Origin of the sequence: Streptomyces sp. NPDC056503 (assembly GCF_042794995.1) — a bacterium.
Taxonomy (GTDB): domain Bacteria; phylum Actinomycetota; class Actinomycetes; order Streptomycetales; family Streptomycetaceae; genus Streptomyces.
The window spans coordinates 1-99,123 of the sequence record NZ_JBHTST010000010.1 but is presented as its reverse complement, the minus strand read 5'-3'; the positions used below and the strand labels follow the sequence as shown (position 1 = coordinate 99,123).

The following is a 99,123-nucleotide window of genomic DNA, read 5'->3' as shown; positions in this document are numbered from 1 at the left end:
CCAAGCAGCAGAGTGCCGAGCAGCAGGTCTCAACGCATCAACAACTGTCCCTTTTCATCCGTACGCGGGTGGGGACGTTCACGTGTACGCCGACAGAAGGTCGACAAGCTCCTCGACCAGGCCCGCAAGCGCGCAGAGAAGAACCAGACCACGGGCAAGTAGCTGTGCCCCGGGGCGGCCGACAGCCGCCAAGCATCACCGGCCGCCCCGGGCTCATCTCCCCTCCCACTCTTTCGAGCAGCAGGAGAACCCCCATCATGACCGAGCCTCTGCCGGAGGCGACGGTGGTCATCCTCGACGACCACCGCGCCGCCCGCACCGACACCGCGCCCATAGACCTCACCAAGTCCGCCGCCCCTGCTGAACCGGCCGAGACCGAGGCGGGTGAGAGCACGGGCGTCGACGTGATCGACCTTCCGGGTAATCCGCTCGCGGACTGGCTGACCGTCCCGGACGGGCCGATCCTGCCGGTGTGGGCCCGGTCGGTGAAGTCTCTGCGCGAGAACACCACCGCCCTGTGCCGCCTGGGGTGGTGGCACGCCCGCTACCACTCGGTCCGCCTCCCGAAGTACCTGTTCAAGACGGTGCTGCTGGCCGCCCGCGGCTTCTACCGGGCCGTGGTCGGCATCTGGCCGACGCTCTCCGCGCAGGAGCAGTCGGCGACCGTGAAGGCCCTCAAGGCCCAGTCCAAGCTGCGTCCCGAGGACATCGACCTGGCGGCCCGGCACCAGGCCGCCTACGCGGAGCGAACCCGGACACGCCAGTGGCGGTTCGGGATCGCCGCCGCCGGTGTCGCGGCCGCCGCGACCGGCATCCTGCTTGCCGACCCGCTCTTGCAGACCGGGATCGGCGCCGCCGTCACCATCCCCCTCGCCCACTTGGGGCGGGGCGAGGAGACGAAGCTTCTGGACCAGGCGGCGCCGCCGCTGCGGGTGGACATGTCCGCGCAGCAGCTCAACGACGCGCTGCGGGCCGCCGGCCTCCTCAAAAGCGGTGGCGGCAAGGACGAGAAGGACCTTCCGCGGGTTTCGTGCACGATGGGCCCCGTCCGCGACGGCCGCGGCTGGTCGGTGATCTTCGACCTGCCCCGGGGCGGCGGGAAGACCGCGTCCGACGTGCTGGCGAAGCGGGAGGTCATCGCGCAGGAACTCGGCGTGGACGAGATCCAGGTCATCATGTCCCGCGTCCGGGCTGCCAACGGCGGCAACGCCGGCCGCGTCTCCATGTGGGTGGCCGACGACGACCCGTACCTGGGCACGCCGAACCCGTCGCCGCTGGAGAAGGCCGAGAAGTTCTCCATCTGGGAGCCGGTCCCCTTCGGGCAGGACGCCCGCGGCACCCGCATCAACGTGCCGGTGATGTGGCAGTCGATGTTCTTCGGCGGTCTGCCCCGCCGGGGCAAGACCTTCACCCAGCGCCTGCTCACCGCCGCCGGCCTGCTCGACCCGTACGTGCGGCACTACGTCGCCGACGGCAAGGGCGGCGCCGATTGGATGCCGATGAAGGCCGTCGCCCACCGCCTGGTCATGGGCGCAGAGGACGACGCCATCGAAGCCCTGAAGGCCATGCTCGCCGAGCTGCTGGGCGAGATGGAGCGCCGCTTCGCGCTGCTGCGGGATCTGCCGACGTCGGTGTGCCCGGAGGGCAAGCTGACCCCGGAGATCGTCGCCCGCTACAACATCCCGGTCATCTTCGTCACCATCGACGAACTCCAGGAGTACTTCACCGCCATGGAACGCGAGGACCGCGAGCAAGTCATCAACGACCTGTGCCGCGTCGCCCGCCGCGGACCGGCCGCCGGGTTCATCTCCAACTTCGCCTCCCAGCGGCCCGACGCCGAGTCCGTGCCCGCCAAGCTGCGGGAGATCATCACCATCCGCTACTCCACCCAGGTCGTCGACCGCACCAGCTCCGACATGGTGCTGGGCAAGGGCAAGGCCGCCCAGGGCGCCGACGCGTCCGTCCTGTCTGAGGAACACAAGGGCGTCGGCGTCCTGGTCACCGGTCCCGCCTCCTACGTGACCGTGCGGGCCGACTACCTCGACGGCCCCACCTTCGCCCAGCTGTGCCGCAAGGGCCGGACCCTGCGCGAGCAGGCCGGACAGCTCACCGGTGACGCCGCCGGAGACGTCACCGCCGCCGCCGACGCGGCCGGGCTCACCGTCCCGCCGATCGTCTCCGACGTCCTGGAAGTCATGCGCCACTCCCCGCGGATGTTCACCACCGACCTGCTCGCCGGGCTCGTGAACATCGACGAGGACACCTACGGCGACTACAACGCCGAGCAGCTTGCCGCCGCCCTCGAAGCCGCGGGCGTGAAGCGCACCAGCAAGCAGGTCAAGATCAGCGGCAGCAACGGCGCCGGGTACCAGCGCCGCGACATCGAAGCCGCCGTGCCCGCCGAGATCCTCCTGTCGGCCGGCCGGTAGAGGGGTCCCCCTCTACCCACCCCAAGATCACCCACCCCGATACGGGCCCTCCCGCACCATCCGGCAGGGGCCGTGAAGTAGCGGGGGCCCTTTACCCCGGTCATGGGGGCGGTAAGGGCCTCTGACCTGCAAGGTAAGGCCGGTAAAGGGGGCCTGTCCGGCCTCTGCCGCACCTCTCTGAGGGCCGGTTTCTGGGGGCTGGACGCCCCAGGAGCGTTTGGGACCGGCAGCCACCCGCCTGTCGGCAGACCCCCGAAGGTAGGCCCTCGCCAGCGCAGCCGCCGGTCCATGTCCCCAAGCTTGCGAGCACCCGAGGCCCCCGCAGCCTCCCACTCACCCACCCCAGCCATCAACGGAGTTCCGTCATGGCCGTCACCGTCTCGCTCATCCTCCTGTTCGGCATCGCCCTGTTCTTCCTCCTGCGCTCCAGAGAACTCAGCCCCGGTGCCGCCTTCATCGCCGCCATGTTCGGCTTTCTCCTCGCCTCCACCGGCGCCGCCACCCCCATCAACCACCTCACCACCGCCCTCGCCGAAGCCCTCTCCAACCTCTGAGGAGACAGGCCATGCCCCGCAAGCCCCCCAACCCCAAGCCCGTCCAGCGCTCCGGGGACGGCCCCGGCCGCTGGAACTACGAGAGCGGCAGCAGCCCCAACACCAGGACCGTCCCGATCGTCCGCCGCCCCCGCCCGACCGCGTCCTGAACGCAAAAAGGCGGCCCCCTCTCGCCAAAGAACCGGGGCCGCCCTCGTTCCAGACCGCCAATCAACGAACTGGAGACACCCAGCATGACCCATCCGATCCCGATCCGACGAGCCCGCGCGGGGGTGACCGCGTGAACAGCCTCTCCATCAACGCCATGGCCCTCGCCGACGGCCGACTCCCCGTCCTGCCCCTCGGCGCCGACAAACGGCCCCTCGGCAACTGCCCGGACTGCACCGATCTCGCGTGCGGCGGCCGGCCGAACATGAAGGTGCCGGGGCCGTGCGTGTGCCCGTGGCCGTGCCACGGCTGGGCCGCCGCCACCACCAACCCGAGCGTGCTCGCTTCCCGCCAGTGGGGGCTGGCATGGCGGCGGGCGCGGGCCATCGGCTACCACCCCGGCGGCGCGAACGTCACCGTCGTCGACCTCGACAACGCCGACGCCATCACCTGGGCCCGCGCCACGCTCCCGGCCACCACGACCGTGACCACCACCCGCGGGGAGCACTGGATCTACTCCGGCACCGTCCGGTCGGTGAACAAGGTGCGGGAGGGTGTGGATATCAAGTCGCTGATGTCCTACGCCCGCTGGCTCGGCCCCGGCACCGGCACCATGGCCGACGTCCCCACCGTCGTCCACCGGCTGGTGGAGGAGAAGCCCGCCGCCCGGCCCGCGCTCCGCGCCGTTACGGTGCCCGTCCCGGCCGGCGGCGGGCGGTGCCCGCACCGCTCGCCGGTCTACCTGGAGCGCGGTATCGCCATGGCGGAGCAGCGGATCACGGCCGCCACGAGTGGGGTGCACGCGACGGTGTACGCCACGTTCCTGGCGGTGCTGTCCGCGCACGGCCGGTGCGGGTGCCTCACCGAGGCCCACATGGGCCGCCTGTTCACCGCCGCGCAGGCCAAGGGCGAGTCGGTCCGGCACTGCACTGACGCCTGGTCCAACGCCACGAAGACGCTGGGGATGTAGCCGTGTCCGAGGACGAGAAGAACCCGGCCCGCGAGGTCATCACCGACTACGCACGGGCCCACTTCCGGTACTTCCGCACCGTCGACGGCACCGTCTACGCCCAGCGCAACGGCCACCCCGTGGCCCGCCCGATCCGCTCCCAGGGCACGACCGGGAGCCACCGGCAGGAACTCATGGTCGGCCTGTTCCGCGACGGGCACGGCGTCTTCAACGGAACCGCCTTGAAGGAGGCACTCGACTTGATCGAAGCACTCGCGCTCACCGAGGACGTCCAGCCCGTCCACATCCGCGTCGCCCCCGGCTTCGACGGCGCCACCTGGCTCGACCTCGGCCGCGACGACGGCCAGTCCGTCCGCATCCACCCCACCGGCTGGGACATCACCATCCCCGACCCCCGCGAAGTCTGCTGGCGCCGCACCCAGCTCACCGGCGAACTCCCCCTCCCGGTCAAGGACACCAACGGCAAGGGCGTCGACCTGCTCATGCGGCTGTGCAACTTCTCCGACGCCCGCGCCGAGTCCCTGGCCCTCGCGTGGCTCGTCGGCTGCCTGGGCCCCGACGTGCCGGTGCCCGCGCCGTTCCTCACCGGTCCACAGGGCGCGGGGAAGTCGACGGCGGGGAAGATGCTGGTGCGGATCATCGAGGGGATGAGCGGCGACCTTCGGCGGGCGCCGAAGGACGAGGAGAACCTGATCACCGCCGTCGCCGCCGGGTGGGTCACCGGCCTGGACAACCTGAGCCACCTCGGCCCGGACCTCTCCGACCTCATGTGCTGCATCGTCACCGGCGCCGAGAACATCAAGCGCGCCCTATTCACCGACGGCGACGTCGTCCGCTCCCGCTACCGCCGGCCGATGCTGCTGACCGGCATCGACGTCGGCGTGATCCGCCCCGACCTCGCCGAACGCCTCCTCCCCCTCCGCCTCGAACGTCCCCGCGTTCGGCGGACCGAGGCGGAACTGTGGGCCGAGTTCGCCCAGGCGCTGCCCGTCATCCTCGGCTCCGTCCTCGACCTGGCCGTCGAGGTCCGCGCCGCCGAGGCCGACATCCCGACCGACCTGCGGATGGCGGACTTCGCCCACCTGTGCGCGCAGCTCGACACCGCCCGCAACTTCGGCGCCCTGGACGCGTACCGGGCCAGCCTGGACGACCTCAACGACGACGTCATCGAGGGCGACCTCCTCGCCCAGACCGTCCTCAAGCACGCCGCCGGCATCGAGCCGGGCACCGACGTGCGGATGACGTCGTCCGAGTGGCTTCACGGCCTGACCCAGCTCTACATCGGCGAAGGGGAGTTCCGGCCTCTGCCCAAGGGCTGGCCCACCACCGGCAAGGTTCTCTCCGACCGCCTCAAGCGCCTCCAGCCCGTCCTCGCCGCCCGCGGCGTCCTCGTCGACTGGGGCCGCACCAAGACCGCCCGCTACATCGAGATGACCCGCCCCAAGCCCACGCAGGACGAGCCGCAGAAGATGTTCTAGGGCGCCTTGCCAGAGGGCCTCAAGGCATTGACCGCTTCGCCCCGGGGCCGTGGTGGCACGGGCCCCGGTGCGATCATGCGACAGGTGAGCAACGAGCTGCCCGAAGGCTGGACGATCGAGCGAGTGCGCGCGGAAGCAGAGGACCCGGAAGCAGTCCTGCTGTCCCTCGACCGGCTGGTCGTGATCGAGGAGCACGGCCGCACGGACTACACCTTGCTCCACCCCGACATCATCCTGGCCCTTCCCTCCTTCAAGATGTGCCTCACGCGCGTTGACAGCGACTGGTACATGGGACATCTCGAACCCGACGGCTCGGTGGTCTGCTGGGCTTCCTACGGCCCCGACTTGGGCACCGTCGTCTGGGGGCTGTGACGAACCAGCCGGTTCAGCCTGATCACCTCTCGCACACCTCGCCCCGCGAGCACGGCCGCACAGGCAAGAGGAGCACCCCCGTCCCAGCGCGCCGGGGTGCTCCTCTTGCTCTTCGGCGGCTTGCCGCCGCCCAAAAGGCGTGCCGCTCCGCGGCTCCTCAATCGCGCCCGAGGGCCCGCACAACAACAGAACCCAGGCCCCGCTTTTTCCTAAGTAGAAAGCGCTGCGTCACCTGCGTCACGACGGCCCCGGAAACCGGGCCTGACCTGCGCCGACAGGGGTGACACAGAGCCCGGATCTCTGCGTCACCCTTCGTCACCTGCGTCACGCGTGACGGACGGCTCCGTCACCAATGACGCAGCGCGTCACTCCCCGCGTCACCGGAAAACCCCAGGTCAAAACCCAAAAGTGACGCTGATGACGCAATGACGCAGAAATCACCACCTCGGACACACACGCTCGCCCGCAGCCGCCCCTCGCCCCGCAGAGGAGACCCGATGGCCCGCACCGCCCGCCGCCGTCAGCCCGCCGACGAGTGGCTCCCCCTGACCGACGTCCTCGCCGAGATCGGCATCACCCGAGCCACCTACTACCGCTGGCGCAACCGCGGCTACGGCCCCGAGGTGAAGCGCCTGCCCAACGGGCACCTGCGGGTCCGCCGCAGCGTGCTCGACGCCTTCCTGAACGAACTGGAGACCGCGTGACCGAGTGGAGCTACACCGTACGGATCTGGAGCATCAGGAAGCGGCCGTACCGCAAGCCGTTCCAGCTCCGCTGGCAGGTCGGCACGCGGCCGCACTCCGAGTCGTTCCTGACGCTCGGGCTCGCCGAGAGCCGGCGGGCGCAGTTCATCACCGCGACCCGTGAGGGCGAGCCGTGGGACGTCGACAGCGGGCTGCCGAAGTCGATGGTCCAGAAGGCCAAGGACATTTCCTGGTACCAGCACGCCAAGAACTACGTGGAGATGAAGTGGGACCACTCCCCCGCCTCCACACGCCGGAACCTCGCCGAGGCCATGGCCACCGTGACACTCGCCCTGATCAAGGACACCAAGGGCATGGGCGATCAGAAGGCCGTGCGTCGCGCGCTCTACACCTGGGGCTTCAACGTGAACCGGTGGAAGGAGGAGACGCCGGCGGACGTCGCCGCGCTCCTCGCCTGGGTCGAGCGGAAGTCCGTCCCGACCTCCCAGCTCTCCGACCGGATGCTCGTCCGCCGGGCGCTGGACGCCTGTGCTCGGCGGCTGGACGGGAAGACGTCGTCCGGCTCGGTCATCGCCCGGAAGCGGGCCATCTTCCACCAGGCCCTCGGCATCGCCGTGGAGGCCGAGCTGCTGGGTGAGAACCCCATGGCCGCGTTGAAGTGGAAGGCGCCGGAGCGTGTCGAGGAGGAAGTCGACCCCGAGGCCGTGCCGGATCCGGTGCAGGCCGCCGCGCTCCTCGCCGCCGTCGGCCGGCAGGGGGACCGCGGGCGGCACCTGGGGGCGTTCTTCGGGTGCCTGTACTACGCCGGCGCCCGGCCCGGGGAGCTGGTCGGCATCCGGCTCCAGGACTTCGACCTGCCCCGGCGCGGGTGGGGGCTCGTACGGCTCCGGGAGAGCCGGGCACGGTCCGGCAGCTCCTGGACGGACACTGGCGAGGCCCACGACCGGCGCGGCCTGAAGCACCGGACCCGGAAGGCCGTACGGCACGTGCCGATCCCGCCCGAGCTGGTCGCGATGCTGCGGTGGCACGTCACCCTGTACGGGACACACACGGACGGCCGAATCTTCCAGACCGCCCGCGGCGGGATGGTTCAGGAGAGCGGGTACGGCGAGGTCTGGGCGAACGCTCGGCAGGAAGCCCTCAGCCCGTCCGAACAGGAATCGAAGCTGGCCAAGCGGCCGTATGACCTTCGTCACGCCGCCGTCTCGACGTGGCTCAGCTCCGGGGTCGAGCCCCAGCTGGTGGCCCAGCGGGCCGGCCACTCGGTCGCCGTCCTCTTCCGGGTCTACGCGAAGTTCCTGAAGGGCGGAGACGAGGCCGCGAACGCCAAGATCTCCGCCCGGCTGAACCAGCACCGCGCCGGCGCCCCCGCGGGGGCCTGATCGGCCCGGACGGCCGTCCACGCGCCGTCCACACAGGCTGGTAGACGGCGGTATCGAGCGGTACCAGGTGAGACAGTCGCGCCCTCGCGCCACTTACACACGCGAACGGCCCCTGATCGCGTTTCCGCAGATCACGGGCCGTTTCTTAAGCGTGGCGACGCCAGGATTCGAACCTGGGTAGGCTAAGCCGACGGATTTACAGTCCGCTCCCATTGGCCACTCGGGCACATCGCCATGGGTCGCTGCCTTGGTTCCCCGCTTTCCGGCGGTGTTCCGTGGCAACGACGTAAACAATACCTGATCCCGGGGGGTGGTTCGCCACCCGGTTGATCAGCGGTTCGGGCGGCGGGTCACCCCCTAGGCTTTGGGGGTATCCCACCGCACCCGAGCAAGGAGCCACTAGTCATGGCCGACTCCAGTTTCGACATCGTCTCCAAGGTCGAGCGGCAGGAGGTCGACAACGCCCTCAACCAGGCCGTGAAGGAGATCTCGCAGCGCTACGACTTCAAGGGGACCAACGCCTCGATCTCCTGGTCGGGCGAGAAGATCCTGATGCAGGCGAACGGCGAGGAGCGCGTGATGGCGATCCTCGACATCTTCCAGACCAAGCTGATCAAGCGCGGGATCTCGCTCAAGTCGCTGGACGTCGAGGGCGAGCCGCAGCTGTCCGGCAAGGAGTACAAGCTCTTCGCGTCGGTCACCGAGGGCATCTCGCAGGAGAACGCGAAGAAGGTCGCGAAGACCATCCGCGACGAGGGCCCCAAGGGCGTCAAGGCGCAGGTGCAGGGTGACGAGCTGCGGGTCAGCTCGAAGAGCCGGGACGACCTCCAGGCCGTGCAGGCGCTGCTCAAGGGCAAGGACTTCGACTTCGCGATCCAGTTCGTGAACTACCGGTAGGTCGGTGTCCGAAAGCCGCCGGTCCTCGGGTCGGCGGGGCTCGCACACTGGAGTCATGGACGACATCACCGTGTACGCGTACACCGACGGCCCCCTGGGCGAGATGCTGCTGACCGGGCGGATCTCGACGGGGGGCCGTGCCGTGCTGCGGTCGCTCTCGCTGCCGGGGCAGAAGGGGGCCGTGGCGGTCGGGGACGGCTGGGTCCGCGACCAGGGGGCCTTCGCCGAGGTGGTGCGGCAGCTGGACGAGTACTTCGGCGGGCGGCGGGAGCGGTTCGACGTGCCGCTGGCCGGGGACGCCGGGACGGAGTTCCAGCGGCGGGTCTGGGCGGCCCTGGAGGAGATCCCGTACGGGACGACCGTCAGCTACGGGGAGATCGGGCGGCGGGTCGGGGCGGCCGGGGCCGGGGTGCGGGCCGTGGGGACGGCGATCGGGCGCAATCCGCTGCTCGTGGTGCGGCCCTGCCACCGGGTGGTCGGCGCCGACGGGAGCCTGCGCGGCTACGCGGCGGGCCTCGGGCGCAAGCAGTCGCTGCTGGAGCTGGAGGGGGCCCTCGGGTGACCGAGGGACTCTTCCCTCGCGAACGGACGGAGGTCGCGCCCGGGGCGGTGCACGTGCCGGGGTGGCTGTCGGCCGACCGGCAGCGCGAACTGGTCGCGGCCTGCCGGGAGTTCGGACGCGGTCCGCTGACGTACCGACAGACCGTGCTGCCCGGCGGGGGCGTGATGTCGGTGCGGTCGCTCTGTCTGGGACGGCAGTGGGTGCCGTACCGCTATCTCGACTCCGTCGCCGTCGAACTGCCTCAGTGGCTGGTCGCGTGGGGGCGGGCCGCGGTGACCGAGGCGTACGGGGAGGACGGCGGCTTCGCGCCGGACACCGCGCTGGTGAACTTCTACGGGGACGGCGCCCGGATGGGCATGCACCAGGACAAGGAGGAGCGGTCCGGGGCGCCCGTGGTGTCGCTGAGCCTCGGGGACGCCTGCGTCTTCCGGCTGGGGAACGCCGAGGGGCGGGGGCGGCCGTGGACCGACGTGGAGCTGGCCTCGGGGGACCTGTTCGTCTTCGGCCGGGAATCCCGGTGGGTGTACCACGGCGTGCCGAGGGTGTTTCCTGGGACGGCCGATCCGTCGCTCGGGCTGTCCGGGCGGCTCAACGTCACTCTGCGGGAGACAGGTCGCTCGTGACCGCACCACTGCGCCGGTCCCTCGGTGTCCTCGACGCCGTCGTCATCGGGCTCGGCGCCATGGTCGGCGCCGGGATCTTCGTCGCCCTCGGGCCGGCGGCCGGCGCGGCCGGCACCTCGGCCGGGCTGCTCGCGGCGCTGGGGCTCGCCGCCGTGGTGGCGTACTGCAACGCGATGGCCTCGGCCCGGCTCGCCGCCCTCCACCCGGAGTCCGGCGGTACCTATGTGTACGGTCGCGAACGACTCGGCCCCTTCTGGGGGTATCTGGCCGGATGGGCCTTCGTGGTGGGCAAGACGGCCTCCTGCGCGGCGATGGCGCTGACCGTCGGCACCTACCTCTGGCCGGACCGGGCGCATGCCGTGGCGGTGGCCGCGGTGGTGGCCCTGACGGCTGTGAACTACCGGGGCGTGCAGAAGTCGGCGCTGCTCGCCCGGGTGATCGTGGCAGGGGTCCTCGCGGTGCTCGCGGCCGTCGTCACCGCCTCCTTCGCGGGGGCTCCCGAGGGCCGGTTCGGGCTCGGCGGGGAGGTGCCGGCGGACGGGGTGCTCCAGGCCGCGGGTTTGCTCTTCTTCGCGTTCGCGGGGTACGCGCGGATCGCCACGCTCGGCGAGGAGGTGCGCGATCCGGCCCGGACGATCCCCCGGGCGGTACCGCTCGCGCTGGGCCTCGCGCTCGGTGTGTACGCGCTGGTCACGGTGGGGGTGCTGCTCGCCCTCGGGCCGCTCGCGCTGGCCCACTCCCCCACGCCGCTCGCCGACGCGGTGCGGGCGGCGGGCTCCTCCTGGCTGGTGCCGGCGGTGACCGCCGGGGCGGCGGTGGCGGCGCTCGGCTCGCTGCTGTCGCTGATCCTCGGGGTGTCCCGGACGACCCTGGCGATGGCCAGGGACGGGTACCTGCCCACCGGGCTGGCCGCCGTCCACCCGCGGTACCGGGTGCCGCACCGGGCGGAGCTCGCGGTGGGCGCGGTGGTGGCCGTGGCGGCGGCGACGGCGGACGTGCGGGGCGCGATCGGCTTCTCGTCCTTCGGGGTCCTCGTCTACTACGGGATCGCGAACGCCTCGGCGTGGACGCTGGGCCGGCGGGAACGCGCGCTCGCGGTGCCGGGGCTCGCGGGGTGCGCGGCGCTGGCCGGGGCGCTGCCGCTGGGCTCGGTGCTGGCCGGGTCCGGGGTGCTGGCGGCCGGTGTGGTGGTGTACGCGGTCAGTCGAGGACGACCCGAACGCCCTCGGCCCTGAGGCCGTCGGCCCACTCCTGGAAGGTGGCGGGGCGGGGGACGGCGAGGAGCGGGGTGACGCCGAGGCAGGCGCGGGCCACGTCGGCGTGGTGCCAGACGAGGGTGCAGCCGGACAGCTCCTCGCCGAGCGCGCGCGGGTCGCCGAAGGGGTAGGCCAGGCCGGGGCCGTGGACGGCCTCGGTGACGGCGCAGACGAGGGCGTCCTCGTCGGTGATCCCCCGGCCGTCGAGGTCGTAGGTGCCGCCGGGGACGGGTTCCGGCAGGTCGTACGAGCGGAGGGCGGCCTCGCGTCGCCACGCGGCGCGGGCGGGGCCGGTGAAGCGGCGCCAGGTGCCGGGCTCGGCGGGTGACCGGTGGTCGTGGAAGAGGTCCCAGACCTCGCGGGTCTGCGGCGGGATCAGGCCGGTACGCGGGAAGGCCACGGTGAGGTCCACCAGGCCGTGGTGGCCGCGGGCGGCGTCCCAGGCGGTCACGCGGCCCGCCTCGCCTTCGTGCTGGAGGTTTCCGCCGCTGCGGAGGACCTGGTAGCGGACCTCCGGGAGGGCTCCGGCGGCGGCGAGGGCGTCGCGGAGGGCGCCGCGCGGGGAGCAGCCGAGGAAGGTGACCTCGGTGGGGGGCGCGGGGGTGCCGGCGAGCGGGATGAGGTGGGCGCAGGGGATCGCGTCGGTGGCGCCCTGGAGGCGGCGCGGCGGGCCGGCCGCCTCGATGGTGACGACGTCGCCGCGGGCGCCGAGGACGCGGACGGCGTCGAAGCGCCAGGGGCCGTCGGGGGTCTCGACGTCGAGGGTGCCGAGGGGGGCGGTGCCCTCGACGATGGCCTGGGTGACGGCCCGGGCGAGCTCGCCGCGCGGTTCGCAGCCCCGGAGTTCGTGGCGCGGGCGCGGGTGCGGGGCGGGGTCACCGTAGAGGCCGTCCACGTCGTGGCAGAGGGCGAGGACGTGGCGGCCGGAGAGCAGGGCGTAGCGCGGGCTTCGCACGGGGTGGCCGGGGCTCAGAAGCCGGGGCGGTCGTACGCCTGGCCGCCGTACGCCTGCTCGGTGGGGACGATGTCCTTGCCGAGCGGCAGCAGGGAGACGGGGATGAGCTTGAAGTTCGCGATGCCGAGCGGGATGCCGATGATCGTGATGCAGAGCGCGACGCCGGTGACGACGTGTCCGATGGCGAGCCACCAGCCGGCGAGGATCAGCCAGAGGACGTTGCCGACGCAGGAGGCGGCGCCGGCGCCGGGCTTGTCGACGACCGTGCGGCCGAAGGGCCAGAGGGCGTAGAGGCCGATGCGGAAGGCGGCGAGGCCGAAGGGGATGCCGATGATCGTGATGCAGAGCAGCACTCCGGCGAGGAGGTAGCCGAGGAACAGCCAGAAGCCGGAGAGGACGAGCCATATGACGTTGAGAACGGTCTTCACGGGCGGCGACCTGCCATCTCTTCGAGCCGGGCGATCCGCTCGGCCATGGGCGGGTGGGTCGAGAACATCTTGGAGAGTCCCTTCCCGGGGCGGAAGGGGTTGGCGATCATCATGTGGCTCGCGGTCTCGATCCGCGGCTCGGGGGGCAGCGGAAGCTGCTTGGTGCCCGCGTCGAGCTTCCGCAGGGCGCTGGCGAGGGCGAGCGGGTCGCCGGTGAGCTGGGCGCCCGAGGCGTCGGCCTCGTACTCGCGGGAGCGGGAGATGGCGAGCTGGATGACCGAGGCGGCGATCGGGCCGAGGATGAGGACCAGCAGGTAGCCGAGGAGGCCCGGGCCGTCGTCGTCGCTGGAGCGGCCGACCGGGATCAGCCAGGCGAAGTTGACCAGGAACATGATCACGGAGGCGAGGGCTCCGGCGACCGAGGAGATGAGGATGTCCCGGTTGTAGACGTGGCTCAGCTCGTGGCCGATGACGCCGCGGAGTTCGCGTTCGTCGAGGATCGCGAGGATGCCCTCGGTACAGCAGACGGCCGCGTTGCGCGGGTTGCGGCCGGTGGCGAAGGCGTTGGGCGCCTGGGTCGGCGAGATGTAGAGGCGCGGCATCGGCTGGCGGGCCTGGGTGGAGAGCTCCCGCACCATCTTGTAGAGGGCGGGGGCCTCGAATTCGCTGACGGGGCGGGCGCGCATGGCGCGCAGGGCCAGCTTGTCGCTGTTCCAGTACGCGTACGCGTTGGTGCCGATCGCGACGACGAGTCCGACGATCAGGCCCGTACGGCCGAAGAAGCTGCCGATGACGATGATGAGGGCGGAGAGCCCTCCGAGGAGTACGGCGGTCCTCAGCCCGTTGTGCCGGCGGTGCACGGTACGCCCTCCAAGTGGTGCGGCAGGGGAACCCTTTGCTTGGTGGTCCTCCCCCGGACTCCGTCCGGGGGTGCTCCCAGTCCAGTGGACCCTCACGTACTGGTCAACGCCAGGCGGGAGGCTGCGGTTCCCCCGGCCGCACGGGGGGCTTGTTACGCCGTTCGGGTGATTCTCGCCCTGGTCAGCGGGCGGCGGGGATCTTGTCGGCGCCCGGGGCGAGGCCCGCGGCGACGAGGGCCTCGGGGAGCGGCTCGACCTCGCTGGTGCAGTGGGCGCAGCGGGTGGCGATGGCCGGGATCTCGGCGTAGCAGCGGGGGCAGTCGCGCTTCTCGGACTTGGGGTCGAGGGCCTCTTCCTTGGCGAACCTCTCCTGGACCTTCGCCATGGGGACCACGAAGAGGAAGTAGAGGACGAGGGCGGTGATGGCGAAGGCGATGGTGGCGGCGATGGCCAGGCCGTAGGGGAAGACCGTCTGGCCGACCTTGAACTTCGCCTCGCTGAAGTCGCCGACGGAGCCGGTGGCGAGGCCGATGAGCGGGGTGATGAACGCCTTGCTGAAGCCGGTGACGACGGCCGTGAACGCCGAGCCGACGGCCAGACCGATGGCCATCGAGACGACGTTCCCGCGAAGTATGAAGTCCTTGAATCCGTTCAGCACGGGGGTGCGCTCCTCGGTGGATCTGTGGGGGGTCGGGGTCAGAACAGGCCGGCCGTGGCGAAGCGGAGGGCGAACTGCGGGTAACCCGACAGGACGGCTCCGACGACGGCGGTCAGCGCGATCGCCAGGGTGACGGGCGCGGGGGCCCTGCGCCGTTCGATGGCGGGCGCGTCCTGGGGCGTGCGGAACAGCAGGGCCGTCCACCGCAGGTAGTACGCGAGGCCGATGACGACGTTGACGCCCATGACCACGGCCAGCCAGCCGAGGCCCGCGTCGACGGCCGACGAGAACACGGTCACCTTGGCGAAGAGGCCGATGATACCCGGGGGCAGACCGGCCAGGTTCAGGAGGAAGAAGGCGAGCGCGAGGGCGGCGGCGGGGCTGGTGGCGTAGAGCCCGGCGTGGTCGGCGATCCGCTTGCCCGGGTGCGTACGGGCGACGAGGGCGACGACCGCGAAGGCGCCGAGGTTCACGACGGCGTACATGAGGGCGTACGCGACGGTGGCCCCGACCTGCTCGTCGCTGGAGTACGCGGCGGCCCCTATCGGCACCAGGAGGTAGCCCGCCTGGGCGACGGAGGACCAGGCGAGCAGCCGGACCGCGCTCCCCTCGCGCGTGGGGTCCTGCCGGAGGGCGGCGACGTTGCCCGCGGTCATGGTGAGCGCGGCGAGGACCGCTATGGCGGGGCCCCAGACGTCGGCGTACGAGGGGAAGGCGACGACCGTCACCAGGATGAGGCCGGTGAAGCCGACGGCCTTGCCGACGACCGAGAGGTAGGCGGCGACGGGCAGCGGGGCGCCGCTGTAGGTGTCGGGGACCCAGAAGTGGAAGGGGACGGCGGCGACCTTGAAGGCGAAGCCGACGAGGGTGAGGGCGACGCCGGTCTGGGCGAGGGTCTGGAACTGGCCGGGGACCTCGTCGAGGCGGGCGGCGATCTCGGTGAGGTGGAGGGTGCCGGTCGCGGCGTAGACGAAGCTCACACCGAGGAGGGTGACGGCGGTGGCGGTCACCGAGGAGAGGAAGAACTTGAGGGCGGCCTCGCTGGAGCGCCGGTCGCCGCGCTTGAGGCCGACGAGGGCGAAGGCGGGCAGCGAGGCGACCTCCAGGGCGACCACGAGGGTGGCGAGGTCGCGGGAGGCGGGCAGCAGGGTGGCGCCGGCGGCGGAGGAGAGCAGCAGGAACCAGTACTCGCCGGCCGGGAGCTTCGCGCGCGTGGCGGGCAGCGAGAGCAGGGCGGTGAGCAGGGCGCCGCCGAGCACGAGGAGCTGGATGACGAGGGTGAAGTGGTCGGCGGTGTAGCTGCACCCTGCGGTCTGGGTGGCGCCGGCGGTCTGGGCGGCGGGGGTGAGGCAGAAGGTGGCGCGGTCGCCGGCGCGCAGCGGCAGGAGCAGCGCGAGGGCGGCGGCGAGGCCGGTGAGGGAGATCCAGCCGAGGAGCTGCTTGCGCCCGGCGGGGAGGAAGAGGTCGGCGACGAGGACGGCGAGCGCGACCAGGGCGGTGAGGGTCGGGGGCGCGATCGTCAGCCAGTCGACGGACTGGACGAGCGAGGTGGTGGCCGACATCACTGGGTGCCTCCCGCGAGGAGCTGCTGGACGGCCGGGTCGGTGAGGCCGAGGAGGGCCGCGGGCCAGAGTCCGGCGAGGACGGTGAGGGCGACGAGCGGGGTCCAGGCGGCCAGCTCGTACGCCTGGACGTCGGCGAGCTCCGGCTCGTCGGCCGGGCGCGGGCCGCCCATGCAGACGCGGCGGACCACGATCAGCAGGTACGCGGCGGTGAGCAGGGTGCCGAGGCCGCCGAGGGCCATGAAGACGAGGTAGGCGGGGCGGCTGAGCCCCTCGGCCGGTTCGAAGGCGGCGAAGAGCGCGAGCATCTCGCCCCAGAAGCCGGCCAGGCCCGGGAGGCCGAGGGAGGCGACGGCGGCGAAGGCGAGGAGCGCGCCGAGGCGGGGGGCGCGACCGTAGAGGGCGGCGCCGGTGGCCCCGGCGAGGGTGTCGAGGTCGGCGGTGCCGTACCGGTCCTTCAGGGCGCCGACGAGGAAGAAGAGCAGGCCGGTGATGAGGCCGTGGGCGATGTTGGCGAAGAGCGCGCCGTTGACGCCGGTGGGGGTCAGGGTGGCGATGCCGAGGAGGACGAAGCCCATGTGTCCGACGGAGGAGTACGCGATCAGCCGCTTGAGGTCGCCCTTGGCGCCGGGCCGCGCCAGCGCGAGGCAGGCGAGGGAGCCGTAGACGATGCCGGCGGCGGCGAAGGCGGCCAGGTAGGGCGCGAGGGTGTGCATGCCCTCGGGGGCGATGGGCAGCGCGATGCGCACGAAGCCGTACGTGCCCATCTTGAGGAGCACGCCGGCGAGGAGGACCGAGCCGACGGTCGGGGCGGCGGTGTGGGCGTCCGGCAGCCAGGAGTGCAGCGGCCACATCGGGGTCTTCACGGCGAGCCCGACGCCGATCGCGAGAACGGCGGTGACCTGCACCGACGTGGTCAGTCCGCGGCCGTTGTCGGTGGCGAGCGCGACCATGTCGAAGGTGCCGCCCTTTATCCCGACGAGGAGCAGGCCGAGCAGCATGACCACGGAACCGAGCAGCGTGTAGAGGATGAACTTCCCGGCGGCGGCCCGCCGGCCCTCGCCGCCCCAGCGGGCGATGAGGAAGTACATCGGGACGAGGACCATCTCGAAGGCGAGGAAGAAGAGGACCAGGTCGAGGACGGCGAAGGTGGCGAGGGTGCCGGCCTCCAGGACGAGCAGCAGCGCGACGAACGCCTTCGGGGACGGGCCCGTCGGCGGCTTGAAGTAGGAGTACAGCGCGCAGAGGAAGGTCAGCAGCGCCGTCAGCACCAGGAGGGGGAGGGAGATGCCGTCGACGCCGAGGTGGATCCGCACGTCGAGCGCCTTGATCCAGCTGATGTCCGTGGTGGCCTGCATCCTCGACGGGTGGTCGTGGTCGAAGCCCAGGGCGAGGACGACGGCGGCGAGGAGGATCGCGCCGGTGACGGTGACGCCGTGGCGGAGCACCGCCTGGTCGGGTGACTTCCCCTTCAGCCCGGGAGGGGCGGGCAGGAGTGCGGCGGCGGCGCCGAGGAGCGGCGCCACGACGGTGAACGCGAGGAGGAACTGCATCACGGATTCGCTGATATCGATCACGGCTCACGCTCCGGCGAAGGCGTTGGCGAGGGCGAGGGCGACTGCGGCGATCGCCAGGACGACGGAGCCGGCGAGCAGGACGCTGAGATAGGTCTGCACGTTGCCGGTCTGGGCGCGGCGGACGAGCCAGCCGAGGCCCTTGGCGGTGCCGGCGGCCCCGCGTACGTAGGTGTCGACGACCTCGCGGTCCAGGAAGCGGACCAGGGAGGCGGCGCCGAGCACCGGGCGGACGAAGACCTTGGCGTAGAGGGCGTCCAGGCGGAAGCCGTCGGCGGCCGGGCCGTGCAGCGGGCCGAGGAGGACGCGGCCGGGGTCGGCCGGGTCCTCGGCGGGGTGCGGCAGGTGCAGCGCCTCGGCCTCGACCAGGCCGGCGTCGGCGTCCGGGTGGGCGACGTGCGGGGTGGCGGTCCGCTGCACCGGGGTCCTCGCGGTGACGGTCCGCCAGACGGCGTACAGGACGGCGCCGCCGGCGACGGCGAGGCCGGTGCCGAGGACGGCGGTGGTGAGGGTCGGGGTGAGCGCCTCGCCGTCGAACCAGTCGTCGAGGTAGGCGGCGCTCAGCCCGAAGCCCAGGGAGGGGATCGCGAGCACCCAGAGGACGGAGGTCATCGCGATCGGCTGCCGCCCGTGGTCGGGGGCCTCGGCGCCGCGGCCGCGGAAGGTGCGCAGCCAGAGGCGGAGCGCGTACGCGGCGGTGAGGAGGGCCGTCAGCAGGCCCGCGACGAGGACGATCCAGCCGGCCCCGGCGGGGGCGTTCGTCCGGTCGCCGAGCGCGGTGTGCTCGGCGGCGACCAGGACGGCCTCCTTGGAGAAGAAGCCGGCGAAGGGCGGGATCGCGGCCAGCGCGAGGAGGGCGACGGTCATCGTCCAGTACGCGTCGGGGATCCGCTTCGCCAGACCGCTCATCCGGGACATGGTGGTGAGCGAGTTGGTGCCGGCGGCGTGGATGACCGCGCCGGCGGCGAGGAAGAGCAGCGCCTTGAAGGCGGCGTGCGAGAGGAGGTGGAAGACGGCGGCCCCGCGGTCGCCGACGGCGAGCGCCCCGGCCATGTAGCCGAGCTGGCCGATCGTCGAGTAGGCGAGGACCCGCTTGATGTCGTCCTGGGCGAGCGCGGCGAGCGCCGAGCCGACCATGGTGACCGCGGCCATCACGGCGAGCACGGTCATCGCGGCGGCGGAGGCGGCGAAGACCGGGAGCAGCCGGGCGACGAAGTAGATGCCGGCGGCGACCATGGTGGCCGCGTGGATGAGCGCGGAGACCGGCGTCGGGCCGGCCATGGCGTCGGGGAGCCAGGTGTGCAGCGGGAACTGCGCGGACTTCCCGGCCACGCCGGCGAGGAGCAGCAGCGCCACCAAAGTGGGGTGGTCGAGGCCGCCGCTCGCCACGGTGGAGAGGATGCCGTCGATGCGGAAGGTGCCGGCGTCGGTGGCGAGCGCGAAGAGCCCGAAGAGGAAGGGGACGTCGCCGAGTTTGGTGACGAGGAAGGCCTTCAGGGAGGCGGAGCGCGCCTCGGGGGTCTCCCAGTAGTGCCCGACGAGGAAGTACGAGCAGATGCCCATGACCTCCCAGCCGACCAGGAGCACCATCAGGTCGCCGGAGTAGACGACGAGGAGCATCGCGGCGGTGAAGAGGGAGACGAGGGCCGCGTACGAGGGGTAGCGCGGGTCCTCGCGGAGGTAGCCGGTCGAGTAGATCTGCACGCAGCTCGCGACGACGCCGACCAGGACGGCGACGAGGGCGGCGAAGCCGTCGACGTAGAGGCCCAGGGTGATCGGGACGGAACCGGTGGGCGTCAGCTCGGTGGCCGTCTCGATCACCGTGTTCCCGCCCTGGCGGACGGCGACGAGGACGGCGAGGACGGCGGCGGCGAGCGTCGGGAGGACGGCGAGCGGCCGGACGAAGCCGGGCGCGGCGCGGCCGACGGCGAGTCCGGCGATCGCGCCGAGGAAGGGCAGGACGGGGACGAGGACGGCGAGGGTCGTGGTGGTCACGCGGCGGCCTCGGCCTTCTCGTCGGACTCGGCTGTCGCGTCGGTGTCGTCTTCCGCGGTCTCCGCGGTGTCGCGGAGGCGGTCGACGTCGGCCGTGCCGCGGTTGCGGTGGACCATCAGGACGATCGCGAGGCCGATGCCGATCTCGGCGGCCGCGATGGCGATGGTGAAGAGGGTGAGGGCCTGGCCGGCGTGGAGGGCGTCGCGGAGCCAGACGTCGAAGGCGACCAGGTTGAGGTTGACGGCGTTGAGCATCAGCTCGACCGACATCAGGACCAGGATCGCGTTGCGGCGGGCGAGGACGCCGTACAGGCCGACGCAGAAGAGGAGCGCGGCGAGGACGGCGGGGTAGGCGAGGTGCATCAGTCCCGCTCCCCTTCCGGCTTCTTGCGGGACAGGACGATGGCGCCGACCAGTGCGGCGAGCAGCAGGACCGAGAGCGCCTCGAAGGGCAGCACCCAGTGCCGGAAGAGGAACTCGCCGGTCACGTCCGTGGAGCCCTGCGCGGGCCCGTCCAGCTCGATCCAGCTCTTGCGGAAGGCGTCGAAGACCACCCAGACGAGCGCCGCGGCGGCGGCCGCGGCGACGGCGAGGGCGACCGGCCGGTTGGCCGAGTCGGCGTCCGGTGAGCGGCCGATGGGGGCCTTGGTGAGCATGAGCCCGAAGAGGAGCAGGACGACGACGGAGCCGACGTAGATCAGGACCTGGACCCAGGCGATGAACTCGGCGGTGAGGAGGAGGTACTCGACGGCGAGGCCGCCGAGCGCGACCACGAGCCAGAGCGCGGCGTGCACCAGCTGCTTCGTGGTGACGGAGACGACGGCGGCGCCGAGGGTGACGAGGCCGACGAGGAGGAAGGCGATCTCGACGCCGGAGGGCGAGAGGAAGCCGGGGTGGGTCGGCGGGGCGGCGAGGATCACTGCGGGCCCTCCTGCTGCTGGGCGTCGGGGGCCTCGGCGGCGGCGGCCTCGGCCGCGGCCTGGGCGGCGGCGGCCTTGTCGGCGGCCTTGCGGGCGGCGGCGATCTCCTTGGGCTCCTCCGCCCGCGGGTCGAGCGCGGGCGGCTCGGGGACGGTCCACATCCACTCGCGGAGCTTGTCCCGCTCGTGGGTCAGCTCCAGGATGTCGGTCTCGGCGTACTCGAACTCCGGCGACCAGAAGAGGGCGTCGAAGGGGCACACCTCGATGCAGATCCCGCAGTACATGCAGAGGGAGAAGTCGATGGCGAAGCGGTCGAGGACGTTCCGGCTGCGCTCACGGCCGCCGGGGGCGGCGGCCGGGACCGTCTCCTTGTGGGAGTCGATGTAGATGCACCAGTCGGGGCACTCGCGGGCGCACAGCATGCAGACCGTGCAGTTCTCCTCGAACAGCGCGATCACCCCGCGCGAGCGGGGCGGCAGCTCGGGCTGCGCGTCCGGGTACTGCGCGGTGACCGACCTGCGGGTCATCGTGCGGAGGGTGACGGCGAGGCCCTTGGCGAGGCCGGAGCCGGGGATCGGAGCCATGGTTACTGGATCGCCACCTTCACGATGCCGGTCAGCGCGATCTGCGCGAGCGCGAGCGGGACGAGGGTCGTCCAGGCGAGCTTCTGGAGCTGGTCCTCGCGCAGGCGCGGATAGCTCACCCGGAGCCAGATGACGACGAAGGCCAGGACGGCCGTCTTGAGGAGGGTCCAGAGCCAGCCGAGGCCGTCGTCGCCCCAGGGGCCGTGCCAGCCGCCGAGGAAGAGGACGGTGGTGAGGCCGCAGAGGACGACGATGCCGGCGTACTCGGCGAGCAGGAAGAGCGCGAAGCGGAGGCCGGTGTACTCGGTGTACGCGCCGAAGATGATCTCCGAGTCGGCGACCGGCATGTCGAACGGCGGGCGCTGGAGCTCGGCGAGGCCCGCGACGAAGAAGACGAGCGCGCCGACGATCTGCCACGGCACCCACCACCACGCGAAGGCGTCGAGGACGCCGGTGAGGGAGACGGTGCCGGCCGCCATCGCGACGGACGCGGCGGCGAGCAGCATCGGCAGCTCGTACGCGAGCAGCTGGGCTGCCGTACGCAAGCCGCCGAGCAGCGAGAACTTGTTGGCGGACGCCCAGCCGGCCATCAGGCTGCCGAGCACGCCGACGCCCATGACGGCGAGCGCGAAGAAGATCCCCGCGTCGACGACCGCGCCGACGGAGCCCGGCGCGACCGGGATCGCGACGAGCACGAGGAGGTACGGGAGGAGGGCGACGGCCGGCGCGAGCTGGAACACCCGCCGGTCGGCGTCCTTCGGGACCACGTCCTCCTTCTGCGCGAACTTCACGCCGTCGGCGACGAGCTGGGCCCAGCCGTGGAACCCGCCGGCGTACATGGGTCCGAGCCGCCCCTGCATGTGCGCCATCACCTTGTGCTCGGTCTGCCCCACGACGAGCGGCAGCACGAGGAACGCGACGAAGACGAGCAGCAGCCGCACGGCGACATCGAGTGCGTCATTCACGCGGATCGCCTCCGGCGGGGTCGGGGTGGGTGTCGTCGCCGTCGGGGGCGGCGGGCTTGGCGTCGGGGGCGGCGGGCTCGGCGGGCTCGCCGTCTGCCTCGGCCTCGGCTTCGGCGGGCGTGGCGTCGGGCGCGGGCCCGTCGTCCGGTGCGGCCGGTTTCGGCGTCTCGTCGAAGGCCGGGCGGGCGTGGTGCCAGGGGGCGTCGGAGCCGCGGGGGCGTGCGGACGGCGGCGGGGTGGCGGCCGGGGTGTCGGGGGCCGCCGGGGCGTCGGGGGCCCCCGGGGCGTCGGTTCCGGCCGGAGCCTCGGGAGCCGCCGGAGCCTCAGGGGCCACCGGAGCCACCGGAGCCGCCGGAGTCACAGGCGCCACCGGTGTCTCAGGAGCCTCAGGGGTCGCCGGGGCCTGCTGGCTCGCCGAGCCTTCCGACACGGAGCGGGTACGGCGCGGGGCGGCCGGGGCCGCCTGGCTCGCCGAGCCTTCCGACACGGAGCGGGTGCGGCGCGGGGCGGCCGGGGTCTCCTGGGTGGCCGAGCCTTCCGAGGCCGTGCGGGTGCGACGGGGGCGGTCGGCCGCGGCTCCTCGGGCGGGGCGTTCGGGGGCCGGGGGGAGCTGTCCCTTGAGGGGGCCCCACTCGTTGGGGTCGGGGACGCCGGGCGGGAGCATCTGGCGGCGCTTGGGGCCGCCGTCGTGCGACTCGCCCGGCTCCTTCGCGCCGGGCCAGGCCTTGGCCACGCGGGCGGCCAGGACGAAGTCCTTGCGGAGGGGGTGGCCCTCGAAGTTCTCGGGGAGGAGGAGCGGGGTGAGGTTCGGGTGGCCCTCGAAGACCACGCCGAACATCTCGTGCGTCTCGCGCTCGTGCCAGGCCGCGCCCGCGTAGACGCCGATGGCCGTGGGGAGGGCCGCGGCGTCGTGGGGGACCGTCGTGCGGAGGAGGAGGCGGCGGGGGGCGCCGCCGAGGGCGGCCACGTGGGCGCAGACCCGGAAGCCCGTGCCCGGTTCGTCCACGGCGCTCAGCCAGTCGAAGTAGGTGCAGCCCAGGGTGTCGCGGGCGGTGCGGAGGGCGTCGAGCCAGCTCGCCGGGGGGACGTCGACGGTCAGGAGGTCGTAGGCGTGCTCGGCCGTCGCCTCCGGGCCGAAGACGTCCGTGACGGTGTCCGGGAGGCCGGCGTACAGGGCGTCGTCGCTCATGCCTCGGCTCCCGGGGGCGTGACGAGGGGGCTGGTCAGCTGGGCGACGGTCGCCCCCGTGCCGTACCGCTCGCCGAGGTTCTCGCGGGCGATCTTCTCCTGGAGCTTGAGGATGCCCTGGAGGAGCGCCTCGGGGCGGGGCGGGCAGCCGGGGACGTACACGTCGACCGGGATGATCTGGTCGACGCCCTTCGTCACGGAGTACGAGTCCCAGTACGGGCCGCCGCAGTTGGAGCAGGCGCCGAAGGAGATCACGTACTTCGGCTCGGGCATCTGCTCGTAGAGCCGCTTCACGGCCGGCGCCATCTTGTCCGTCACCGTGCCGGAGACGATCATGAGGTCGGCCTGGCGCGGGCCGGGCGCGAAGGGGATCACGCCGAGCCGGATGAAGTCGTGCCGGGCCATGGACGCGGCGATGAACTCGATCGCGCAGCAGGCGAGGCCGAAGTTGAAGACCCAGAGGCTGTAGCGGCGGCCCCAGTTCAGGACCACCTTCATGGGCTCGGGGGCCAGGCGCGAGAGCGTGCCCAGCTTCGGCGCGGGCAGGGGCACGGCGCTCCCCTCGGGTGTTACGTCCATGCCAGGACGCCCTTCTTGTAGGCGTAGAGCAGCCCGACGGCCAGGAAGCCGAGGAAGACGAACATCTCGACGAGGGTGGTGGCGCCGTAGCCGGGCGCGGCGAAGACCGTCGCCCACGGGAAGAGGAAGATCGAGTCGACGGCGAAGATCACGTAGAGGAAGGCGTAGACGTAGTAGCGGACCTGGGTGTGGGCCCAGCCCTCCCCCACGGGGTCGACGCCGCACTCGTAGGTGAGCAGTTTCTCCGGGGTCGGCACGACGGGCCGGAGCAGTCGGCCGGCGCCGAAGGCGACCGCGACGAAGAGCACGCCGACGACGGCGAGCAGTCCGACGACCGAGTACGTATCGAAATAGCCCGCCGCGACTACGGTCGGTTCCCGCACGTCCGCCGCCCCTTTCGGTCCCTCGCCCATTTCACCGACGCGAGTCTAGGCCCTGCTAAAAGGAGCGTAAGCAGGTGCGGGTGGGGTTATCCCCCCTGGCCGACACCCACCTCCCCCATGGCCCGGAACGGGCGGGGGACGGCAGGCTGGGGGCATGACCGCCGATCAACACCTCGCCCCGTCCCCCACCGCGCCCGAGCCCGCGCCCGCGCGGCGGCGGACCGCGTACGGGAAGGAGACCTGGAAGGAGATCTCCTTCCTCCTCCTCAACCTGCCCACCGCCCTCGTCGGGTTCGTCTACTCCGTCACCACGGTCCTCGTCGGGGTCGCCCTCTCCGTCACCGTGATCGGGCTGCCGCTGCTGGCGGCCGGTCTGGCGGGCGCGCGCGGGATCGGGCGGTCCGAGCGGGCCCGGGCGCGGGCGCTGCTCGACGCGGACGTGGCGGAGCCCTCGCCGCTGCCGCGGGCCGGCGGCACGCTGCCGTGGCTGTGGGCGCGGCTGAAGGACCCGGTGGCGTGGCGGACGCAGCTGTACGGGCTGATCCGGCTGCCGTGGGGGGTCGTCACCTTCTCCGTCACCTTGGTGTCGCTGGTGGTGCTGTGGCCGGTGCTGCCGTTCGTGGCGCGGGGCCTGGCCGCGGCGGACCGGGGCATGGTGCGGGGGCTGCTCTCGCCCTCGGACGAGCTGGAGCGGCGGATCGCCGAGCTGGAGTCGGACCGGGGCGTGGTCGTGGACACGGCGGCGGCCGATCTGCGGCGGATCGAGCGGGACCTGCACGACGGGGCGCAGGCGCGGCTCGTGGCGCTCGCGATGGGGCTGGGCCTCGCGAAGGAGAAGCTGCACGAGGACCCGGAGGCGGCGGCGGAGATGGTCGCGGAGGCGCACGGCGAGGTGAAGCTGGCCCTCCAGGAGCTGCGGGACCTGGCGCGGGGCATCCACCCGGCGGTCCTGACCGACCGGGGGCTCGGGGCGGCGCTGTCGTCGCTCGCGGGCCGGTGCACGGTGCCGGCGACGGTGACGGTGGATCTGGCCGAGCGGCCGGCGGAGGCGATCGAGGGGATCGCGTACTTCACCGTCTCGGAGCTGCTGCAGAACGTGTCGAAGCACGCCAGGGCCCGTACGGCCTCGGTGGAGGTGTGGCGGGCGAAGGACCGCCTGCTGCTCCAGGTCCGCGACGACGGCCGGGGCGGTGCCCGTCTCGACGGTGCCGGTACGGGCCTGGCGGGGCTGGCGGAGCGCCTCGGCGCCGTCGACGGCCTGCTGGTCGTGGACTCCCCGGAGGGCGGCCCGACGACGGTCACGGCGGAGCTGCCGTGGCGGGGGCGGCGGGTCTGACGGTCCCGGTCCGCCGGCGGTAGGGATAACCCCCCTCGGCAGACGCCGACCCGCCTCATGGTGCCGAGGGGGTCCCGGACGGAACCCTGGAGTCGTACCCCGGCGAGAGCCGTCGCCCCTCCGATCCCCCTGTGCAGCCCCCTTGGGTAGCCCCCTTGGTACGAGAGAAGGACGTCCCGATGGAATCGAGTCTCGTTCCCGCCGCGCTCCGGGCGCCCTTCCAGGGGCGGACCTGGCGCGGGTTCCTCTGCACCCTGGTGGGGCTGCCGCTGAGCGTGCTGTGGTTCTCGCTGGCGGTCTCGCTGACCGCCGCGGGGGCGGGGCTGCTGATCACCTTCCTCGGGGTGCCGGTGCTCGCCGCGTCGCTGGCCGTGTGCCGGGGGTTCGGCGCGGTGGAGCGGGCCCGGGTGCGGGCGCTGCTCGGGACGGACGTGCCGGCGCCGGCGCCGGTGCGGGGGCGGACCGGCGGGGCGTTCTCGTGGATGGCGGCGATGCTGCGGTCGGGGGCCTCGTGGCGGCACCTGCTGTACGCGGTCGTGCACTTCCCGTGGGCGGTGTTCTCGTTCTCCGTGTCGCTGGCGCTCTTCACCTGGGGCTGGGGGCTCTTCACGTATCCGGTGTGGCGGTGGGTCTTCCCGGCGTACCTCGGCCAGGACGGTCTCCAGCTGTACGGGGACGAGACCCACGCCCTCTATCTGGACTCGCCCTTCGAGATGGGCGTCACCTGCGCGATCGGCCTGCTGTTCGTGCTGGCGTGGCCGGCGGCGGTGCGGGGGCTCACGGCGGTGGACCGGTTCCTGGTGGCGGGGCTGCTCGGGCCGGGACGGCTGGCGGAGCGGGTGACGGAGCTGGAGTCGGACCGGGGCGCGGTCGTGGACACGGCGGCGGCGGACCTGCGGCGGATCGAGCGGGACCTGCACGACGGCCCGCAGGCGCGGCTCGCGTCGCTGGCGATGGACCTGGGGCTCGCGCGGGAGACGCTGGCCAGTGACCCGGGGGCGGCGGCGGTGCTGGTGGACGAGGCGCACGGCGAGGTGAAGCTGGCGCTGAAGGAGCTGCGGGACCTGGCGCGGGGCATCCACCCGGCGGTCCTGACCGACCGGGGCCTGGACGCGGCGCTGTCGTCGGTGGCGGCGCGCTGCTCGGTGCCGGTGTCGGTGACGGTGGACCTGCCGGGGCGGCCGGTGGCGGCGATCGAGGGCCTGGCCTACTTCGTGGTCACGGAGCTGCTGGAGAACGTGACCCGGCACTCCCGGGCCCGGCGGGCCTCGGTGGACGTGTGGCGGTCGGGCGGGCGGCTGATGCTCCAGGTGCGGGACGACGGTGTCGGCGGCGCGGACCCGGCGCTCGGGCGGGGTCTCACGGGGCTCGCGGGGCTCGCGGAGCGGCTGCGGGCGGTGGACGGCGTGCTGGCGGTGGACTCGCCGGCGGGCGGCCCGACGACGGTGACGGCCGAGCTGCCCTGGCGCGCCTGAGACGTCCCATGTCCCGGAGGGGGCTTTCCTGCGATGCTGATCACGCGGCGCCGACCGGGCCGCGTGATCGGCATCGCAGGGACATGGGGGCGGCGGACGTGGGCGTGGGAGAGGTGGCGGGCCGGGTGCGGGTGGTCATCGCCGAGGATTCGGTGCTGTTGCGCGAGGGGCTGACGCGGCTGCTCACGGACCGGGGGCACGAGGTCGTCGCGGGTGTCGGGGACGGCGAGGCGCTGGTGAAGACGGTGGCGGAGCTCGCGGACGCGGGCGCGCTGCCGGACGTGGTGGTCGCGGACGTGCGGATGCCTCCGACCCACACGGACGAGGGGGTGCGGGCGGCGGTGCGGCTGCGCGCGGAGCATCCGGGACTCGGGGTGCTGGTGCTGTCGCAGTACGTGGAGGAGCAGTACGCCACCGAACTGCTGGCCGGTTCCACGCGGGGCGTGGGCTATCTGCTGAAGGACCGGGTCGCGGAGGTGCGCGAGTTCACCGAGGCGGTGGTGCGGGTGGCCGAGGGCGGTACGGCCCTGGACCCCGAGGTGGTCCAGCAGCTGCTCGGCCGCAGCCGGCAGCAGGACGTGCTGGCCCATCTGACCCCGCGGGAGCGGGAGGTCCTGGGTCTGATGGCCGAGGGGCGGACGAACTCGGCGATCGCGAAGCAGCTGGTGGTGAGCGACGGCGCGGTGGAGAAGCACATCGGCAACATCTTCCTGAAGCTGGGCCTGTCGCCGAGCGAGGGCGACCACCGCAGGGTTCTCGCGGTGCTGACGTACCTCCGCTCCTGAGCCGTTTCCCGGGCCGGAGTCCTTGATCTTCTGACACTCTGTCAGATACGACCGTTCGGACACACGCTCGGGACCAGGTCGGAAGAACGAGGCGGAATGCGGCGTTCCGGAGCAATCCGGGTAGGCGCAGAACAGGACAATGCCAGTCAAATGGGTGTCTCGGACCGAGGCCCATCATGTGAGAAGTCCCGGGAAGGCCCACCTCACCGTCGTAGGGTGGGCCGCAGAGTCCCGCTTGCCGCTAGGGAGGTCCAGTAAGTGACCAGCCAGGTCAGTAGCGAGGCCGGCGAGGCCCTGCTCGGGGAGCAGCGCAGCGCCCCGGCGGAGGCCCGCAACGGCGCCGAGAAGGAAGTCCGACGTCTCGACCGGGTGATCATCCGGTTCGCGGGCGACTCCGGTGACGGCATGCAGCTCACGGGTGACCGGTTCACCTCGGAGACGGCGTCCTTCGGGAACGACCTGTCCACGCTGCCGAACTTCCCGGCCGAGATCCGGGCGCCCGCCGGCACCCTGCCGGGTGTCTCGTCCTTCCAGCTGCACTTCGCCGACCACGACATCCTGACCCCCGGCGACGCGCCGAACGTGCTGGTCGCGATGAACCCCGCCGCCCTCAAGGCGAACATCGCCGACGTGCCGCGCGGTGGCGAGATCATCGTGAACACGGACGAGTTCGCCAAGCGGGCCATGGCCAAGGTCGGGTACGCCGAGAACCCCCTGGAGGACGGGTCGCTGGACGGTTACCGGGTGCACCCGGTGCCGCTGACGACGCTGACCATCGAGGCGCTGAAGGAGTTCGGCCTGTCCCGGAAGGAGGCCGAGCGGAGCAAGAACATGTTCGCGCTCGGGCTGCTCTCCTGGATGTACCACCGGCCCACCGAGGGCACGGAGGCGTTCCTGCGGTCCAAGTTCGCGAAGAAGCCGCAGATCGCCGAGGCGAACGTGGCCGCCTTCCGGGCCGGCTGGAACTTCGGCGAGACCACCGAGGACTTCGCCGTCTCCTACGAGGTCGCCCCCGCCACCCGCGCGTTCCCCACGGGCACGTACCGCAACATCTCCGGGAACCTCGCCCTGTCCTACGGCCTGATCGCCGCGAGCAGGCAGGCGGAGCTGCCGCTCTACCTGGGCTCCTACCCGATCACCCCGGCCTCGGACATCCTGCACGAGCTCAGCCGGCACAAGAACTTCGGCGTGCGGACCTTCCAGGCCGAGGACGAGATCGCCGGCATCGGCGCCGCCCTCGGTGCCGCCTTCGGCGGCTCCCTGGCGGTGACGACGACCTCCGGCCCCGGCGTGGCGCTGAAGTCCGAGACGATCGGACTCGCGGTCTCCCTGGAGCTGCCGCTCCTCGTCGTCGACATCCAGCGCGGCGGCCCGTCCACCGGTCTGCCCACCAAGACCGAGCAGGCCGACCTCCTCCAGGCCATGTACGGGCGCAACGGCGAGGCCCCGGTGCCGGTCGTCGCCCCGAAGACCCCGGCCGACTGCTTCGACGCCGCCCTGGAGGCGGCCCGCATCGCGCTCACCTACCGCACCCCCGTCTTCCTCCTCTCCGACGGCTACCTCGCCAACGGCTCCGAGCCCTGGCGGATCCCCGAGGTCGACGGCCTGCCCGACCTGCGGACCGCCTTCGCCACCGGCCCGAACCACACCCAGGCCGACGGCACCGAGGTCTTCTGGCCGTACAAGCGCGACCCGGAGACCCTGGCCCGCCCCTGGGCCGTCCCCGGCACCCCCGGCCTGGAGCACCGCATCGGCGGCATCGAGAAGCAGGACGGCACCGGCAACATCTCGTACGACCCCGCCAACCACGACCTCATGGTCCGCACCCGCCAGGCCAAGATCGACGGCATCGACGTCCCCGACCTCGACGTCGACGACCCGGACGGCGCCCGGACCCTGGTCCTCGGCTGGGGCTCGACGTACGGCCCGATCACCGCCGCCGTACGCCGCATCCGCCGCGAGGGCGGCCACATCGCCCAGGCCCACCTCCGCCACCTCAACCCCTTCCCGAAGAACCTCGGCGAGGTCCTGGGGCGGTACGAGAAGGTCGTGATCCCCGAGATGAACCTCGGCCAGCTCGCCACCCTCGTCCGCGCGAAGTACCTGGTCGACGCCCGCTCCCACACCCAGGTCAACGGCATGCCGTTCAAGGCCGAGCAGCTCGCCGCCGCCCTCAAGGAGGCCATCGATGCCTGAGACCTCTGAGCCGCTGCTCCACCTGGTGCCCAAGGCCCAGGCCCGGCAGACCATGAAGGACTTCAAGTCCGACCAGGAGGTCCGCTGGTGCCCCGGCTGCGGTGACTACGCCGTCCTCGCCGCCGTCCAGGGCTTCATGCCCGAGCTGGGCCTGGCGAAGGAGAACATCGTCTTCGTCTCCGGCATCGGCTGCTCCTCCCGCTTCCCGTACTACATGAACACCTACGGGATGCACTCCATCCACGGCCGCGCCCCGGCCATCGCCACCGGCCTGGCGACCTCGCGGCGCGACCTGTCCGTCTGGGTCGTCACCGGCGACGGCGACGCGCTCTCCATCGGCGGCAACCACCTCATCCACGCCCTGCGCCGCAACGTGAACCTCAAGATCCTGCTCTTCAACAACCGGATCTACGGCCTCACCAAGGGCCAGTACTCCCCCACCTCCGAGGTCGGCAAGATCACCAAGTCGACCCCGATGGGCTCCCTCGACGCCCCCTTCAACCCGGTGTCGCTGGCGATCGGCGCGGAGGCCACCTTCGTCGCCCGCACGGTCGACTCCGACCGCAAGCACCTCACCGAGGTGCTGCGCCAGGCCGCCGACCACAACGGCACGGCGCTGGTGGAGATCTACCAGAACTGCAACATCTTCAACGACGGCGCCTTCGAGGTCCTCAAGGACAAGGACCAGGCCCAGGAGGCCGTGATCCGCCTGGAGCACGGGCAGCCGATCCGCTTCGGCGCCGAGCTCGGCAAGGGCGTCGTCCGCGACCCCGCCACCGGCGACCTGGAGGTCGTCGCGGTCACGCCGGAGAACGAGTCCCGGATCCTCGTCCACGACGCGCACGCCGCCTCCCCGACGACCGCCTTCGCGCTCTCCCGCCTCGCCGACCCCGACACCCTCCACCAGACCCCCATCGGCGTCCTCCGCTCGGTGGAACGCCCGGTCTACGACACCCTGATGGCCGAGCAGCTCGACCGCGCGGTGGAACAGCAGGGCGAGGGCGACCTGGCCCGGCTCCTCGCCGGCAACGACACCTGGACCGTGGTCGGCTGACCTTCCGTCACGAGCGGGCGAGGGGCGCGGCCGGCACCGGCCGCGCCCCTCAGCCCGTCGAGGACGCCTCGCGGCGCTCCTTCTCCTTCTGGTTGACCTCCACGGAGCGCCCGAGGCAGCGCGGGACGCCCTTCTCGATCCGGTACGCGAACACCTCGTCGAAGAAGCGGTAGTTGCGCACGGAGTCGAAGCCGTACTTCTTCGCCACCCCGGTGTAGGTGCCCTCCGCGAGCCGGTGGGCGACCCCGTCGCGCTGCACCGTGAGCCCGTCCTTCCGCAGGCCCGCGAGGGACTCGGCGAAGGCGTGGACGGCGTCGTACGCCTCGACCGCGTACCGCTCGACGGGGGTCGCGGCGGGCACGCCCCAGCGCTTCCGGTAGGCGGCGGCGAAGGCCTTGCCGGCCGGGAGCACGTCCGGGTCGACGTAGCTGGTGCCGATGAACCAGCCCTCGGCCGCGGATCCGGCGGTGGTGAGGAACTCCTTCTCCAGAAGGGGTTCGATCCCGCCGCACAGCCCGTCGAAGCCCTCCCGGGCGAGCGCCCGGGCACAGAGTCCGGCGCGGCGCGGCGACGTCCCGGCGTAGAGGAGGGCCTGGGCGCCGCCCGCGACGAGGGGCCTGACCGCCGCGGCGAAGTCCTCGCTGTCCGCGGCGACCGGTCGTCTCGCGACGGTCACGCCGACCTGGTCGAGCGTGGTCTCGGCGTCGTTGCCCATGTACCAGGCGTACCGGCCGCTCGCCAGGTCCTCCACGACCGCGAAACGGCTGAAGCCGCGGGCCAGGCCGGCTGTCGAGAAGGCGAGCTGCAGGGTGGTGCCCACCGGCCGCATCTCGAAGTAGACGCCGGTGGGCAGACTCTCCACGAGCTGTCCCTGGTCGAGGCCGGTGGCGATGGCCGCGCAAAGGAGTCCGGTGCGCCGGTGGACGGGCACGGCCGCGAGGATCGCCTCCTGCGTCGTGGGGCCGAGGACGGCGACGACGGAGCGGTCGGCGCCGAGGGCCTCGGCGGCGGCGGCGGCCCGGCGCGGGTCGCCCGCGTCGTCGCGGACCTGGACGGCGAGGTCGAAGGGGCGGTCGGGGCGGGTGTTGAACTGCTCGACGGCGAGCCGGGCGCCCCGTTCCTGGGCGCGTCCGTCGGCCTTGCGGGGGCCGCTGAGGTCGGTCTGGACGCCGATCGTGTACGTGGCGAGGGCGCGGGTGCCGGTGCCGGTGGCGGCCCCGGTGCCGGTGGGGCGGGTGGCGAGCCAGGCCGTGAGGCCGCCGGCGCCGGCGACGAGCGCGGCGGAGCCGCCGATGATCAGCCTCCGCCGGGACGGGCCGCGCGGGGGGTCGGCGGGCACCAGCGCCGTCGGCTCCGGGACGGGCAGGTCGAGGACGTGGGCGGAGCGCTCGGCGATGAGGGCGGGCAGCCCGGCCGGCAGCAGCTCGCCGGCGGGGCCCCCGGTGCCGCCGAGCGCGTCCCGGACGGCCTCGGCGGTGGGCCGCGCGGCCGGGTCCTTGGCCAGGCAGGCGGTGACGAGCGGCCTCAGGGAGTCGGGGACGGCGTCGAGTTCGGGTTCCTCGTGGACCGTGCGGTAGACGACGGAGGCGACCGTGCCGGTGCCGAAGGGGCGTTCGCCGGTGAGGACGTAGGCGAGGACGCAGCCGAACGCGAACACGTCGGCGGGCGGGCCGACTTCGCCGGCTCCGGCGACCCTGGCCTGTTCGGGGGCGAGGTAGCCGGGGGTGCCGATCATGGCGTCGGTGGCGGTGAGGGCGGTCGCCCCGGCGGTGCGGGCGATGCCGAAGTCGATGAGCCGGGGCCCGTCGAGGGCGAGGAGGACGTTGGCGGGCTTGACGTCCCGGTGGACGAGACCGACCGCGTGGAGGTCGGCGAGGGCGTCGGCGAGCCGGGCGCCGAAGGCCCGCACGGCCGGTTCGGGCAGGGGGCCGTGGAGGGCGACGGCCTCGGCGAGGGAGGGCCCGGGGACGTACTCGGTGGCGAGCCAGGGTTCGCGGGCCTCCGGGTCGGCGCCGAGGACGCGGACCGTCCAGCGGCCGCCGATCCGCTCGGCGGTGCGGGCCTCGCGGCGGAAGCGCTCGCGGAAGGCGGGGTCGGCGGCGTGCTCGGCGCGGATCAGTTTGACCGCGGCGAGCCCGCCGCCGGGGGTGCGGGCCAGGTAGACGACGCCCATGCCGCCGGAGCCGAGCCGGCCGAGCAGGCGGTGGCCGGCGATCGTGGACGGGTCGGACCGGTGGAGCGGGCGCACGGATCAGCCGCCCGCCTTCTTCGTGGGGGTCGCGGGCGCGGCGCCGAGGGACTGGTACCGCCCGTCCTTCACCCGGTAGAGGAAGGTGCCGACGCCGTTGAGGTTGCCGTCCTTGTCGAAGGAGTAGCCGCCCATGATCCCCTTGTGGACGTCCTTGCGCAGGAGGGGCGCGAGGGTGGCGCGGTCGGGGCGTTTGCCGCCCTTCTCGTACGCCGCCCGCACGTGCTTCGCGAGGAGGAGCGTGACGTCGTAGGCCTCGCCCGCGTACCAGAGGGGGGCGTTGCCGTAGCGGGCCCGGTGGGCGGCGACGAAGGCGGTGGACTCCTTGCGGACGGTGGGGTCGGCGACCGGCGCGCCGAGGGTCCAGCCCTCGGCGGCGCGGCCCGCGTCGCGCAGGAAGCGGTCGCCGAAGACGTGCTGTCCGGCGAGGCGGGGGCCGGTGAAGCCGAGGGCGTCGAGGGCCTTGGCGGCGCGGATGGCGGAGGGCAGGAGTCCGGCGTGGACGTACGCGTCGATGCCGGCGTCCACCATCTCGCCGACGACCCGCTCCAGGCCCTTGGCGCCGCCGGGGATGACCCGGGGGTGCGGCAGGATCCCGCCCTGTTTGAAGCCGAAGTCGGCACCGACCACGAACTGCCAGGAGTAGGGGTCGTCGGTGCGTTCCTGGAGGAGCCCGGGGCGGTCGGGGTGGTGGACGGCCTGCGCGTGGTAGGCGAGGTGCATCCCGTTGAAGGCGTGGATGGGACAGGCCCGGACGATGCTGCCGCCCTGGTTCTGGGCGGGGTTGACGAGGAGGTTGAGGCCCGCGGAGACGGTGACGACGGGGAGTCCCGCCTCGTCGTAGGCGGGCAGCGACTCCTGGCCGGTGTAGTCGTGGCTGGGGCCGATGATGCCGAGGACGTCGGGGTCGGAGGTGAGGACGCGGGCGGCGGCGAGGGCGCGGGTCTTGTCGCCGCGGTCGTCGGAGACCTTCACGTCGAGCGTGAACGGCCTGTCCTTCCGGGAGTTGAAGGCCTCGACGGCGAGCCGGACGCCGCGCTCCTGGGCCTGCCCGACCTCCTTGCCGGGTCCGCTGAGGTCGGCCTGGACGCCGATGGTCCACCGGCGGGCCTTCGGCGGGGGCGTGCCCTTGGCGTCCGGGCGGTCGTCGCGGAGGGCCAGCCAGGTGCCGGCGCCGCCCGCGGCGAGGACGGCGGCGGCGCCGGAGACGAGGAGGAAGCGGCGGCGGCTGCGGGAGGGGGGCCCGGGCGGGGCCGTGTCGGCGGCGGTCGCGTCGATGTCCGGGAGCGCGAGCATCCGGGCGGAGCGCTCGGCGATGGTGCGGACGACGGGGTCGGGCAGCCAGTCGGCGGCGGTGCCGGGAGTGTCCACGACGAGCCGCCCGACGAGCTCCTCGGCGGTGGGCCGGGCGGCCGGGTCCTTGGCGAGGCACTCCCGCAGCACCGGCAGCAGTCCGGCGGGTACGCCGGCGAGGTCGGGCTCGTCGTGGACGGTCCGGTACATGAGGGCGTCGACGGCGCCGGTGCCGAAGGGCGGGCGGCCGGTGGCCGCGTAGGCGAGGAGGCAGCCGAAGGCGAAGACGTCGGAGGCCGGTCCGATGTCTCCGGTACGGGCCTCCGCCTGCTCGGGCGCGAGGAAGCCGGGGGTGCCGACGACCATGTCGGTGCCGGTGAGCGCGGTCTCCCCGGCGGGGTCGGCGGCGCGGGCGATGCCGAAGTCGATGAGCCGGGGCCCGTCGACGGCGAGGAGGACGTTGCCGGGCTTCACGTCCCGGTGGACGAGCCCGGCGGCGTGGACGGCGGCGAGCGCGCGGGCCACGGCCCCGCCGAGGACGCGGAGGCTGCGGCCGGGCAGCGGCCCGTGCGCGGCGATCGCCTCGCCGAGGGAGGGCCCGGGCACGAAGGCGGTGGCGAGCCAGGGTTCGGGGGCGTCGGGGTCGGCGCCGAGGACCGGGACGGCCCACGGGGAGACGACCCGGCGGGCGGCCTCGACCTCGCGCCGGAACCGGGCCCGGAAGTCGGCCTGTTCGGCCCGGTCGGAGAGCGTCACCTTCACGGCGGCGAGTTCGCCCGCGTCCGTACGTCCCAGGTAGACCACGCCCATGCCGCCGGCTCCGAGCCGCCCGAGGAGCCGGTACCCGGCGATGCCGGAGGGGTCGGAGGGAGACAGCGGCGCGAGGTCTCCCGGCACGGGCCCCGGCGGGGCCGGGACCGGCGCGGGCGGGGCCGGCGGGGTGGCCGGGGCGTGGTCCGGCACGGCCGGTGTCCCGCTCTCGCCCGGTGTCCCCTGCGCGTCCGGGGTGTCGTCCGGTGCGGTCACTGTTCTGCCTCCAGCGCGGTCTCGGCACGGGTGAGCATGGTCACCGAGGCCTGGGCCATCGCCGTGGCCAGGTCGGCTTCGGTGTGGCCGGGGGCGCCCTTGGCGGAGACGGCGACGGTCACCTGGCCGAGCCGGGACTGGGACCAGCCGTAGTAGTGCTCGCCGGGCACGCCGTCCTTGAGGTACGTGCCGCGCTCGTTGACGGCGTCGGAGGCGGTCAGGTTGCCTCCGACACCGTAGGAGTTGCCGAGCGACATCAGGCCGGAGATCCGCTCGCCGTCGCGGAGGGTCTGGCCGGGGCAGCGCAGTGCCTCCTCCAGGGTCTCGGCCATCTCCCAGTCGGCGGCGTCCTCCGTGCGGTGGACGGTGACGGTGGACGAGACCCGGACCGTCCCCTTGCCGCCGGCGGCGGGGAGCTCCATGTAGGCGGTCACGCTGTGGAGGACCGTCCGCGGCAGGGTTCCCGTCTCCCACCGGCAGTCCTCGTCGAGGACGGGCCAGTAGCCCTCGGGGCTGAGGTACGGGTCCCGCTCGACGTATCCGGGGCCCCAGGATCCGGGCCCGCCGGACAGGATCTCGCGGGCGAGCGCGACCGCGTCGGGCCGGGTCTTGGGGGCGCGGTCCGGATCGGGGGCGAACCCGAGCTCCTTCGGGGTCGCGGAGGGCGACGCGGTCGCGGTCGCGCTCGCGGTCGGCGCCGGGGTCGTACCGGACGGGGTCCCGCTCTTCCCGTCTCCCCCGCCGCCCCCTCCCGAGCATCCCGTCACCAGCAGCCCGCCCGCCAGGACGGCACAGCAGGCACGCGACAGCCGTACGCTGGACACGATTCCCCCACCCCCCGCTCACACGATTCCCCCAGGGGTCACGATCGTATGCGCGGAACGACCAACTCCGGTCCGCTACAGGCTCATTGGGCGCGGGCTTCGTCGTAGCGGGCGCGGGCCGCCTCGACGTCGGGGACCCGGGACTCGGTCCAGAGCGCGAGGGAGCCGACCCGCCCGGCCGCCTCCTCGCCGAGGGGGGTGAGGGCGTAGTCGACGCGGGGCGGGATGACGGGCTTGGCGTCGCGGAGGACGAAGCCGTCGCGCTCCAGGGTCTGGAGCGTCTGCGTGAGCATCTTCTCGCTGACGCCGCCGATCCGCCGCCGCAGTTCGCTGAAGCGGTACGAGCGCTCCAGGAGGGCGATCAGGACGAGCACGCCCCAGCGGCTGGTGACGTGCTCCAGGACCAGTCGGGACGGGCACATGGTGCCGTCCACGTCCGCCAGCAGGGGCCTCACGGGGACCTCGGCACTCGCCCCGGCGCGCGTCCCGGTCTTCGTTTCGGTCTTCGTTTCGGTGCTCACCTCGACACTTACCTCCATGCCAGTACCTTACTTCAAAGTGGGTACTTTCCTGAAGTTAGTGCCCATCGTACGGTGAGTGTGCACCTCCCCACCACACCCCGAAGGAACCCCCCATGAGCATCGTCGTCACCGGAGCCACCGGACAGCTCGGCCGTCTCGTCGTCGACGCCCTCCTCGCCGACCCGGCCGTCCCCGCCGGGACCGTCGTCGCCGTCGTGCGGAACAAGGAGAAGGCCGCCGACCTCGCCGACCGCGGCGTCGAGCTGCGGATCGCCGACTACGGGCAGCCGGAGACGCTGGCCGGCGCCTTCGAGGCGGGCGACCGGGTGCTGCTGATCTCCGGCAGCGAGGTCGGACGGCGGGTGCCGCAGCACGCCGCCGTGATCGACGCGGCCAAGGCGGCGGGCGTGGCCCAGCTCGCGTACACCGGCGTCCTGGGCGGCCCCGAGGCCGACTTCGACCTGGCCGCGGAGCACAAGGAGACGGAGGCGCTGATCCTCGCCTCCGGCCTGCCGCACACCTTCCTCCGCAACGGCTGGTACAGCGAGAACTACACCGCGAACCTCGCCCCCGTCCTCGCGCACGGCGCCGTCGTCGCCAACGCGGGCGAGGGCCGGATCGCCTCCGCCACCCGCGCCGACTACGCGGCCGCCGCGGCGGCGGTGCTGACCGGCCCGACCGAGGAGCACCTGGGCCGCGCGTACGAGCTGAGCGGCGACGAGGCCTGGTCGCTCGCCGAGTACGCGGCGGAGATCGGCGCCCGCAGCGGGCGCGCGATCGCGTACACGAACGTGCCGGCCGAGACGCACCTGGAGATCCTGACGGGCGCGGGGGTGCCGGAGTTCTTCGCGGAGATCCTCGTCGACGTGGACAAGGCGATCGAGCGCGGCGCGCTGGCCGTCACGACCGGCGACCTCGCCCGGCTGATCGGCCGCCCGACCACCCCGATCGGCGCCACGATCGACGAGGCGCTCGCCGCGGCGGAGTGACCCACCCCCAAGGTCATGACCGTATGGCGGTACACACATGACAGCCTGCCCCGTGCGGCGCTACCGTCGTCGGAACAGCGCGGCGCAGGGCGGGAGGCTTTCATGGGCAGCGGAAGAGGGACGGTCGCCGGGACCGGCGGCACCACGAGGACGACGGAGAAGACCGGCGCGGGCACCGAGAACCGCGCCGGTCTGGTGTACGGCATCGTCGCGTACGCGATCTGGGGCCTGGTCCCGCTCTACTGGCCGCTCCTGAAGCCGGCCGGCGCGGGCGAGATCCTCGCCCACCGGATGGTGTGGTCGTTCGCCTTCGTCGGCCTCGCCCTGCTGGCGCTGCGCCGCTGGGACTGGGTGCGGGAGCTGCTCGCCAACCCGCGCAAGCTCGGCCTGCTGACCATCGCCGCGACCGTCATCACCGTGAACTGGGGCCTGTACATCTGGTCGGTCAACCACGGCCACGTCGTCGAGTCGTCCCTCGGCTACTTCATCAACCCGCTGGTGACGATCGCGCTCGGCGTCCTCGTCCTGAAGGAACGCCTCCGCCCGGCCCAGTGGGCGGCCGTCGGCATCGGCCTCGCGGCGGTGCTGGTGCTGGCGATCGGCTACGGCCGCCCGCCGTGGATCTCCCTCACCCTCGCCTTCTCCTTCGCCGTCTACGGCCTGGTGAAGAAGCAGGTGAACCTCGGCGGCCTGGAGTCCCTGGCGGCGGAGACCGCCGTCCTCTTCCTGCCGGCCCTCGGCTATCTGGTCTTCCTCGGCTCGCGTTCCGAACTCGCCTTCGGAACCGAGGGCGCCGGCCACATGGCGCTGCTCGCCTCGACCGGCATCGTCACCGCGATCCCGCTGATCTGCTTCGGCGCGGCGGCGATCCGGCTCCCGCTCTCCACCCTGGGCCTCCTCCAGTACCTGGCCCCCACCTTCCAGTTCCTCCTCGGCGTCGTCTACTTCCACGAGGCCATGCCGCCCGAGCGCTGGGCCGGCTTCTCCCTCGTCTGGCTCGCCCTCGTCCTGCTGACCTGGGACGCCCTCCGCACCGCCCGCCGCAGCCGCGCGGCCGTCGTCCGCGCCGCCCAGGAGGCGTCGGACCGGCTGGCCCAGGAGGCGGCGGAGGCGGCCTCGGCGCCCGGACCGGAGGCCGTACGCGAGCCGCGGGGCTGATCCCGCACACCGCCGTCGAAGGCCCCGCCCGGAATCGGGCGGGGCCTTTCCCGTGCACGCGCGCGTGCACCCGGGACCGGCTCCGGGGGCGGGCTCAGACCGTCACCTCCCGGGCGGGCTCCCGCTCCGGCCCGGCCGGCCGGCGCCCGCCGGCGCGGAGGGCGGCGACGGCGACCAGGGTGCCCAGGGCGACCAGCACCACCGGCACGGCGAGGGCCGCGCGGAAGCCGGTGAGGCCGCCGCCGGAGAGCCCGTACACGGCCGTCACGGCGGCGATGCCGACCGCCGAACCGAACTGGGTCGCGGTGGTGAGCAGCCCGCTCGCGAGCCCCTGCTCGTGCTCCGCGACGCCGTCGGTGCCGGCGATGGTCAGCGGGCCGTACGCGAGGGAGAAGGCGAGGCCGGTGAGGAGGAGGGTCGGGAACATCGCCGCGTACGACCAGTCGGGTCCGACCGGGAGGAAGAGCGCGTACGCGGCGAGGGCGGCGAGGAAGCCGCCGAGGACCACCTTGGCGTTGCCGTACCGGGCCACCAGGCGCGGGGTCAGCGTCGGGGCGAGGACCGCGTCGACGCCCATCACCAGGAGCGCCAGGGCGGTGTGGAGCGAGGACCAGCCGCGCAGCTCCTGGAGGTAGAGGGTGGCGACGAACTGGAAGCCGAAGAAGGCGCCGACGAAGAGCAGCGCGCCGAGGTCGGCGCGGAGCACGGACGGCGTGCGCAGCAGCCCCAGCCGGACGAGCGGGACGGCGGCCCGGCGTTCGACGCGGACGAAGGCGGCGGCGAGGGCGAGCCCGGCGGCGAACACGCCGAGGGTGAGGGCCCACCCGTCGAGCCCGTGCTCCAGCCGGACGACGCCGTAGGCCAGGAGGAGCATCGCCCCGGCGGCGGCCAGCGCCCCGGCCAGGTCGAAGCCGCCCCGGGGCCGCTCCTCCCCGCGGGTCCGGTCCTCCTTCGGCACGAGGCGGACGGCGGCGGCCAGCAGGACGGCGGCGTACAGGACGGGCGCGATGAAGACCCAGCGCCAGCCGAGTTCGGTGAGCAGGCCGCCGGTGACGAGGCCGAGCGAGAAGCCGCCGCCGGCGACCCCCGCGAAGACCAGCAGGGCCTTGTCCCGCTGCGGCCCCTCCGGATAGGAGGTGGTGATGACGGACAGGGCCGCCGGGGTCATGAAGGCGGCGGCGACGCCGGTGGCGAAGCGGGCGAGGACGAGCGTCGGGCCGTCGTCGGCGAGGGCGCCGAGGCCGGAGAAGAGCAGGAAGACGGTGAGCCAGCCGAGGAACATCCGCCGTCTGCCGAGGAGGTCGGCGGCGCGCCCGCCGAGGAGGGTGAAGCCGGCGTAGCCGAGGACGTAGGCGGACATCACCCAGGCGGCGGTGGAGGTGGTGAGGCCGAGGTCGGCGCGGATGGCGGGGACGGCGACGGCGAGCATGGCGACGTCGATGCCTTCGAGGAAGACCGCCCCGCTGAGGACGAGGAGCAGCCCCCAGGCACGTAAAGACACAACTGCCTCCGAAAGGAAGTGGGTTGGGGTGGGGTGGTTACCGTTCCGAGGGCCGGTTCCCTCTTGTAACCACCTCGATCCTGCGGCAGCATCGGGAGGCATGGAAGAAGGCACTTCGAAGTCACCCGGTACCCCTGGAGTAACCGTCGGAGCCCCCGCCGCCCCGCGCGGCTGCCATCCCGACGGCGGCGACGCGGACCCCTTCCAGTGGGACACCCGCGAGGACTGCGAGGTCCGCCAGATCCTGGACCGGATCGCCGACAAGTGGTCGCTCCTGGTGATCGCGCTCCTGGAGAACAGGGTGGTCCGCTTCTCGCAGCTCCGCCGGGAGATCGACGGCGTGAGCCAGCGCATGCTGACCGTCACCCTGCGCCAGCTGGAGCGCGACGGCCTGGTCCGGCGCACCGTCCACCCCACGGTCCCGCCCCGCGTCGACTACGAGCTCACCCCGCTGGGCGCCACCCTGCACACCACGATCCGCTCCCTGGTGACCTGGACGGAGCTCCACCAGAACGAGATCGCGGTGGCGCGGGAGCGCTACGACGCCCGGGAGACGACCCCGGCGTAGCCCGCCGCCCGGAGTGACGGCTTCCGGTGGCAGGCGGGGGTGGGCGTGGGTACGTATGGGGGATGGAACCACTGCACTGGAAAGTCGTGATCGACGCCCGCGACCCGCACGCCCAGGCCGCCTTCTGGGCCGCCGCCCTCGGCTACGTCGAGGAGGACCACAGCGGGCTCGTCGCGCGGCTGCTCGCCGCCGGGGCCGTGCCGGCCGAGGCGACCGCGACCGTGCGCCCCGGCACACCGGAGGAGCGGCTCGGGTGGCACGACCTCGCCGCCGTGCGCCATCCGGACGACCCGGTGTCGGAGGAGAACGGCGCCGGTCTCGGCCGCCGGATCCTCTTCCAGCGGGTCCCCGAGGCCAAGACCGTGAAGAACCGCCTCCACCTCGACGTGCACGCCGGCCCCGGCACCCGCGACGCCCAGGTGGAGCGCCTGGAGAAGCTGGGCGCGGGCGTGCGGCGGCGGGTGGCGGAGCAGGGCGGCGCGTGGGTGGTGATGACCGACCCCGAGGGCAACGAGTTCTGCGTGCAGTAGCGGGGCGGCCGGCACGGCAGCGGGACGGCCGGCACGGCAGCGGGCCCGCGCCCGTCAGGGGCGCCGCACCTCGAAGTGGAAGCAGCCGTACTCGACCGCCCGCACGTGCACCAGCGCCACGGCCGGATCGGCGAAGGCCTCGGCGAACGCCTCGTCGAGGCCCGGGAGTTCGACGAGCCGGCCGCCGAGGATGCGACCGTCCGTCCCGTACCGGCGCACCGTCCGCAGGGCTCCCGCCCGTTCGAAGGGGTACGCCTCCTCCTCCCAGGCGCCGGAGCTCCCCGGCCCCCCGCACTCCTCCGCGTGCACGAAGACCGGCCCCACCTCGTCGTACGCCCCCGGCGCGGCCCCCGCGGCGGCCGCCCACCGCCGCAGCGGGGCGTACGAGACGAGGGCGATGCGCTCTCCGGCGCGGCCGGGGCGCAGGCAGCAGCGCAGCGGGTCGCCGTCCTCCTCCGCGGCGTACGGGAGGCAGGGGCGTCCGGCGTCGTCGACGGACCGGAGCGCGGCGAGGGCGGCGGGCTCGACGGCCCGTGGCGTGTAGAGGCTCATGCGTCCAGCCTCGCCGCGCGCCCCGCGTCCCGCTGGCGGCATTCGGACCCCGCGCTCGACGGCCCGGATCCGGCCGGGCCGGGCGGCCCGGGCCGTCCTGGGCCGTCGGGCCGGGGTGACGCGCCCGGACCGGCCCGGGCCCGTCAGGCCGGGGCGATGCGCCGCCGCAGCAGACAGAACACGTTGCCCTCCGGGTCGGCCAGGACGTGCCAGTCCTCCTCGCCCGTCTGCCCGACGTCCGCGGGCCTGGCGCCGAGCGCGAGCAGCCGCTCCAGCTCGGCGTCCTGGTCACGGTCGGTCGGGTTGACGTCGACGTGCAGGCGGACCTTCCCCGTCCGGGGTTCGTCGTTCGGGCTGAGGACGATCGTCGGCTGCGGCCCGCCGAAGCCGACCCCGGGCGGCCCGATCTCGATGCTCCCGTCGACCTCCCGCCCGACCTCGACGTACCCGAGGACCTCGTTCCAGAACACGGCGAGCCGTTCGGGGTCGGCGCATTCGAGGACCAGTTCGCTGATGCGGCATGCCATGCGGCCCAGCGTACGCACGGCCCGGGCTCCGGCGGCGCCTTCCGCCGCCTACAGGCGCCGGACCACCGCCGCCTCCGCCCGCTCCACCGAGCCGCGGCCGTGGGCGTGGACGAGGGCGAGGTGGAAGAGGGCGGGGGCGAGCGGGGCCCACCGGTGGCGCCGTTCCGGGGAGAGGAGGTGGCGGACCACGTCGGTCGTGCGGAAGGGCACGTACTCCATGGCGGCGTGCTCCCAGCGGTCCGCGACGCCCCGGCTCGTACGGGCCCGCAGCTCCTCGCCCGTCAGTCCGGTCAGCCGCGCGGTGAAGTGGGCGCTCCACATCCGGCTCTCGACGTCGAGCACGAACGCGAGCAGCGTGAGCGTGAACTCGTGCGGTTCCAGGGAGAGTTCCTCGCGCATGCCGCGCCGGGCGACCGCGTGCAGGTCGGGCGCGTGACGGCCCGAGGCGTCGATGTTCCGGGCGAGGCCCTCGTTCACGGAGGAGTTCCACAGCCCGGGCGCCATCCGGACCCGGTCCCCGCGCCGGCTGATCACCAGCAGGTCGTCGGCCGTGACGACGGCGACGTTCACGCCGAAGCTGCACTGGAGGAAGGAGGGCGCGGTCAGCGGCGCGTCCGGGTCGAGCCAGCGCCCGCGCGGGGTCGAGCCGTCGGGCAGCCGCCGGTCCAGCTGCTGGGCGGCGAGGAAGGTGTAGTAGTCGGTGGGGCGCAGCCGCAGGTGCACCTCGGAGGCCTCGTCGAGGGGCGTACGGGTCACCTCGACGGACTCGACCGCGTACCGCTCCCCGTTCCAGACCGGCTGCCGCTCGCCGGACGCGACCGCCCGCGCCTCCTCCGCCTCGATCTCGGCCCTCCAGGGCGCCAGTTCGGCGGGCAGCTCGACCTCGTCCTCCAGCACCCGCACGTGGACGGCCTCGGGCGCGATCGGCCGCTCCCCGTCGCCCTCCACGATCAGCGCGGAGGTGTGCAGCGGCCCGATCGAGAAGGTCCCCCACGCGCCTCCCTCTTCGGGCCGGTACGTGAGGCTCCGCACCTTCCCGGCCGCGCGGCGCCGCGCCTTGAACCACAGGTCCTGCGCCGACTGCTGGAAGAGGGTCGCGAAGACGACGCCGAGGACGGCGCCGAGGATTCCGTTTCCGAGGTCTATGTCCACGCGCAGCAGCCTAGGTTGTCGTACCCGCGCCCTACGCTCCCCCTCGAACGGAAGACCGAGGAAGTGGAGGCAGGTCATGGGTGGCAACAGCTGGTGGCAGACGGGCCCGTACGACGCCGATCTCGCGGTCGCCTTCCGGCGGGCCCAGGAAGCGGAACTGGCCGAGGACGACCGGGGGTTCGAGGGCCGCACGGTCGCCGAGCTGTGGAGGAGCGGGGACTGGGCCGAGTTCATCTTCACCGGCGGCACCGCCACGGTCCTGGACCAGATCCACACGGTCCCCGCGACGGAGCCCGAAGACGGCCCCTACATGCGCCCGTTGACGGAGGAGGAGGTCCGCGCCTGGTGCCCGCACGGCAGGCCCACCGCCGCGGAATGGAAGGCGGCCCTCCGCGCCGACGACGAGCTCTTCCCCCACCGTGGTCTCGGCCGCTGCACGACCCTCTACGAGGAGGGCGAGCCGGCGGAGATCGGCTACTGGGGCGTGACGGCGGACTAGGTCCTGTCCGGGGGCGCGTGACCGTCGGCCGGTGACCCGAGCCGACGGGTCCGGCCACGGGCCGGCTACGAGTCCGGCCACGGCCACGAGTCCGGCTATGGGTACGGGTCCGGCCACAGCCACGGCCACGAGTCCGGCTACGGGTACAGCTTCTCCCCCTTCGCCAGCATCGCCACGAACTTCTCGATCCGGCGCGCCCGGGTCTCGGCCTTCTTGGCGTCCTGGATCCGGTACAGGACGGCGTAGCGGTTCTGGCGGTCGAGCGTCTCGAAGAACGACGCCGCGGCCGGGTCGGCGGCCAGGGCCGCGGCGAGGTCGTCCGGCACGGTGGCCACCTTGGCGCTGTCGTACGCCGCCTCCCAGCGGCCGTCCGCCTTCGCGCGGTCGACCTCGGCCTGCCCGGCCGGGCGCATCCGGCCCTGCGCGACCAGGGCGGCCACCTTCTCCCGGTTGATCTTGGACCACCTGCTGTTCCTCTTGCGCGGGGTGAACCGCTGGAGCCACCACTCCTCGTCGAACTTCGCCTTCTGCCCGTCGATCCAGCCGTAGCAGAGCGCCGCGTCGAGCGCCTGGGCGTAGTCCAGCGCGACGACTCCCGGCGCCTTCTTGCGGATCTTGAGCCAGATGCCCGGCCGGACGGCGTGGTTCTCCCCGAGCCATTCCTCGAACGCCTCGGCTGAGGCGAACGCGACGATCTCCAGGTCCTCAGTCATCCCGGCAGCGAACCACACCCGCCCGATCGCCGTCCGCGACACCCCGGACTTGACCCTCACGCGACGTGAGGCCGAAAGCTGGCGGTCATGAGCGACCACTACGACGCCTTCGAGGTCAGCCCCGTCCCCGCCCCCGGCCCCGACGCCGTGCCGCCGGAGCCGTTCCACGGCATCTACGGCATGCCCGCCTTCGTCTCGATCCCCACCACCGACCTGGCCGCCTCCGTGGACTTCTGGACCCGTGGCCTCGGCTTCTTCGAACTGTTCGCCATCCCCGGCACCCTGGTGCACCTGCGCCGCTGGGCCTTCCAGGACGTCCTCCTCGTCGCGGCGGACTCCGCCCCCGAGCGGGCACCCGCGATGAGCGTGAGCTTCTCCTGCGTGCTCGGCCAGATCGACGGGCTCGTCGCCTCCTGCCGCGCCGCCCTCCCCGGTTCGGTCTCGGCCGACAGCCCCCGGGACACCCCCTGGAACACCCGCGACGTCGAGGTCGTCACCCCGGAGAAGGCCAGGATCGTCCTCACCGCCGCGAAGCCCTACGACCCGGACACCCAGGAGGCGCGGAACCTCGCCGCGATCGGCATCACCGCGCCGACCACCCGTCCCGGCCCCGGCCCCGGCAAGAATGAGGAGCATGCCTGACACCCACGGAACCGCCGGTGCCGCCGACGCCGACGGCCTCACCGTCGGCCAGGTCTCGGCCCGCCTCGGCGTCACCGTCCGCGCGCTGCACCACTGGGACGAGATCGGCCTCGCCCGGCCCTCGCTGCGCACGGCCGCCGGATACCGGCTCTACACCGCCGCCGATCTCGCACGCCTGCACCGCGTCGTCGTCTACCGCGAGCTCGGCCTCGGTCTCGACCGGATCGGGGCCGTCCTGGACGACGCGGACACCGACGTCCCCGCCGCGCTGCGCGCCCAGCGCGCCCAGGTCGCCGAGCGCGTCGAGCGCCTCCGGCGGCTCGGCGCCGGCCTCGACCGGATGATCGAGGCCCACGAGCGCGGTCTGCTGCTGACCGTCGACCAGCAGGCCGCGATCTTCGGCCCCGACTGGGACCCGGAGGGCCCGGCGAAGGCGCGCGCGCAGTACGGGGACACCGCCCAATGGCGCCAGTACGCCGAACGCTCGGCCTCCCGCACCCCCGAGGAGTGGCAGGCCGTCACCGACGCCAGCGCCGCCCTCGACCGCGAGCTCGCGTCCGCGATGGACGCGGGCCTCGCCCCGGGCAGCCCGGAGGCGAACGAGCTCGTCGAACACCACCGCGCCGTCTTCGCCGCGTACTTCCCCCTCACCCGGGAGATGCAGGTCTGCCTCGCCCGCACGTACGCGTCGGACCCCGGCTTCACCGCGCACTACGACGCCCTCCGCGAGGGTCTGGCGGTCTGGTTCCGCACCGTCGTCGACGCGAGCGCCCGCGCCCACGGCATCGACCCCGACACGGCAGCCTGGCGGTAGGCGACGGTGGTCAGCCGGTCGCCGGGGGACGACCCTGCCGCGGGCCGCCCCGGCGTACCCGTCGACCTCGCGGTCCTTCCCCGTCCGGGCGTCGAGGGCGTCCGCGCTCGAACCGTTCGCGCGGGCCGGTGCCGTGACAGCGAGCCGTCACGCGAACGACGGCCACCGGTCGGCGGCCCACTCCCGCCAGGTCGCCCACCCGGGCGGCGGACCGGCGGGCGCACGGCCGGAAAGCTCCGCCTCGTCGGGTTCCTCGAAGTGCGCGCGCCCCTGCCGGATGTCCGCCTCGGTCAGCGGGAACGTCTCCTCCGGGGCCGTCGCCTGGCGATGGCGGATCCGGGCGCGCTGGATCTCCTCGTCGACCGGCAGGTACTCCATGCGGAAGGAGGCGTCCTCCGCCTCCGCCAGCCAGCGGACCGCCGATCTCTCGTCCCGGGACCAGCAGCCGTAGTCCACCACCACGTCGGTGCCGAGCCTCAGTGCCTCCAGGGCGAGCCAGAGCATGCGTCCTTCCAGCACGTCCCGCTTCCCGTCCACGTCCGGCAGGCCGAACAGAGGGATCATCCACTCGTCCGGCGTCAGACGCAGCGCGCCGTGTTCCTCGGACAGCCGCCGGGCGCGCGTCGTCTTGCCGGCCCCGGGCAGGCCGACCATCAGGAACAACGTAGCCATGCCCGGAGCGTGCCAGGGCACCCGAAGGGACGCCCACCGGTTTTCCGCGCCTTCGGACCGCTACGCGCGGGAGCCGTACGCCACGAACCCGGCCCACGCCGCGGAGGTGAAGGCGAGGCGGGGGCCGGTGGCGTCCTTGGAGTCACGGACGTGGACGGTGCCGGGGGTGGAGGCGATCTCGACGCAGTCTGATGCTCCGTTACCGCTGTCGCTGTAGCTGCTCTTGGTCCAATCCAGCTCGGACGTGCCCATCATGTCTCTCCCAGCAGTTGTTCGATGAAGTCCCGCGACTCCGCCGGAGTGAGGGCCTGGGACCGGATGATGCCATAGCGCAAGTCCAGGATCCGGAGTCGCTTGAGGTCAGAGACGGGGCGGCCGTTGAAGTCGCCGTCCATTCGCCCCACCGCCGTGCCGTCCGCGAACTTCAGGAGCGCGATGCGCCCTCCGTTCCCAGGATGATCCGCGCGCTCGGTCGGCATCACCTGGATCTCGACGTGGGGCAACTCGCCCACCTCCAGCAGATGCTCAAGTTGACGACGTAGCACCATCTTCCCCCCGATGGGTCGCCGTAGCGACACCTCTTCCTGGACGAAGCTGAACTCCGGAGCCGGATCCTTTTCCAGCACCGACCGGCGTGCCACTCGCGCCGCCAAGTACCTCTCCAGCTGATCCGCCCTGAACGCGGGGCGCCAGGTCTGCATGATTGCTCGCGAGAACTCGTCGGTCTGCAAAAGACCGTGGACGTTGAAGTTCGAGTACATGCAGAACTCGACCGCCCGCCCCTCCAGCTTCGCCAGATCCCGGATCGGCTTCGGATACCGGACCTCCGCGATGTCCTTCTTCATCTCCGTGACGAGACCGCCCGCGCCCAGGACATCGTCCGCCTTGTCCAGGAACTCGGGCCTCGGGATCCGGTCCCCCCGCTCCAGCTTCCGGATCATGTCCTCGCCGTAGCCCGTCCGCTCGCCCAGCTCCGCCGCGCTGAGGCCCTTCGCCTCGCGCCAGGTCTTGAGCTGGCGCCCCACCGTGGCCAGGACGGCCTTTCCGGGCTCGTCGCCGGGGTCCACCTCCCAGCCCGCGTCCTCGACGACGACACCATCCACCTCGTCCACGCTCATGCGTGCCCACCTCCTCGTGGCGGCCCTCTACCCGAAGCGCGGCCCGAGACAGTCGAGACAAGACGGGACAGCGGCAGGACAGTAACCGTACGTAAGGGCGTTTCCCCTACGCAGCGTAGGCAGAGGTCGCCACGCTGAATCCCATGAACCCGGAAACCGGCCAACTCATGGCAAGTGCACGCCACTTCACCCTCCAGCTCTCCTCGACCCCCCGTGGCGCCCGGCTGGCGCGGCTGCTCACCGTCGAGCAGCTGCGTCACTGGGGGCTGGAGGGTTCGATCGAGGCGGCGGAGCAGGTCGTCGCCGAGCTGGCGAACAACGCCGTGACGCACGGACACGTTCCGGGGCGGGATTTCCGGCTCCGGACGATCGCCACGGGGGCGGCGCTCCGGATCGAGGTCACGGACACGCGCGGTGACCGCGTACCGCTGCTTCCGGGTCGCTCCCCCGCCGCCGGGAGCGGGCGCGGACTGCTCCTCGTCGAGGCGCTGTCCCGCGGCTGGGGCGTGCGGCCGGGGCCGGCTCCGCAGAAGACGGTCTGGGCCGAACTCCCGCTGCCGTGAGGGCCCTCACCGCGTCGCGGGTGTCCGCGACGCGGTGGCGGTCCCGTACGACCGGCCGGGGGCTGAACCCGGCGCCGTACGGGAGACCCGCCGGGCCCTCCGCCGCCCCGGGCCCGTTCCAGGACCGCGGCGACCGCGACCGTGCCTTCCGCGCCCCGGAACAGGGCCGGTGCGGGGTCTGCCAGGCCTCGGCCGCCGCCTAGCATCGCCGCATGGCGACCTTCGTGCACCTGACACCCGCCGCCTGCGCGGCGAACATCCGGCGGAGCGGGATCAAGGCGCGGGGAGAACGGCGCGGGGTCCATCTCTTCCCCGTGCTGGCCTCGTACGCGCTGACCCACCAGTGGCTGCGGGAGCTGGCCCGGCGGCAGGGGCCGCGCGGGATGGTCGCCGTCCACGTGCGGCTGCCGGACGGGGAGCCGGTGGCCGTGGGGCGGTACGGGCGGAGCCAGGACGAGGTCACGGCGGCCGAAGCGGTGCGGCGGATACGGGAGTTGGGGGACGGAGCGCTCGGGTGGGAGGTGTTCCTGCCCCGGGCGGTCGCGCGCGGCGAGGTGCGGCAGGTGCGGGCGGTGCGACAGGTCGCCGGATGGCGGTACTTCCCCGGGGCGCACGGCGTCGCGCCCTGCGTCTGCACGGGGTGCGTGCAGCCCGGCACGTACGGCTCGCGGCGGCTGCGCGAGCGGCGCCCGCACCCGGTGGACGGGCCCGCGCCCGCCTCCCGCGTGCTGCTCGCACGGCTGGAGCGGGCCGAGGGGCGGTCGGACACGGCCGGGCTGCTCGACACCCTCCGGTGGTACGGGCTGCGCCGGCGCGGGCCGGTGGAGCGGCTCGCGCCACTGGCGGTCCACCCGGACGCGGGGGTCCGGCGGGAGCTCGCCCGGGCGGTGGCCGGCTGGTCGACGCCCGGGGCGGACGGACTGCTGCGGGAGCTGGCGCGGGACTCCGTGACCGAGGTGCGGCAGACCGTCGCCGAGGCGATCGCCTACCGGCGTACCGAGGCCTCCGCCGCCCTCCTCGCGGCCCTCGGCCAGGACCCCTCCCCCGCCGTCCGCGACGCCGCCGTCGACGGTCTCGTCGCGTGCGGGACGCCCGAGGCGGAGGCCGTGCTGGCGCTGCTCGCGCACGACCCCTCCGCCTCCGTACGGGCGACCGTCGCCCTGCTCACGGAGGAGTGAGCGGGGCCGCGCCCGGCCCTGAGGCCCACCGGGACGGCCCACCGGAACAGCCCACCGGAGCGCCCCGCTCCGCCCTCTCCGGCCGGGGCCCGCCGGAAGGGGTGTCCGCTGAGCGAACTCCCTTGACCGGATTCAGGTCTTGACGGGACATCGTCACGTCACTGAGCATTCAGCACGCGCACACCCACCGCAGGGATCCCCATCACCCCCCGCGGTGCACCGCGGCGCCCGCACAGCTCCAACGCCTCGCGTCACCCACGGCGCGAGGCGCTCGTACGTTCCGTCCCATCCCCGTTCGGAATCCGGAGCCCCCACATGAAGCTCTCCGCGAGACTGTCAGCCCTGGCCGGTTCCTCGGCCCTGATCCTCGGCGCCCTCGCCGGGGCCGCGCCGGCCAACGCCGCGCCCGACGGCGCCACGGCCGCGCCGGACATCCCGGTCGCCAACGTCAAGCAGCACCTGACCGACCTCCAGTCCATAGCCACCGCCAACGGCGGCAACCGCGCGCACGGCCGGACCGGCTACAAGGCGTCCATCGACTTCGTGAAGGCGAAGCTGGACGCGGCCGGATACACCACGGCCATCCAGCAGTTCACGTACAACGGCACCACCGGCTACAACCTGATAGCCGACTGGCCGGGCGGCGACCCGAACCAGGTCCTGATGGCCGGCTCGCACCTCGACTCGGTCAGCTCGGGCGCCGGCATCAACGACAACGGCTCCGGCTCCGCCGCGATCCTGGAGACCGCGCTCGCCGTCGCCCGCTCCGGCTACCAGCCCTCCAAGCACCTGCGCTTCGGCTGGTGGGGCGCGGAGGAGCTGGGCCTCGTCGGGTCGAAGCACTACGTGAACAACCTGGCCACGACCGAGCGCGCGAAGCTCTCCGGCTACCTCAACTTCGACATGATCGGCTCGCCGAACCCGGGCTACTTCGTCTACGACGACGACCCGACGATCGAGACGACCTTCAAGAACTACTTCGCCGGCATCGGGGTCCCCACCGAGATCGAGACCGAGGGCGACGGGCGCTCCGACCACGCGTCCTTCAAGAACGTCGGCATCCCCGTCGGCGGGCTCTTCACCGGTGCCAGCCGGGTCAAGACCAGTGCCCAGGTCTCCAAGTGGGGCGGTACGGCCACGGCCTTCGACCGCTGCTACCACTCCTCCTGCGACACGACGTCGAACATCAACGACACGGCCCTGGACCGCAACAGCGACGCCATCGCGCACGCGATCTGGACCCTGTCCGGCTCCTCGACCCCGCCCACCGGCACGGTCTTCGAGAACACCGCCGACGTCTCCATCCCGGACAACGGCGCCGCGGTGACCTCCTCCGTGACCGTCTCCGGCATCACGGGGAACGCGCCCGCCACCCTCGCCGTCGGCGTGGACATCGTCCACACCTGGCGCGGTGACCTCGTCGTCGACCTGGTCGCCCCCGACGGCACGGTCTACAACCTGCACAACCGGACCGGCAGCAGCGCCGACAACATCCAGCAGACCTTCACCGTGAACGCCTCCAGCGAGGTCGCCAACGGCGTGTGGAAGCTGCGCGCGCAGGACACGGCGTCCGCCGACACCGGCTACATCAACGGGTTCAAGCTGACGTTCCCGTAGGCCCCACGCAGACCACCCGGGTGGGTCGGTGAACGCGCTCCCGACCCACCCGGGCCACCAACTCCGCCGCTACTTGGCGGCGTTCGCGGCGTCCACCAGCGCCTGCGGCGTCACCGCGCCGACGTAGACCTTGCCGTCGTCCGTCATCAGCGCGTTGACGATCTTGGTCTTGAAGACCGTGCCGGTGCCGAACTTCCCGCTCACCTCGTCGCCGAGCGAGTCCAGGAAGCCCTGGGCCTCCTTCGGCGCCTCCTCGGTCTTCGGGGCCGGCGCGCCGGAGTCGAAGGCGGCGATGGCCGTCCAGCCCTCGCCGATGACCTCGGGGCCGTTCTTCCCGGCGGCGCCGGCGCCGCCGAGGTCGCCGAGGCCGAAGTCGCCGAAGGCCTTCTCCAGGTCCTCCGGGGCCTTGCCGTGGTCCTTCTCGACCTGGTCGCCCTCGGTGACCTCCGCGCCCTTCGGGACCGTGAAGTCGAACTCCGAGGCCGCCGGCCTGCCGAAGTCGACCTTGGTGAAGCCGGCGTCGACGACCGGCTTGCCGCCGCTCGTGGAGGCCAGGGTGAACTTCAGCGGGGTGCCGGTGGCCGCGTCGACCGCGATCGTGATCGACTCGACCGTCGAGCCCTGCTGCTTCGGCTCGACGACGAGTCGGTACGCGTCCCGGCCCGCCACCTTCGCCGTGCCGCCGACCGTGATCGAGGTGGTGTCCCCGGCGGCCTTCAGGACCTCGTCGGCGAGCGCCTTGGGGTCGGCCGGAATCTCCTTCCGGGGCGCCTCTCCGCCGTCCTCGACGCCCTTCTCGTGGAAGACCCGGTTCGAGCGGGAGTCGTACGCCCACACCTCGTCGCCGTCGTGGACGAGGCTGTACTGCTCCTTGCCGTCGAGCAGCGTCAGCTTCTGCCGCTCGGGGCCGTCGGCGGCGATCTTCAGGGTGTGGGTGCCGGAGACCAGCTTGGTGAGCTGCGCCGCCGGGTCGGCGGTGCCCTCGCCGCCCTCGCCGGAGCCGGCGAGCCCGCCCAGCAGGCCGTCGAAGGCGGGCAGGCCCAGGTCGGTGGAGATCCTGAAGGTGCCGGACAGGGTCTGGGTGTCCGAGGCGGCGATCTTCTCGACGAGCTGCTGGGCGGTGATCTCCGGCAGGTCCGGGTCGCCGGACGCGGCGAGCGCCGGGACGAGTCCGATGGTCGCGGCGGCGACTCCGGCCACCGCGACGGGGACGACGTACCTGCTTGCCTTGCGCTGTGCTGCCATGGTCTGTGATCCCTCCGTGCCCTGGCGGACTGCTTCTCGATGTCTCCATCCCACCAGGGCGGGGGCCCGGAATCGTCAGCCCGGGGGATCAACCTCGCGTACCCCTCCGGGATGACGTCCCCTAGGGAGGGGCGACCCGGGAGGGTCAGCCCGCCCGGTGCACCACCGCGTCGCACAGCTCCATGAGGGCCGACTTCGCGTAGCCGTCCCGCAGCGGCGCCAGCATGGCCCTGGCCTCCTCCGCGTACCGCACGGTGTCCCGGCGGGCCTGCTCCAGGGCGGGGTGGGCGCGGAGCAGGCGGAGCGCCTCGGCGTGCCGGGCGTCGTCGGCGAGGTCGCCGTCGATCAGGGCGACGAGCTCCAGGTCCTCGGGGCGGCCGTGGGCGGCCGCGGCGGCCCGCAGGCGGAGGACCGGGAGGGTGGGGACGCCCTCGCGGAGGTCGGTGCCGGGGGTCTTGCCGGACTCGTGGCCCTCGGAGGCGATGTCGAGGACGTCGTCGGCGAGCTGGAAGGCGACGCCGAGCCGCTCGCCGTACTGGGTGAGGATGTCGACGACCGACTCGTCGGCGCCGGACATCATGGCGCCGAAGCGGCAGGAGACGGCGACGAGGGAGCCGGTCTTGCCGCCGAGGACGTCGAGGTAGTGGTCGACGGGGTCGCGGCCGTCGACGGGCCCGGCGGTCTCCAGGATCTGTCCGGTGACCAGCCGCTCGAACGCCTCGGCCTGGATCCGTACGGCCTCCGGCCCGAGGTCCGCAAGGGTGTGCGAGGCGCGGGCGAAGAGGAAGTCACCCGTGAGGACGGCGAGCGAGTTGCCCCAGCGGCTGTTGGCGCTGGGCACGCCCCGGCGGACGGCCGCCTCGTCCATGACGTCGTCGTGGTAGAGCGTGGCCAGATGGGTGAGCTCCACGACGACGGCCGCGGGTACCACTCCGGGGGCGTAGGGGTCGCCGAACTGGGCGGCGAGCATCACCAGCAGCGGCCGGAACCGCTTGCCGCCGGCGAGCACCAGGTGCTGGGCGGCCTCGGTGATGAAGGGGACATCGCTCTTGGTGGCGTCGAGGAGGCCGGCCTCGACGGCCGCCAACCCCGTCTGGACATCGGCCTCAAGAGCCTGGTCCCGCACGCTAAGACCGAACGGCCCGACGACGGTCACGAGGGGATCTCCTGTCTGCTGACGTCTGCTGACGCTTGCCCTTGACGCTCTGGACCGCACCCCGACGAATCGGATTGTCGATGTGTCGGTCCATTCACTCAAGCCAGCGTATCCGGTCACGTTTCGATCACCGTGGGCGCCTTCCCGTCACCCCCGGTATGTTCGTGATCAGCTCATACGATCAGGAGTAGGCGTTTTGTCCCGAACAATGATCGATACCGATCCGAACGGCGAGCAGCCTCCCCCCGGGGACGACCACGCCTTCCTCGGACATCCGCGGGGACTGCTGACCCTCTCCGGCCTGGAGGTCTGGGAGCGGTTCTCCTTCCTCGGCATGCAGGCGATCCTCGTCCTGTACTTCGCCGCGAGCGTGTCGGACGGCGGCCTCGGCATGGCGTCCGGCACCGCCGCCTCCGTCTCCGCCGCCTACGGCACCCTCGTCTACCTGGTGTCGGTGGCCGGCGGCTGGCTCGCCGACCGCATCCTCGGCTCCTACCGGGCGGTCCTGTGGGGCGGAGTCCTGATCGCCTGCGGCCACTACTCCATGGCGGTGCCCACCGCCGCCATGACCTGGGTCGGCCTCGGCCTGATCAGCGCCGGCACCGGCCTGCTCAAGCCGAACGTCGCCACCATGGTCGGCAAGCTCTACCGCACCGACGACGACCGCCGTGACGCCGGCTTCGCCCTCTACTACATGGCGATCAACATCGGCGCCTTCGCCGGACCGCTGATCACCGGCTGGCTGGCCGACCACAAGGGCTACCACTGGGGCTTCTCGGCCGCCGCCATCGGCATGACCTTCGGCCTGATCCAGTACATCGCCGGCCGCCGCCACCTCGCCGGGAAGAAGCACGCCGCCGAGTTCCCGCTCGCGCCGGACGCGATGCGCCGCGCGGTCCTCTCCATCGTCGCGGGCGTCGTCGCGTTCGCCGCGGCGGCCGGCGCGCTCGCCGCGGCCGGCTGGCTCACCATGGACCGCTTCGTCGACCTGCTGACCCTGATCTCGGTGATCGCGCCGGTCGCCTACTTCTGGGTGATGTTCGCCAGCCCCCGGGTCACCGCCGAGGAGCGCGGCCGGCTCAAGCCGTACATCGTGCTCTTCCTCGCCTCGGTCGCCTTCAACTTCATCCTCTTCCAGGCGTACTCCACGATGATGCTGCTCGCCTCCACCAACGCGCGCACCACCATCCTCGGCTTCGACTTCCCCGCCAGCTGGTACGCCTCCGCCCTCGGCGCCTTCGAGGTCGCCCTGGCGCCCGTGGTGGCCGCCGTCTGGGCCCGGATGGGCCCCCGCCAGCCGCACGCCTCCAACAAGATCGCCCTCGGCGTGATCCTCGGCGGCCTCTCCTTCCTCCTGATGGTCCTGCCGACCTCGGGCCACGCGGACGACACGTACCAGATGGCCGCGTGGTGGATCGTGGGCTCCTACCTGCTGCTCGGCCTCGGCGACGTGCTCCTGGAGACCTCCGGCATGTCCGCCACCAGCAAGCTCGCCCCCAAGGCCTTCGCCAGCCAGACCATGTCGCTCTGGTTCCTCTCCCTCGCCCTCGCCAACGGCATCCAGGCCCAGACCGTGAAGCTCTACGACGACGTCTCCAAGCCCGCGTACTTCGGCGTCAACGGCGCCATCGCCGTCGCCGTCGGCCTCGGCGTCATGGCCCTGGCGCCCTGGCTGCGCCGCACGATGCACCCCGTCCGATAGGGAACCGCCATGAAGATCCGCACCGACTTCCCGTACGAGACCCGCCACGAGGACCTCCGCATCCCGATGCCGGACGGGACCAGGCTCTACGCGCGCGTGTGGCGGCCGGTCACCGACGAACCGGTCCCCGCCCTCCTGGAGTACCTCCCCTACCGGCTCACCGACTGGACCGCGCCCCGCGACTGGCAGCGCCACCCCTGGTACGCGGGCCACGGCTACGCCTCCGTACGGGTCGACGTCCGCGGCCACGGCAACAGCGAGGGCCTGCCCGGCGACGAGTACGACGCCACCGAGCTCGCCGACGGCGTCGCCGTCGTGAACTGGCTCGCCGAGCAGGAGTGGTGCACCGGGAAGGTCGGCATGTTCGGCATCTCCTGGGGCGGCTTCAACAGCCTCCAGATCGCCGCCCTCGCCCCCGAACCGCTCAAGGCGATCGTCACCGTCTGCTCCACCGACGACCGCTACGACAACGACGTCCACTACATGGGCGGCTCCGTCCTCGGCGTCGACATGCACGCCTGGGCCGCCACCATGCTCGCCTTCGTCTGCCGCCCGCCCGACCCGCGGTACGCGGACGAGGAGTGGCGCGACCTGTGGCTGCGCCGCCTGGAGGCCGTCGAACCCTTCGTCCACACCTGGCTCTCCCACCAGACCAGGGACGAGTACTGGAAGCACGGCAGCGTCTGCGAGGACTACTCCGCCGTCCGGGCCGCCGTCCTCGCCGTCGGCGGCTGGCACGACCCGTACCGCGACACCGTCCTCCGACTGGTCGAACACCTCCCCCAGGACCGGGTCCGCGGCATCATCGGCCCCTGGTCCCACCAGTACCCCGACCGCGGCCTGCCCCCCGGCCCCGCCATCGGCTTCCTCCAGGAGACCCTCCGCTGGTGGGACCACCACCTCAAGGGGGCCGAGAACGACGTCATGGCCGAACCGCTGCTCCGCTCCTGGATCAGCGAGTCCCACCCGCCGGCCACCGTGTACGAGGAGCTGCCCGGACGCTGGGTCGCCGACCCGTCCTGGCCGTCCCCGCACGTCACCCGCGTCACGTACGCCTTCGGCGGCGAACCCGTCGTCGTCGACTCCCCGCAGCAGACCGGCATCGACGCGGGCCGCTTCTTCCCCTTCGGCAACGACGCCGACCTGCCCCCCGACCAGCGCGACGAGGACGCCCACTCGGCCTGCTTCGACTTCCCCGTCCCGCCGGACGGCGCCCCGATCGAGATCCTCGGCCGCCCCGGCGTCAGCCTCCACCTCATGACGCCCGCGCCCACCGGCCAGATCGTCGCCCGCCTCTGCGACATCGCCCCCGACGGCTCCTCCACCCTCGTCACCCGCGGCGCCCTGAACCTCTCCGCCCGCTACGGCCGCGACCGGGCCGTCGACGCGCAGGTCGGCGAATGGGAGAGCTACGTCTTCGAGCTGAACGGCATCGGGCACACCTTCCCGCCCGGTCACCGCGTCCGGCTCGCCGTCTCCTCCGCGTACTGGCCGTGGATCTGGCCCCAGCCCGACGCCGCCGGCTTCACCCTCGACCCCGCCGGCTCCTCCCTCACCCTTCCGGTCCGCGCCCACACGGACGACTCCCTCGCCTTCGAGGAACCCGAACAGTCCCCTCCGCTCGGCGTGTCGTCCCCCGACGCCCTGGAGACCCCCGCGGAGACCCGCCCCGAACGGCTGGTCCTCCGGGACGTCGCCAAGGGCGAGTGGACCCTCCAGGTCGACCCGAAGTACGGCGGCACGCGCGTGTACCCGGACGGCCTGGAGTTCGCCGAGGACGCCGTCGAGACGTACACGATCGCCGAGGACGACCCGCTCTCCGCCCGCACCCGCTCGGAATGGCACATCCGGCTCCACCGCCCGGAACTCGCCTGGGACGTCACCGTCGACACCCGCTCGGAGATCACCTGCGACGCCGACTCCTTCCGCACCTCCGACGAGGTGGTGTGCAAGGAGGGCGGCGAGGTCGTCTTCCACCGCACCTGGGAAAAGCGGATCCCCCGCACGGCGGGCTGAGCCCGGGCCGTACGGGGGATCACGGCGATCCTCAGGCGTGCGCCTTGCGGCGACGGGCGACGAACACCGCGCCCGCGCCGAGCACGACGGCCGCGCCGGCCGCGCCGGCGAGCTGCGGCAGCCGGTCACCGGCACCGGTCGCGGCGAGCTGGCCGTTGACACCGCCCTGCTGGACCGGCGTGTTCGGCCGCTGCACCGGGGCCGGGGCGGCGGTCGAGGCGGACGGGGTCGGGGTCGGGGTGGGGGTCGGCGTGGGCTCCTCGCCCTTCGGCTCGACGATGTCGAACTCGGTCTCCGCGAACTGCTCGCTGATGCCGCAGGAGCCGTCCTCGTTGTCGTACTCGCTGTTGGCGGAGGCGATCCCCTCGCCCGCCGGGGCCGCCTCGTCCACCGTCACGCGCAGCGTGAGGTCGACCTTGCCGCCCTTGGCGATCCGGCCCAGCTCGATGGGCTCGTCCTGCGAGGTCAGGTCGTTCCACTTCTCCTCGGTGGCGACCTTCCACCGGACGGAGAAGTACTTGTCGAGGTTCGGGTACTCCTCGTCGATCTCGTCCCAGGACTCGGGCAGCTGGATGGCGGAGACGACGGAGCGCACCGCGTCGAGGTCACGGCCCGAGGCGTTCTTCACGGTGAGCGAGAAGTCGGCGCTGGAACCGATGGTGACGCTCTCGGGCCCGGTGAGGGTGGAGAGGACGGACCGGTCCACCTCGCAGTCCATGAAGTCGCCCTCGTCGTCCCAGAACGCGTCCAGCGCGGCCTCGGCCTCGGCGAGCTCCTTCTCGGCGGCCGCCAGGGCCTCCTCGGTCTTGTCGTAGGCCTGGGTCAGCGCCACCGAGGCGTCCTTGAAGGCCTTGTCCGCGGCCTTGTACCGGGTGTCGGCGGCCGTGTCGGCCTCGGCGGCCTGCGCGGCCTTCGCCTCGGCGGCGGTGACGGCCTCGGCCGCGGCCGTCTTCGCCTCGGGGGTGGCCTCGGCGTCGGCCTCGACCGCGGCCAGGGCCTCCTTCGCGGCGGTCAGCTCCTCGTCGGCGGTCGCCCTGGCCGCGGCGGCCGTCGCGGCGGCCGTCCTGGCCGCTTCGAGCTCGGTCTTGAGGGCCGGGTCGACGGCGTTCGCGTCGACGTCCTTGAGGCGCTGCTTCAGCTCGGCCTTCAGGTCCTCGACCTTCCGCTCCGCGGCGGCGTACGCGGCTTCGAGCCGCTCGAACTCCGCGAAGTCGGGGCCGTCCAGGTCGTCCTGGCCGTCCTCCTGGGCGGTGGCCCCCTTCGACGCCGTCGGCTTCGGGGTCTCCGCGAAGGCGGGCCCGGCGGAGAGGAACACGAGCGGCGTCGTGACGGCGGCGGCGACGGTGGTCGCGAGCATGCGGCGAATCTTCACGTGCGGACCTTTTCCTGGTCAGGGAAAGAGAGGAAGGGGGGCGCGCGCCCGCGGACTCCTCACGCGGGGGCGACACCACGGTGATCGTAGGTCCGCGAAGGGCCCGGCGGCAGGGGTCGTTTCCCCAGTTCGGAGACGGTGCGGGCACCTCCCGGGGCACAAACCGTCCGCACCCGGACAGTTGCTCTCTTCCCGGCGGGTTTCTCTGTGATCCATGTCATCCGCGCCCGGCGGCCCGCCCCGTAACGTGTCCCTCACCCATCATGCGAAAGCGAGGCACGTACCGATGTCCGAGCACAGCCCGCTCGACCTGGCCGAGGGCGACCCCTTCGGCCCGCACAACCTCCCGTACGGCGTCTTCTCCACCGGCGACGAGCCGGACCGGCGCCGGCTCGGCGTCCGGATCGGCGGGTACGTGCTGGACGCGGGGGCCGCGGCGCACGCGCTGGGGTCCCCTTACGCCTCCCTCCTCGCGCAGCCGGGCCTCGGCCCGCTGCTCGCCGCCGGCCGGACCGCCTGGCGGGACGTCCGCCGCGCGCTGACGGCCTGGGTGACGGTCCCGGCCCACCGCCCCGACGTCGAGCCGCTGCTCCACCCGCTGGACGCGGTGACGCTGCACCTGCCGTACGAGGTCGCGGACTACGTGGACTTCTACGCGAGCGAGCACCACGCCACCAACGTGGGCCACATCTTCCGCCCGGACGGCGAGCCGCTGACGCCCAACTGGAAGCACCTGCCGATCGGTTACCACGGGCGCGCGGGCACGGTCGTCGTCTCCGGCACGGACGTGGTGCGCCCCTCGGGCCAGCGGAAGACGCCCGCCGACGCGGCGCCGGTCTTCGGCCCGTCGGTGAAGCTGGACATCGAGGCGGAGGTCGGCTTCCTCGTCGGCACCCCGTCGCGGATGGGCACCCCGGTGCCGCTCGCCTCCTTCCGGGACCACGTCTTCGGCCTGACGCTGCTGAACGACTGGTCGGCGCGGGACGTGCAGGCGTGGGAGTACGTGCCGCTGGGCCCGTTCCTCGGCAAGTCCTTCCAGACCTCGGTCTCGGCGTGGGTGACGCCCCTGGAGGCCCTGGACGCGGCCCGCACCGCGCCGCCGGCCCGGGACTTCCCCCTCCTGCCGTACCTGGACGACGCGGCGGAGGAGGAGCCCGGCGGCTACGACGTGCGGATCACCGTCGAGATCAACGGCGAGGTGGTGGCCGAGCCGCCGTTCTCCACCATGTACTGGACGGCCGCGCAGCAGCTCGCGCACATGACGGTGAACGGCGCGTCCCTGCGCACCGGCGACCTCTACGGCTCCGGCACGGTCTCCGGCCCCGAGGTGAACCAGCGCGGTTCGCTCCTCGAACTCACCTGGAACGGCCGCGACGCGATCGAACTGGCGGGCGGCAAGCGGACGTTCCTGGAGGACGGCGACGAGGTCGTCCTCACGGCGTGGGCCCCGGGCCCCGACGGCACCAAGGTGGGCCTGGGTGAGGTCCGGGGCCGGATCGCCCCTGCTTCCTAGCCCACCCGCCAGAGCGCGGGGACGTTCGGCGGCTCCCAGCCCGCCATGGCTGTGTGCGCCTGGAGGCACACGTACCCCAGCCCTCCGTACGTGACCCGGTCCCCGGCGACGTACGCCCGTCCGGCGGCCCAGGTGCCGCCGGGCGGGGCGGTGGTGGGCGTGGGGGTCGGCGTCGGCCCGGGGTTCTGCGGCACGTCGATGACGAAGTCGAAGGCCGCCTCGCGGCCCCCGGAGCCGTCCCGGACGGTCATCAGCAGCCGCGGGTCGAAGATCGTGTCGGTGTTGTTCCGGGGCTCGTTCGGGAAGTACAGCTGGGTCGTGAGGATCGGCCGGCCCGGTGCCTGCACCTTCACGTGGAGGTGCCGGGTGCGCCCCGGATAGAGCCCGGGGACGATCGTGGTGAGCTTGAACGACCCGTCGGCGCCCGTGAACTGGTGCCCCCGGAACTTGAACCCGGTGTTGTCGTAGGCCCCGTTGTTGTCGGCCTGCCAGAAGTCCAGCAGGACCCCGGACACGGGCCGACAGGCCCGCCCGAACACGTACCCGCTGACGGTCAGCCGGGTTCCGGCGCCGTCCGGCAGGCTGCTGCGCAGCGGGGAGTTGGGCTTGAAGTAGGGGCCCTCCATCTGCGGCAGGGTCAGGTCGTCGCCGTCGTCGCACTCCGGCGTGAGGTCGAGCGCCGCCTCGTTCCCGGTCAGGGTGCGGGCGAGCGCGGGGACGCCCATGAGCACGGCGGGTGCGGCCATCCCGGCCGCGAGCGCCGCCCGCAGCACGGCCTTGCGCGTGACGCGCCCGGTACCGGTGTTGCTCTCGTTGTCCATGTGCCTGGCTCCTCAGGTGGGGTCTGGGATCGGCAACGAACCTAGGTCTCCTCACTCCCCCGCTTCGATGGACGGAGCAGGGTGGTCATGGTGTTTTCGGAAGTCCCCCGGACTCCGTCCGACCTCCCGCCGGAAGAACCGGCAGAAGTACGCCGGGTCCCCGAACCCCACCCGTGCCCCCACCTGCCGCACGGACAGCGAGGTGGCCACCAGCAGCCGCTGGGCCTCCCGCACCCGCGCCTCCCGCAGCAGCGCGGCGGGGGTCCGCCCCGTGGCCCCCCGCACGGCCTCGTTCAGGTACCCGGCGGACACCCCGAGCCGCCCGGCGCACTCCCGTACGGACAGCCCTTCCGCGGCGGCGGGCCCGGCGAGCCGCAGGAACTCCCCGGCGACCCCCCGCACCGGCGCGCCGACCCGTTCCCCGGGCACCCGGGCGGCCCGCACGAGCAGCACGTGGAGCAACGACCGCAGCACTCCCGCGAACCCGTCGTCCCCGCCCCGGTACTCCTCGGCCAGCTCCGCCATCAGCCGCGAGGTCCGCTCGTGCGCGGCCCCGTCGAGATCCGCCCAGGGCCGCTCCCCCAGCCGCCGCAGCAGGCCGAGGTCGTCCGGCCCGTCGACGAGGAACTCGGGCGTGAACAGCACCAGCGACCCCTCCAGCCCCCGCACCCCCTCCCACCGGTGCACCTGGCCGGGGAGGATCACGCCCAGCTGCGGCGGCCGCAGGTCGTACCGCTCGGTGTCGATGACGTGCACGCCGCTTCCCTCCACGACGTGCACGATCTCGTAGAAGGTGTGCCGGTGCGGGTAGTCGGCCCGGGACATGGGCCCCATGGCGTCGAATCCCCCGGCGGCGAAAGGCACCTGCTCGGGCAGCCGCAACTCCAGCCGGTGCACCGGCGGCTCCCCCTCCCGGGGCGCGGCGCAGGGCTCCCCGGGTAAGACCGTGCTGCCACGCATGGAACACCCTCCACGACTGGTACAGACCATTAGGCCCGTCCACGATGCCACGCCGCCCGCGCCCTGTCAGGAGGCCCGGCGGGCCGGCCCCGGGGGCGCGGGCACGCGGAAGGGCCCGGCTCGCCCCCGAGCCGGGCCCTTCCTCTCAGCGGGCGAACGCGTCAGCGGACGAAGACGCTCGCCTGACTCGCCAGGTCCAGGAAGTACTGCGGCGCGAGGCCCAGGACCAGGGTGACGACCACACCCGCCGCGATGGCGAGGGTGGTCAGGGCCGAGGGCACGGCGACCGTGGGGCCGTCCGCCTTCGGCTCGCTGAAGAACATCAGCACGATCACCCGGATGTAGAAGAAGGCCGCCACCGCCGAGGCGAGGACGCCGACCACCACCAGCGCGCCCGCGCCGCCCTCCGCCGCCGCCTTGAAGACCGCGAACTTGCCGGAGAAACCGGAGGTCAGCGGGATGCCGGCGAAGGCCAGGAGGAAGACCGCGAAGACGGCCGCGACCAGCGGCGAACGACGGCCCAGGCCGGCCCACTTGGAGAGGTGGGTGGCCTCGCCGCCCGCGTCGCGCACCAGCGTGACGACGGCGAACGCGCCGATCGTCACGAAGGAGTAGGCGCCCAGGTAGAAGAGGACCGACGAGATGCCGCTGGGGGTGGCGGCGATGACGCCCGCGAGCAGGAAGCCCGCGTGGGCGATCGACGAGTAGGCCAGGAGGCGCTTGATGTCGGTCTGGGTGATCGCCACGACCGCGCCGCCGAGCATCGTGACGATCGCGACGCCCCACATGACCGGGCGCCAGTCCCAGGTGAGGCCCGGCAGGACCACGTACAGCAGGCGGAGCAGGGCGCCGAAGGCGGCGACCTTGGTGGCGGCCGCCATGAAGCCGGTCACCGGGGTCGGGGCGCCCTGGTAGACGTCCGGGGTCCACATGTGGAAGGGGACGGCGCCGACCTTGAAGAGCAGGCCCGTCAGGAGCAGGGCGAAGCCGATCAGGAGGAGGACGTCGTTGCCCATCGTGTCGGCGAGCGCCGGGTCGACCGAGGTGATCGAGCCGTCGACGACGTCCGCGATCGTGGCGTACGAGACGGAGCCCGCGTAGCCGTAGAGCAGGGCGATCCCGAAGAGCAGGAAGGCCGAGGAGAAGGCGCCGAGCAGGAAGTACTTGACGGCCGCCTCCTGCGACATCAGCCGCTTGCGGCGGGCGAGGGCGCAGAGCAGGTACAGCGGGAGGGAGAAGACCTCCAGCGCGATGAAGAGGGTCAGGAGGTCGTTGGCGGCCGGGAAGACCAGCATGCCGGCGATCGCGAAGAGCGCGAGCGGGAAGACCTCGGTGGTGGTGAAGCCCGCCTTGACGGCGGCCTTCTCGTGGTCGCCGCCGGGGACGGCGGCCGCCTCGGCGGCGAAGGAGTCGACCTTGTGGCCGTGGTCGGCCGGGTCGAGCCTGCGCTCGGCGAAGGTGAAGACCGCGACGATCGAGGCGAGCAGGATCGTGCCCTGGAGGAAGAGCGCGGGGCCGTCGACGGCGATGGCGCCCATGGCCGCGATGCGGGCCTTCGTGGTGCCGTACCCGCCGGCCGCGAGGCCGACGACGGCGGCGAACGCGGCGGCGAGGGCCAGGACGGTCAGGAAGACCTGGCTGAGGTAGCGGCCCTTGCGGGGCACGAAGGCCTCGACGAGGACGCCGAGGACCGCCGCGCCGACCACGATCAGGACCGGGGCGAGCTGGGTGTACTCGATCTTCGGTGCCGGGATCTTGTTCAGCGGCTCGGCGGCCGTCGTCCACAGGCTGTGGACAGCGAGGGCGTTCACTTGGCCGCCTCCACGTTCTGGACGGGAACTTCGGGCTGGGGGTCGGTCCGCTGGACGTCCGACATCGTGTGCCGGACGGCCGGGTTCACCACGTCCGTCAGCGGCTTCGGGAAGACGCCGAGGAAGAGCAGGACGGCGATGAGCGGGGCGACGACGGCGAGCTCGCGCGGCCGCAGGTCCGGCATCGACCGCACCTCCTCCTTCACCGGGCCCGTCATCGTCCGCTGGTAGAGGACGAGGACGTAGAGCGCCGCGAGGACGATGCCGGTGGTGGCGACGATCCCGGCCACCGGGTAGCGGGCGAAGGTGCCGACCAGGACCAGGAACTCGCTGACGAACGGCGCGAGTCCGGGCAGCGACAGGGTCGCGAGGCCACCGATCAGGAAGGTGCCGGCGAGGACCGGGGCGACCTTCTGCACACCGCCGTAGTCGGCGATGAGCCGCGAGCCGCGCCGGGAGATCAGGAAGCCGGCGACCAGCATCAGGGCGGCGGTGGAGATGCCGTGGTTGACCATGTAGAGCGTGGCGCCCGACTGGCCCTGGCTGGTCATCGCGAAGATGCCCAGGATGATGAAGCCGAAGTGGGAGATCGACGCGTAGGCGACCAGCCGCTTGATGTCCCGCTGGCCGACCGCGACCAGCGCCCCGTACACGATGCTGATCAGGGCGAGGACGATGATCACGGGCGTGGCCCACTTCGACGCCTCCGGGAACAGCCCGAGGCAGAAGCGGAGCATCGCGAAGGTGCCCACCTTGTCGACCACCGCGGTGATGAGGACGGCGACCGGGGCGGTCGCCTCCCCCATCGCGTTCGGCAGCCAGGTGTGCAGCGGCCAGAGCGGCGCCTTCACCGCGAAGGCGAAGAAGAAGCCGAGGAAGAGCAGCCGCTCGGTGTTGGTCGCCATCTCCAGCGAGCCGTTCGCCCGCGCCTCGGCGATCTCCGTGAGCGAGAAGTTCCCCGCGACCACGTAGAGCCCGATGACCGCGGCCAGCATGATGAGCCCGCCGACCAGGTTGTAGAGCAGGAACTTCACCGCCGCGTACGAGCGCTGGGCCGCCGCGTTCTCGTCGGTGCCGCTGTGGGCGCGGTCGCCGAAGCCGCCGATGAGGAAGTACATCGGGATGAGCATGGCTTCGAAGAGGATGTAGAAGAGGAAGACGTCGGTGGCCTCGAAGGAGAGGATCACCATCGCCTCGACCATGAGGATCAGGGCGAAGAAGCCCTGGGTCGGACGCCACCGCGTGGACCGCGTCTCCAGGGGGTCGGCGTCGTGCCAGCCGGCCAGGATGACGAACGGGATCAGCAGGGCGGTCAGCGCGATCAGCGCCACCCCGATCCCGTCGACGCCGAGCTCGTACCGGACCCCGAAGTCCCTGATCCAGGAGCGGGACTCGACGAGCTGGTAGCGGTCGCCGCCCGGTTCGAAGCGGGCGAAGACGACCGCCGCCAGCACCAGCGTGGCCAGCGAGACGAGCAGCGCCAGCCACTTGGCGGCGGTGCGGCGGGCGGCGGGCACGGCGGCGGTGAGGATCGCACCGACCGCCGGCACCGCTGCCGTCGCCGTAAGGAGCGGGAAGGACATCGGGTTACACCGCCCTCATCAGCAGGGTCGCGGCGATGAGTACCGCCGTACCGCCGAACATGGAGACCGCGTACGAGCGGACGTGGCCGTTCTGGAGCTTGCGCAGCCGCCCGGAGAGCCCGCCGACGCCCGCCGCCGTGCCGTTGACCACGCCGTCCACGAGGGAGTGGTCGACGTAGACCAGCGAGCGGGTCAGGTGGGTGCCGCCGGTGACGAAGACGGCGTGGTTGAAGTCGTCCTGGAGCAGGTCGCGGCGGGCGGCCCGGGTGAGCAGCGAGCCGCGCGGGGCGACCACCGGCACCGGGCGGCGCCCGTACTGGAGGTACGCGAGGCCGACGCCGATCACCATGACGGCGACGGTGGCGGAGGTGACGGCGGCGGCGCTGATCGGCGGGTGGCCGTGGGCGTAGCCGGTGACGGGCTCCAGCCACTCGACGAAGCCGGCGAACTCGAAGACGGCGCCTGCGGCGACCGAGCCGACGGCCAGCAGGACCATCGGGATCACCATCGACTTCGGCGACTCGTGCGGGTGCGGCGGGTTGCCGTCGGCGTCGTCCTGCCAGCGCTTCTCGCCGAAGAAGGTCATCAGCATCACGCGGGTCATGTAGTACGCGGTGATGGCGGCGCCCAGCAGGGTGACCGCGCCGAGGATCCAGCCCTCGGTGCCGCCCTTGGCGAAGGCCGCCTCGATGATCTTGTCCTTGGAGAAGAAGCCGGACAGGCCCGGGAAGCCGATGATGGCGAGGTAGCCGAGGCCGAAGGTGACGAAGGTGACCGGCATGTACTTCCTGAGGCCGCCGTACTTCCTCATGTCGACCTCGTCGTTCATGCCGTGCATGACCGATCCGGCGCCGAGGAACAGCCCGGCCTTGAAGAAGCCGTGGGTCACCAGGTGCATGATCGCGAAGACGTAGCCGATCGGACCGAGGCCGGCCGCCAGGATCATGTAGCCGATCTGCGACATCGTCGACCCGGCGAGGGCCTTCTTGATGTCGTCCTTCGCGCAACCGACGATCGCGCCGAAGAGCAGCGTGACCGCGCCGACGATGGTGACGACGAGCTGCGCGTCCGGCGCCGCGTCGAAGACGGCGGCGGAGCGGACGATCAGGTAGACGCCGGCGGTGACCATGGTGGCCGCGTGGATGAGGGCCGAGACCGGGGTCGGGCCCTCCATCGCGTCACCGAGCCAGGACTGGAGCGGCACCTGGGCCGACTTGCCGCAGGCCGCGAGGAGCAGCATCAGGCCGATCGCCGTCAGCTTGCCCTCGGAGGTCTCGCCGGCCGAGGCGAGCACGGGGCCGAAGGCGAAGGTGCCGAAGGTGGTGAACATCAGCATGATCGCGATCGACAGGCCCATGTCGCCCACGCGGTTGACCAGGAAGGCCTTCTTCGCGGCGGTGGCCGCGCTCGGCTTGTGCTGCCAGAAGCCGATCAGGAGGTACGAGGCGAGGCCGACGCCCTCCCAGCCGAAGTACAGCAGCAGGTAGTTGTCCGCGAGGACCAGCAGCAGCATCGCCGCGACGAACAGGTTCAGGTAGCCGAAGAAGCGGCGGCGCCGCTCGTCGTGCTCCATGTACCCGATCGAGTAGACGTGGATGAGCGTGCCCACGCCGGTGATCAGCAGGACGAAGGTCATCGACAGCTGGTCGAGCTGGAAGGCGATGTCCGCCTGGAAGCCCTCGACGGGGATCCAGGTGAAGAGGTGCTGGTACATCGCCCGGTCCTCGGCGCTCTTGCCGAGCATGTCGGCGAAGAGCGCGAGACCGATGACGAAGGAGACGGCCGCGAGGAGCGTGCCGAGCCAGTGCCCGGTCTTGTCGAGCCGGCGGCCGCCGCACAGCAGGACGGCCGCTCCGAGCAGGGGCGCCGCGATCAGCAGCGCAATCAGGTTGTCCACGGTTCAGCCCCTCACAGCTTCATCAGGCTGGCGTCGTCGACCGAGGCCGAGTGGCGGGATCGGAAGACGGACACGATGATCGCGAGCCCGACGACGACCTCCGCGGCAGCCACGACCATCGTGAAGAAGGCGATGATCTGGCCGTCGAGGTTGCCGTGCATGCGGGAGAAGGTGACGAACGCGAGGTTGCAGGCGTTGAGCATCAGCTCCACGCACATGAAGACCACGATCGCGTTCCGCCGGATCAACACCCCGACCGCACCGATGGTGAACAACAGGGCGGCGAGATAAAGGTAGTTGACGGGGTTCACCGCGCGGCCTCCTCTCCGTCACGCGTGTCGTCCCGGTCGCGTCCGAGCCGCTCCGAGGAGCGCTGCTCCAGGGCCTTGAGGTCGGCGAGCGCCTCCGTCGACACGTCCCGCACCTGACCCCGCTTGCGCAGGGTCGAGATGACGGTGAGCTCGGACGGGGTGCCGTCGGGCAGCAGGCCCGCGATGTCCACCGCGTTGTGCCGGGCGTAGACGCCGGGGGCGGGCAGCGGCGGCAGGTGCTTGCCGTCGCGCACGCGCTGCTCGGCCAGCTCGCGCTGGGTCCTGGCCCGCTCGGTGCGCTCCCGGTGGGTGAGGAGCATCGCGCCGACGGACGCGGTGATCAGCAGGGCGCCGGTGATCTCGAAGGCGAAGACGTACTTGGTGAAGATGAGGGCCGCCAGGCCCTCCACGTTCCCCCCGTGCGCCGCGTTGGCCGCGCCGAGGCCGGCGAACTCGGTCAGCGCCGCGTTCCCGATCCCGGCGAAGAGCAGGACGCCGAAGCCGAGGCCGCAGGCGGCGGCCCACCAGCGCTGGCCCTTGATGGTCTCCTTCAGCGAGTCCGCGGCCGTGACGCCGACCAGCATGACGACGAAGAGGAAGAGCATCATGATCGCGCCGGTGTAGACGACGATCTGCACGATGCCGAGGAAGTACGCGCCGTTGGCCAGGTAGAAGACCGCGAGGACGATCATCGTGCCGGCCAGGCACAGGGCCGAGTGCACGGCCTTCCTCATGAGGATGGTGCACAGCGCGCCGATGACGGCGACGGTGCCGAGCACCCAGAACTGGAACGCCTCGCCGGTGGAGGTGGCGTAGGCCGCGAGCGCGCTCATCGGCCGGCCGCCTTCCCCGACGCGGGCTCGTTCTCGCCGGAGGCCGACGCGCCCTCCTGCGGCGCCTCGCCCCTGGAGACGGCGGCCTGGCGCTCGGTCCCGGGGGCGGCCTCGACGACCAGGCCCCGGTAGTAGTCCTGCTCGGTCATGCCGGGGAAGATCGCGTGCGGGGTGTCGACCATGCGGTCGTCGAGGCCCGCGAGCAGCTGCTCCTTGGTGTAGATCAGGTTCTCGCGGGAGGAGTCGGCCAGTTCGAACTCGTTCGTCATCGTCAGCGCGCGCGTGGGGCACGCCTCGATGCACAGCCCGCACAGGATGCAGCGGGCGTAGTTGATCTGGTAGACGCGGCCGTACCGCTCGCCGGGCGAGTAGCGCTCCTCGTCCGTGTTGTCCGCGCCCTCCACGTAGATGGCGTCGGCGGGACAGGCCCAGGCGCACAGCTCACAGCCGACGCACTTCTCCAGGCCGTCCGGATGGCGGTTGAGCTGGTGCCGGCCGTGGAAGCGGGGTGCCGTCGTCTTCTTCTGCTCCGGGTACTGCTCGGTCAGCCGCTTCTTGAACATGGCCTTGAAGGTCACGCCGAAGCCGGCCACCGGATTCTGGAAGTCAGACACGATCCGTCCCCCTTTCGTCACTCTCGGTAGCGGTATCGGGGCCACCACTGACCACGAGGTCCCGCTGGTGTCGGGGCCTGCGCCGGGGCACGGGCGGCAGGGACTCTCCGGGCTTGGGCGGTACGGGGAACCCGCCGGCCATCGGGTCGAAGGCCGGCCGCTCGGCCTCGCCCGCCGGCTCCCCCTTCCTCCGGTCGCGGAAGAGGTCGGCGACGAAGGAGAGCAGCAGCACCACGAGGACGGCACCGGCCACGTACAGCACGATGTTGGTGAAGGCGATGTTCTCGTTGCGCAGCGCCCGGACGGTGGCGACCAGCATCAGCCAGACCACCGAGACCGGGATGAGCACCTTCCAGCCGAGCTTCATCAACTGGTCGTAGCGGACCCGGGGAAGGGTGCCGCGGAGCCAGATGAAGAAGAAGAGCAGCAGCTGCACCTTCAGGACGAACCACAGCATCGGCCACCAGCCGTGGTTGGCGCCCTCCCAGAAGGTGGAGACCGGGTACGGGGCCCGCCAGCCGCCCAGGAAGAGGGTCACCGACACCGCGGAGACCGTCACCATGTTCACGTACTCGGCGAGCATGAACATCGCGAACTTGATCGAGGAGTACTCGGTGTTGAAGCCGCCGACGAGGTCGCCCTCGGACTCCGGCATGTCGAAGGGGGCGCGGTTCGTCTCGCCGACCATCGTCACGATGTAGATGAGGAACGACACCGGCAGCAGGACCACGAACCAGCGGTCCTGCTGCGCCTCGACGATCGCCGAGGTCGACATCGAGCCGGAGTAGAGGAAGACGGAGGCGAAGGCCGCGCCCATGGCGATCTCGTACGAGATCATCTGCGCGCAGGAGCGGAGGCCGCCGAGGAGCGGGTACGTGGAGCCGGACGACCAGCCGGCCAGCACGATGCCGTAGATGCCGACGGAGGCGACCGCGAGGATGTAGAGCATCGCGATCGGCAGGTCGGTGAGCTGCATCGTGGTGCGCTGGCCGAAGATCGACACCTCGTTGCCGGCCGGGCCGAAGGGGATCACGGCGATCGCCATGAAGGCGGGGATGGCGGCGACGATCGGGGCCAGGACGTAGACGACCTTGTCGGCCCGCTTGACGATCACGTCCTCCTTCAGCATCAGCTTGATGCCGTCCGCGAGGGACTGGAGGAGGCCCCAGGGGCCGTGCCGGTTGGGGCCGATGCGCAGCTGCATCCAGGCGACGACCTTGCGCTCCCACACGATGGAGAAGAGCACGGTGACCATCAGGAACGCGAAGCAGAAGACGGCCTTGACCAGGACGAGCCACCAGGGGTCCGTCCCGAACAGGGAGAGGTCCTCCGCTGCGAGGAGCGTGTTCACGCCTGCGCCTCCTTCGGGGCCGCCGGGCCGATGCGGACCAGGTCGCCGGGGCGGGCCCCGGTGTCGGAGAGGACTCCGTGGCCGGACGAGTTCAGCGGGAGCCAGACGACGCGGTCGGGCATCGCGGTGACCTGGAGGGGGAAGGCGACGGAGCCCGCGGGGCCGGTGACCTCCAGCAGGTCGCCGTCCTTGACGCCGGTGTCGGCGGCGGTGTCGGCGGAGAGCCGGGCGACCGCCGCGTGGCGGGTGCCGGCCAGGGCGGTGTCGCCCTCCTGGAGCCGCCCGAGGTCGAGCAGCAGCCGGTGGCCGGCGAGGACGGCCTCGCCGTCGCCCGGCCGGGGGGCCGGGACGGCGTGGGCGGTGGGCTCGGAGGCCCGGTCGTCGGTCCAGCGGCCCAGCCGGTCCAGCTCGCGCCGGGCCGCCTTCAGGTCGGGCAGGGCGAGGTGGGCGTCCATGGCGTCGGCGAGCATGTGGAGCACGCGCGCGTCGGCCGGGGCGAGCGGGCGGGTCATCTGCTCGGGCTTGAGCGCGGCCTCGAACATCCGCGCCCTGCCCTCCCAGTTGAGGAAGGTGCCGGGCTTCTCGGCGACCGCGGCGACCGGCAGGACGACGTCGGCGCGCTCGGTGACCGCGCCGGGGCGCAGCTCCAGGGAGACGACGAAGGCCGCGTCGAGGGCCTCACGCGCGCGTGCCGGGTCGGGCAGGTCGTCGACGTCGACGCCGCCGACGAGGAGCCCGGCGAGTTCGCCGGCGGCGGCCGCCTCGACGATCTGGCCGGTGTCGCGGCCGTAGCCGTGCGGGAGTTCGCGGACGCCCCAGACGGCGGCGACCTCCTCCCGCGCGCGGGGGTCGGTCGCGGGCCGGCCGCCGGGCAGCAGGCTCGGCAGCGCGCCGGCCTCGATCGCGCCGCGTTCGCCGGCCCGGCGCGGGATCCACACGAGCCGCGCGCCGGTGGCGGCGGAGGCCCGCAGGGCGGCGGTGAGCGCGCCGGGCACGCCGGCGAGCCGCTCGCCGACGGCGATGACGGCGCCCTCCTGGCGCAGCGCCTCGGAGGCGGCCCAGCCGCCGGAGTCCAGGCCCACGCGGGAGGTGAGGGCGTCGAGCCACTCGGTCTCGGTGCCGGGGGCGGCGGGCAGCAGGGTGCCGCCGGCCTTCTCCAGGCCGCGGGTGGCGTGGGTGGCGACCGCGTACGTCTTCTGCCCGTGCTTGCGCCAGGCCTTGCGGAGCCGCAGGAAGACGCCGGGGGCCTCCTCCTCGGACTCCAGGCCGACGAGCAGCACGGCCGGCGCGGCTTCGAGGGTCGTGTACGTGATCCCGGAGCCGTCCAGGTCGCGGCCGCGTCCGGCGACGGTGGAGGCGAGGAAGTCGGCCTCCTCGCCGGAGTGGACCCGGGCCCGGAAGTCGACGTCGTTGGTGTCGAGGGCGACGCGGGCGAACTTGGCGTAGGCGTAGGCGTCCTCGACGGTGAGCCGGCCGCCGGCGAGGACGCCGGTGCGGCCGCGCACGAGCCCGCGGGCGGCGGCCTCCAGCGCCTCGGGCCAGGAGGCCGGTTCGAGGACGCCGGCGGCGTTCCGCACCAGGGGGGTGGTCAGCCGGTCGCGCTGCTGCGCGTACCGGAAGCCGAACCGGCCCTTGTCGCAGACCCACTCCTCGTTCACCGCGGGGTCGTTCTGCGCGAGGCGGCGCATGACCTTGCCGCGCCGGTGGTCGGTGCGGGTGGCGCAGCCGCCGGCGCAGTGCTCGCAGACCGAGGGCGAGGAGACCAGGTCGAAGGGGCGGGAGCGGAAGCGGTAGGCGGCCGAGGTGAGGGCGCCGACCGGGCAGATCTGGATGGTGTTGCCGGAGAAGTACGACTCGAAGGGGTCGCCCTCGCCGGTGCCGACCTGCTGGAGGGCGCCGCGCTCGACGAGTTCGATCATCGGGTCGCCGGCGACCTGGTTGGAGAAGCGGGTGCAACGGGCGCAGAGGACGCAGCGCTCGCGGTCGAGCAGCACCTGGGTGGAGATCGGCACCGGCTTCTCGTAGGTCCGCTTGACGCCCTCGAAGCGGGACTCGGCCTGTCCGTGGGACATGGCCTGGTTCTGCAGCGGGCACTCGCCGCCCTTGTCGCAGACCGGGCAGTCCAGCGGGTGGTTGATGAGCAGCAGCTCCATCACGCCGTGCTGCGCCTTCTCGGCGACCGGCGAGGTCAGCTGCGACTTCACCACCATGCCGTCGGTGCAGGTGATGGTGCAGGAGGCCATCGGCTTGCGCTGGCCCTCGACCTCGACGATGCACTGGCGGCAGGCGCCGGCGGGGTCGAGGAGGGGGTGGTCGCAGAAGCGGGGGATCTCGATGCCGAGCTGTTCGGCGGCGCGGATGACCAGGGTCCCCTTGGGGACGGAGATCTCGGCGCCGTCGATGGTCAGCGTGACCAGATCCTCGGGCGGTACCGCCGGGCTTCCGCCGCCGGACGGGCCGGCCGTGGTGACCGTCATGCCGTCACCTCCTTGTGGTTGTCCGCCCAGGCGGTCGACTTGGCCGGGTCGAAGGGGCAGCCCTTGCCCGTGATGTGCTGCTCGTACTCCTCGCGGAAGTACTTGAGCGAGGAGAAGATCGGCGAGGCGGCGCCGTCGCCGAGGGCGCAGAACGACTTGCCGTTGATGTTGTCGGCGATGTCGTTGAGCTTGTCGAGGTCCGACATGACGCCCTTGCCGGCCTCGATGTCGCGGAGCAGCTGGACGAGCCAGTAGGTGCCCTCGCGGCAGGGGGTGCACTTGCCGCAGGACTCGTGGGCGTAGAACTCGGTCCAGCGGGTGACGGCGCGGACCACGCAGGTGGTCTCGTCGAAGCACTGGAGGGCCTTGGTGCCGAGCATGGAGCCGGCGGCGCCGACGCCCTCGTAGTCGAGCGGCACGTCGAGGTGCTCGTCGGTGAACATCGGGGTGGAGGAGCCGCCGGGGGTCCAGAACTTGAGCCGGTGCCCGGGGCGCATCCCGCCGCTCATGTCGAGGAGCTGGCGCAGGGTGATGCCGAGGGGGGCCTCGTACTGGCCGGGCGAGGTGACGTGCCCGCTGAGCGAGTAGAGCGTGAAGCCCGGGGACTTCTCGCTGCCCATCGAGGTGAACCACTCCTTGCCGCGGTGGAGGATCGCGGGAACGGAGGCGATGGACTCGACGTTGTTCACCACGGTGGGGCAGGCGTAGAGGCCGGCGACCGCGGGGAAGGGCGGCCGCAGCCGGGGCTGGCCGCGGCGGCCTTCGAGGGAGTCCAGGAGGGCGGTCTCCTCGCCGCAGATGTACGCGCCGGCGCCGGCGTGCACGGTGAGTTCGACGTCGAGCCCGCTGCCGAGGACGTTCTCGCCGAGGTAGCCGGCCCGGTAGGCCTCCCGTACCGCCTCGTGGAGGCGGCGCAGGACGGGGACGACCTCGCCGCGCAGGTAGATGAAGGCGTGGCTGGAGCGGATCGCGTAGCAGGCGATCACGATGCCCTCGATGAGGGAGTGCGGGTTGGCGAAGAGGAGGGGGATGTCCTTGCAGGTGCCGGGCTCGGACTCGTCGGCGTTGACGACGAGGTAGTGCGGCTTGCCGTCGCCCTGCGGGATGAACTGCCACTTCATGCCGGTGGGGAAGCCGGCGCCGCCGCGTCCGCGGAGGCCGGACTCCTTCACGTAGGCGATGAGGTCGTCGGGGCTCATGGCGAGCGCGCGCCTGAGGCCCTGGTAGCCCTCGTGGCGCTCGTACGTCTCCAGGGTCCAGGAGTCGGGCTGGTCCCAGAAGGCGGAGAGCACCGGGGAGAGCAGCTTCTCGGGGCTGCTGGAGTTGATCTCGGCGGCCAACGTCATCACGCTCCCTCCTGACCGGCTGCCTCGCCGCGCGGGTGGACGATCCTGGTCTGCTGCGGGGTCTCGCCCTTGGCCAGTCGGAGGCCGACGAGGGAGGCGGGGCCTGCGCCGCCGGTGGCCGCGACGGCGCCGGGGCGCTCGTCGGGGAAGCCGGCGAGGATCCGGGCGGTCTCCTTGAAGGTGCACAGGGGGGCGCCGCGGGTGGGTTCGACGGTGCGGCCCTCGCGGAGGTCGTCGACCATCTTCTTGGCCGACTCGGGGGTCTGGTTGTCGAAGAACTCCCAGTTCACCATCACGACGGGGGCGAAGTCGCAGGCCGCGTTGCACTCGATGTGCTCAAGCGTGATCTTGCCGTCGTCGGTGGTGCCGTTGTTGCCGACGCCGAGGTGCTCCTGGAGCTCCTCGAAGATGGCGTCGCCGCCCATGACCGCGCAGAGCGTGTTCGTGCAGACGCCGACCTGGTAGTCGCCGGACGGCTTGCGGCGGTACATCGTGTAGAAGGTGGCGACCGCGGTGACCTCGGCGGTGGTCAGGCCGAGCATGTCGGCGCAGAAGGCCATGCCGGTACGGGTCACGTGGCCCTCCTCCGACTGCACGAGGTGCAGCATCGGCAGGAGCGCGGAGCGGGAGCCGGGGTAGCGGTCGATGATCGCCCTGGCGTCCTCCTCCAGCCGGGTCCGGACGTCGTCCGGGTAGGCGGGGGCGGGAAGCTGGGGCATCCCGAGGCTGACGTTCTCCGTCATCGGTCGACGCCTCCCATCACGGGGTCGATGGAGGCGACGGCGACGATGACGTCGGCGACCTGGCCGCCCTCGCACATCGCGGCCATGGCCTGGAGGTTGGTGAAGGACGGGTCGCGGAAGTGGACCCGGAAGGGGCGGGTTCCGCCGTCGGAGACGACGTGCACGCCGAGCTCGCCCTTGGGGGACTCGACGGCCGCGTACGCCTGCCCGGCGGGGACCCGGAAGCCCTCGGTGACCAGCTTGAAGTGGTGGATCAGGGCCTCCATGGAGGTGCCCATGATCTGCTTGATGTGGTCGAGGGAGTTGCCGAGGCCGTCGGGGCCGAGGGCGAGCTGCGCGGGCCAGGCGATCTTCTTGTCGCCGACCATGACCGGGCCGGGCTCCAGCCGGTCGAGGCACTGCTCGACGATCCGCAGCGACTGGCGCATCTCCTCCAGCCGGACGAGGAAGCGCCCGTAGGAGTCGCAGCTGTCGGCGGTGGGGACCTCGAAGTCGTAGTTCTCGTAGCCGCAGTACGGGTCGGTCTTCCGCAGGTCGTGCGGGAGGCCCGCCGACCGGAGGATCGGTCCGGTGGCGCCGAGGGCCATGCAGCCGGTGAGGTCGAGGTAGCCGACGTCCTGCATGCGGGCCTTGAAGATGGGGTTGCCGGTGGCGAGCTTGTCGTACTCCGGCAGGTTCTTCTTCATGGTCTTCACGAACTCGCGCACGGCGTCGACGCCGCCGGGCGGGAGGTCCTGGGCGAGGCCGCCGGGCCGGATGTAGGCGTGGTTCATGCGCAGGCCGGTGATCAGCTCGTACAGGTCCAGGATCATCTCGCGGTCCCGGAAGCCGTAGATCATGATCGTGGTGGCGCCGAGCTCCATGCCGCCGGTGGCGATGCACACCAGGTGCGAGGAGAGCCGGTTGAGCTCCATGAGGAGGACCCGGATGACGCTGGCCCGGTCGGGGACGTCGTCGGTGATGCCGAGCAGCTTCTCCACGCCGAGGCAGTACGCCGTCTCGTTGTAGAACGAGGTGAGGTAGTCCATGCGCGTGACGAAGGTGGTGCCCTGCGTCCAGGTCCGGTACTCGAGGTTCTTCTCGATGCCGGTGTGGAGGTAGCCGATGCCGCAGCGGGCCTCGGTGACGGTCTCGCCGTCGATCTCCAGGATGAGCCGGAGCACGCCGTGGGTGGACGGGTGCTGGGGGCCCATGTTGACGACGATCCGCTCGTCGTCGGCCTTGGCCGCGGACTGGACGACCTCGTCCCAGTCGCCTCCGGTGACCGTGTAGACGGTCCCCTCGGTGGTCTCGCGGGGGCTGGATGCGGTGTTCACGAGTACGACCTCCGCTGGTCCGGAGCCGGGATCTGGGCGCCCTTGTACTCGACGGCGATGCCGCCGAGCGGATAGTCCTTGCGCTGCGGGTGGCCCTGCCAGTCGTCCGGCATCATGATCCGGGTGAGGGCCTGGTGGCCTTCGAAGACGATCCCGAAGAAGTCGTACGTCTCCCGCTCGTGCCAGTCGTTCGTCGGGTAGACGTCCGTCAGCGAGGGGATCCGCGGGTCGTGGTCGGGGGCCGAGACCTCCAGCCGGATCAGCCGGCCGTGGGTGAGCGAGCGCAGGTGGTAGACGGCGTGCAGCTCGCGCCCCTTGTCGCCCGGGTAGTGGACGCCGGAGACGCCGGTACAGAGCTCGAAGCGGAGCGCCGGGTCGTCGCGCAGGGTGCGGGCGACCCGGACGAGGTGCTCGCGCTCGATGTGGAAGGTGAGCTCGCCCCGGTCGACGACCGTCTTCTCGATGGCGTTCTCGGGGACGAGCCCCTGCTCCTCCAGGGCGCCTTCGAGCTCGTCGGCGACCTCGTCGAACCAGCCGCCGTAGGGGCGGACGGCGGGGCCGGGGAGGCGGATCGAGCGGACGAGGCCGCCGTAGCCGGAGGTGTCGCCGCCGTTGTTCGCGCCGAACATGCCGCGCTGGAGCCGTACCTCCTCCCCGTGCTCTCCGCGCTGTCCGGGCAGGTTCTGCTCGGACAGCTCCTTCTCGGGGTTCGGGGTTTCGTCGCTCAACGGAGCAGACCCTTCATCTCGATGGTCGGCAGCGCCTTGAGCGCCGCCTCCTCCGCCTCGCGGGCCGCCTCCTCGGCGTTTACGCCGAGCTTGGAGCTCTGGATCTTCTGGTGGAGCTTGAGGATCGCGTCCATCAGCATCTCCGGGCGCGGCGGGCAGCCGGGCAGGTAGATGTCGACCGGCACGATGTGGTCGACGCCCTGCACGATCGCGTAGTTGTTGAACATGCCGCCCGACGAGGCGCAGACGCCCATGGAGATGACCCACTTGGGGTTGGGCATCTGGTCGTAGACCTGCCGCAGGACGGGCGCCATCTTCTGGCTGACCCGGCCGGCGACGATCATGAGGTCGGCCTGGCGCGGGGAGCCGCGGAAGACCTCCATGCCGAAGCGGGCGAGGTCGTAGCGGCCGGCGCCGGTCGTCATCATCTCGATGGCGCAGCAGGCGAGGCCGAAGGTCGCGGGGAAGACGGATGACTTCCGGACCCAGCCCGCGGCCTGCTCGACGGTGGTCAGCACGAAACCGCTGGGCAGCTTCTCTTCGAGTCCCATGGGTGCTCCTCAGCCCCTCAGTCCCATTCCAGGCCGCCGCGCCGCCACACGTAGGCGTAGGCGACGAAGACGGTGAGCACGAAGAGCAGCATCTCCACGAGCCCGAAAAGCCCCAGGGCGTCGAAGGTGACGGCCCAGGGGTAGAGGAAGACGATCTCGATGTCGAAGACGATGAAGAGCATCGCCGTCAGGTAGTACTTGATGGGAAAGCGGCCGCCACCGGCGGGAGTGGGCGTCGGCTCGATGCCGCACTCGTACGCCTCAAGTTTTGCCCTGTTGTACCGCTTTGGCCCGATTAGCGTGGCCATGACCACGGAGAAGATCGCAAACCCCGCACCCAGGGCACCGAGCACGAGGATGGGCGCGTACGCATTCACGCTCCTCGCTCCTTCCAGTCGTCCTTGACCGTTGGACCGCACCGTCGGGTCCGCGAAAGATCGCCCCCATGTGAGGCAGTTCACAAGCCCGACGTCCGCGTATCTTAAGCCCGCCCCTCTGTGATCTGCGACACGGGGGTCACCAACGGATTTGTGATCTCCACCACCTGACGAAGGATCATGAAGCCGGATGAGCAGTGATCTTGTCGCGTGAAGCGCCCAGGTGATCACCAGGTGTGACATTCGGACCGGAAATCGCTGGTCGGAGCAGGTGGCGCTCTATCAAGAGATGGACCGTGCAAGCAAATTGGCAGTGGACGCGTACGGGTGATATAGGCATCCCCGTCGCCCGTCCGAGGGGTCGGCGGGACCGAAGTGGACGTCCTGACTCCGTGTGCACGCGTTCACGAGACGGGGATGTGACCTGCGTCACGCCGCCGGAGCCCGAAAAGAACGGGGCTTGGCCATCCGCGTGAAGAGGTGGTAAGCGAAGGGCAATTCGGGCATCTGATTGAAAACCCATGATCAAGGGCACAATGAGGCGCGCCCGATTTGCCCGTTACGGCGTCAATAAGGGCGACGAGGAAGCGGATTGGAAGGTTCCGGTCGTAACTGTGGCGCAACCCACGTTTCTTGAAGGGAACCGTGAAGCCCTGATAGCGGTTGTACCCATGTCCCAGACCGCTCACATACCCAGCCACCGGAAGCCCCGCCGCAGCGCCTCGAAGCTCGCGCTCCGCGCCGGAGTTGCCGGTGGCGTCCTCAGCACCATCGCGGTGGCCGGTGCTGCCGGACCGGCCAGTGCCGAGCCGGTGACCGAGACCATCGAGATGCCCACGCTGGGCTCGCTCGGCACCGACCTCTCCAGCGCCGTGGCCGCCTCCGCCGAGGCGTCCCAGCAGGAGGCCCTCGACCAGAGCCTGGAGGCCCAGGAGGCCGCCGCCCTGGAGAAGGCCGCCAAGGAGGCCAAGACGGCGAAGGCCGAGGCCGACCGCAAGGCCGAGGCCGAGCGCGCCGAGAAGGCCCGCCAGGAGGCCGAGGCGAAGGCCGAGCGCGAGCGCGCCGAGGCCGAGGCCCGCGCCGAGGCGCAGGCCCGTGCCTCCCGCGACAGCGCCCGCACCCAGCTGACCGCCACCTCGGCGTCGGACTCGTCGTCCTCGGACTCCGACTCGGGCTCGGGCTCCTCCTCCGCCTCCGAGTCGACCCAGGTCGCCTCCGGCTCCGCCGCCGCGATCGTCGCCTTCGCCAAGGCGCAGGTCGGCGACGCGTACGTCTCCGGCGGCACCGGCCCCAACTCCTGGGACTGCTCCGGCCTCGTCCAGGCCGCCTACCGCCAGGCCGGCATCGACCTGCCGCGCATCTCGTACTCCCAGTCGAGCATGGGCACCTCCGTCTCCCTGAGCAACCTCCAGCCGGGCGACGTCCTCTACTGGGGCAGCCGCAGCGGCTCGTACCACGTCGCCATCTACGTCGGCGGCGGCAAGTACGTCGGCGCGCAGAACCCCTCCACGGGCGTCGTCGAGCGCTCCCTGGACTGGGACCCGCCGTCGGGCGCCGTCCGCATCCTCTGATCCCCGGATCGGAGCCGTACGAAAGGGCCGTCACTCCTCGGGGGAGCGACGGCCCTTCGTCGTACCGGGACCCCGGGGGGTCACGCCTTCGGCGCGACCTTGGTTTCACCGAGTCGCAGGTGATTCACCGGACACCCCGCACCAGGGTCGGCGGATCGGTCGGCAATGAACCGAGCACGTCTCCCCCGAGATTTTTCCTACCACCGGTGTTACGTTTTAGGTATGAGCAGCCACGTAGCCCCCCAGGCCGCCGAGCGGGCCGGTAAGAGATCGGTGTCGCTGGCGCAATCCTTGATCAAGGAAGTCGAGGAGCGTACCGGCAAGAACGGCTTCTCCTCCGTTGTGGCCGAAGCCCTGGAGGAGTGGCTCGCCGCGCAGAAGCTCCGCGAGGTCGTGACCGCCGACCGCAAGGCGTTCGGCCCCGTCTCCGCCGAAGCGCGGCGGCAGGCGGAACAGGAGTGGTAAGCAAGCGCCTCAAGATCAAGGCAAAGAGCGAGGGCACGCTCGTCCTGGACGCCCAAGGGCTTTCACTGCATGTCGACGGCGACGAGGGGATGCGCGCGCGCATCGAGGTAGCTCAGCAGAGCGGCCGGCGCGTCGCGCTGTCCGCCCTGACGCCCTTGGAGGTGCGCCGGACCGGCGAGGCCGCCAAGCGACTCCGGTTCCTGCTTTCCCGGTTCGATGTGAAACCGGTCGACGACGCGGTGACGGACGCCGCGGCAAAGCTGCTCGACGCCTCGGGACTTGACGGACACGAATGCCTCGTGGACGCACTCGTGGTGGCCACGGCCGCACTCTGCACTCCCCCGGTGCTGCTCGTCACGTCCGACAAGTCGCACATCCCCGCGCTGTGCAAGGCGGCCGAAGAGCTTTCCGGTTCACCGAAGGTGAAGATCATCAAGGTCTGAGGGTCCGACTGCCGTACGCCGGGCCGCTCGGCTTCGTACCGTGCGGCCCGACCTTGACCGATCAAGCGCGGGGGGTCACGCCTTCGGCGCGACCTTCGACAGGCCGTTGATGATGCGGTCCATGGCGTCGCCGCCGGTCGGGTCCGTGAGGTTCGCCAGCATCTTCAGCGTGAACTTCATGAGGACCGGGTGGGTCAGGCCGCGCTGGGTCGCGATCTTCATGACCTTCGGGTTGCCGATGAGCTTCACGAAGGCGCGGCCCAGGGTGTAGTAGCCGCCGTAGGTGTCCTTGAGGATCTTCGGGTAGCTCTGCAGGGCCAGTTCGCGCTGGGCGGGGGTGGCGCGGGCGTGGGCCTGCACGACGACGTCGGCGGCGATCTGGCCGGACTCCATGGCGTAGGCGATGCCCTCGCCGTTGAACGGGTTGACCAGACCGCCCGCGTCGCCCACCAGGAGCAGGCCCTTGGTGTAGTGCGGCTGGCGGTTGAAGGCCATCGGGAGGGCGGCGCCCCGGATCGGCGTCGTCATGTTCTCCGGGGTGAAGCCCCAGTCCTCGGGCATCGAGGCGCACCAGGCCTTCAGCACCTCGCGCCAGTCCAGCTCGCGGAAGGCGGAGGAGGAGTTGAGGATGCCGAGGCCGACGTTGGACGTGCCGTCGCCCATGCCGAAGATCCAGCCGTAGCCGGGCAGCAGGCGGTCCTCGGCGCCGCGCTTGTCCCACAGCTCCAGCCACGACTCCAGGTAGTCGTCGTCGTGCCGCGGGGTCGTGAAGTACGTGCGGACCGCGACGCCCATCGGCCGGTCCTCGCGCCGGTGCAGGCCCATGGCCAGGGAGAGGCGCGTCGAGTTGCCGTCGGCGGCGACGACCAGCGGGGCGTGGAAGGTGACCTCGGTCTTCTCCTCCCCCAGCTTGGCGTGGACGCCCGTGATGCGGCCCGTGCGGTCGTCGACGATCGGCGCGCCGACGTTGCAGCGCTCGTACAGCCGCGCGCCGGCCTTCTGCGCCTGCCGGGCCAGCATCTCGTCGAAGTCGTCGCGCTTGCGGACCAGGCCGTAGTCCGGGTACGAGGCGAGGTCGGGCCAGTCGAGCTGGAGCCGCACCCCGCCGCCGATGATCCGCAGGCCCTTGTTCCGCAGCCAGCCGGCCTCCTCGGAGATGTCGATCCCCATCGCGACGAGCTGCTTGGTGGCGCGCGGGGTCAGTCCGTCGCCGCAGACCTTCTCGCGCGGGAACGCCGTCTTCTCCAGGAGCAGCACGTCGAGCCCGGCCTTGGCCAGGTAGTACGCGGTGGTGGAGCCGGCCGGGCCCGCCCCGACGACGATCACATCAGCGCTGTGCTCGGAGAGGGGCTTCTCGGTCACGGCGAATCTCCCGAAAGGTCGGCGAAGAGGGTCGCTGGGAAGTCTAGGACGGGCGTCACGAGCCGGACCGCAGGCCCCGTCCAGCGGAGTGGGGACCGCGGCGGAGGGGCGGGGCTCAGGGGGTCTTGAAGCCCCGGTGGAGGGCGACGATGCCGCCGGTGAGGTCGCGCCAGGCGACCTTGGACCAGCCGGCCTTCCGGAGGAGGGCGGCGAGGGTCGGCTGGTCCGGCCAGGAGCGGATGGACTCGGCGAGGTAGACGTAGGCGTCGGGGTTGGAGGAGACGGCGCGGGCCACGGGGGGCAGGGCGCGCATCAGGTACTCCTCGTACACCGTGCGGAACGGGGCCCACGTGGGGTGGGAGAACTCGGAGATGACGACCCGGCCGCCCGGCTTGGTGACCCGGTACAGCTCGCGCAGGGCCTGCTCGGTGTCCTGGATGTTGCGCAGGCCGAAGGAGATGGTGACGGCGTCGAAGACGTCGTCGCGGAAGGGCAGCTTCGTGCCGTCGCCGGCGGTGAACGGCATCCACGGGTGACGCTGCTTGCCGACCCGCAGCATGCCGAGGGAGAAGTCGCAGGGGACGACGTACGCGCCCGCGCGCGCGAAGGGCTGCGAGGAGGTGGCGGTGCCGGCGGCGAGGTCGAGGATCCTCTGCGCGGGCCGGGCGTCGACCGCCTTGGCGACCTCCTTGCGCCATCTGCGGTCCTGGCCGAGCGAGAGCACGTCGTTGGTGAGGTCGTAGTTGGCCGCCACGTCGTCGAACATGGAGGCGACTTCGTGCGGCTGCTTGTCCAGATTGGCTCGGGTCACGCTCCCCATTCAAGCAGCCGCCGGAATCTCCTCCCGTACCGCTTCAACCTTTCGGACCCGGGTGTGCTCAAGGACGGTCGGAAGCGCCGTACGGCAGCGAGGAGAGCAGGGGTGCGATGGCATTGACGACCGAGATGGACCCGGGGGTGGCCGTGGTGGCGGACGTGGGGTCGGCGGCCGGGTTCGAGGAGTTCGCGCGGGCCGCGCAGCAGCGGCTGTACCGGACGGCGTACCTGCTCTGCGGGGACGCGGAGCACGCGCGGGACCTGACCCAGACCACGCTGGCCAAGCTGTACCAGCACTGGCGGCGGGCGGGGGCGGCCGAGCATCCGCACGCCTACGCCAAGACGGTGCTGACCCGGACGTTCCTGGCGGAGCGCCGCCGGCGGCTCCGGGACCTGCTCGTGCTCACCCGGACCGGGGGCACGGTGCCGGAGCCCGCCGCCGACCACACCGAGCTGCGGGTCACGCTGCTCGCCGCCCTCGCCGAACTGCCGCCGCGGGCCCGGGCGATGGTCGTGCTGCGCTACTGGGACGACCAGAGCGTGGCCTCCGTCGCCGCGCTGCTGCGGTGCAGCGAGGCGACCGTGAAGAGCCAGTGCTCGCGCTCGCTCGCCCGTCTCCGCGTACGCCTGGCCGACGCCGGGCTCTCGCTCTGAGGATCCGAGGAAGAGGTCTGTTGTGAACGACGACACCACCGCCCTGCGCGACGCCCTGGACCACACGGCGGAGGACCTTCCGCCGCTGCCCGACCTCGCCCCGCTCGCCGTGCGCGAGGGGCGCAGGCGCCGGGCCCGGGCCCGGTTCGCGACCGCGGCGACCGCGTTCGGCGTGGTCACCGCGGGGGCACTCGGTCTCACGCTGCTGCCGGGGAGCGACCCGGCTCCCGCGATGCCGGCCGCCGTGCCCTCGTCGCCGGGGGCGAGCGCGAGCCCGAGCGTGAACCCGGACGCGAGCTATCCCCCGGTGGTCGTGGAGGAGACGCCGGGCGTCCCCCCGCCCGACAACCCGGACGGGCTCTCGGACGCCGAGCGGGAGCGCCGGGCGGTCCACCAGCAGCGCGTGGCCGTGCTGCTCGACGAGCTGCTGCCCGCGAAGGTCACCGAGATCCGGCCGGTCAAGGACAAGGTGTCCGCCTACCGGATCACGGCGGGCGGGGAGCCCTTCTGGCTGACCGTGTCGGTGCGGCCGACCGACGACCGCGCCGTCGAGGACTGCCCGGACAGGCCGGACCCGAGGATCGTCTGCGAGACCGTCGTCTTCGACGGGGACCGCGAGGCCCAGCTGCTGTCGTTGGCGACGAGCGAGCCGGGCACGTCGGCCGCGTACGTGCGGTTCGTGTACGGCGGGAGCCGCGTGCGGCTCTCGGTCGACCCCGAGGGCGCGCCGTCGCCCGTGACCCCGCGCCAGCTGTTCGCCGTCGCGGAGGACCCCCGCTTCCTCGACCTGGTGCGGGACACGGACGCGCGGCCGGTGGAGAAGAAGGAGTCTCCGGCCATCGTGGGCGGGTGAGTCCGGCCGGGCGTCCCCGCGCCGTCGGACCCGTCCGGCGTCCCCGCGCCGTCGGACCCGTCCGGCGTCCCCGCGCCGTCGGACCCGTCCGGCGTCCCCGCGCCCTCGTCCCCGCGCCGTCGGCGGCGCGGGGGCGAGGGCGGCCGGGGAGGGTCAGATCAGCAGGTCGTACGTGTTCCAGCCGCCGCCGATCAGGCTGCGGGAGCTGTCGGGGACGAGCGTCGGGTTCCACGAGGGGGCCGTCCAGCGCTCGCCCTGGTGGAGCCAGAGGTTGCCGGCGGCGTCGCGGGCGACCAGGTCGGGGTTCCCGTCCCCGCCGAGCTCGCCCGTCCCCGTGAGGGCGGTGTAGCGGTTCCAGCCGCCGCCGACCAGCTGCCTGCGGGTGAAGGGCGGGCCGGGGGCGACGGGCGGGACGTCGTACTTCCAGAGCACGCCGGCGGTGTCCCGGCCGAGCGCTCCGTCCGGGGAGGCCAGCGTGGTCAGGGTGGTGTAGGCGTTCCAGCCGCCGCCGACCCTGACGCGGTCGTAGAACCGGCCGCCGCCGATCGACTTCGTCTCGTAGTGCCACAGCACGCCCGCCGCGTCGCGGGCGACCAGGCCGCCCCTGGAGTCGCCGGTGAGGGCGGTGTAGGCGTTCCAGCCGCCGCCGATCCTGACACGGGGCTTGAACGGGGCGTCGGGGTCGCCCGTCCCGCCGTAGTACCAGAGGACACCGCTCCGGTCGCGGGCCACCAGGTCGCCCTCACCGGCGGCGTCGGGCTTCCACAGCGGGGTGACGACGGTGTAGACCTGCCAGCCGGCGCCGACGCGCTTGCGGCGCTCGAAGGGCCGGGCGGTGTCGCCGGTGCCCTCGTACCGCCACAGCACGCCGGAGCGGTCCCGGGCGTGCAGGGCGCCCCGCTCGCCGGCGGCGGGCGAGGTCACCGCGGCGTGGGCGGTCGCTCCCCCGAGCGCCTCCGGTGCCACGAGCGTCAGCGGGACGAGCGCCGCGGCCAGTGCCGCCCCCGCGATGGTCCTGTGCGTGCGTGCCATGTCGACCCCTCCTCGTTTCCTCCGTGGACACCCCGGGGGCGGCGGATGGTTGCACGAGGGGGCGGAGCGGGTCAGCGGGCGCGGTAGACCAGCCGGCCGTCGAGGATCGTGGCCACGCAGGTCGACGCGCCCCGGCGGACGAGCTCCGCCGTGTCGGCGACGGCGAAGACGGCGAAGCGGGCGGGGGCGCCGGGGGTCGGGCGCGGGAGGAGGACGAGGGGGGTCGGGGAGAAGGACGGGGGGCCGGGGAGGACGTCGGGGCGGCGGCCGGTGGCCAGGCCGGCGCGGCGCACCGCGTCGGCGGCGGCGCGGGTGCGCAGTTCCCCGGCGACGGCGACCGTGCCGTGGGCGAGCATCCGCTGGACGCCCCGGCGGGCGCTCGCGCCGGGGCGGGAGGGGTCGGCGCGGAGGAGTTCCGCGGCCCGCGCCCCGGTGACCGGCTCGGTGCCGTACGCGTCGGCCTCGCGCGGGTCCGGGTGGTAGGTCCGCTCCAGGAGCTCGGGGGCGTACGGGTTGAGCAGGCCGGGCAGCAGGAGGCCCGGCCAGCGGCGGAGGCGGGCGTCCTGGTGGGCCTCGGCCAGCTCCTCGTACGGGCCGACGGCGGCGATCCGCGCGCCGTCGACGAGGACGGCGGTCTCCGGCGACCCGTCGGCGGCGTGCAGGGTGAGCAAGGAGGGCCTCAGTTCGCGTCGAGGAGCTTCAGCTCCGGGTGGGCGGTGCCGCCCTCGATGGCGATCGAGGAGATGTGGGAGGCGACGCGGTCGTCGACCGGGTCGTTCGCCGGGTCGTCGTGGACGACGAGGTGCTCGTACGTCGTGGCGCGCTGCGCCGGGACGCGGCCCGCCTTGCGGATGAGGTCGATGATCTCCAGGCGGTTGGAGCGGTGCTTGGCACCGGCGGAGGAGACGACGTTCTCCTCCAGCATGATCGAGCCGAGGTCGTCGGCGCCGTAGTGCAGGGAGAGCTGGCCGACCTCCTTGCCGGTGGTCAGCCAGGAGCCCTGGATGTGGGCGACGTTGTCGAGGAAGAGCCGGGCGATCGCGATCATCCGCAGGTACTCGAAGAGGGTGGCCTGCGTGCGGCCCTTGAGGTGGTTGTTCTCGGGCTGGTACGTGTACGGGATGAAGGCCCGGAAGCCGCCGGTCCGGTCCTGTACGTCGCGGATCATCCGCAGGTGCTCGATCCGCTCGGCGTTGGTCTCGCCGGTGCCCATGAGCATGGTGGAGGTGGACTCGACGCCGAGGCCGTGGGCGATCTCCATGATCTCCAGCCAGCGCTCGCCGGACTCCTTGAGCGGCGCGATGGCCTTGCGGGGGCGCTCGGGGAGGAGCTCCGCGCCGGCGCCGGCGAAGGAGTCGAGGCCGGCGGCGTGGATGCGGGTGATGGCCTCCTCGACGGAGACCCCGGAGATCCGCGCCATGTGGTCGATCTCGGAGGCGCCGAGGGAGTGGATGACGAGCTGCGGGAAGTCCTTCTTGATGGCCGAGAAGTGCTGCTCGTAGTACTCGACGCCGTAGTCCGGGTGGTGGCCGCCCTGGAACATGATCTGGGTGCCGCCGAGCTCGACGGTCTCCGCGCAGCGGCGCAGGATGTCGTCGAGGTCGCGGGTCCAGCCCTTCTTGGTGTCCTTGGGGGCGGCGTAGAAGGCGCAGAACTTGCAGGCCGTCACGCAGACGTTGGTGTAGTTGATGTTCCGCTCGATGATGTACGTCGCGATGTGCTCGGTGCCGGCGTAGCGGCGGCGGCGCACGGCGTCGGCGGCGGCGCCCAGCGCGTGCAGGGGCGCCGAGCGGTACAGGTCGAGCGCCTCCTCGGGGGTGATACGGCCGCCCGCGGCGGCGCGGTCGAGAACGGCTGTGACATCGAACGACGTGAGGTCGGCCTTCTCGGTCACCGTTTCGTCCCTTTCGGAGGCTTGTTTGACAGACCGGCCCAGCGTACGCCAGTGAGGGTGCGGGACCGGGCCGGGGTCCGTATCGGCGTGAATTTCCGATGAACGTTCAATCGCGCGATTCCCGCGGCGGGAATGGGAGTGGCCGACGCGGTTCCCGGGCGGTAAATGCGGACGGGAATTGCCCGACTCCGCGAAGGGGGCCGAGCGGGATCGGGCGGGGCTATTCCGGCGGAAGCAGATCGACCGCGACGTCCGCCGCAAAACCGGTCGTCGGTCCGGTGCGGCGGGCGAACTCGCGCACTCCGGCGAGTTGCTCCGGACCGAAGCGGAAGTCGAGCGTACGGAAGTACCGTTCCAGCAGCTCGGCGTCGAATGCCTCCCAGCGGGCGGCCTGCTCCGCCACCTTGGTGACCTCGTCGAGGGAGAGGTCGCGGGAGGCGAGGAAGGCCCGGTGGACGTCGTGGACGGTCTCCGGTTCGCGGGCCAGGTAGTCCTTGCGGGCCGCCCAGAGGGCGAAGACGAAGGGGAGCCCCGTCCACTCCTTCCACATCAGGCCCAGGTCGTGGACCTGGAGCCCGAGCCGGGGCGCGTCGTGCAGCGAGGCGCGCAGCGCGGCGTCGCCGATGAGCACCGCCGCCTCGGCCTCCTGCATCATCAGGCCCAGGTCGGGAGGGCAGGTGTAGTACGCCGGCTCGACCCCGTACCGCTCCGTGAGCAGCAGCTGGGCCAGGCGGACGGAGGTGCGGGAGGTGGAGCCGAGGGCGACGCGGGCGCCGTCCAGCTCCTCCAGGGGCCGCTGGGAGACGATCACGCAGGACATGACGGGACCGTCGCAGCCGACCGCGATGTCGGGGAGGGCGACGAGCCGGTCGGCGTGGCGGAGGTACTCGACGAGGGTGATCGGGCCGATGTCGAGGTCGCCCCGGACGAGCCGCTCGCTCAGCTTCTCCGGGGTGTCCTTGGTCAGCTCCAGATCGAGGAGCGTTCCGGTCCTGGCGAGGCCCCAGTAGAGGGGCAGGCAGTTCAGGAACTGGATGTGCCCGACCCGGGGCCGGCTGCGCTGGTGCTCGTCGTTCGCATTGTCCACAACGCGAGGCTAGACCCCGTCTCGTACCGTGGACATCGTCGGGGGCTTCCGGGCACATCGGCGCGGCGCGTCAGCATGTGAGAGCCCGGATCAAACATGAGGGTGACGTGATCTTTCCCTCTATCGCTGCGCGCACGCTGCGTGCTAGGCTCGACGCAAGTTGCAGTTTGGTTTCCCTTGCAGTACAGAGCCTGCGGAGCATGTGACCCGCAGGCTTTTGTAGTTTTCAGACTTGTTTGCAGGTTCTGGAGCAGGGCGACCCTTTGGCCCATAGGAGGGCTCATGGCTACCGGAACCGTCAAGTGGTTCAACGCTGAAAAGGGCTTTGGCTTCATCGCCCAGGAAGGCGGCGGCCCGGATGTCTTCGTCCACTACTCCGCGATCAACGCGAACGGCTTCCGTTCGCTTGAGGAGAACCAGCAGGTGAGCTTCGACGTCACGCAGGGCCCGAAGGGCCCGCAGGCGGAGAACGTCACCACGATCTGAACGCCGTAGTGGCGATCGCGATCTTCTAGAGCAGTACCCAAGGAGCCCCGCTCCGTGCCGCAGGTGCGGCACGAGCGGGGCTCCTGCCCGTTTTGCCGGTGTCCACCCCCTACCGCCGGTGTCCACCCCCTACCGCCGCCGTCCACCCCGTACGTGCCGCGACGGACGGCGTTCCCCCCTGCGATCCGGCCCCGATACGTACGCTGGACACATGACCGAACGGAAACCGCCTGGCGTCAGCTTCGAGTCCTTCGTCGACAAGCAGATCCGGGAGGCGGCCGAGCGCGGCGAGTTCAGCAGGCTCTCCGGCTTCGGCAAGCCCCTCGCCGACGACACGGCCCCGTACGACGAGCTGTGGTGGGTCAAGCAGAAGATGCACCGCGAGGGCATGTCGGCGCTGCCGGCCGGCCTCCTGCTCCGCAAGGAGGTCGAGGACACGGCCGCGGCGGTCGCGGCGGCCGCCTCGGAGAGCCAGGTCCGGCGGATCCTCGGCGAGATCAACACCAAGATCGCGGAAGCCCTGCGCCGCCCGCCGGCCGGACCGCCGCTGCACCTGACGCCCTTCGACGTCGAGGCGGAGCTGGCCCGCTGGCGGGAGGCGCGCGACCCCAAGGGGGCGTGATGAACAGTGCCGGTCTGCTGCTCGACTCCTTCGGCCGGATCCGGGAGGCCGTCCACGAGGCCGTGGAGGGCCTCGGCGAGGAGGAGCTCGCCGTCCGGATCGACCCGGACGCCAACTCGGTCGCCTGGCTCGTCTGGCACCTCACCCGCATCCAGGACGACCACCTGGCGGGCGCGTTCGGCACGGAGCAGCTGTGGCGCTCCGACGGCTGGCGGGACCGCTTCGGCCTGCCGTTCCCGCCCGCCGCGACCGGTTACGGCCACACGTCCGCGCAGGTCGGGGCCGTACGGGCGCCGGCCGCGCTGCTCCTCGGCTACCACGACGCCGTCCACGACCGGACGGCCGAGCTGCTCGCCCCCGTCACGAACGCGGACCTCGACCGGGTCGTCGACACCGCGTGGGACCCGCCCGTGACCCTGGGCGTCCGGCTCGTGTCGGTGGTCGCGGAGGACCTCCAGCACGCGGGGCAGGCGGGGTACGTGCGCGGGGTGGTGGAGCGGCGGGGCGGCTGAGGCCGGCGGGAGGACCGGCGCCGGGCCCGTACAACCCTTCGGGCCCCCCGGGAGTCCACCCCGTGTCTCGTACTCGCGTACGAGGCACGGTTCGCTCCTGGAGGATCCTTGCTCTTCGCCCGTACCCGGCGCCGGCACGTCGCCGCGTCCGTCGCCACCGTCCTCGCCGTCACGCTCGGCGCGGGCGCCCTGACCGTCCCGGCGGCCGTCGCGGCCGACGGCCCGTCCGCCTCGGCCCCGGCGGCGGAGGGTGTCGCCACGATGCACCCGCACACCACGCCCTTCGGCTGCGGCACCGGCGGCTTCTTCTCGCACTTCCCGCACGACCCCGACACGATCTTCTGGACGAGCTACGCGACCGGCAGGACGGAGTCCCTCGGCACCGCCTGGGACGTCGGCGGCGACCTGTACTACGGGTCGCGCAGCGGGGGCAAGGTGAAGAACATGGCCACCGGCGCCACGTTCGCCTATCCCGCCTCGGCCTACGGGGTGGGCATCGCCGGCGGCCACCTCTTCGCCACCGACCGCGGCGAGACCACGCTGACCATGTACTCCGCCGACGAGGAGCCCCGTGCGGTGAGCGGCCTCCCGGCCGGGGTCAGGGAGCTGGCCGTCCGTCCGGGCACCGACGAGGAAGCCGTCCTCGGCTTCATCGGTGCCGACGGAAAGCAGTACCACGCCCTCGTGGACCTGGCGTCGGCCGAGATCACCGAGACGTTCGCGACGCCCGGCGCGTGGACGTACCGGGACATGCCCTCCGTGCCCACGGACATCAGCGTGAACGCGCGGTGGATCGCCTGGTCCGAGTGGAACGACGCCACCGGGGAGGGCACGGCGGTCGTCCGCGACCGCGCCACCGGCGAGCAGCGCAGGATCGGACTGGGCACGCACGCGTTCAAGCCCCGGCTGCTCGGCGACTGGATCGTCCACGTCGGACGGTCCACCACCGGCTCCACGACGAGGAACGCCCTGCTGGCCACCCACCTCACCAGCGGAGCCACCAGCAGCCCGCTGCTCGACAGGGTCTCCGGCGCCCTCGTCCAGGACGGGACGGACGCCCTGCTCGCGGGCGGCGGCAACCTGGGCGCCGGCTACGGCGCGGCCCGCATCACCCTCGGCGAGGACGGACGCCCGGCCGCGACCCTCATCGGTTCCTACACCACGGTCGAGACCGCGGAGATGAGCCCGGCGACCGTGCCCACCGGCACGGTCGACCTGGACACGACCCGGAACCCGGACTTCTCCTTCCGCTTCAACCACACCAGCACGAAGTACACGCTCGTCCTGAAGCACACCCGGACCGGGAAGACCCACACCCGGACCGAGGGCGCCTTCGACGTCTCCGACACCTGGTGGGCGGACTACTCCGCCGGCTTCCCCTACGGCGAGGCGTGGGACGGCACCCTGGACGCCACCCATGCCGACGGCTCGGCCGCACGGATCGGGGCGTACAACGGCGCGTACACCTGGGAGATGACCGCCGAGTCCCTGGCCGGAGCCGGTCCGGCCCTGAAGAGGTCCGGATCGTTCACCGTCACGCGCGCCGCGAAGCCGCACGACTTCGACGACAACGGCTCCCCCGACCTGCTCGGCCGGGACGCCTCCGGCGTCCTCTGGTCGGACAGCGCCTACCGGGGCGACGCCGCGACCGGCGCCCCGGAGACCCGGATCGGCGGCGGCTGGCAGGTCTACGACCGGATCGAGGCCACCGGCAGCCTCGGAGGGACCGCCCACGCGGACCTGATCGCCCGGGACAAGGCCGGCGTCCTCTGGGCCTACCAGGGCAACGGGCGCGGCGGCTTCGACGCCCGCACCCAGGTGGGCGGCGGCTGGCAGGTCTACGACAAGCTCGCCGGCGGCTCCGACCTCACCGGCGACGGCCGCCCCGACCTCCTCGCCACCGACAGGACCGGTGTCCTGTGGCTGTACACCGGCACCGGCAACGCCAGGTCCCCCTTCTCCGCCCGGAAGAAGATCGGCTCCGGCTGGGGCGTCTACGACCAGCTCACCGCCACCGGCGACATCGCGGGCGCCGCCTCCGGCGACCTCCTCGCCCGGGACAGGGACGGCGTCCTCTGGATGTACCTCGGCAAGGGCGACGGCACCTTCACCGCCCGCACCCGCGTCGGCGGCGGCTTCGGCCGCTACTCCGAGCTCGTCGGCGCGGGCGACTCCGACCGCGACGGCAGGAACGACCTGCTCGCCGTCGACCCGGCCACCAGGACCACCTACCTCTTCAAGGGCACGGGGCAGCGATACACCCCGTTCGACCTGACCCGCGCCACCACGACCCTCTTCAAGGGCGGGTCGTACGAGCTCAACGGCTGACGGACGCGCACCGGCCGGGCACGGCGCGACCGTGCCCGGTCCCTCCCCGGGAGCCAGGGCCCTCACGGACCCCCGGGGGGGTTCCGCGTACGACCACCTCGCCCGATCCCGCGGAACCACTCGTACAACCACTCGATCACCTCGCGAGTCTGACCGGGCACGGCACGCACGTGTCCGGTCTTCCTCGTGGGGGTTTCACTTGCAGCACCGCACCGCCGGCACCACCCGCCTCGCCACCGCCATCACCGCGGTGCTCGCCGTCACGGCCATCGGCGCCGGGACGCTCTCGACGGCGCCGGCCGCCTTCGCGGCCCCGCCGGCCGCCGTCTCCGCCGCCGAGGCGGACTCCCTCCCCGCCTTCCCGACGGGCGCCTCCGTCACGGCGACGGGCCCCGGCGGCTTCCTCACGTACGACTCCTACCCCTCCGACCCCTCCCGCGAGCTGCTCTGGACGCCGTACGACGGCGGTGCGCCGACCGCGCTCCCGCGCCCCGAGGGCGGGGCCTGGGCGGCCTCCGGCGGTGACGTGGTCGCCCTCGGCGACGCCGGCTTCACCTCCGAGTTCCGCAAGCTCACCCTGCGGAACATGGCCGAGCCCGCCGCCCCCGGCGTGGAGCTCGACCTCGGCGCGATCGGCGGCAACTACGTGGCCGTGCTGGGCCCGAAGAGCGTGCTCGCCCAGATCACCGACGCCGACGGCACGGCCGAGCTGCACGTCGTCACCAAGGACGGCACCGGCACGACGACCCGCGCGGTGCCGGGACTGCCCGCCGACGCCACCGACTTCTTCACCAGCGCGCCGGTCAGGGACGGCATCGCCTTCGTCGCGTACGAGACCGGCCCGGCGGGCGCGCGCAAGGGCGGCCGCGCCGTGATCGACCTCGGACGGAACAAGGTCCTGGAGACCTACGACTCCACCGAGTCCGGGTACGGCTTCAGCCACCTGCTCTTCTCCGCCACGCACGTGGCGTGGCTCGACTGGAGGAGCGGCACGGGGATGTTCATCACCTCCGTCGACCGCACGACCCGCGCGGTCAAGGAGACCGTCCTGGGCTCGCGCGAGGACTCGTGGCACACCGAGCTGGTGGGCGACTGGCTGGTCTACGGCGCCCCCGAGAGCCCCGTCAGCGCCGTCTCCCTGACCGACGGCACGAAGCACACCGTCGCCGACAGCGCGACCGGCAGCGCCTCCGCCGCCGACGGCAGCATGGTGCTGACCGGCGCGCGCGGCCAGGACGGCGACGGCCTGTTCCGGATCGCGGCCCCCGCGGGCGGCGGCGCCCCGACCGTCACCAAGGTGGCGGACATGGTCCTCCCGCAGCCCCTGACCATCGACCGGGCCGACATCCCGGCGCGCGTGAACCTCGACAGGACCGGCGGCGAGGTGCGGCTGGGCTGGACGCTGTCGCGCGCCGACGCCTACATGTTCGTGACCTTCACCCACGTGGCCACGGGCAAGGAGTACCAGCAGTACGTGCACTCCCCCGCCGGCGACGAGAACTTCTCCGTCACCTGGGACGGCCACTTCGGCGACGTCGACGCGCCGAACGGCGCCTACACGGTGCTGGCGGAGGCCGAGTCGCTCGACGGCGTCGGCGGGCGCGTCCGCCGCAGCGGGCAGATGACCCTCACCCGCGACCCCAACCCGCACGACTACACGAACAACGGCTCCACCGACGTGCTCGCCCGGGACGCGGCCGGCGTCCTGTGGCGCGACGACCTCCGGGACCGGCCGGTCACGGGGCAGGTCACGACCGCCCAGCGGACCAAGGTCGGCGCCGGCTGGAACACGTACCGGCAGATCGAGGCGGTCGGCAGCATCGCCGGCGCCGCCCACGGCGACCTGGTCGCGCTCGACGGGGCCGGCACCCTGTGGCACTACCTCGGCAAGGGCGACGGCACCTTCACCGCCCGCGCCAAGGTCGGCGGCGGCTGGCAGATCTACAACAAGATCACCGGCGGCTCCGACCTCGACGCGGACGGACGCGCCGACCTGCTCGCCACGGACGCCGCGGGCACCCTCTGGTTCTACAAGGGGACCGGCTCCGTCACGAAGCCCTTCGCGACCCGCGTGAAGGTCGGCGGCGGCTGGCAGGTCTACAACCAGATCACCGCCGTCGGGAACATCGCGGGCACCGCCGCCGGCGACCTCGTCGCCCGCGACACGGCCGGCGTCCTCTGGCTCTACCAGGGCAACGGCCGCGGCGGCTTCGGCGGGCGCGTCCAGGTCGGCGGCGGCTGGGGCGCCTTCTCCCACCTCGTCGGCGCCGGCGACGTCGACAGCGACGGCCGCCCCGACCTCGTCGCCCACGGCAAGGGCGGCACCTACGTCTACAAGTCGACCGGGTCCTCCACCCGCCCCTTCACCCGGGTGAACACCAACCTCTACGCGGGCGAGGGCACCACGTTCACCAGCGTCTCCTGACGCCGGGGGTACGGGAGCGGGCGCCGGAGCGAAACACCCGCCCGGTCCCGTACAACCATATTTCCTGATCAATAGTCTCCCAGGGCGGTACGCACTCCTGTGCGTACCGCTCGGCCCGTTCCAGGCACCTCCAGGGGGAGACACCTTGACTTCCGTACGCTCCGGGCGGAGTCGCCGCCTCGGCGCCTCCGTCGCCCTCGTCCTCGCCACGACCCTCGGCGCCGGCGCCCTCACGGCCGGGCCCGCGGGCGCTGCCGTGAACGCCGCCCCGCAGGCCCCGCAGGCCACTCCGACGGCCGACGGACCCGGAGTGGTGCCCTCCTTCCACAAGCTGCTCGGCGGCGGGAAGCACGGCGCCTTCACCATGGACGGCAACCGGTACGACCACCAGGACCCCACCTACGGGCGGCTGACCTACACGCGGTACACGGACGGCACGACGATCGAGCTCGACCTGATCAGCGCCGAGGACCGGGTCGTGGCCACCGGCGACACCGGGGCCGTGATCAACCCCTTCGAGCGGTCCGTCACCGTCTTCGACGGCGCGAGGGGAGGCTCGTACACCCTGCCGGTCGACGAGGACACCTACGACCTCCGGGAGATCGGGCTCGCGGGCGGCGGGCTGCTCGCCGTCTCCACCACCGGCCCGGAGCCCGTCCTGAAGCTGCACACCGTGGCGGAGGGCAGCCGGGTGGTCGACGGCATGCCCGGGAAGGACGCGTTCCCCGCCCTGGCGTCCGCCACCGACACGCACGCCCTGGTCCTCACCAAGGACGCGCGGGGCGCGGCCGTCTGGGTCGTCGTCGACCTGGCCGCGGCGAAGGTCGTGGAGACCCACGCCGTCCCGGCGGCGGCGGACCCGGCGTCCGTCACCTTCGCCGACCGGCGGATCGCCTGGGCCGAGTACCCGGAGGGCGCCGCCCCCCGGGCGGTCGTCCGCGACCGGTCCGGCGGCGGGGAGACCGTGCTGCCGCTCCCCGCGGCGCCCGGCCGGGACTACGACCTCGGCCTGGTCGGCGACTGGCTGACGTACAGCCGGCCCGGCGGACTCGCCGCGACCACGCCGTCCCCGGCACGCGCCCTGACGGCCCGCCACCTGACCGGTGGCGAGTCGTTCGAGCTGCTGGACCACACCGTCCGGTCCACCGACAGCCCCGCGGGCGGCCAGACCGTGTGGGGCGGCAGCGTCGCCGCCGGGGAGAACGGCGAGGGCGTCTACCGGATCACCGCCGGCGCGGACGGCGTGCCGACGGCCGTGCAGGAGGCGACCACCCGCCAGTCCACCGCGCTGCGCCCCGGCTCCTCCGACCTCCCGCACGAGGGGAAGTGGATCCGGCCGGTGAACGGCGTCCTCGCCCCCACCCGCTTCGACTTCGCGCTGAACCGGGGCGACGTGCGGGTCGACGCCGTCTTCCGGCACCAGGACGGCGGGACGCTCACCCGGAGCTGGACCTCCAAGGAGCGGAACGTCCGGTTCGACTGGGATCACCACCTCGGCTCCACGGAGAACGGCGAGCCGCGGCACTCCGGCGCCCCCAGCGGCAGCTACCAGGTCTCCTTCACCTTCACCCCGCTGAACGGAATCGGTCCGGCGGCGCAGGTGAAGGGCCAGCTCGCCCTGGAGCTCGGCGTCCGGCCGCACGGCTTCGACTTCGACACCACCCCCGACCTCCTCGCCCGTGACTCCTCCGGCGTCCTGTGGACCGACAGCACGGTCATGACGCCGCAGGGGGAGCTGGACGCGCGGCGGGCACGGGTCGGCGGCGGCTGGCAGGCGTACGACCGGATCGAGGCCACCGGCGACATCGCCCGCTCCCAGCGCTCCGACATCGTCGCCCGCGACCGGTCCGGCGTCCTGTGGTTCTACGAGAGCAACGGCTACGGGCGCTTCTACGACCGCTCCCGGATCGGCGGCGGCTGGCAGGTCTACGACCTGCTCGCCGGCGGCTCCGACCTCACCGGCGACGGCCGCCCCGACCTCCTCGCCACCGACAGGACCGGCGTGCTGTGGCTCTACCGGTCCACCGGAGACGTCGAGGCCCCCTTCGCCGCCCGCAAGAAGGTCGGCGCCGGCTGGGGCGTCTACAACCAGCTCACCGCCACCGGCGACATCGCCGGCACGACGGGCGGCGACCTCCTCGCCCGCGACAAGGACGGCGTCCTCTGGATGTACCTCGGCAAGGGCGACGGCACCTTCACCGGCCGCACCCGCGTCGGCGGCGGCTGGAACGCCTACACCGAGCTGGTCGGCGGCGGCGACGCCGACAACGACGGGAAGGCCGACCTGTTCGCGTACAGCGCCCGGGAGAAGAAGACGTACCTCTACGGCGGCACCGGCGACCGCGCCAGGCCCTTCAAGGCCCGCAAGGCGAACACGGTCTTCGCCGGCGGCTCGTACAACCTTTTCGGCTGACCGGATGTCACACAGGCGGGTTCGCACGGTTGCGCGAACCCGCCTGTCTGCACCTGGAGGGGTCTTGCTTCCCGTACGCGTCACGCGCCGCCGCACCGCCGCCGCCGTCGCCACCGTCCTCGCCGTCACCCTCGGCGCCGGGGCCCTGACCGTCCCGGCCGCCGTGGCGGCCCCCGGTCCCGTCACGGCCGCGGCGGAGACGGAGGCGCAGGAGGCGGTCGCGCAGATGCCCCTGCACACCATCGTCGACGCGCCCGGCGGCAGCGCCGGCTTCTTCGTCGACAACTGGTTCAGGGGCGACTCGGTCGCCTGGACCAGTTACAAGGAGGGCAAGACCGTCTCGCTGGGGGCCTACACGGAGGTCTACGGCGGCGACCTGTACGTCGACTACGACGGCGACGTCGTCGACATGGCGACGGGAGCCCGCTACAAGCTGCCCGCGGAGAACGCGAACGCGGTGGGCGTCGCCGGTCCGTACGTCTTCACCGCCCTCACCCTCGACAACACCTCCGGCACCGGCACCACCACCCTCTGGGCCCACACCGCCGAGGGCAAGCGCCAGATCACCGGCCTGCCGGCCGGCGCCCAGGACTTCTTCGTCCGCGGGGAAACCGGGAAGCTCGGCCTCGTCCGCTTCAAGGACGCCGACGGCGCCCGCAACGAGGGTCTCGTCGACCTCGCGACGGGAGCGGTCACCGAGGTCTACAAGGTGCCGGGCAACGGCGTGTTCACCGCCTCGGACACCAGGGTCGCCTGGGTCGAGAGCGACGCGGACGGCACGCGGCGGGCGGTCGTGACCACCCGGGGCACCGACGAGCGGAAGACCGTCGACCTCGGCCCGGTGAACGCCTCCCCCCGCATCGCCCTGCTCGGCGACTGGCTCCTGGCCGGCGCGTTCCCCGGCACGTACGGCACGGACCCGGCGCTCGACTACCGGCTGCGCGCCTGGAACCTCGCCGACACCACCGCCGCGCCGGTCAAGCTGCTCGACCGCGTCCAGTCGATCCAGCCGGACGCCGGGAACGGCCTGCTGGTCAGCGGCGGCCTGGTCGGGACGGGCGACGGCGCCTACCGCGTCGGCCTCGACGCGGACGGCAAGCCGGTCACCACCTTCGTCGCGGCGAACGGCTCGCCGACCGAGACCGCGGAGATGAAGCCCGCGACGGTGCCGACGGGCACGGTGGACCTGAACAAGAGCGACGACCTCGACTTCCAGTGGCACCTCAACCACTCGGACACGCGGGTCACGGTGGAGCTGAAGCACGTCCGCACCGGCACCACCTACCGCTCGGTCCAGGACGGCTACGACGAGGCCGGCGGCTGGGACAGCAACTACGACACGGGCTTCCCCATGGGCCCCGTCTGGTGGGGCCAGTTCGAGAACACCGACGGCACGACCGGACCGCGCTCCCCGTACAACGGCGACTACACCTGGGAGATGACCGCCGAGTCGCTCGTCGGCGCCGGTCCCGCCCTGAAGAAGTCCGGCTCCTTCACGGTGACCCGCACGCCGAGGCCGCACGACTTCGACGACAACGGCTCCGTCGACCTGCTCGCCCGCGACGCCTCCGGCGTCCTCCGCTCGGACAGCTCGCTCCGCCGGGGCCGCTACGGCGAGATCGACTCCCCGGAGACCCGGATCGGCGGCGGCTGGCAGATCTACGACCGCATCGAGACCGTCGGCGACATCGCGGGCTCCGCCCACGCGGACCTGATCGCCCGCGACCAGGCGGGCGCGCTCTGGCTCTACCAGGGCAACGGCAACGGCGGCTTCGCGGGCCGCGTCGCCATAGGCGGCGGCTGGCAGACCTACGACCAGATCAGCGGCGGCTCCGACTACACCGGCGACGGCCGCCCCGACC

Annotated in this window: 93 protein-coding genes and 1 tRNA gene; 42 read left to right on the top strand and 52 right to left on the bottom strand. The window is 72.5% G+C overall.

Annotated elements, in window-relative coordinates; genetic code table 11:
- The first annotated feature begins 257 nt into the window (after positions 1-257).
- The 8 genes from ACFQ8C_RS05445 (at position 258) to ACFQ8C_RS05410 (ending at position 8,036) form a co-directional block, all read left to right on the top strand.
- Positions 258-2,429, top strand: coding sequence for a cell division protein FtsK (locus ACFQ8C_RS05445; protein ID WP_383452496.1), 2,172 nt, complete (start codon positions 258-260; stop codon positions 2,427-2,429).
- A gap of 365 nt (positions 2,430-2,794) precedes the next feature.
- Positions 2,795-2,983, top strand: a complete 189-nt coding sequence (locus ACFQ8C_RS05440) for a hypothetical protein (protein ID WP_383452494.1) — start codon at positions 2,795-2,797, stop codon at positions 2,981-2,983.
- Positions 2,984-2,994: 11 nt separating this feature from the next.
- Positions 2,995-3,132, top strand: coding sequence for a hypothetical protein (locus tag ACFQ8C_RS05435; protein WP_383452492.1), 138 nt, complete (start codon positions 2,995-2,997; stop codon positions 3,130-3,132).
- Between the two features lie 155 nt (positions 3,133-3,287).
- Positions 3,288-4,100 carry a DNA primase gene (locus ACFQ8C_RS05430; protein WP_383452510.1) on the top strand — a complete coding sequence of 271 codons (813 nt, stop codon included), beginning with the start codon at positions 3,288-3,290 and terminating at the stop codon, positions 4,098-4,100.
- Positions 4,101-4,102: 2 nt separating this feature from the next.
- Positions 4,103-5,578, top strand: coding sequence for an ATP-binding protein (locus ACFQ8C_RS05425; RefSeq protein ID WP_383452490.1), 1,476 nt, complete (start codon positions 4,103-4,105; stop codon positions 5,576-5,578).
- Between the two features lie 84 nt (positions 5,579-5,662).
- Positions 5,663-5,950 carry a hypothetical protein gene (locus ACFQ8C_RS05420; protein ID WP_383452488.1) on the top strand — a complete coding sequence of 96 codons (288 nt, stop codon included), beginning with the start codon at positions 5,663-5,665 and terminating at the stop codon, positions 5,948-5,950.
- Between the two features lie 497 nt (positions 5,951-6,447).
- Positions 6,448-6,654 carry a helix-turn-helix transcriptional regulator gene (locus tag ACFQ8C_RS05415; protein WP_376298653.1) on the top strand — a complete coding sequence of 69 codons (207 nt, stop codon included), beginning with the start codon at positions 6,448-6,450 and terminating at the stop codon, positions 6,652-6,654.
- Positions 6,651-8,036 (top strand): tyrosine-type recombinase/integrase, encoded by a 1,386-nt coding sequence (locus tag ACFQ8C_RS05410; protein ID WP_383452487.1) that lies wholly within the window; start codon positions 6,651-6,653, stop codon positions 8,034-8,036. Before ACFQ8C_RS05415 ends, ACFQ8C_RS05410 begins: the two co-directional genes overlap by 4 nt.
- 152 nt (positions 8,037-8,188) lie before the next feature.
- On the opposite strand, the gene ACFQ8C_RS05405 is transcribed toward ACFQ8C_RS05410, so the two are convergent.
- Positions 8,189-8,270: transfer RNA gene (locus ACFQ8C_RS05405), tRNA-Tyr, on the bottom strand.
- 171 nt (positions 8,271-8,441) lie between these two features.
- Here ACFQ8C_RS05405 and ACFQ8C_RS05400 point away from each other — a divergent pair.
- From ACFQ8C_RS05400 to ACFQ8C_RS05385, 4 genes are read left to right on the top strand one after another with little or no spacing between them, the layout of a single operon-like run.
- Positions 8,442-8,933 (top strand): YajQ family cyclic di-GMP-binding protein, encoded by a 492-nt coding sequence (locus ACFQ8C_RS05400; protein WP_043228851.1) that lies wholly within the window; start codon positions 8,442-8,444, stop codon positions 8,931-8,933.
- 55 nt (positions 8,934-8,988) lie between these two features.
- A complete protein-coding gene (locus ACFQ8C_RS05395) occupies positions 8,989-9,495 on the top strand; it encodes a methylated-DNA--[protein]-cysteine S-methyltransferase (RefSeq protein WP_383452485.1) in 507 nt (168 codons plus the stop codon).
- Positions 9,492-10,118 carry an alpha-ketoglutarate-dependent dioxygenase AlkB family protein gene (locus ACFQ8C_RS05390; protein WP_383452483.1) on the top strand — a complete coding sequence of 209 codons (627 nt, stop codon included), beginning with the start codon at positions 9,492-9,494 and terminating at the stop codon, positions 10,116-10,118. Before ACFQ8C_RS05395 ends, ACFQ8C_RS05390 begins: the two co-directional genes overlap by 4 nt.
- Positions 10,115-11,353 (top strand): APC family permease, encoded by a 1,239-nt coding sequence (locus ACFQ8C_RS05385; protein WP_383452481.1) that lies wholly within the window; start codon positions 10,115-10,117, stop codon positions 11,351-11,353. The genes ACFQ8C_RS05390 and ACFQ8C_RS05385 overlap by 4 nt, the downstream gene beginning before the upstream one ends.
- Here the strand turns inward: ACFQ8C_RS05385 and ACFQ8C_RS05380 are convergent.
- From ACFQ8C_RS05380 to ACFQ8C_RS05315, 14 genes are all read right to left on the bottom strand, one after another.
- Positions 11,319-12,329, bottom strand: a complete 1,011-nt coding sequence (locus ACFQ8C_RS05380; RefSeq protein WP_383452480.1) for a hypothetical protein — start codon at positions 12,327-12,329, stop codon at positions 11,319-11,321. The two genes, ACFQ8C_RS05385 and ACFQ8C_RS05380, sit on opposite strands and share 35 nt — an antisense overlap.
- A 14-nt stretch (positions 12,330-12,343) precedes the next feature.
- On the bottom strand, positions 12,344-12,757 hold the full coding sequence (locus ACFQ8C_RS05375; protein WP_383452478.1) for a YccF domain-containing protein: 414 nt from the start codon (positions 12,755-12,757) through the stop codon (positions 12,344-12,346).
- Positions 12,754-13,617 (bottom strand): zinc metalloprotease HtpX, encoded by an 864-nt coding sequence (htpX, locus tag ACFQ8C_RS05370; protein ID WP_383452477.1) that lies wholly within the window; start codon positions 13,615-13,617, stop codon positions 12,754-12,756. The genes ACFQ8C_RS05375 and htpX overlap by 4 nt, the downstream gene beginning before the upstream one ends.
- A 181-nt stretch (positions 13,618-13,798) precedes the next feature.
- Positions 13,799-14,275 (bottom strand): large conductance mechanosensitive channel protein MscL, encoded by a 477-nt coding sequence (gene mscL / locus ACFQ8C_RS05365; RefSeq protein WP_383452475.1) that lies wholly within the window; start codon positions 14,273-14,275, stop codon positions 13,799-13,801.
- A gap of 38 nt (positions 14,276-14,313) precedes the next feature.
- A complete protein-coding gene (locus tag ACFQ8C_RS05360) occupies positions 14,314-15,837 on the bottom strand; it encodes an NADH-quinone oxidoreductase subunit N (protein WP_383452473.1) in 1,524 nt (507 codons plus the stop codon).
- Entirely contained in the window at positions 15,837-17,414 is a 1,578-nt protein-coding gene (locus ACFQ8C_RS05355; protein ID WP_383452471.1) for a NuoM family protein, read from the bottom strand. The genes ACFQ8C_RS05360 and ACFQ8C_RS05355 overlap by 1 nt, the downstream gene beginning before the upstream one ends.
- A gap of 3 nt (positions 17,415-17,417) precedes the next feature.
- Positions 17,418-19,406 carry an NADH-quinone oxidoreductase subunit L gene (locus tag ACFQ8C_RS05350; protein WP_383452469.1) on the bottom strand — a complete coding sequence of 663 codons (1,989 nt, stop codon included), beginning with the start codon at positions 19,404-19,406 and terminating at the stop codon, positions 17,418-17,420.
- Positions 19,403-19,768, bottom strand: coding sequence for an NADH-quinone oxidoreductase subunit NuoK (nuoK, locus tag ACFQ8C_RS05345; RefSeq protein WP_383452467.1), 366 nt, complete (start codon positions 19,766-19,768; stop codon positions 19,403-19,405). Before nuoK (ACFQ8C_RS05345) ends, ACFQ8C_RS05350 begins: the two co-directional genes overlap by 4 nt.
- Positions 19,768-20,325, bottom strand: coding sequence for an NADH-quinone oxidoreductase subunit J (locus ACFQ8C_RS05340; RefSeq protein WP_383452465.1), 558 nt, complete (start codon positions 20,323-20,325; stop codon positions 19,768-19,770). Before ACFQ8C_RS05340 ends, nuoK (ACFQ8C_RS05345) begins: the two co-directional genes overlap by 1 nt.
- Positions 20,322-20,909, bottom strand: coding sequence for a NuoI/complex I 23 kDa subunit family protein (locus ACFQ8C_RS05335; RefSeq protein WP_383452463.1), 588 nt, complete (start codon positions 20,907-20,909; stop codon positions 20,322-20,324). Before ACFQ8C_RS05335 ends, ACFQ8C_RS05340 begins: the two co-directional genes overlap by 4 nt.
- Before the next feature lie 2 nt (positions 20,910-20,911).
- On the bottom strand, positions 20,912-21,874 hold the full coding sequence (locus ACFQ8C_RS05330) for an NADH-quinone oxidoreductase subunit H (protein WP_383452461.1): 963 nt from the start codon (positions 21,872-21,874) through the stop codon (positions 20,912-20,914).
- Entirely contained in the window at positions 21,867-23,063 is a 1,197-nt protein-coding gene (locus ACFQ8C_RS05325) for an NADH-quinone oxidoreductase subunit C (RefSeq protein ID WP_383452459.1), read from the bottom strand. The genes ACFQ8C_RS05330 and ACFQ8C_RS05325 overlap by 8 nt, the downstream gene beginning before the upstream one ends.
- A complete protein-coding gene (locus ACFQ8C_RS05320; RefSeq protein ID WP_383452458.1) occupies positions 23,060-23,641 on the bottom strand; it encodes an NADH-quinone oxidoreductase subunit B in 582 nt (193 codons plus the stop codon). The genes ACFQ8C_RS05325 and ACFQ8C_RS05320 overlap by 4 nt, the downstream gene beginning before the upstream one ends.
- Positions 23,632-24,054 carry an NADH-quinone oxidoreductase subunit A gene (locus ACFQ8C_RS05315; RefSeq protein ID WP_383452456.1) on the bottom strand — a complete coding sequence of 141 codons (423 nt, stop codon included), beginning with the start codon at positions 24,052-24,054 and terminating at the stop codon, positions 23,632-23,634. The genes ACFQ8C_RS05320 and ACFQ8C_RS05315 overlap by 10 nt, the downstream gene beginning before the upstream one ends.
- 124 nt (positions 24,055-24,178) lie before the next feature.
- Here ACFQ8C_RS05315 and ACFQ8C_RS05310 point away from each other — a divergent pair, with 124 nt between their 5' ends.
- From ACFQ8C_RS05310 to ACFQ8C_RS05290, 5 genes are all read left to right on the top strand, one after another.
- A complete protein-coding gene (locus tag ACFQ8C_RS05310; RefSeq protein ID WP_383452455.1) occupies positions 24,179-25,360 on the top strand; it encodes a sensor histidine kinase in 1,182 nt (393 codons plus the stop codon).
- A 179-nt stretch (positions 25,361-25,539) separates the two neighbouring features.
- Positions 25,540-26,835 (top strand): sensor histidine kinase, encoded by a 1,296-nt coding sequence (locus ACFQ8C_RS05305; RefSeq protein ID WP_383452453.1) that lies wholly within the window; start codon positions 25,540-25,542, stop codon positions 26,833-26,835.
- A 125-nt stretch (positions 26,836-26,960) separates the two neighbouring features.
- A complete protein-coding gene (locus ACFQ8C_RS05300) occupies positions 26,961-27,620 on the top strand; it encodes a LuxR C-terminal-related transcriptional regulator (RefSeq protein ID WP_383452508.1) in 660 nt (219 codons plus the stop codon).
- Between the two features lie 258 nt (positions 27,621-27,878).
- Positions 27,879-29,816, top strand: coding sequence for a 2-oxoacid:acceptor oxidoreductase subunit alpha (locus ACFQ8C_RS05295; protein WP_383452451.1), 1,938 nt, complete (start codon positions 27,879-27,881; stop codon positions 29,814-29,816).
- The gene (locus ACFQ8C_RS05290) at positions 29,809-30,870 is read left to right on the top strand and encodes a 2-oxoacid:ferredoxin oxidoreductase subunit beta (protein WP_383452449.1); all 1,062 of its coding nucleotides are present in this window, start codon (positions 29,809-29,811) and stop codon (positions 30,868-30,870) included. The genes ACFQ8C_RS05295 and ACFQ8C_RS05290 overlap by 8 nt, the downstream gene beginning before the upstream one ends.
- 49 nt (positions 30,871-30,919) lie before the next feature.
- Here the strand turns inward: ACFQ8C_RS05290 and ACFQ8C_RS05285 are convergent, their stop codons facing one another.
- The 4 genes from ACFQ8C_RS05285 to ACFQ8C_RS05270 form a co-directional block, all read right to left on the bottom strand.
- A complete protein-coding gene (locus ACFQ8C_RS05285; RefSeq protein WP_383452447.1) occupies positions 30,920-33,118 on the bottom strand; it encodes a bifunctional serine/threonine-protein kinase/ABC transporter substrate-binding protein in 2,199 nt (732 codons plus the stop codon).
- A gap of 3 nt (positions 33,119-33,121) precedes the next feature.
- Positions 33,122-35,308: a bifunctional serine/threonine-protein kinase/ABC transporter substrate-binding protein gene (locus ACFQ8C_RS05280; RefSeq protein ID WP_383452505.1), complete on the bottom strand. Its 2,187-nt coding sequence runs from the start codon at positions 35,306-35,308 to the stop codon at positions 33,122-33,124.
- Positions 35,309-35,433: 125 nt separating this feature from the next.
- A complete protein-coding gene (locus ACFQ8C_RS05275; protein WP_383452445.1) occupies positions 35,434-36,261 on the bottom strand; it encodes a hypothetical protein in 828 nt (275 codons plus the stop codon).
- 83 nt (positions 36,262-36,344) lie between these two features.
- Complete coding sequence (locus tag ACFQ8C_RS05270) at positions 36,345-36,683, bottom strand: winged helix-turn-helix transcriptional regulator (RefSeq protein ID WP_383452503.1); 339 nt, start codon at positions 36,681-36,683, stop codon at positions 36,345-36,347.
- A 212-nt stretch (positions 36,684-36,895) separates the two neighbouring features.
- Between ACFQ8C_RS05270 and ACFQ8C_RS05265 the strand changes: the two genes are divergently transcribed.
- A complete protein-coding gene (locus tag ACFQ8C_RS05265) occupies positions 36,896-37,771 on the top strand; it encodes an SDR family oxidoreductase (RefSeq protein WP_383452443.1) in 876 nt (291 codons plus the stop codon).
- A gap of 102 nt (positions 37,772-37,873) precedes the next feature.
- On the top strand, positions 37,874-38,929 hold the full coding sequence (gene rarD, locus ACFQ8C_RS05260; protein ID WP_383452441.1) for an EamA family transporter RarD: 1,056 nt from the start codon (positions 37,874-37,876) through the stop codon (positions 38,927-38,929).
- A 94-nt stretch (positions 38,930-39,023) separates the two neighbouring features.
- On the opposite strand, the gene ACFQ8C_RS05255 is transcribed toward rarD, so the two are convergent.
- Positions 39,024-40,430 carry an MFS transporter gene (locus ACFQ8C_RS05255; protein WP_383452439.1) on the bottom strand — a complete coding sequence of 469 codons (1,407 nt, stop codon included), beginning with the start codon at positions 40,428-40,430 and terminating at the stop codon, positions 39,024-39,026.
- Between the two features lie 100 nt (positions 40,431-40,530).
- Here ACFQ8C_RS05255 and ACFQ8C_RS05250 point away from each other — a divergent pair, with 100 nt between their 5' ends.
- The gene (locus ACFQ8C_RS05250; protein WP_383452437.1) at positions 40,531-40,998 is read left to right on the top strand and encodes a winged helix-turn-helix transcriptional regulator; all 468 of its coding nucleotides are present in this window, start codon (positions 40,531-40,533) and stop codon (positions 40,996-40,998) included.
- 62 nt (positions 40,999-41,060) lie between these two features.
- Positions 41,061-41,528, top strand: coding sequence for a VOC family protein (locus ACFQ8C_RS05245; RefSeq protein ID WP_383452435.1), 468 nt, complete (start codon positions 41,061-41,063; stop codon positions 41,526-41,528).
- A 54-nt stretch (positions 41,529-41,582) separates the two neighbouring features.
- Here ACFQ8C_RS05245 and ACFQ8C_RS05240 read toward each other — a convergent pair whose 3' ends face one another.
- The 3 genes from ACFQ8C_RS05240 to ACFQ8C_RS05230 form a co-directional block, all read right to left on the bottom strand.
- Entirely contained in the window at positions 41,583-42,080 is a 498-nt protein-coding gene (locus ACFQ8C_RS05240; protein WP_383452433.1) for a DUF1203 domain-containing protein, read from the bottom strand.
- A gap of 143 nt (positions 42,081-42,223) precedes the next feature.
- Positions 42,224-42,607, bottom strand: a complete 384-nt coding sequence (locus ACFQ8C_RS05235) for a VOC family protein (RefSeq protein ID WP_383452432.1) — start codon at positions 42,605-42,607, stop codon at positions 42,224-42,226.
- 48 nt (positions 42,608-42,655) lie between these two features.
- Complete coding sequence (locus ACFQ8C_RS05230) at positions 42,656-43,759, bottom strand: hypothetical protein (protein WP_383452430.1); 1,104 nt, start codon at positions 43,757-43,759, stop codon at positions 42,656-42,658.
- 76 nt (positions 43,760-43,835) lie between these two features.
- Here ACFQ8C_RS05230 and ACFQ8C_RS05225 point away from each other — a divergent pair, with 76 nt between their 5' ends.
- Positions 43,836-44,258, top strand: coding sequence for a hypothetical protein (locus ACFQ8C_RS05225; RefSeq protein WP_383452428.1), 423 nt, complete (start codon positions 43,836-43,838; stop codon positions 44,256-44,258).
- 137 nt (positions 44,259-44,395) lie between these two features.
- Here the strand turns inward: ACFQ8C_RS05225 and ACFQ8C_RS05220 are convergent, their stop codons facing one another.
- Positions 44,396-44,971: a YdeI family protein gene (locus tag ACFQ8C_RS05220; RefSeq protein WP_383452426.1), complete on the bottom strand. Its 576-nt coding sequence runs from the start codon at positions 44,969-44,971 to the stop codon at positions 44,396-44,398.
- Positions 44,972-45,058: 87 nt separating this feature from the next.
- Here ACFQ8C_RS05220 and ACFQ8C_RS05215 point away from each other — a divergent pair, with 87 nt between their 5' ends.
- Entirely contained in the window at positions 45,059-45,613 is a 555-nt protein-coding gene (locus ACFQ8C_RS05215) for a VOC family protein (protein WP_383452424.1), read from the top strand.
- Positions 45,606-46,427, top strand: a complete 822-nt coding sequence (locus tag ACFQ8C_RS05210) for a MerR family transcriptional regulator (protein ID WP_383452422.1) — start codon at positions 45,606-45,608, stop codon at positions 46,425-46,427. Before ACFQ8C_RS05215 ends, ACFQ8C_RS05210 begins: the two co-directional genes overlap by 8 nt.
- A gap of 147 nt (positions 46,428-46,574) precedes the next feature.
- Here ACFQ8C_RS05210 and ACFQ8C_RS05205 read toward each other — a convergent pair whose 3' ends face one another.
- The 3 genes from ACFQ8C_RS05205 to ACFQ8C_RS05195 are packed head-to-tail and all read right to left on the bottom strand — an operon-like array spanning position 46,575 to position 48,217.
- Complete coding sequence (locus ACFQ8C_RS05205) at positions 46,575-47,099, bottom strand: AAA family ATPase (RefSeq protein WP_383452420.1); 525 nt, start codon at positions 47,097-47,099, stop codon at positions 46,575-46,577.
- A 60-nt stretch (positions 47,100-47,159) separates the two neighbouring features.
- Positions 47,160-47,351: a DUF397 domain-containing protein gene (locus ACFQ8C_RS05200; protein WP_383452502.1), complete on the bottom strand. Its 192-nt coding sequence runs from the start codon at positions 47,349-47,351 to the stop codon at positions 47,160-47,162.
- On the bottom strand, positions 47,351-48,217 hold the full coding sequence (locus ACFQ8C_RS05195; RefSeq protein ID WP_383452418.1) for a helix-turn-helix transcriptional regulator: 867 nt from the start codon (positions 48,215-48,217) through the stop codon (positions 47,351-47,353). Before ACFQ8C_RS05195 ends, ACFQ8C_RS05200 begins: the two co-directional genes overlap by 1 nt.
- A gap of 143 nt (positions 48,218-48,360) precedes the next feature.
- Here ACFQ8C_RS05195 and ACFQ8C_RS05190 point away from each other — a divergent pair, with 143 nt between their 5' ends.
- The 3 genes from ACFQ8C_RS05190 to ACFQ8C_RS05180 all read left to right on the top strand — a co-directional run bounded on the left by ACFQ8C_RS05190 (position 48,361) and on the right by ACFQ8C_RS05180 (position 51,575).
- Positions 48,361-48,780: an ATP-binding protein gene (locus ACFQ8C_RS05190; protein ID WP_383452416.1), complete on the top strand. Its 420-nt coding sequence runs from the start codon at positions 48,361-48,363 to the stop codon at positions 48,778-48,780.
- A gap of 212 nt (positions 48,781-48,992) precedes the next feature.
- Positions 48,993-49,958, top strand: a complete 966-nt coding sequence (locus tag ACFQ8C_RS05185; RefSeq protein WP_383452414.1) for a HEAT repeat domain-containing protein — start codon at positions 48,993-48,995, stop codon at positions 49,956-49,958.
- A 315-nt stretch (positions 49,959-50,273) separates the two neighbouring features.
- Positions 50,274-51,575, top strand: a complete 1,302-nt coding sequence (locus tag ACFQ8C_RS05180; protein WP_383452412.1) for a M28 family metallopeptidase — start codon at positions 50,274-50,276, stop codon at positions 51,573-51,575.
- A 69-nt stretch (positions 51,576-51,644) separates the two neighbouring features.
- Here ACFQ8C_RS05180 and ACFQ8C_RS05175 read toward each other — a convergent pair whose 3' ends face one another.
- Both ACFQ8C_RS05175 and ACFQ8C_RS05170 read right to left on the bottom strand, forming a co-directional pair.
- Positions 51,645-52,820 carry an outer membrane lipoprotein carrier protein LolA gene (locus ACFQ8C_RS05175; RefSeq protein WP_383452410.1) on the bottom strand — a complete coding sequence of 392 codons (1,176 nt, stop codon included), beginning with the start codon at positions 52,818-52,820 and terminating at the stop codon, positions 51,645-51,647.
- A gap of 145 nt (positions 52,821-52,965) precedes the next feature.
- Complete coding sequence (locus tag ACFQ8C_RS05170; RefSeq protein WP_383452408.1) at positions 52,966-53,976, bottom strand: polyprenyl synthetase family protein; 1,011 nt, start codon at positions 53,974-53,976, stop codon at positions 52,966-52,968.
- Positions 53,977-54,184: 208 nt separating this feature from the next.
- On the opposite strand from ACFQ8C_RS05170, the gene ACFQ8C_RS05165 reads away from it, so the two are divergent.
- Positions 54,185-55,678, top strand: coding sequence for a peptide MFS transporter (locus ACFQ8C_RS05165; RefSeq protein WP_383452406.1), 1,494 nt, complete (start codon positions 54,185-54,187; stop codon positions 55,676-55,678).
- A gap of 9 nt (positions 55,679-55,687) precedes the next feature.
- Positions 55,688-57,694: a CocE/NonD family hydrolase gene (locus tag ACFQ8C_RS05160; protein WP_383452404.1), complete on the top strand. Its 2,007-nt coding sequence runs from the start codon at positions 55,688-55,690 to the stop codon at positions 57,692-57,694.
- A 31-nt stretch (positions 57,695-57,725) separates the two neighbouring features.
- Here ACFQ8C_RS05160 and ACFQ8C_RS05155 read toward each other — a convergent pair whose 3' ends face one another.
- Positions 57,726-59,051, bottom strand: a complete 1,326-nt coding sequence (locus tag ACFQ8C_RS05155; protein ID WP_383452402.1) for a hypothetical protein — start codon at positions 59,049-59,051, stop codon at positions 57,726-57,728.
- A 301-nt stretch (positions 59,052-59,352) separates the two neighbouring features.
- Between ACFQ8C_RS05155 and fahA the strand changes: the two genes are divergently transcribed.
- Complete coding sequence (gene fahA, locus ACFQ8C_RS05150; RefSeq protein WP_383452400.1) at positions 59,353-60,579, top strand: fumarylacetoacetase; 1,227 nt, start codon at positions 59,353-59,355, stop codon at positions 60,577-60,579.
- Here the strand turns inward: fahA and ACFQ8C_RS05145 are convergent.
- The 16 genes from ACFQ8C_RS05145 to ACFQ8C_RS05070 form a co-directional block, all read right to left on the bottom strand.
- A complete protein-coding gene (locus ACFQ8C_RS05145; protein WP_383452398.1) occupies positions 60,576-61,400 on the bottom strand; it encodes a carbohydrate-binding protein in 825 nt (274 codons plus the stop codon). The genes fahA and ACFQ8C_RS05145 overlap by 4 nt on opposite strands.
- A gap of 51 nt (positions 61,401-61,451) precedes the next feature.
- Positions 61,452-62,360: a helix-turn-helix domain-containing protein gene (locus ACFQ8C_RS05140; RefSeq protein WP_383452396.1), complete on the bottom strand. Its 909-nt coding sequence runs from the start codon at positions 62,358-62,360 to the stop codon at positions 61,452-61,454.
- A 161-nt stretch (positions 62,361-62,521) separates the two neighbouring features.
- Positions 62,522-64,171 carry an NADH-quinone oxidoreductase subunit NuoN gene (gene nuoN / locus ACFQ8C_RS05135; protein WP_383452394.1) on the bottom strand — a complete coding sequence of 550 codons (1,650 nt, stop codon included), beginning with the start codon at positions 64,169-64,171 and terminating at the stop codon, positions 62,522-62,524.
- A complete protein-coding gene (locus ACFQ8C_RS05130) occupies positions 64,168-65,754 on the bottom strand; it encodes an NADH-quinone oxidoreductase subunit M (protein WP_383452392.1) in 1,587 nt (528 codons plus the stop codon). The genes nuoN and ACFQ8C_RS05130 overlap by 4 nt, the downstream gene beginning before the upstream one ends.
- A gap of 4 nt (positions 65,755-65,758) precedes the next feature.
- Complete coding sequence (nuoL, locus tag ACFQ8C_RS05125) at positions 65,759-67,651, bottom strand: NADH-quinone oxidoreductase subunit L (RefSeq protein WP_383452390.1); 1,893 nt, start codon at positions 67,649-67,651, stop codon at positions 65,759-65,761.
- A gap of 11 nt (positions 67,652-67,662) precedes the next feature.
- The gene (gene nuoK, locus ACFQ8C_RS05120) at positions 67,663-67,962 is read right to left on the bottom strand and encodes an NADH-quinone oxidoreductase subunit NuoK (RefSeq protein ID WP_043227770.1); all 300 of its coding nucleotides are present in this window, start codon (positions 67,960-67,962) and stop codon (positions 67,663-67,665) included.
- Positions 67,959-68,795: an NADH-quinone oxidoreductase subunit J gene (locus ACFQ8C_RS05115; protein WP_383452388.1), complete on the bottom strand. Its 837-nt coding sequence runs from the start codon at positions 68,793-68,795 to the stop codon at positions 67,959-67,961. The genes nuoK (ACFQ8C_RS05120) and ACFQ8C_RS05115 overlap by 4 nt, the downstream gene beginning before the upstream one ends.
- Positions 68,792-69,445, bottom strand: coding sequence for an NADH-quinone oxidoreductase subunit NuoI (nuoI, locus tag ACFQ8C_RS05110; protein ID WP_383452501.1), 654 nt, complete (start codon positions 69,443-69,445; stop codon positions 68,792-68,794). The genes ACFQ8C_RS05115 and nuoI overlap by 4 nt, the downstream gene beginning before the upstream one ends.
- Positions 69,402-70,760: an NADH-quinone oxidoreductase subunit NuoH gene (gene nuoH, locus ACFQ8C_RS05105; protein WP_383452387.1), complete on the bottom strand. Its 1,359-nt coding sequence runs from the start codon at positions 70,758-70,760 to the stop codon at positions 69,402-69,404. The genes nuoI and nuoH overlap by 44 nt, the downstream gene beginning before the upstream one ends.
- Entirely contained in the window at positions 70,757-73,237 is a 2,481-nt protein-coding gene (locus tag ACFQ8C_RS05100; protein ID WP_383452385.1) for an NADH-quinone oxidoreductase subunit G, read from the bottom strand. Before ACFQ8C_RS05100 ends, nuoH begins: the two co-directional genes overlap by 4 nt.
- Entirely contained in the window at positions 73,234-74,583 is a 1,350-nt protein-coding gene (nuoF, locus tag ACFQ8C_RS05095; protein WP_383452500.1) for an NADH-quinone oxidoreductase subunit NuoF, read from the bottom strand. The genes ACFQ8C_RS05100 and nuoF overlap by 4 nt, the downstream gene beginning before the upstream one ends.
- On the bottom strand, positions 74,583-75,326 hold the full coding sequence (nuoE, locus tag ACFQ8C_RS05090; protein ID WP_383452383.1) for an NADH-quinone oxidoreductase subunit NuoE: 744 nt from the start codon (positions 75,324-75,326) through the stop codon (positions 74,583-74,585). The genes nuoF and nuoE overlap by 1 nt, the downstream gene beginning before the upstream one ends.
- Positions 75,323-76,642, bottom strand: coding sequence for an NADH-quinone oxidoreductase subunit D (locus tag ACFQ8C_RS05085; RefSeq protein ID WP_383452381.1), 1,320 nt, complete (start codon positions 76,640-76,642; stop codon positions 75,323-75,325). The genes nuoE and ACFQ8C_RS05085 overlap by 4 nt, the downstream gene beginning before the upstream one ends.
- A complete protein-coding gene (locus tag ACFQ8C_RS05080) occupies positions 76,639-77,370 on the bottom strand; it encodes an NADH-quinone oxidoreductase subunit C (protein ID WP_383452380.1) in 732 nt (243 codons plus the stop codon). The genes ACFQ8C_RS05085 and ACFQ8C_RS05080 overlap by 4 nt, the downstream gene beginning before the upstream one ends.
- Entirely contained in the window at positions 77,367-77,921 is a 555-nt protein-coding gene (locus tag ACFQ8C_RS05075) for an NADH-quinone oxidoreductase subunit B family protein (RefSeq protein WP_363192716.1), read from the bottom strand. The genes ACFQ8C_RS05080 and ACFQ8C_RS05075 overlap by 4 nt, the downstream gene beginning before the upstream one ends.
- A 17-nt stretch (positions 77,922-77,938) precedes the next feature.
- Positions 77,939-78,298 carry an NADH-quinone oxidoreductase subunit A gene (locus tag ACFQ8C_RS05070; protein ID WP_030494815.1) on the bottom strand — a complete coding sequence of 120 codons (360 nt, stop codon included), beginning with the start codon at positions 78,296-78,298 and terminating at the stop codon, positions 77,939-77,941.
- A gap of 671 nt (positions 78,299-78,969) precedes the next feature.
- On the opposite strand from ACFQ8C_RS05070, the gene ACFQ8C_RS05065 reads away from it, so the two are divergent.
- The 3 genes from ACFQ8C_RS05065 to ACFQ8C_RS05055 all read left to right on the top strand — a co-directional run bounded on the left by ACFQ8C_RS05065 (position 78,970) and on the right by ACFQ8C_RS05055 (position 80,777).
- Positions 78,970-79,869 carry a C40 family peptidase gene (locus ACFQ8C_RS05065; RefSeq protein WP_383452378.1) on the top strand — a complete coding sequence of 300 codons (900 nt, stop codon included), beginning with the start codon at positions 78,970-78,972 and terminating at the stop codon, positions 79,867-79,869.
- Positions 79,870-80,091: 222 nt separating this feature from the next.
- The gene (locus ACFQ8C_RS05060) at positions 80,092-80,334 is read left to right on the top strand and encodes a hypothetical protein (RefSeq protein WP_383452376.1); all 243 of its coding nucleotides are present in this window, start codon (positions 80,092-80,094) and stop codon (positions 80,332-80,334) included.
- Entirely contained in the window at positions 80,328-80,777 is a 450-nt protein-coding gene (locus ACFQ8C_RS05055) for a DNA-binding protein (protein ID WP_383452374.1), read from the top strand. The genes ACFQ8C_RS05060 and ACFQ8C_RS05055 overlap by 7 nt, the downstream gene beginning before the upstream one ends.
- Positions 80,778-80,852: 75 nt before the next feature.
- Here ACFQ8C_RS05055 and ACFQ8C_RS05050 read toward each other — a convergent pair whose 3' ends face one another.
- Together ACFQ8C_RS05050 and ACFQ8C_RS05045 are read right to left on the bottom strand one after the other, a co-directional pair.
- Complete coding sequence (locus ACFQ8C_RS05050; protein WP_383452373.1) at positions 80,853-82,139, bottom strand: geranylgeranyl reductase family protein; 1,287 nt, start codon at positions 82,137-82,139, stop codon at positions 80,853-80,855.
- Positions 82,140-82,254: 115 nt separating this feature from the next.
- Positions 82,255-82,950, bottom strand: a complete 696-nt coding sequence (locus ACFQ8C_RS05045) for a demethylmenaquinone methyltransferase (protein WP_383452371.1) — start codon at positions 82,948-82,950, stop codon at positions 82,255-82,257.
- A 134-nt stretch (positions 82,951-83,084) separates the two neighbouring features.
- Between ACFQ8C_RS05045 and ACFQ8C_RS05040 the strand changes: the two genes are divergently transcribed.
- Positions 83,085-83,609, top strand: a complete 525-nt coding sequence (locus tag ACFQ8C_RS05040) for a SigE family RNA polymerase sigma factor (protein WP_383452498.1) — start codon at positions 83,085-83,087, stop codon at positions 83,607-83,609.
- 22 nt (positions 83,610-83,631) lie between these two features.
- Positions 83,632-84,462, top strand: a complete 831-nt coding sequence (locus ACFQ8C_RS05035; protein WP_383452369.1) for a hypothetical protein — start codon at positions 83,632-83,634, stop codon at positions 84,460-84,462.
- Between the two features lie 153 nt (positions 84,463-84,615).
- Here ACFQ8C_RS05035 and ACFQ8C_RS05030 read toward each other — a convergent pair whose 3' ends face one another.
- The 4 genes from ACFQ8C_RS05030 to ACFQ8C_RS05015 form a co-directional block, all read right to left on the bottom strand.
- A complete protein-coding gene (locus tag ACFQ8C_RS05030; RefSeq protein WP_383452367.1) occupies positions 84,616-85,494 on the bottom strand; it encodes a tachylectin-related carbohydrate-binding protein in 879 nt (292 codons plus the stop codon).
- 71 nt (positions 85,495-85,565) lie between these two features.
- Positions 85,566-86,165, bottom strand: coding sequence for a hypothetical protein (locus ACFQ8C_RS05025; RefSeq protein WP_383452365.1), 600 nt, complete (start codon positions 86,163-86,165; stop codon positions 85,566-85,568).
- 8 nt (positions 86,166-86,173) lie between these two features.
- Positions 86,174-87,388 (bottom strand): cyclic dehypoxanthinyl futalosine synthase, encoded by a 1,215-nt coding sequence (gene mqnC, locus ACFQ8C_RS05020; RefSeq protein ID WP_383452363.1) that lies wholly within the window; start codon positions 87,386-87,388, stop codon positions 86,174-86,176.
- A 220-nt stretch (positions 87,389-87,608) separates the two neighbouring features.
- Complete coding sequence (locus tag ACFQ8C_RS05015; RefSeq protein ID WP_383452362.1) at positions 87,609-88,475, bottom strand: menaquinone biosynthetic enzyme MqnA/MqnD family protein; 867 nt, start codon at positions 88,473-88,475, stop codon at positions 87,609-87,611.
- A gap of 282 nt (positions 88,476-88,757) precedes the next feature.
- On the opposite strand from ACFQ8C_RS05015, the gene ACFQ8C_RS05010 reads away from it, so the two are divergent.
- The 7 genes from ACFQ8C_RS05010 to ACFQ8C_RS04980 form a co-directional block, all read left to right on the top strand.
- Positions 88,758-88,961 (top strand): cold-shock protein, encoded by a 204-nt coding sequence (locus ACFQ8C_RS05010; RefSeq protein ID WP_043227793.1) that lies wholly within the window; start codon positions 88,758-88,760, stop codon positions 88,959-88,961.
- 211 nt (positions 88,962-89,172) lie between these two features.
- A complete protein-coding gene (locus ACFQ8C_RS05005; protein WP_383452360.1) occupies positions 89,173-89,583 on the top strand; it encodes a DUF1992 domain-containing protein in 411 nt (136 codons plus the stop codon).
- Positions 89,583-90,095 carry a DUF664 domain-containing protein gene (locus ACFQ8C_RS05000; protein ID WP_383452359.1) on the top strand — a complete coding sequence of 171 codons (513 nt, stop codon included), beginning with the start codon at positions 89,583-89,585 and terminating at the stop codon, positions 90,093-90,095. The genes ACFQ8C_RS05005 and ACFQ8C_RS05000 overlap by 1 nt, the downstream gene beginning before the upstream one ends.
- A 108-nt stretch (positions 90,096-90,203) precedes the next feature.
- Complete coding sequence (locus ACFQ8C_RS04995; protein WP_383452358.1) at positions 90,204-92,423, top strand: FG-GAP repeat domain-containing protein; 2,220 nt, start codon at positions 90,204-90,206, stop codon at positions 92,421-92,423.
- A gap of 199 nt (positions 92,424-92,622) precedes the next feature.
- Positions 92,623-94,848, top strand: coding sequence for an FG-GAP repeat domain-containing protein (locus ACFQ8C_RS04990; RefSeq protein WP_383452356.1), 2,226 nt, complete (start codon positions 92,623-92,625; stop codon positions 94,846-94,848).
- Positions 94,849-94,993: 145 nt separating this feature from the next.
- A complete protein-coding gene (locus tag ACFQ8C_RS04985; protein WP_383452355.1) occupies positions 94,994-97,261 on the top strand; it encodes an FG-GAP repeat domain-containing protein in 2,268 nt (755 codons plus the stop codon).
- Between the two features lie 64 nt (positions 97,262-97,325).
- The coding region (locus ACFQ8C_RS04980) for a hypothetical protein (protein WP_383452353.1) at positions 97,326-99,123 on the top strand (1,798 nt) is incomplete at its 3' end.

Coding starts and splice junctions, on each gene's coding strand:
- ACFQ8C_RS05445 (WP_383452496.1), top strand. CDS start 258: ATGACCGAGCCTCTGCCGGAGGCGACGGTGGTCATCCTCGACGACCAC.
- ACFQ8C_RS05440 (WP_383452494.1), top strand. CDS start 2,795: ATGGCCGTCACCGTCTCGCTCATCCTCCTGTTCGGCATCGCCCTGTTC.
- ACFQ8C_RS05435 (WP_383452492.1), top strand. CDS start 2,995: ATGCCCCGCAAGCCCCCCAACCCCAAGCCCGTCCAGCGCTCCGGGGAC.
- ACFQ8C_RS05430 (WP_383452510.1), top strand. CDS start 3,288: ATGGCCCTCGCCGACGGCCGACTCCCCGTCCTGCCCCTCGGCGCCGAC.
- ACFQ8C_RS05415 (WP_376298653.1), top strand. CDS start 6,448: ATGGCCCGCACCGCCCGCCGCCGTCAGCCCGCCGACGAGTGGCTCCCC.
- ACFQ8C_RS05400 (WP_043228851.1), top strand. CDS start 8,442: ATGGCCGACTCCAGTTTCGACATCGTCTCCAAGGTCGAGCGGCAGGAG.
- ACFQ8C_RS05395 (WP_383452485.1), top strand. CDS start 8,989: ATGGACGACATCACCGTGTACGCGTACACCGACGGCCCCCTGGGCGAG.
- ACFQ8C_RS05360 (WP_383452473.1), bottom strand. CDS start 15,837: ATGTCGGCCACCACCTCGCTCGTCCAGTCCGTCGACTGGCTGACGATC.
- nuoK (WP_383452467.1), bottom strand. CDS start 19,768: ATGCACCTCGCCTACCCCGCCGTCCTCGCCGCGCTCCTCTTCTGCGTC.
- ACFQ8C_RS05335 (WP_383452463.1), bottom strand. CDS start 20,909: ATGGCTCCGATCCCCGGCTCCGGCCTCGCCAAGGGCCTCGCCGTCACC.
- ACFQ8C_RS05325 (WP_383452459.1), bottom strand. CDS start 23,063: ATGAGCGACGACGCCCTGTACGCCGGCCTCCCGGACACCGTCACGGAC.
- ACFQ8C_RS05320 (WP_383452458.1), bottom strand. CDS start 23,641: ATGGACGTAACACCCGAGGGGAGCGCCGTGCCCCTGCCCGCGCCGAAG.
- ACFQ8C_RS05315 (WP_383452456.1), bottom strand. CDS start 24,054: ATGGGCGAGGGACCGAAAGGGGCGGCGGACGTGCGGGAACCGACCGTA.
- ACFQ8C_RS05310 (WP_383452455.1), top strand. CDS start 24,179: ATGACCGCCGATCAACACCTCGCCCCGTCCCCCACCGCGCCCGAGCCC.
- ACFQ8C_RS05305 (WP_383452453.1), top strand. CDS start 25,540: ATGGAATCGAGTCTCGTTCCCGCCGCGCTCCGGGCGCCCTTCCAGGGG.
- ACFQ8C_RS05290 (WP_383452449.1), top strand. CDS start 29,809: ATGCCTGAGACCTCTGAGCCGCTGCTCCACCTGGTGCCCAAGGCCCAG.
- ACFQ8C_RS05270 (WP_383452503.1), bottom strand. CDS start 36,683: ATGTGCCCGTCCCGACTGGTCCTGGAGCACGTCACCAGCCGCTGGGGC.
- ACFQ8C_RS05265 (WP_383452443.1), top strand. CDS start 36,896: ATGAGCATCGTCGTCACCGGAGCCACCGGACAGCTCGGCCGTCTCGTC.
- rarD (WP_383452441.1), top strand. CDS start 37,874: ATGGGCAGCGGAAGAGGGACGGTCGCCGGGACCGGCGGCACCACGAGG.
- ACFQ8C_RS05250 (WP_383452437.1), top strand. CDS start 40,531: ATGGAAGAAGGCACTTCGAAGTCACCCGGTACCCCTGGAGTAACCGTC.
- ACFQ8C_RS05245 (WP_383452435.1), top strand. CDS start 41,061: ATGGAACCACTGCACTGGAAAGTCGTGATCGACGCCCGCGACCCGCAC.
- ACFQ8C_RS05240 (WP_383452433.1), bottom strand. CDS start 42,080: ATGAGCCTCTACACGCCACGGGCCGTCGAGCCCGCCGCCCTCGCCGCG.
- ACFQ8C_RS05235 (WP_383452432.1), bottom strand. CDS start 42,607: ATGGCATGCCGCATCAGCGAACTGGTCCTCGAATGCGCCGACCCCGAA.
- ACFQ8C_RS05225 (WP_383452428.1), top strand. CDS start 43,836: ATGGGTGGCAACAGCTGGTGGCAGACGGGCCCGTACGACGCCGATCTC.
- ACFQ8C_RS05220 (WP_383452426.1), bottom strand. CDS start 44,971: ATGACTGAGGACCTGGAGATCGTCGCGTTCGCCTCAGCCGAGGCGTTC.
- ACFQ8C_RS05215 (WP_383452424.1), top strand. CDS start 45,059: ATGAGCGACCACTACGACGCCTTCGAGGTCAGCCCCGTCCCCGCCCCC.
- ACFQ8C_RS05210 (WP_383452422.1), top strand. CDS start 45,606: ATGCCTGACACCCACGGAACCGCCGGTGCCGCCGACGCCGACGGCCTC.
- ACFQ8C_RS05205 (WP_383452420.1), bottom strand. CDS start 47,099: ATGGCTACGTTGTTCCTGATGGTCGGCCTGCCCGGGGCCGGCAAGACG.
- ACFQ8C_RS05200 (WP_383452502.1), bottom strand. CDS start 47,351: ATGGGCACGTCCGAGCTGGATTGGACCAAGAGCAGCTACAGCGACAGC.
- ACFQ8C_RS05195 (WP_383452418.1), bottom strand. CDS start 48,217: ATGAGCGTGGACGAGGTGGATGGTGTCGTCGTCGAGGACGCGGGCTGG.
- ACFQ8C_RS05190 (WP_383452416.1), top strand. CDS start 48,361: ATGAACCCGGAAACCGGCCAACTCATGGCAAGTGCACGCCACTTCACC.
- ACFQ8C_RS05185 (WP_383452414.1), top strand. CDS start 48,993: ATGGCGACCTTCGTGCACCTGACACCCGCCGCCTGCGCGGCGAACATC.
- ACFQ8C_RS05180 (WP_383452412.1), top strand. CDS start 50,274: ATGAAGCTCTCCGCGAGACTGTCAGCCCTGGCCGGTTCCTCGGCCCTG.
- ACFQ8C_RS05175 (WP_383452410.1), bottom strand. CDS start 52,820: ATGGCAGCACAGCGCAAGGCAAGCAGGTACGTCGTCCCCGTCGCGGTG.
- ACFQ8C_RS05165 (WP_383452406.1), top strand. CDS start 54,185: ATGATCGATACCGATCCGAACGGCGAGCAGCCTCCCCCCGGGGACGAC.
- ACFQ8C_RS05160 (WP_383452404.1), top strand. CDS start 55,688: ATGAAGATCCGCACCGACTTCCCGTACGAGACCCGCCACGAGGACCTC.
- ACFQ8C_RS05155 (WP_383452402.1), bottom strand. CDS start 59,051: ATGCTCGCGACCACCGTCGCCGCCGCCGTCACGACGCCGCTCGTGTTC.
- fahA (WP_383452400.1), top strand. CDS start 59,353: ATGTCCGAGCACAGCCCGCTCGACCTGGCCGAGGGCGACCCCTTCGGC.
- ACFQ8C_RS05145 (WP_383452398.1), bottom strand. CDS start 61,400: ATGGACAACGAGAGCAACACCGGTACCGGGCGCGTCACGCGCAAGGCC.
- ACFQ8C_RS05140 (WP_383452396.1), bottom strand. CDS start 62,360: ATGCGTGGCAGCACGGTCTTACCCGGGGAGCCCTGCGCCGCGCCCCGG.
- ACFQ8C_RS05130 (WP_383452392.1), bottom strand. CDS start 65,754: ATGTCCTTCCCGCTCCTTACGGCGACGGCAGCGGTGCCGGCGGTCGGT.
- ACFQ8C_RS05115 (WP_383452388.1), bottom strand. CDS start 68,795: ATGAGCGCGCTCGCGGCCTACGCCACCTCCACCGGCGAGGCGTTCCAG.
- ACFQ8C_RS05100 (WP_383452385.1), bottom strand. CDS start 73,237: ATGACGGTCACCACGGCCGGCCCGTCCGGCGGCGGAAGCCCGGCGGTA.
- nuoF (WP_383452500.1), bottom strand. CDS start 74,583: ATGACGTTGGCCGCCGAGATCAACTCCAGCAGCCCCGAGAAGCTGCTC.
- nuoE (WP_383452383.1), bottom strand. CDS start 75,326: ATGACGGAGAACGTCAGCCTCGGGATGCCCCAGCTTCCCGCCCCCGCC.
- ACFQ8C_RS05075 (WP_363192716.1), bottom strand. CDS start 77,921: ATGGGACTCGAAGAGAAGCTGCCCAGCGGTTTCGTGCTGACCACCGTC.
- ACFQ8C_RS05065 (WP_383452378.1), top strand. CDS start 78,970: ATGTCCCAGACCGCTCACATACCCAGCCACCGGAAGCCCCGCCGCAGC.
- ACFQ8C_RS05060 (WP_383452376.1), top strand. CDS start 80,092: ATGAGCAGCCACGTAGCCCCCCAGGCCGCCGAGCGGGCCGGTAAGAGA.
- ACFQ8C_RS05040 (WP_383452498.1), top strand. CDS start 83,085: ATGGACCCGGGGGTGGCCGTGGTGGCGGACGTGGGGTCGGCGGCCGGG.
- ACFQ8C_RS05030 (WP_383452367.1), bottom strand. CDS start 85,494: ATGGCACGCACGCACAGGACCATCGCGGGGGCGGCACTGGCCGCGGCG.
- ACFQ8C_RS05010 (WP_043227793.1), top strand. CDS start 88,758: ATGGCTACCGGAACCGTCAAGTGGTTCAACGCTGAAAAGGGCTTTGGC.
- ACFQ8C_RS05005 (WP_383452360.1), top strand. CDS start 89,173: ATGACCGAACGGAAACCGCCTGGCGTCAGCTTCGAGTCCTTCGTCGAC.
- ACFQ8C_RS05000 (WP_383452359.1), top strand. CDS start 89,583: ATGAACAGTGCCGGTCTGCTGCTCGACTCCTTCGGCCGGATCCGGGAG.